Genomic DNA, 110,494 nt, shown 5'->3' with positions numbered 1-110,494 from the left:
CTGGAGCAGCATGCGCGGTACGGTCGAGATCAAAGCCGCAAGCGCCTTCAAGCTTGAAATCTCGGAGGAAGTCGCCGATCCCGTTTCAGGCAACGGGTCGTGCGAAATCGGCGGCACGGTCAAGATTCGCAAAGACCTGCAGCTTGTCGACACCGATGATAACAACAAGCCGACCGGGTTCAGCTTCACATTTCGCCATTCAGGCGACGCGCTGGTCGTGGAGCAGAACGGTGAGGGCAAGGACGGCCTAACGGAACCGCCGACATGCGGCGCCAACGGCCATGCCGACGGAACGTTTTTTCTGACGGAGAAATAACGCGGCCCATCGAGACAGTCAGACCAGATTAGTCGGCACCATCGGCTTCGGCGCGCGCAAAATGTTCTTCGATCTCAAGCCTATGGGCGTCCGCCAGCGGATCTTCGGCACCCGATCTCGAGAGCATGCTCCAGTTGGGAGCGGACAACAAAATCAACGGTCTACCACCAGCGGCAACTGTCCAACTGACGACCGATCCTCCCTCTCTCGGGACCAGCATCGATGGCAAGGCAACTGCTCCTGCCGTGTCTATTCCGCCCCTACGCAAAAGGAGGTCGAGGGCTGCTGGTGCCCGGTAGACTTCCGCCAATTTGATGACTGTTGTTATTGAATCAGCGCTGACATGCGACAGTTTCAGGCCAACACGAGGAGCATCTTCGCCAAATAGCTCATCGACGCTGTCGGTCGGACCGAGGTCGAGTTGCCTCTCCGTGCCATCAGCAGCGAGATACTGGTACGCAGCCGCATGTGTTGACGTGACTACGCACAAAAGCGCTCTGGCGGCATTGGTAACGACGGGAAAAACCATCTGCTTCTCGCCGTCTATGTCCAACATCGTTCCTTCGCCGACCCCGAGCTTAACCTCGGGGTGCGGCAACCCTGCACAAGCGAGACCGATGCCCACTTGAAGTCGGCTGGTCATCACTGCTTTCAGATGGAACACTGAGCGATGGCGCAACCGAGGTTCGCGCATGGGGTTAGCCATCACAACATCGAGAATGGCCTCTTGGCATTCGGCATCGTCGACAATCTCCAGTTCAGGCCACGAGGCGATCCACCCCACTGCGCGTGCAAGCAGTGGGACACTATCTTCCTCCTTGTGGAAAATATCGTCGAGACCATCGAGAAAATCAGCGCGTCCACCCTCAAATCCAGTCTGTTCCTCGGCTTCCCTGGGATGTTCCCTGACCCAAGCAACCATTTTCTCTAAAGCAGCCAAATGATTTGTTGCCCGCATTCCAGCCAGGGCCAAACACGCATCGGAGGTAATTTTGTCGAGGTGACCACGGTAGTTGCGGATAAATTGGCTATGGCCCCCATTATTTACTTCCAGGCCGTAGAGGTAAGTGTGAAAAAACTGCCTCGCCGACGCCGGTATTTCGTGATCTTTGTAGAGACCCTGATCAAACATTGCGTTCACGAAATCCATGACCGCCGTCACGAGATCAGCGGCATAGTTTTCCTTGGCAGCGCGCTCGACTGCCGAAAACGGGACAATAACTGAAGACACGTGCGGGCTGGCCACCGGCTGCTGAGAACGATCTGCCGAAACCGTTGCCGACTGCTGAAGCTTTTTCTTCCGCGAAAAAATTCTGAACATTCCAGCGGCCTTCTTAGCTACAGCAGAGCAGTACCGAGAGATCAGATTCCGTTGGCAGAATATCACCTGGAAGAGCGGATAAAAGGGAGCTTGAAATTCATTTTCACCATGTCTAGCTCGCTAATATTCTAAAGAACACCGACTTTGAGGCTGCTTGAGGAACTCAGTGTTGCGGCGGCTGAGTCGATTTGTTGCGCGATGCATGTCGGCAACGCGCGCCCTCGCCCGTCCTTGCTGAGGCAGCGTCATTCATGGACCGCCCGGGCCATGATGACGCGCGCAATGAGGAGCACCCACACATGCAGAAATCAGCCCTTCAAGCACGTCTCTTGACGGAGGGCCTCGCCTTCGGTGAATCGCCGCGCTGGCATGACGGACGTCTATGGATCTGCAACTGGGGTACCGGCGAGATCATCGCCGTCGATGCCGCCGGCAACCGCCAGATTATGCTCACCGTACCGGCTGTGCTGCCCTACTCCATCGACTGGTTGCCGGACGGCCGCCTGCTGGTTGTCTCAGGCCGCGAAGGTTTGCTGTTGCGGCAGGAAACGGACGGAACGCTCGTCACCCATGCCGATTTGCGCGACCTGTCGAAAAGTCCGTGGAACGAGATCGTCGTCGACGGGCGCGGCAACATCTATGTCAATGGCGGCGGGCCGGAACCGGCGCCGGGCGAGCATTTCGGACCGGGCACCATTGTGCTGATCACGCCTGACGGCACGGTTCGGCAGGTCGCCGAGGATATCGCCTTCGCCAACGGCATGGCGGTGACGCCGGATAACCGGACGCTGATCGTCGCCGAATCCCACGCCAGGCGGCTGACGGCCTTTGACATCGGCGAAGACGGGAGCCTTTCCAAGCGGCGCGTCTGGGCCGATCTCGTCAGCGATCATCCCGACGGCATCTGCGTCGATGCCGAAGGTTGTGTCTGGTATGCCGACGTGCCTAACCGATGCTGCGTGAGGGTGCGTGAGGACGGCGCGAAAGTCGATCGGGTCGAAGTCGATCGCGGCTGTTTCGCCTGCATGCTGGGCGGCGCCGATGGCAGGACCCTGTTCATCCTTGCCGCGCAATGGCGCGGCTTCGAGCACATGGTAAGCGACGCCCGCACCGGCCAGGTGCTGAGCGTCGCAGTGGCCTCGCCGGGAACCGGATGGCCTTCTTACAGCTCCGGCACGCGCTGATAGTTGGCGATGTCGGCCTTCACGCCGAGGCGCTGGAGCGTCTCCTGCGGGCTGAAGGCGATGCGCTCATGTGCGGCCTTGACGATCGGCACCACTTTGTCGACCGCCGCCTGGCTTTCCCATTCGACCATGGTGACGAGGTTGAACTCGCCCGGGCCGGAGAATTGCTCGAGCAGGTAGTCGCGCACGAAGCCGTCCTGCTGGCGCAGCAGCGCATGCGTCTGGAATACCTTGCTCAGAATCTCATCGCGCGCCTCGGCCGGCACGACGAACTTGTCGACCCGGAAGACGCTGCCATTGTGGTGATTGTCGGTGTTCATTTCATTCATCTCCGATTTTTTGCTTGCCTGGCAGGCGGCTCGGAGATGGTTTGCAAGCTCAAGGTAAGTTGAGGTCAAGGGGGATTTTTGGCGGGGCGGCTCATCCCCTTCTCTCCTTGTGGGAGAAGGTGTCGCCGAAGGCGACGGATGAGGGGTGTTCCAGCGGAGTGAGGCGTTGGTATTCCCTGGAACACCCCTCATCCGTCTCGGCGCTGCGCGCCGATCCACCTTCTCCCACAAGGGGAGAAGGAAGAGGCATCAGCTCTAGCTCACCTCCGCCGTCCTGCGCCGCACGACAACACCCAGCTCGTCGCTCTCGCGCGCGATGCGCAGGCGCTCCTCGGCTTCGGTGGCTTCGCGCTGGCGGTCCCACATCGAGGCGTAGAGGCCGTGTTTGGCGAGGAGTGCTGCGTGGGTGCCGCGCTCGGCGATCTGGCCGTCTTTGAGCACGATGATCTCGTCGGCCGAGATCACCGTCGACAGGCGGTGGGCGATGACGATGGTGGTGCGGCCCTTGCTGACGAGGTCGAGCGCCGCCTGGATTTCCTGCTCGGTGTGGCTGTCGAGCGCCGAGGTCGCCTCGTCCAGCATCAGGATCGGCGGCGCCTTGAGGATGGTGCGGGCGATCGCCACGCGCTGCTTCTCGCCGCCCGACAGTTTCAGGCCGCGCTCGCCGACCATCGAGCGGTAGCCTTCGGGCAGCTTCTCGATGAAAGGCCCGATCTGGGCGAGCTCGGCGGCCTTGCGCACCTCGTCCTCGCTGGCGCCGACACGGCCGTAGCGGATGTTGTAGGCGATCGTGTCGTTGAACAGCACGGTGTCCTGCGGCACCATGCCGAGCGCGGCGCGCAGGCTCGCCTGCGTGACGTCGCGCACATCCTGTCCGTCGATCAGCACCTGGCCGGACTGCACGTCGTAGAAGCGGAACAGAAGCCTGGAGATGGTCGACTTGCCGGCACCCGACGGGCCGACGATCGCCACCGTCTTGCCGGCCGGCACCTCGAAGGAAACGCCTTTCAGGATCTTGCGGTTTGCGTCGTAGGAAAAATGCACGTCGCGGAATTCGACCTTGCCGGCGCTGACGACCAGCGGTTTTGCGCCCGGCTTGTCGACGATTTCCTGCGGCACATCGAGCAGGTCGAACATGTGCTCGATATCGGTCAGCCCCTGGCGGATTTCGCGGTAGATGAAGCCGATGAAGTTGAGCGGCACCGAAAGCTGCACCAGCATGGCGTTGATGAAGACGAAATCGCCGACGGTCTGCGTGCCGGCCTGCACTTCCAGAGCCGACATGCACATGACGACAACCGTACCGATGCCGAAGATGACGCCCTGGCCGAAGTTCAGCCAGCCGAGCGAGGTCCAGGTCTTGGTCGCGGCGGCCTCGTAGCGCGCCATCGAGCGGTCGAAGCGCTCGGCCTCCATGGCTTCATTGGTGAAGTATTTGACCGTCTCGAAATTCAAGAGCGAGTCGATCGCCTTGGTGTTGGCATCGGTGTCGCTGTCGTTCATGTCGCGGCGGATCGAGATGCGCCAGTCGCTCGCCTTGACCGTGAACCAGACATAGAACCAGACGGTGATCGCCACCACGGCCACGTATCTCCAGCCATAGGTGAAGGCGAATATGCCGGCCGTCAGCGCGAATTCGAGGATGGTCGGCGCCGTGTTCAGCATGATGAAGCGCACGATCGTCTCGATGCCCTTGGTGCCGCGCTCGATGATACGCGACAGGCCGCCGGTGCGGCGCTCGAGATGGAAGCGCAGCGACAGCTGGTGCATGTGGACGAAGGTGCGGAAGGCGAGCTGGCGCACCGCATATTGGCCGACGCGGGCAAACAGCGCGTCGCGCAGCTGGTTGAAGCCGAGCTGGATCAGGCGCAGCACATTATAGGCGATGACCAGCATCACCGGCGCCAGCAGGAAAGCCGGCAGCGGCGGCGGCGTCTTGGCGGCGTGGGCCAGCGCGTCCGTCGCCCATTTGAAGAAATAGGGACCGGCGACCAGCGTCACCTTGGCGACGACGAGGAGCAAAGTCGCCCAGGTGACGCGGGCTCTGAGATCGGCGCGGTCAGCCGGCCACATATACGGCCAGAGATTGCGCAGTGTGGTCAGCGTGTCGGCTTCGGCGGATACGGTCTTTTCGGCCACAAGTCTTGCCTTTTGGGTGAGAGTGTCAGCGGCGCCAGAGCATGATGCCGAAAAGTGCGGAGCGGTTTTCGAGTGACATCATGCTCTATCCCGGAGTCGGGCAGCAGGTAGCGACGAGTTGGGTGAGCGAGGCCGAGACGCCGGCAAGTGCTGCATGGTCGACCGCATAGCGCGAGCGCTGGCGGTCGGCCTCGAAGCGCACGAGCCCGGCCTCGACCAGCACTTTCAGATGCTGCGAGACGGTCGATTGCGCGAGATCGAGGTGATCGACCACTTCACGGCAGGAACAGCAGCGGCTGGCCGACAGGCGCTTCAGGATCTCGATGCGCGCCGGATGCGAGAGCGCCGCCAGACGCAGCGCCATGGCGTGACTGTCGCTGCCGCAGCGCTCTTCGGGGGATTCGGTCATCGTCCATCGCCGATAGACGATGGAGCGGGATAGGGCAAGCTAGGCGGATGGGTAGATTTGTTCGAAGGAGACGCGCAGCCCTCTCGTTCGTCATTCCAGGGCGAAGCGACGCAAAGCGTCGCGTAGACCCTAGAATCCATGCCGGGATAGGTCTGCACCGTGGCATCGCCTTTATGTCACGGCATGGATTCTAGGGTCTGCGCGCGTCGCTTCGCTCCTTGCTCCGCCCTAGAATGACGAAGTGCCGCTACTCCGTCTTCGTCGGCGCCGTCGCCTGCTCGCCCATCGACTTCATGTCGGCGTCCTCGCCTTCCTTGGACTTGGACGGCACTTTGAACACCTGGCCCGGCCAGATGCGGTCGGGATCGCTTATTTGGTCCTGGTTGGCGAGATAGATGGTCGAATAGCGCACGCCATGGCCGTAGACGCGACGCGAGATGCGCCAGAGCGTGTCGTTGCGGCGGATGATGACGGCGCCGTCGGCATGTTCGAGCTTCGGCGCCATCGTTTCGGGCACGTCGGCCGACGGCGTCGCTTCCGCTGTCTTGGCCGGAGCCTCGGCGGTGGCTGCGGGCTTGGCGGCCTCAGCCGTCGCGGCGGCCGGCGCGGTGGTTTCGGCGGGTTTGATGTCCGTGGCTGCAGGCGCCTCCGCGGTGGCGGCCGGCGCCGGCGCCGTGGCCGGAGCCTCGGCGGGGTTGGCCTGCGCGGCCGGTTGCGTGGCCTCGGCGGTCTTGATCTCGGCCGACTTGGCCTCGCTCGGCTTCGTCGCGCCTGGGGCTACGGCGGCGACGGACTCGCCGGGCTCGCGCTCGAACGGCACGGCGGCACGGGCAATGACCTTGACGCCGTCATCGCCCAGGCCGTCGACATGGATGGTGTAACTGCCGACTGGGATGTCGCGCGTTGCCTCGATCAGGAAGTGGCCATCGGGCGAGGTCTGCGCGTCGCCGAGCAGGATGGCATCGGCATAGGCGCGCACCTTGCGGCCGGGATCAGCAGTGCCGGCGACGAAGATCTTGCTGCCGTCGATCTCGACCGCCTCGACAGCGATCTTGGGCTCGGCCGCGGTCGCGGCAGGCGCTGCCGGAGCGGCGGCCTGGCTGGTTGCAGCCGGCGCCGTTGCCGCGGGCGCTGCAGCCGTGCCGGCTGCGGCCGGCGCGGTCGTTGCCGGAGCCTGTGCCGCCGGCGTCGCCGACTGGTCGGTTGCGGCCGGGGCCGCCTGGTCGGTGGCGGCCGGGGCCGCCTGGTCGGTGGCGGCGGGAGCCGTTGGCTTGGTCTCGGCTTGCGGAACGGTGATCAGCTGCGAGGCCTTGCCCGGCTCCTCGACCATAGCCAGCACCTGGCCGGTCGAGCTCTTCGGCACCGAGACGACCGCTGTCTGCGCCGAGGCAACGGCGGTGCCGGCCACCGTCTGGCGCAAGGTGATCGTGTAATCGCCGGGCTTCAGCGGATCGTCGAGCACGATGGCGAAGGCGCCGTCGGGGCCGGACTGGGTCGAGCCGAGCGCGGTTCCACCATTCAGGATTTCGACCTTGGCGTTGGGCGCGGCATTGCCGGCGACGACGATCGAACCATTGCTTTCGACGCGCACGACATCGAAGCTCGGCAGCGCGGGGCCTGCGGGGGCCGGCGCCTGGGCAGCGGGCGCCGCGGATGAAGACGCCGCGGGAGCGGTCGATGCCGGCGCCATTGCATTGTTCGCCGGCGCCATCGTGTTGGCGGGCGCCATTGTGTTTGCGGGCGCCGGCAGGCGCGCCTCGGTCGTGGTGCTGCTGGACTGGGCCGGTTTGGCGTCGGTCTGCGGCAGCGCGGCGATCTGCGCCGGCTTATTGTCTTTGTGAATGTAGGGATCGAGCGCGCCCGACCCGTAGGCGACCGCCGCGACGACGGCGACACCGCCCGCCGCGAACAAAAACGCCTTAGAAGGATTGATAGCCATATATTTTATGCCCCCTTAGCCACCTAACGCCCGGTTTTGCGCGTTTTGCCGCCTTCGAGAAGGGGGTGAAACGCTCTAACTCTTTGTTTTGGCGCAATTCCCAACGGAAAACCGCAACGCACTTTTCCTGGAATTGCTCTAACGTGTTTTTTTCACGCTCACAAGAAAAAGCCCTTGCCCGGACTTGACCCGGCCAATCGGCCCCATCACCAATGATCCTCATGAACACGATTCGATCCGTCTGCGTCTATTGCGGTTCGTCTCCGGGCCGCGATGAAGCCTATATCAAGGCCGGCCATCTGCTTGGACGCTCGCTTGCCAAATCCGGACTGCGACTCGTCTATGGCGGCGGCACCAAGGGCATCATGGGCGCCGTTGCCGAGGGCGCGCTCAGGGCCGGCGGCAAGGTCACCGGCATCATCCCGCGCTTCCTGATCAACAAGGAAGCGACCGAAACCGCGCTCGACAAGCTCGACGAATTGCTGATCACCGACAACATGCACGAGCGCAAGCATAGCATGTTCGAGAAATCCGACGCCTTTGTGGCGCTGCCGGGCGGCATCGGCACGGTCGAGGAGATCGTCGAGATCATGACCTGGGCGCAGCTTGGCCATCACCGCAAGCCGATTGTCTTCGCCAACGTCAAGGGTTTTTGGGACCCCATGCTGGCGCTGATCGACCACATGTCGGCCGAGGGCTTCATCCACACCGCGCAGCGGGTGAAGCCGCTGGTGGTCGACGACCCCGAGGCCATCGTCGCCGCCATCATGGTGGCTGGATCGTCGGTCGACGCGCCGACGGAAGGGGTTAGGGCGGTGATAGATAAGATGTAGGGCAGTAGTGAGCAGTCAATAGTCAGTAGTGAGCAATTAGCTGACGACCTGCGCACTACTGACTACTGACTACTGACTACCCACTACTCACTACTCACTACTCACTACTCACTACTCACTACTCACTACTCACTACTGCCTTCCTCAAATCCCCCACCACCACCCTCCGATCCTGCCGCCGCCATGCCAGATGGATCGAGACGCTGCGTTTGAACCAGGGCAGGTCGCGAAAGACCAGGCCGGGCGGCGCGGCGTTTCGCAGGCTTTCCTGCACCGTCGCAAGGCCGAGGCCGGCGCTGACCAGGCCGAGCGAAGTCAACGGGTCAGCCGTTTCGTAGACGATGTCAGGCACGAAGCCGGATTCGACGCAGGCGGTCAGGAACTGCGCGCGGTTGGTGTCGCCGGGCTGGCGCACGACGGTGATCCAGACGCGGCCATCGAGATCGCCGGGCTGGATGTCGGCGACGTCGACCAAAGGATCGTTCTGCGGGATCGCAAGCACCAGCGGCTCGCGTCGCACCAGCGCGCTGTCGATATCGGGGGCGCCTTCCGGCGCCGGGGAATAGACGAAACCGAGATCGAGCACGCGGCTGCGCAGATCCTCGAACTGCACCGCCGTGCGCAGGCTGCGCAACTGCAAATGAAATTCCGGCCGCGCGCGGCGGAAATCCTTGAGCATCGCCGCGACCAGCCCGGCATGCACCGCGCCCTCGACATAGCCGATAACAAGGCTGCCGGTGACGCCGGTGGCGAGGTTGCGGCCGAGCTCCTCCAACCGCCTGGCATTGGCAAGCAACGCGCGGGCTTCGGCAAGAAAGGCCCTGCCCTCGGCATTGAGATGGACGCGCTGCCTGGCGCGTTCAAACAAAGCGACGCCGAGCTGCTCCTCCAGCTGCATGATCTGCCGACTCAAAGGCGATTGCGAGATGTGCAACTGCTCGGCGGCGCGGCCGACATTGCCTGCTTCGGCGACGGCGACGAAATATCTTATCTGACGCAGGTCGAGCATTTTTCGCTCCCAGTATTATCAGTCTGCAAACGTCTGAACTATAGCCTAATCAGTCTTGGACAGTCTGACCAGCCGGCGCGATACCTCCTGGCATCAACCAGCCACACAGGAGACCGCCATGCAGTTCTTTGCCTTGCTTACCCGCAACACCCAGAAGTTCAGCGACGCCGACTTCGCGCCGCTGCTGCCGCCGGAGTCCGAACAACGCAAGACGCTCTACGCGCAGGGCGCGGTGCGCCAGATCTGGAACCGGGGCGACATTCCCGGCAGCGGCATGATGTTCGAGGCGGCCGACGAGAAGGAAGTGCGCGGCCATCTTGCCACCCTGCCGCTGATCGAGGCCGGGATGATGGACATCGCTTCGGTCGTCCCGCTCAGCCCGTATCCCGGCTTCGGACCGAAGCGCTGAAGCCTGCTGAACGGGGCTGTCGCGGAAAGTGTTGCGACAGCCTCAGGGCCAGGCTTGCCCGCAACGGAACCGTCGCTATTGTCGCCGGCAATCCGAAACAGGGGCGGAATCATCCATGAGACTTGGCTTTGTCGGCACGGGCGCGCTGAGCGCGGCGATCGTCACCGGGCTGAAATCGCTGCCGGGCGACACGACGCCGGTGGCGATTTCGCCGCGCAACGAGGCGATCGCCGCCGAGCTTGCCGCGCGCTATCCGGATGTGCGCGTCGCCGCCGACAACCAGGCTGTGCTCGACCACAGCGACACCGTGATGCTCGCGGTGCGGCCGCAGATCGCACGCGAGGTGCTGCAAGGGTTGCGGTTCCGGCCGGACCATCACGTCGTCAGCCTGATCGCCACGGTGTCGCGCGAAGAGATCGCCGCGCTCGTTGCTCCGGCGACGCGCGTGACCAAAGCCTTGCCCATGCCGATGATCGCCCGCTTGCAGGGCGCGACGCTTATCTGCCCGCCGGACTCGAGCGTCGCGGCGTTCTTCGGCCGGCTGGGCGGCGTGATCGAGGTCGAGGACCAAAGCGAGTTCGACGCGCTCAGCGTCGTCACCGCGACCTATGCCGGCTATTTCAGATATCTCGACACCATCCATGCCTGGGTGCGGAGCCAAGGTGTAGCGAGTGACAAGAGCCGCGCGTACATCACCAGCATCTTCAAGGCGCTGGCCAATGCACCGGACACCGCCCCGGACGAAGATTTCATGCATCTTGCGCAGGACTATGCGACGCGCGGCGGCATTAACGAGCAGGTGCTGCGCGAGCTGACCGAACGCGGCACGTTCGAGGCCTTCACGCAGAGCCTCGGCCGCGTACACCAGCGCATCGTGGGCGAGTAGCCCGTTACTCGGCCGGCGCAAGATCCGGCATATCTCAGATCCGGCGCAATTTCGCCCGGCATGACACGGCTGCGACCGATCCATGCTCGCAAAGATGTGAACACGCCTCGCCGTCTCGTTCATGAGCGTCACTGGATATCTCGCCAAGGGGGACAGCAACCGGGGCACTCCGGTCGCTTTACCCAAGTGGTCCGATTTGTCGGATAAATCGTTGAACCGGACAGCGTTTTCCTGCTAGCCGTAGAAGCGCGGAAAATGCGGAGAGCCGGTTTGTCGCCTGTAGCCTCGATGCGCGCGGTGGTGCTGCGCCAGCCGCTCGATCTTCATGTCGAAGAGCGCGCGACGCCAACGCCCGGTCCCGGCGAGGTGCTGGTGCGCATCGAACGCGGCGGCATCTGCGGCTCGGACCTGCATTATTTCCGCCATGGCGGCTTCGGCACCGTGCGCATGAAGGAGCCGATGATCCTCGGCCATGAGATCGCCGGCCGCGTCGAGGCCTTGGGCGCCGGCGTTTCCGGCCTGGCTGTCGGCACGGCGGTGGCGGTCAATCCCGCCAACCCGTGCGGCGTCTGCGCCTACTGCCGGAACGGACAGCCGATCCATTGCCTCGACATGCGCTTCCTCGGCTCGGCGATGCGCACGCCGCATGTGCAGGGCGGCTTTGCCGAGCACCTCGTCTGCCGCGCCGAAAATGCCGTGCCTCTGGTCAACGGCTCCAACCCGACCGCCGGCGCCTTTGCCGAGCCGCTGGCCGTCACGCTGCATGCGGTGGCCCAGGCGCCGGTCTATGGCAGCCGGGTGCTGATCATGGGCGCCGGGCCGATCGGCACATTGCTGGTGCTGGCCGCGCGCTTTGCCGGCGCGCGCGAAATCATCATTACCGACGTGCAGGACAAGCCGCTCGCCTATGCGTCCAAAGCCGGCGCCGACCGCACGATCAATGTCGGCGCGCATCCCGACGCCATGAACGACTTTGCCGCCAACAAAGGCACTTTCGACGTCGTCTTCGAAGCCGCCGGCCAAGGCGCCACGGTGGCGAGCGCCCTGCCTGTGATCAAGCCGCGCGGCACGCTGGTGACCGTCGGCCAGGGCGCGACGGCGGAGCTGTCGATTTCAATGATCGTCAGCAAGGAAATCCAGTTGAAAGGCAGCTTCCGCTTCGACACGGAATTCGCTCTCGCGGTCGACCTGATCGGCTCGGGCCGCATCGATGTCGCGCCGCTGCTCAGCAACACGCTGCCGCTTGCCGAAGCGCGCAGAGCCTTCGAGCTGGCGAGCGACAAATCGCAATCGATGAAGGTGCAAATTGCATTCGACTGATTATCTCGGCCGCCTGTTCGGCCTCGAAGGCAGGCATGCCTTCATCACCGGCGCCAGCCGCGGGCTGGGGCTTGCCTTCGCCGAAGCGCTTGCCGGCGCCGGAGCGCGCGTCACCATAGGCGGCCGCAAGGCCGACGAGCTCAAAGAAGCCGGCGACCGCTTGCGCGCCGAGGGCCATGATATCTCGGAGTCGTTGATCGACGTCACCGATACGCAATCGGTCGACGCTGCCATCGCCGCGACCGAAGCCGATGTCGGCCCGATCGACATCCTGATCAACAATGCCGGCATCCAGCGCCGGGCGCCGCTCGAGACTTTTTCCGACGCCGACTGGGACGCGCTGATGGCGACCAATCTCGACGGCGTGTTCAAGGTCAGCCGCGCCGTTGTGAAGGGGATGATTACGCGCCGCAAGGGCTCGATCATCAACGTGTCGTCGGTGCAGAGCGTGCTCGCCCGCCCCTCGATCGCGCCCTACGCGGCAAGCAAGGGCGCCATCACCATGCTGACCAAGTCGATGGCCGGCGAATGGGGCCAGTACGGCGTGCGCGTCAACGCGATCGCGCCTGGCTATTTCAAGACGGTGCTCAACGCCGCCCTGGTCGCCGACGAGACATTCTCGACCTGGCTCACCGGCCGCACCCCGATGCGGCGCTGGGGCGATGTGGAGGAGCTTGCCGGCGCCGCCGTGTTCCTGGCGTCGGATGCGGCAAGCTTCGTCACGGGGCAGACGCTGCTGGTGGATGGCGGGATTACCAGCGTGTTGTAGGGCGCCAGCCTCATACCGGCAGGCTGGTCACACCTGTCGACAGATGCGGCTCGGATGGCGCGGCTGTGTTGTCCGCCTTAGCGCCTGCCCTGCCCTTCATCATCGCGCACAGCACGCGGTCGACGGAGAACCGGCCCGCGCCGCTCAGCATCAGGATGAACATGCCGCCGGCAATGGCCAGGTCCTTCTCGAAGTGCAGAAGCTCGTTCTGGCTGGCGAAGTTGGTGTGGAAGAGACCGGCCGTCATCAGGCAGAACAGGCCGAGCCCAAGGGCGCCGAGCCGCGCCAGGACGCCGAGCGCGACCGACAGGCCGGCGCCGAGCTGCAGCGCGATGACGGCGAGAAGCAGCGGCGCGCCGACGCCGAGCGCGGCCATCGCCTTCTGCGCGCCTTCGAAATGGGTCGCCAGCTCGACACCCTCATGCACGAAGAGCAGCGACAGAAGCAAGCGGCCGGCAAGCAGCACCGCATCCCTGGCGTGAAATTTCTCGGCGAGTTCGATCGGTGTCATGGTCGGCTCCAGTTTGGAAACAGGCAGGCGCCACGCGCCCTGAAGGACGCGCGCCTGCGTGCGCTTGGTGTTGAAAGGGTCGGAGCCGGCGCGAGGGAGAAGACGCCGGCTCCGGTTTTCGGGCGCTACCGCCGTGGCGCCCAAAAGTTTTATTGTCGACGTCGCCACCTGGTGCCGATCGCCTGCTGTAGGGGCGCGGAACCGGCGTGAGGGAAGAAAACGCCGGCTCCGCCAGAGCGGTTCAATTTCACGGAATCGCTGAACCGCTCTAAGTATTTATTTCTGCGCAAAACCTACTTGGTCACCTTGGTGAACCTACTTGGTCACCTTGGTGTCGATGGCCTGCTTGAGGTCCGAGAGTTCCTCGCAGCCCGCCGGGCAGAGCTTTTGCAGCGAGGCGAGTTGCTCGTTGGCCTTGGCCATGTCGCCGGTCTCGACATAGAGCTCGCCCAGATATTCGTGGGCGGCCTTGTGGTCGGGCTTAAGCTCCAGCGCCTTGTTGTAGTAGGTCAGCGAGGTCTGGTAGTCGCCTGTCTTGCGCAGTGTGAAGCCGAGCAGATTGTAGACATCGGCCTGCTGGTTGTCCTGCGCGAGGTCGCGCAGGTCGGCCAGCGCGCCCTTGTAGTCCTTGGCGTCGATCTTGGCCTTGACGGCCGTCAGGTCGGGCGCATCCGCGCCTTCGACGTCGTCCACGGCATAGGCCGGAACGGCGATGGCGATTGGAACCGCGGTCAGCACCGCAATGGCGCCGAGCATCGCGAAAAGTGCGTGTTTCATTGGAGTTGTCGCTTTCTGTTCAGGATCCGATTCACATCAGATCTGGGTTGGGGTGAAGGCGTAGGCGCTGCCGTCCTTGACGAAGCTGCCAGTGCCGGGGAAGGGGAAGTGCGAGCCGCAGATACGGACATTGTCGGCGATCACCTGGTCGATGATTTTGTGGCGCGTGGTGATCGCCATCGGCCCGTCCTGGTCGTAGCTGCCCTGCCATTCGGGATGCGGGGCAAGCAGCGCCGGCACATACATGGTGTCGGCCGAGACGAGGAACTGCTCGGTGCCGGCGTCGACATGGTAGACCGAGTGTCCGGGCGTGTGGCCGGGTGCTGCCATGATGCGGATGCCGGGCACCACTTCGGTGCCGTCGTCGACCAGCTTCCAGTTCTTCCATTTCGGGAAGTTTTCGGCGATGCGTTTTCCCGCTGGCTTGCGGCCTTCGGGCAGCTTGGCGAGACGGCTCGGGTCGGTCCACCAATTGTACTCGGTGGCGTTGACGATCAGCTCGGAATTCGGGAACACCGGATTGTTGGTGCCCTTCTCCATCAGGCCCCAGACATGGTCGGGATGGAAATGCGAGATCAAGATGGTGTCGATCGACTTGTAGTCGATGCCGGCGGCCTTCATGTTGGCCGGCAGATGCGTGGCGTTGGCCTGCCACTGGCCGACGCCGGAGCCGGCATCCATCATGATGGTGCGGCCGTTCATCTGCAGCACTACGACAGTAAGCGGGATCGGCATGAATTCGGTGGTCTGCCCCGCTTTGGCGAGCGCTGCCTTGGTGTCGTCGACAGAGACGTCCTTGATGAAGGCCGGATCGTGCGGCTTGCGCCAGATGCCGTCATAGACGGCGGTGACCTCGAGCGCGCCGACCTTGTATTTGTAGAAGCCGACCAGCGGCTCGACCGGGGTTTCGGCGTGCGCCGCCGGGGCGAATTCGAGTTTGCCGGCGATGCCGAAGGCGGCAGCGGCGGCGGCGGATCCAAGCACCATGCGGCGTGTCATGTTGAACATCAGTAATCTCCTCTTATGGCCACGATTGGCTGCGTTTCAGGCTAGGTGAGAGAGAATGGCGGAGGGCCCGGTGCGACCCTCCGCCGGCTGCGGAACCGGAGCCGGCCGGTCCGACTGAAGACCGACCGGCGCCGGGGAGATCGGGACCTCGGGTGTTTGATCTGGCGAGGCGTGCCTTCCCCGCGCGAACAGCACCTTTGGTTCCGAACTCCTGGATGAGGACCGTCGGTCCCATCGGGGATCAGGAGCCATGGTCCTGACTCCTGGATGAGGACCTACGGTCCAACCGGCCTAATGACCCCAAATGCCCCGGCCGGGCTCATCCGCAGCAATCCTTGCCACCGGCTGCATGTCGTGGCCGGCCATGTCGGGCGTGGCGATGGAAGCGGTGGTGGTGGTATCGAAGGCGGCGGCCTGCTGGCCGGCATTCGCGGAGAAATGGTCGCTGCCGGCAAAAGCGCTGCCGGTGGCAAGGAGGACGGCGAGAGCGGTGAAGACGATCTTGTTCATGTGCGTATTCCTTCCGGGTTGGTGATGCGTGCCTTGGGAGGATGGCCTCGCTACACAGCAAGACCCGGAAGCCCGGAGCTTTATTCCCAGGGTTCGGAAGAATTTTTGGGGCCCGAGGTTCGGCGTCTTGGCGGAAGCTGAATTCCGCTGCCGGGGCCAGCCCGATCACATTTTCGTTTGCGATGCCCGGCCCGCTTGGTTATCCGGGGTGAACCGATCGGAGGCTGGGCTTGCAGGGAAGACGAGACGAGACGTCAGGGCACGTTCCGCGCGCATCCGTCGTGATGACGGCCTATACCGACCAGCGGTTTCTCGACGCGGCGGTCGACAGCATCCTTGCCCAGGAATTCGACGATCTCGAGCTCATCATCGTCGACGACGCCAGCGGCCGGGGCGAGGTGTTCGAGGCCCTGGCGCGCCGCGACCCGCGCATCAGGATCCTGACCAACCCGGCCAATCTCGGCACGGCCGCGGCGGCTAACCGGGGCATCGCGGCGGCGCGCGGCGACATCATCCTGCGGCTGGATTCCGACGACATCGCCGAGCCCGCGCATGTCGGGCGGCTGCTGGCGGCGCTGGACGAGGACCCCGAACTCGGCCTGGTCGGCAGCGCGGTGACGCTGATCGACGAGCAGGACCGGGTCGTCGGCGCGCAACCGATGCCTGAGACGGACCTCGAAATCCGCTGGACCATACTGTTCCACTGCCCGTTCTATCATTCGGCGGTCGCCTATCGCAAAAACCTGTTCGAAACGGCAGGCACCTACCGGGTGCACGAACTCGTCTCGCAGGATCACTATCTGTGGTTCGACATGCTGCCGCTATGCAGGGCACGCAACCTTGCCGAGCCATTGACGCTCTACCGCCTCAACACGCTTGGGCTGACCGTGGCCAACGCCAAGAATGCCCGTAACCGCACCCATGCTATCCGGGAGGCGTCCTGGGCCCGCATCGGGCTGACTTACGATCTTTACGACGATGCCTTCGCGCGCGACATGACCGGCTTCATCCGCGGCACGGACATCGCGATTGAAAGACGGGCCGAGGCCTACCGCAAGCTGCTTGGCGTGCTCGGCGCCTTTCTCGCGGCGTCGCGACCCTTCAAGCGCGCGGACGATGCGGCGGCGGCGCGCAAGCTCGAGCGCCGGATCGCGGCGCGCATGCTGGCCAGTCCGCCGCTCAGGCTCACGGATACGCTGATGTTGTGCTTGCGATGCTGGCGCCTGCATCCGCTTGCGGCGACCCGTGCCGCCGCCAGACGCGTGGCTTTGGGCTTCGCGTCGCGTATCCGATCAAGCACGGTTCGACATCAGGCCGGGCCCGATCCTTCGGCGACGCAGGGACGGGGAATGACGCACGCCGATCCTTCAACATGGTTTTCAGGCAAGACGCTCTCGACCGACTGGACATCGCGATTCTTCCCGGTGTGGGCTTCGGTGCTCTCGGCGCGGCGCGAGCAGCCGCTCAACGTGCTGGAGATCGGCTCATGGGAAGGTCGGTCGGCGATCTTCTTCCTGCGCTATCTGCCGTCTTGCCATCTGACCTGCATCGATAATTTCGGGGGCAGCGCCGAGCACGCGCTTCGCCTCAAATGGTCGACGGAGCTGCCGCATATCGAGCAGCGTTTCGACGCCAATCTCGCCGAATTCGCGGGACGGTTCGAAAAGATCAAGGCCGTGTCGTCGCAGGCGCTGGCCAGCCTCGTCGCCGCGCGGCGCCGCTTCGATCTGATCTATATCGATGGCAGCCACCGTAGCGCCGACGTGCTGGCCGATGCGGTCGCCTCGTGGCAGATGCTCGACGAAGGCGGGCTCATCATCTTCGACGACTACGAGTGGTCGTTCTTCGCGGAAGAAACCGACCGCCCGAAGCTTGGCATCGACACCTTCCTCAGCGGCCATCGCGGCGAATATCGCGAACTGCATCGCGGCGAGCAGCTCATCGTCCAGAAGACCGTGCCGCTCGCAACAGCAGGCCCGCCGATCGGATTGCCGGCTGCCGTGGCAAAGCCGTTGCTCGAAAGTCCGGCCGAGAGCGTCGAATTCGTTCTGATCGCCGAGGCCGGCGTGCTCGAAGCGCAGGCGCTGCTGCTTTGCGAAAGCATACGCTCTTTCGCCGGCGCCTATGCGCGATGCAGGATAAGCGTGGTTTCGCCAAGAAGCGACCGCCGCCCATCGGCGTCGACGCTCCGCAAACTCGAGCAGTTGCAAGTAGAATACCTGCCGATCGAGATCGATAGCTGCAGCCCGCGATATGGCCCCTCCTATAAGGTTCATTCGCTTGCGCATGTCGAGCGCCGGCCGGGGCCCCCGATCATCGTCCAGCTGGACAGCGACGCGATCTTCATCGACGAACCCGATTTTTCGCTTGAAGGCTGCGACGCCGCGGCGCGCCCGGTCGACAGCAAGGGCATGTGCACGACCGGTCCGGGCGACCCCTTCGACCCGTTCTGGAAAGCCGCGTGCCAGCTTGCCGGCGTCGACTACGACCATGTGCCGTTCGTGGCGACGACGGACGGCTCCGCAGTGGTGAAGGCAAGCTACAATGGCGGGCTGATCGCCGCCCGCCGGGCGTGCGGCCTATTCCAGCGCACCGAGGACATCTTCAGGCAATTGGTGGCCGCGGAGCTGAAACCATGGCGGGACCAGGAGCCGACCTACCTGACCGGCACGGGCACGAAAAGCGGCGATGCGACGACCCATTGGGGCACCAGCCAGGCGGCTTTTTCGCTGGCCGCGGTGGCCGGCAATCACGCGGTCCGCTGCCTGCCGGAAACGCACAATCTTCCGCTGCACAATCTGACGCGGCCGAAGCCGATCGACCCGGCGCGGCTGGTCCATATCCACTATCACGGGCTGTTCACGGCGGGCTCCACGGAAGCGAACCCGATCTTCGATGGCAGGCTGGACCTGCCGGCCGGGATCGCCGAATGGCTTCAGGCGCGGCTGCCGCTCGAGGAGCATGCCGAGCCCGGCACCGCGGCGGATATTCGCTCCGCTCCCGCGCAAAGAAAGGCGATCCTCATCCTCGGCATGCACCGCAGCGGCACTTCGTTGCTGGGCGGCATGGTCAAGGCACTTGGAGCGGCCGGTCCGAAGACCCTCATGTCGGGAGACAAGGACAATCCGCGCGGCTACTTCGAAAGCCTGCGCGTCAACGCCGCCGCCAACAACCTGCTCGCCGCGGCTGGCTCCCGCTGGCACGACTGGCTGCCGCTCGACCCGGACTGGATGGCTTCCACGAAAGTAGAAGGGCACCGCCACAAGCTCAAGGCGATCCTGGCCAGCGAGTTCGGCGACGAGCCGTTGTTCTTCATCAAGGATCCGCGTATCTGCCGTTTCGTTCCCTTGGTGTCGTCGATCCTCGGCGAGATGCGGATCGAGCCGATCGCGCTGCTTCCGATCCGAAACCCGCTCGAAGTCGCCCATTCGATCGCGAGGCGGGACGGTCTCCCGGTAGCCAGCTCGTTGCTGGTCTGGCTGCGGCACGTGCTCGATGCCGAGCATCACTCAAGAGGCATGCCGCGCTGTTTGCTGCTGCACGAGGAACTCCTCGCGGACTGGCAAGGTCAGTTGAAGAAGGCCGCAGAGACGGCTGGCTTTGCATGGCCAAAACATCCCGGCATCGACGCCGGGAGTTTGCTCTCGCAAGACCTGCAACACCAACGATGCACAATGCAGGACCTTCGCGATCACCGGGACGCCCCAGCGATAGTGATCGAGGCTTATGGGCTGTTGCGTGCGATGGCGAGCGACGGCGACAGCCCGGACCTGCGCGGCCAACTCGATGCGATCCGCATCCGGCTTGACGGTGCCAGGGCGGCGCTCGGGCCTATGATCGGCGCCGAACAATCCGCCTCGAGACGCTCGATCGGCAATCTGCAAACCCAACTCGCGGAGTTCCACGCCGAGACCGCAAGGCTCGATGAGCTGCTTCGCGAAAAGGAAGCGATCAATCGGGAGAGAGATGACCTTCTCAAAGCGCGCCAAGCCATGCTCGCTTCGACCAGCTGGCGTTTGACCGCGCCACTGCGCTGGCTGCGCAACCCGTTCGCCAGGCGCGGATAGGACGGCATGGGTTTCGGGGTCGCGGCCCTTCACCAAACCGTCACACCAGACAATCTTCGCCGTGATAAAGTTGCGTTGGCCGCGCAGCGACCAAGGTACATCAGACGGCGAAGCCACCATGAACATCGCGCAGCCTTCCGAAGGCACAGACCTGTCGCCTTATCTGCCCGACGAGCACGGGCTGTTTTTCATCTATCATTTCAAGGCCGACGGCTCGCGCACCAAGGATCCCGCCGAGGCGCATTGGACCTGGCGCAGCTACCAGATCACCGACATGCGCGCGCGCCAGGAAATCGGCGCCGAGCAGGCCCTGCCGGGGCCGGTGCGCGAGGCGCTGCTGTCGCCCAGCCATGGTTGCCAGATCGACTTCGAGGATGATTTTCTCTATGGCGACCTGCCGGACCTGAGGCATGACTTCGCCGAGGCGCGCGGGCTCACCCATTTCCGCTTCGCCTTCAACGAGACGATGCTGGTCGGCGCGCGCAAGCAGCCGCTGGAATCGGTCGACAAGATCCGCAAGCTGGTCGAAAGCGGCACGCGAAAATTCCGCACGCCGGCCGAGCTGATCGAGGCGGTGATGGGCCAGTCGCTCGACGGCATGGCGGCCGAGCTGAACAAGATGGGCGACACGCTGGACGGCATCGAGGACCGCATCGTCGTCGATGCATGGCACAGCGAGCGCCAGGCGCTGGTCGATGCGCGCCGGCAGCTGGTGATCATCCACCGGCAGATGGCGACGCTGACCAACCTCTTCCGCCACCTCGACCATGCGCATCGCGACGAGCTGCCCGACCCGATCAACGACATGGCGACACGGCTCTCGCACCGGGCGCACACACTGCATCACGACGGCGAACAGCTGCAGGCGCGCACGCGTCTCTTGCAGGACGAGCTGATGGCCAAGCTCACAGAGCGGTCGAACCAGCTGCTCTACATCCTCTCGGTCATGACGGCGGTGCTGTTGCCGATGACCATCATCTCGGGGCTGTTCGGCATGAATGTCGGCGGGCTGCCGCTGGTTGACACGCCGCTCGGCTTCTGGGTAGTGACGGCAATCTCCGCCATCATCGCGGGCATCGTGTATATGATCGTTCGGCGGATCGGGCGGGTGTAGCGCTAAGCGGTCGCGCGCAAATCCTCGATGAGCGTGCCGGCGGTCGCGACTTCCGCTTCATGGCCTCGCTCCCGCCAGGTTTCGGCGAGGCCGGCTGCGTACCATTCGCGCATCGCTGGCAGGTCTAGCAGCCGCTGAGGATAGGCAGTGGCGGCGCCTTCGAACACCAGCCCATAGGACTGCGCCCGGAACGCGATTGGGGCGAAGAAGGCGTCGACCGCCGTGAAACGATCGCCGGTCAGGAAAGGCCCGCCGAAGCGGGCAATGCCGTCGTTCCACAGATCGCCCATGCGGAAGATGTCGTGCTTCAGCGCGTCGGACAGGGGCGAAAGCGCCACACGCACGCCGCAGCTCATCGGGCAGCCATTGCGCAGCGCCGTGAAGCTCGAATGCATCTCTGCCGCGGCCGAACGCGCCCAGGCGCGCGCCCTGGCGTCGGCCGGCCACACGCCTTGATGCCGCTCGGCCAGATATTCGACGATGCCGAGCGAATCCCAGACCGCCCAGCCATCATCGATCAGGCAAGGCACGCGGCCGTTGGGCGAGAACGACCTGTAGAAATCAAAACTCGGTCCGCCTGGAAACGGCGTGAGCCGCTCCTCGAAGGCAATGCCGAGGACACGCAGCAACAGCCATGGCCGCAGCGACCAGGACGAATAGTTCTTGTTGGCGATGTGAAGCGTATACATGCGCCACCTGCCCCTTCTGAATTTAGCGCGTCGCCGGCGCCGGCTGGCGGATCTCGCGGCCCTTGAACATCGACCAGCTGTACATTGCGAGCGCTATCCAGATCAGCACGAAGGCGATCGCCTCGGTCGTGCCGAAGGGCTCGTCGAAGACAAGCACGGCGATCAGGAACACCATGGTCGGCGCGATGTATTGCATGATGCCGATGGTCGAGAGGCGCAGAAGTTTGGCGCCGAAGGCGAAGAACAGAAGCGGGATCGCCGTTACCGGGCCGCAGCCGAGCAGCAGCGCGGTATCGCCGGCCGTGCCGGAGACGAAATGGTCCTGTCCGGTGGCGATCAGGTAGACGATGTAGCAGAGCGCCGGCGCCGACAGCAAAAGCACTTCGAGCAGGAAACCCTGGCTCGGCCCGATCGGCAGCGTCTTGCGGAAGAAGCCGTAGGCGGCGAAGGAGAAGGCGAGCGCCAGCGACACCCAGGGCAGCTTACCGGCCTCGATGGTCATCACCGCCACCGCGATCGCCGCCAACGCGACTGCCATGATCTGCAGCCGGTCGAGTTTCTCGCCAAGCAGCAGCGCGCCGACAACAACGCTGACCAGCGGATTGATGTAGTAGCCGAGCGCGGTCTCGACGGTGCGGTCGACCGAGATCGCCCAGACATAGATGCCCCAGTTGATCGAGATCAGCACCGCCGTCAGCGCGGCCATGGCAAGGCTCCGGGGCGAGCGGATCGCCGCCTTGAAGTCGGCGGTACGGCCGGCCCAGACGAGCACGGCCGCGCCGATCGGCACGGACCAGAGGATGCGGTGCGAGATGACTTCGGCAAGCGGCAGATGCGCCACCGCCTTCATGTAGAAGGGTAGCAACCCCCACAGGAAATAGGCGCCGAGCGCCAGCATAAAGCCACGGCGGGCCTTGGCGTCTTGATCGAGCTGAGCGGTTTCGGTGGCCATGGCCCGACGCTATGGCCCAGCGGGCCTCACAAGACCATCACAAAGTTATGATGGATCAATGGACTTTCGGTGATGGGTCAAGCGGCGGGCTACAGAGCCGTCCGGTCAGCGAACCAATGTTCAATGCTTGGCCGGTTTCTCGACAAGTTCAAAGAAGAGGCGGTCCGGCGCTCCTTCGTCGTGCCTGAACCCTGTCAGCTCGGCCGCCAGATCGAGAGGGATATCGAAGATGTGGTCGGCACCATCGTCGTCCTTGTCCTGCTTTGAAAAGGCCTGCTGCCTCAAAGCGTCAAAGGAGGCTGGAACATCGCCGGTGGTGTGAAGATCCCTGATGTTTTTGTCGCCACTATGCCACACTCGCCAGATGTTCTTTCCGTTGCTCCAGAATTCGGCGCGCGCGAACATCTGATGTTCCTCTACGTGCACGACGGCCACCTCCCTACCCTGCGAGAACACGGACAGGTAACTGTCGGGAGGGTTGAGAAAGCTGCAATAATCCAGGATGATGATCGCCCAGTTCTTGTTGCTTCGATAGGCGCTTATGGGAGCATCAAAATCTTCCGACGAATCGCCGACGTCCCTGCCGAACAGGGCCGCGGCGTCCTTGATCCCGTAACCGCGAAAGCCGAACCAGCTTATCGAGAAGCCCACGCGCCCTACTCCGCCGCCACCAGCCCAGCCATCTCGCGGTTCTTCATCAGCTTGTAGACGATCGAATCCATCAGTGCCTGGAAGGAGGCGTCGATGATGTTTTCCGAGACACCGACCGTCCACCAGCGCGCGCCGGTGCCGTCATGCGATTCGATCAGCACGCGGGTGATCGCCTCAGTGCCGCCGTTGAGGATACGCACCTTGAAGTCGGCGAGCTCGAGATCGACGATCTCGCTCTGGTACTTGCCGAGGTCCTTGCGCAGCGCGATGTCCAAAGCGTTGACCGGGCCGTGTCCCTCGGCCACCGACATCTTCTCGTCGCCGTCGACTTCGACCTTCACGATGGCCTCGGACACGGTCTTCAGATTGCCATTGGCATCGAAGCGGCGCTCGACCATGCAGCGGAACGAGGTGACGTTGAAGAACTCCGGCAGGCCGTGCAGCATCTTGCGCGCCAAGAGCTCGAACGAGGCGTCGGCGCCCTCATAGGCATAGCCCTCGGCCTCGCGCTCCTTGACGACCGAAATCAGCGCGTCGAGACGATGATCGTCCTTCGGCACGTCGATGCCGCGCCGCTTCAGCTCGGCGAGGAAATTGGCCTTGCCGCCCTGGTCGGACACCATGACGCGGCGGCGGTTGCCGACTGCTTCCGGCGGCACATGCTCGTAGGTCGCCGGCTCCTTGGCCAAGGCGGAGGCATGGATGCCGGCCTTGGTGGCGAAGGCGGAGGAGCCGACATAGGGCGCCTGCGCTTCGGGCGCGCGGTTGAGCAATTCGTCAAAGGCGCGGGAAAGCCGCGAGATGCCGGTCAGCGCCTCGGCCGAGATGCCGGTTTCGAAGCGGTCGGCGAAGGCCGGCTTCAGCGACAATGTCGGGATGATCGAGATCAGATTGGCGTTGCCGCAGCGCTCGCCGATGCCGTTCAGCGTGCCCTGGATCTGGCGCACGCCGGCCTCGACGGCTGCGAGCGAATTGGCCACCGCCTGTCCGGTGTCGTCATGGGCATGGATGCCGAGATGGTCGCCCGGGATGCCGTATGCGATGACCTTGCCGACGATGGCACGCACTTCCGAAGGCTGCGTGCCGCCATTGGTGTCGCACAGCACCACCCAGCGCGCGCCGGCATCATATGCCGACTTCGCGCAAGCCAGCGCATAGTCCGGATTGGCCTTGAAGCCATCGAAGAAATGCTCGCAATCGACCATCGCTTCCTTGCCCGAAGCGACGGCGGTCTCGACCGAAGTCCTGATCGATTCCAGGTTTTCCTCATTGGTGCAGCCGAGCGCCACACGCACATGATAATCCCAGCTCTTGGCGACGAAGCAGATGGCGTCGGACTTCGACTGCACCAGCGCGGCGAGACCCGGATCGTTCGAGGCGGAAACCCCGGCACGCTTGGTCATGCCGAAGGCGACGAATTTCGCGCTCTCAGTCCGCTTCTTCTGGAAGAAGGCGGTGTCGGTCGGGTTGGCGCCGGGATAGCCGCCCTCGACATAATCCATGCCGAACGCGTCGAGCAGCTTGGCAATCGCGATCTTGTCCTCGACGGAAAAGTCGATGCCCGGCGTCTGCTGGCCGTCGCGAAGCGTGGTGTCGAAGAGATAGAGGCGTTGCTTCATCGGAGATTTCCTGAGTTCGGCCATTCGCCCGTGTCGTGATCCGGGTGCTGAAAGGGGCGCCGGCGCAGAATCTCTTCCGGGGAAGCCGAACTTCCTACCTCGGGCAAGCCGGCCAATTTAGTGAACCATGGCATACGAGCCCCAGCCCAATGTTGCCGAATTGGTTCCATAAGCGCAGGGTCGTCGAGGCTGCCTATTGAAAGATCGATCGTCTCCGCGCCCACGTGCCAAAAGGTCAGCGGAGTCCCGCAGTCGGCACAGAAGCCACGTTCTCCCACCTCCGAACTGCGATAGAGGGCTGGGCGGCCACGAGTCCATTCGAGATCCGAAAGAGGCACTTTGAGAAAAGGCCAAAACACCGAGCCGGCGGCTTTCTGGCACATCCGGCAATGGCAGATTGCGGGATCGGTGGCATTACGCGCCCTATAGCGAATAGCGCCGCATTGACAGCCGCCGGTGAGGGTCTCGCCCATTTTTCAGCTTTCGTTGTGACTGGCCTTGCCGCCAGCAAACTTATCCGTTGCCCGGATCAGTCGGTCCAAAATGCCCGGCTCCGAATAGGCGTGCCCTGCCCCCTCGATCAGATGGAAATCCGCTTTCGGCCACGCCTTGTGCAGCGCCCAGGCATATTTCGCCGGGCATGGCATGTCGTAACGGCCGTGAACGATGATGCCGGGGATATCCTTCAGCTTCCAGGCGTCACGCAACAATTGCCCCTCTTCGAGCCAGCCGGCATGGACGAAATAATGGTTCTCGATGCGGGCAAACGCCACCGCGTAGTCGTCCTGGCCGAACGGGTCGCTGGTCTCGGGCTCGGGCAGAAGCGTGATGGTCTCACCTTCCCACAGGCTCCAGGCAAGGGCTGCCTGAACTTGAGCCTTGCGGTCGGACCCGACCAGCCGCTTGCGATAGGCGGCCATCATGTCGCCGCGCTCGGTCTCCGGGATCGGCGCCAGGAAGCGCTCCCACTTGTCGGGGAACATTTCCGAGACGCCGAACTGATAATACCATTCGAGCTCGGCACGGGTCAGCATGTAGATGCCGCGCACGACGAGCTCGCTGACGCGCTCGGGATGCGTCTCGGCATAGGCGAGCGCCAGCGTCGAGCCCCAGGAGCCGCCGAAGACCAGCCATGTGTCGAAGCCCGCCATCTCGCGCAGCCGCTCGATATCGGCGACGAGATGCCAGGTGGTGTTAGCCTCCAGCGAGGCGTTGGGCGTCGATTTCCCGCAGCCGCGCTGGTCGAACAAAATGACGTCGTAAAGTTTCGGGTCGAACAGCCGCCGGTGCTTTGGCGAGATCGTGCCGCCGGGGCCGCCATGCAGGAACACCGCCGGCTTGGCGCCCTTGGTGCCGGAGCGCTCCCAATAGATGGTGTGGCCGTCGCCGACATCGAGCATGCCGGTCTCGAACGGCTCGATCTCGGGGTAGAGCGTGCGCAAGGACGTGCTGTGAACAGTCATAGTTTCAGGCCCTGTTGCGGCCAGTTGGCCGTCTCGTGGTCGGGATGCTGGAAGGAGATGATCTGCTCCTGCCTTCTGTAGAAGTCGGGATCGTCGTGGACCGGCGCCTCGAAGATCTTTTCCACCCAGGGCAATCGCACCGCGTAATTGACCTGGATCTGCGGCGCGAGATCCGAGCGATCGTCGAAGGCGCCGATGGCGATCTCCAGCGCGCCGGGCTGGCGGTAGGTCAGCGGCGTGCCGCAGCGGGCGCAGAAGCCGCGATCGATGTTGACCGAGGACTGGAAATAGCTCGGCTCCTCATGCGTCCACTCGACACTGTCCTTCGGTACCGTCACCAGCGCGCCGAAGAAGGAGCCGAATTGTTTCTGGCACATGCGGCAATGGCAGATGGACGGGCGGCCGAGCTTGCCGTGCACGCGAAAGCGTATGGCGCCGCACTGGCAGCCGCCGGTTCGAACTTGATCGGTCATGGTCTTTCCTCCGGCGGCCATTGGTCGGTGTCATGGTCGGGGTGCTGGTAAGAGACGAGTTCGACGAGATAGGGCGCGGATGAGACGTCGCCCATCGTGTCCTCGGACGGCAGCTTCGGGATGCCGTCGACATAAGGAAGTTTTGCCTCGACGCCCCACTGGATGGTGGGCGCGATGCCGGTCGGGTCGTCGAAGGCGGCGATCGCAAGCGCCACGCCGTCAGGCGCTTCGAAGGTGAGCGGCGTGCCGCATTCGGCGCAAAAACCGCGCCAGGCGGCGTTGGAGGAGCGGAAGCGCTTCGGTTCGCCGCGCGTCCAGTCGAGCTTAGCGCCGCGCACCGAGACCAGCGGCAGATAGAAATTGCCGCTCGCCTTCTGGCACATGCGGCAATGGCAGACAGAGGCGTCGCCCAGCGTGCCCTCGACGCGGAAGCGCACGGCCCCGCACTGGCAGCCGCCGGTATAGATCGGCCGGTTGTCGAGGCTCATCGATCCCTCCGGTTCATCAGGTCACTCAGGGGCATGGCACACCGCCTCGACATTGTTGCCGTCGGGATCGAAGACGAAGGCGCCGTAATAGTTGGCATGATAGTGCGGGCGCAGGCCTGGACCGCCATTGTCCTTGCCCCCGGCGGCAAGTGCCGCGAGATGGAAAGCATCGACCTCTGCGCGGCTGCGCGCGGTGAAGGCGACGTGCTGATGGGTCCTCGGCTCATCCGTGCTGGCCTGCAGCCAGAACACCGGCCGGTCACGGCCATAGCCGCCAACCTTGGCGCCACCGGTATATTCCTCAGGCACCATATAGAGCAGCGAAGCGCCGAGCGGCGCCATCGCCTTGTCGTAGAAAGCTTTCGAGGCGTCGAAATCGGCAACGTTGATGCCGAGATGATCGATCATGGGACGAGCTCCTCCGTTCGTGGTGCGGGCACCTTGGCCACGGCCAGTCTGGCCGCAATCACGATGTGCCGGCAGACATTGTCGATATCGCGGATGACGTCGTCGTTCCAGAAGCGCAGGATGGTCCAGCCTAGCGCTTCGAGCTTGGCAGTACGCGCGGCATCGGATGCGGTTATCTCCGGCGAAGCGTGTTGCGATCCGTCCAACTCGACAATCAGCTTCTTGCTGGGGCAGGCAAAATCAACGATGTAGCCAGCTATCGGCATCTGGCGTCTGAACGCCATTCCCATCAGCCTATCGGCACGCACCTCATTCCAAAGCTTCAGCTCGGCATCGGTCATCGCCTTGCGCATCTTGCGCGCATTGCGGCGATTGAGGGTGGGTACCCGATGATGGGTCATCGCGAGGCCCCCCTCTCTGCCCTGCCGGGCATCTCCCCCTCAAGGGGGGAGATCAGCAGCTTCGATGACGGCGCCCATCTTTCAACGTCGGCGATTGGCGAAAGCCGAGACGACGTCCAATCTCCCCCCTTGAGGGGGAGATGTCCGGCAGGACAGAGAGGGGGGCCTCGCTCCAACCGTTCCAATCCTGCAGTCCGAGCACCCACCCTCACCTTTTGATCTCCCACGTCGTCACGCGTTCGCCGCTAATCGGGTCCTTGCCATCCTTCAGCTGCACGCCTTGCGTCAACAGCTCGTCGCGAACCCGATCCGCCTCAGCCCAGTTCCTGGCCGCGATGAACTTCAGGCGATCCGCGATGGCCTTGGCGACCGCTGTCTCATCCACCTGGGCCGCGCCGACATCGAAGCCGAGGAAGGTAAGCGCCGCTTTCAGCGACGCCGCCGCATTTTCGCCGCCGGCATCGATTGCCTCGCCGGCAAGCTGCGTTAGCCGCTGGAAGGCGGTGTAGGTGGCGAGGTCATCCGACAGCGCCTCGACCACTTCGGCCGGGAGCTCGCCGGCCGCCTGGGGCGCGAGATCCGCGGCGCGCTTCCATTTGCGCAGCGTGTTTTCCGCCTCTTCCAGCTTGCGCACGGAGAAGTCGATCGGCTCGCGGTAATGCGTCATTAGCATCGCCAGCCGCAGTACCTCGCCCGGCCATTTGCGGCCGCCGAAACTGTCGGTCTCCAACAGCTCGGCGATCGCGTAGAAATTGCCGAGGCTCTTCGACATCTTCTGGCCCTCGACCTGCAGGAAGCCGTTGTGCATCCACACATTGGCCATCACCCTGGTGCCATGGGCGCAGCGCGACTGGGCGATCTCGTTCTCGTGGTGCGGGAAGATCAGGTCGAGACCGCCGCCATGGATGTCGAAGACCTCGCCGAGATAGGCGGCCGACATGGCCGAGCATTCAATGTGCCAGCCTGGACGACCCCTGCCCCACGGGCTTTCCCAGCCGGGCTCTTCCGGGGAGGACAGCTTCCACAGCACGAAATCGCCGGGGCTCTTCTTGTGTGCGTCGACGGCGATGCGGGCGCCGGCCTGCTGCTCGTCGAGATTGCGCTTCGACAATTCGCCGTAGTCGGGCATCGAGGCGGTGTCGAACAGCACCTCGCCGCCAGCGACATAAGCGTGGCCGCGCTCGATCAACTGTGAAATCAGCGACAGCATGTCGGCCTTGCCGTCGGCGCGGGGCGCCACGAATTCGGTGGCGCGCGGCTCGTAGGTCGGCCGCAGGCAGCCGAGTGCGGCGACATCCCGGTGATACTGGCCGGCGGTCTTTTCGGTGACTTTACGGATGGCCTCGTTGAGCGACAGCCTTCCGGCCGCGATGTCATCGCCGAAGTCACGCAATGCGCGGGCGTTTATCTTGTCGTCGACATCCGTGATGTTGCGCACATACGTGACGTGGTTTTCGCCGTAGAGATGGCGCAACAAACGGAACAGCACGTCGAAGACGATCGCCGGCCGCGCGTTGCCGATATGGGCAAAGTCGTAGACCGTCGGGCCGCAGACATACATGCGCACGTTTTGCGGATCGATCGGAACGAACCGCTCCTTCGTCCGCGTCAGCGTGTTGTAGAGATTGAGGCCCTTCGATGCGTCAGACATGCGGTCCCGGTCCTTGGTTTGGGTTCGCTGGAACCAACTTCGTGCCGAAGGCACAAATCGGGCTCCAGCCTGCTGGCCGGGGCGTTTGTCCAATCTGGGGAAAGATGAGGCGAAAACGTCCGGACCAGCGCGAGGCTAGCCAATAATGCAAATGCCACAAATGGCGAAAGACGTTTTCATGGCCGGCTTTATCGCGCCCGCCGGTGTTGCCGTCAAGTCGCTCTGCTTGGGAAAAATGTCGTTGGATCACAGGTAAAAACCGGCCGAAACATTTTATTAAACATGTCGGCACAGTGATGAAACATTCGCCGGCTAGACCGTCGCCATGTCACGATTTGGTCCGAATCGACCGGCAAACGCTCAACACGGAAACGTTACCAGGGAAGAGAACAATGGCACGCAGCAAGCAGGAACAGAACCGACAAGCGCAGCCCGCACTGGCCAACCACTACCGCGCCATCGGCCCGGCCGCGATTGTCGCAGCCCTTCTTCATACCGCCAAGAAGAAGAAGCCGGCCCAGAAGATTGTCTCGCCACGCGCCGCCTGAAACGGCGCCACAGCCTCCGACAACGGAGGCGCCGGCGATGAGGGTGTCGACGAGCGCCGTGGAGATGAAGGCCTCCGAAAGAGCCTTCGCTAGAATAAGGTCATCTGGTTTTCGTCCGCGCCGGGCTTCTGGCGCCTGACCTTTTCAGGCTGCGGCGAAACCATGCCCGGCTCCTGAATCCCCGGCCCGGTGTTGGCGACCTTGTTGACGAGGTAGGAAACCGCAATCGCCTCGAAGAAATCGGGCTCGACCGGCTTCAAGAGATCGAGCACGTCGCGCGGCTCCTGTGTGCGGCAATCCAGCCAGCGGGCGAAATCGCGCTCGTCGATGACCACCGGCATGCGGTCGTGGATATGGGCGATGCCGGCGTTGGCCTGGGTGGTGATGATCGCGCCGGTGTCCATCTCGGAACCACCCGGCTCGGCATAGGTTTCGATCAGGCCGGCGAAGGCAACCACGCCGCCGCGGCGCGGCCGGATCCAGTAAGGCTGGCCCTTGCCGCCGCCCGACTGCTGCCATTCATAGAAGCCGGAGGCCGGCACCAGCGCGCGGCGATGGCGCATGGCGGTCTTGAACGAGGCCTTTTCCAGCACGCCTTCGGAGCGGGCGTTGATAAGCAGCGGAAATTCCCCGGTGTCCTTGACCCAGGCCGGGATCAGGCCCCAGCGCACCAGCATCGCCTGGCGTTCCGGCAGGTTCGAGCCCGGCTCGCGCTGCGGCCCGGCAAGCGCCATCAGCACGGGCTGCGTCGGCGCGATGTTGTAGCGGGCCGGAAATTCCTCCAGTTCCGCAAGGCCAAGGAAGGCGGCGGTCTGATCGGGCGTGGCGGTCAGGGCAAAGCGTCCGCACATGGGATCGGGCTCTTCGATTGATGTCTCGATGAAAGTGGCGATGGAACCGCCGCATCGCAACGGTTAAAGCTTGATCGGGCCGATCGATCCACAACAGGCCTTCGGGAAACATCCGGCAATCCGATGGAAGCACGCAAAATCATCCCCGCCGTTTCCGTCGCCGTCGTGCGCGGCAAGACGGTGCTTCTGGTCAAGCGCGCCCGGGCGCCGTCGCAGGGCCTCTACGCCTATCCCGGCGGCAAGGTCGAAGCCGGTGAAACACTCGCTGCCGCCGCCGCGCGCGAGTTGCTTGAAGAGACTGGACTTGAGGTCACCAACTACCGCCCGCTGCGCGATATCCATATCGACGGCAGTGGCGAGAACCACGCGGTCGACTATCTGCTGACGGTGTTCGGCGCCGCCTATGCCGGCGGCGAGCCGGTGGCCAGCGACGATGCCGAAACGGCCGCTTTCTACACGCTGGCGGAAATGGCTGAAATGCCACTGGCGGGCGATGTGTTTTCGGTGGCAGAGGAATTGCTCGGGCCGGTCTGAAGTACCGGGACACCGTCGAAAATAGCCTTGCGGGCGATAGAATGTTTCGTCAGAAAGCCTTGATGAACCGCGCCTCGCCCCTTCTCGCCGCATGCCTTGCTGTCAGCATCGCTATAGCGGCGCGTCCGGCGCCGGCCGCCGAGGCGCCATTCGAACCGGGACTGATGCGGCTCGCCGAAGTGCTGGGCTCGCTGCATTTCCTGCGCAATCTCTGCGGCGAAAAGGGCGACCAGTGGCGGGGCGAGATGGAAAAACTGCTCGAGTCGGAAAACCCCGATCCCGAGCGGCGCGCCCGCTTCATTGCTTCCTTCAACCGCGGCTACCGCTCCTTCAGCGGCATCTATACGCAGTGCACGCCTTCTGCGACCGAGGCCATTGCCCGCTACATGAAGGAAGGCGAGACGCTGTCGCGCGATATCGCGTCGCGCTACGGCAATTGATGCCGAACTGCCGGAATCCGACCGTTCCATGCAGTTTTCTGTGACAATTGGCGCCTGAGTGACGTGCCTTATTGTTTCCTGTGCCGCTCTGGTGCAATCATATGTTGCACTTGTGCAACAGCGTTAATGAAACGTTAGTGCGCAATTGCGGAATTAACTCAAACTGAAGGTTTTAACCCCGCAGGCCGGCCTAATCGGCTAAGCTTGATCTCGATTGAGAGCAGTCTCGTTGCTTCGACCCTAAAAATGTCGTATTTACAAAGACTTAATCGAGACTGCGGACGAACTGACTGGTCAAGCCCGATCCATCCTCGCCGGATCGCCCGCTGACAAAAGGTGGTAATCGCATGGAACATGGTGTCAGCGACATCGACGCGTTGGTCCGGGAAGAAAAGCGCCTGACCGCCGTGGAGAGCCACAGCGAGGCCTGGGCCGAGGGCCTGTCGGCAGGCATCGAGCCGGAAATCATCGCCGAGGCAGCACTCGAGACCGCCTTCGGCGAAATGCTGCGCGCCAATGGCGAGACCTCGGCACTCGCTTTGCTCGACCGGATGCGCGAGAAGGTGATCGCCGGCGCTTTCGAGCCGGAACGGTTCAAGCACTAGCTAACTGTTTTGACAGTCGTTTTTTGACGGCGACGCGCCGTTTGGGCATCATCACCACGCGCTCGCAACAATTCAGAGCGCCGACCCATGGCAATTCAGCATTTGGTAGAATCGCCGAATTGCTCTAGCCATTGTTTACGCAATTCCAGACGGAAAGCCGTTGCGGACTTTCTTTGGAATTGCTCTGGCGAGCCCGAGAACCATGGAGAGGCAAGCGGTGAGATTTTCGATGTCAGGCCGGCCGCGCAGGCTGGCCCTCAACATCTTGACCGCCGTGTGCTGCCTGGCGTTTCCGCTAGCTCTATGCCTGACCAGCACGCCTTCCTATGCGTTGAGCGAAATCCAGCGCGAGGACCTGCCTTCCCCGGTCGCGCCGCCGGCCAACAGCGGCACCGCCGCGCCCGGGGCCACCGTGCCGATGCCGCAGGCGCCCGGCACCAAGCCTTCGGACCAGCCGGCCGATACCGATAAGACCGAGCCAGACGTGCCGGCCAATGGCGGCATCACCAGCCCGCGCGCCGATCCGGACGCGCCGCCGCCGCCCGTCGTCTACGATCTCAACACGCTTCCCGAGCCGGTCAAGCGCATGCACGAACTGATCATCGAAGCCTGCAAGAGCGGCGACATCGAAAAGCTCCGGCCGCTGATCGGCAAGGGCGAATCCATGACGCAATTGTCGCTCGGCGACATCGACGGCGACCCGATCACCTTCCTCAAGGGGCTGTCCGGCGACAGCGACGGCCAGGAAATCCTCGCCATCCTGGAAGAGGTGCTTTCGGCCGGTTACGTCCATGTCGACGTCGGCACGCCGCAGGAACTCTATGTGTGGCCGTATTTCTTCGCGCTGCCGCTCGACAAGCTCGATGCCAGGCAGCGCGTCGAATTGTTCAAGCTGGTCACCGCCAGCGACTATGATGACATGAAGCAGTTCGGCGCCTACATCTTCTATCGTGTCGGCATCACGCCGAGCGGCCAGTGGCTGTTCTTTGTCGCCGGGGATTGAGAGCTAGGAGTTCCTCTCTCCGAAACTGGCTTGCGGCCATATACGAGTTGCTTCCAGCCGCAGGGCAGCAATCGCATCTTCTCCAACCGAAGCCTCCATTTGCAAAGCTTCAGTCGCGTCGAGGGCCTCAGCGATGGTCCGATGTTCTGGTTTTTGTGAACGCCTTAATGATCTCTCTGCTCGCGGTGTTCCCGTCCGGTGCCGTGGCAGCAACCGTCAGGACAGGAAGATCGGGTTTCACGACGTGGTCAGAAGGATACCGTGGCCAAATTCGTCAGCCAGTTTCTTGATAAGCAGCTTTTCGCGCGCGGTAAGGCGTTTCTGGTCGACAAAACGCCAATTGCGCTCATAAAGCGCGAAGGCCTCCTGCGCCGGGATCGGGCGAGCGGCATCGCGGTTCCAGGCAAGGGCCTGGAGCTCGGGAAATTCCGCGGGAACGATCGGCGCAATGTTAACGGTCATAGCCCGCCAAACATAATGCAGAGCGCTTAAGAAATCCAACGAGGCCCTAAGCCGGCAGCGCTTCGGAAAACTCCACTGCCCTGCCCTGCCCGGGCGTGACGATCTCGCCTTCCCACATGACGCGGGTGCCGCGCACCATGGTGCCGACCGGCCAGCCGGTCACCTTCCTGCCGTCATAGGGCGTCCAGCCGGCCTTGGAGCCGGCCTGCGCGTTGGTGATGGTCTCGCGGCGCTTCATGTCGACGATGGTGAAGTCGGCGTCATAGCCGGCGGCGATGCGGCCTTTCCTGGCCATGCCGAAGATGCGCTGGGGACCGTGGCTGGACAGGTCGACGAAGCGCTGCAAGGTAAGCCGGCCGGCGTTCACATGGTCGAGCATGATCGGCACCAGCGTCTGCACGCCGGTCATGCCCGACGGCGAGGCCGGATAGGGCTTCGCCTTCTCGGCAAGCGTGTGCGGCGCATGATCGGAGCCCAGCACATCGACAATGCCTTGCGAAATGCCGTGCCAGACGCCGTCGCGATGGCGCGATGGCCGCACCGGCGGGTTCATCTGGATCAGCGTGCCCAGCCGCGCATAGTCGTCTGCGGTCAGCGTCAGATGGTGCGGCGTCGCCTCGCAGGTGGCGACATCCTTGTGCTGTTCGAGAAAGACGATCTCCTCGGCCGTCGAGATGTGCAGCACATGGATGCGCGCGCGGGTTTGTCTGGCGATGCGCACCAGGCGCTCCGTGCAGCGCAACGCCGCGATCTCGTCGCGCCAGACCGGATGGGAAGATGGGTCGCCTTCAATACGCTCGGCAAGGCGCTCGCGCAGGCGGAACTCGTCCTCGGAATGGAAAGCCGAGCGGCGGCGCGTGTTGCGCAGGATCGAGGCGACGCCCTCGTCATCCTCGACCAAAAGGTCGCCGGTGGATGAGCCCATGAACACCTTGATGCCGGCAGCCCCCGGCAGCCGCTCCAGCTCGCCGACATCGCCGGCATTGTCGCGCGTGCCGCCAACCCAGAAGGCGAAGTCGCAATGCATGCGGCCGGTGGCGCGGCGGACCTTGTCGGCAAGCGCTGCCTCGCTGGTGGTCAGCGGATTGGTGTTGGGCATCTCGAAAACGGCGGTGACGCCGCCCAGCACCGCCGCGCGGGAGCCCGTCTCCAGGTCCTCCTTGTGCTCCAGCCCAGGCTCCCGGAAATGGACCTGACTGTCGACGACTCCGGGCAGAATGTGCAGGCCGGTGCAGTCGATGGTCTCGCCGGCGGAAGCCTGGCCGAGATCGCCGATGGCCGCGATTCGCCCGTCCCTGACGCCAACGTCGCGAAAACCCCCGCCGTCATGGTTGACCACCGTGCCGCCTGTCAGGATGAGGTCGAAGGTGGTTGCCATGGGCAGGTCCAATCTCTTGCGGGGGGAGTGTGGCCGGCTTACGTAATGAGCGACCGTTTTGCAAGATCAGGCCCAATCCGCTCATGCCCTTTGCCCAGCTCGACAACCGCGCGCTCATTTCCGTTTCCGGCCCGGATGCCGAGCATTTTTTACAGAACATCCTCACCACCGACCTCGATGCGTTGAAACCCGGCGAGGCCAAGCCCGGCGCGCTGCTCGCGCCGCAAGGCAAGATCCTGTTCGATTTCCTGATCTCGCGCGCCGGCGACAACGCTTTTCGGCTCGAATGCCGGGCCGACATCGCCGATGATTTCGTGCGCCGGCTGATGCTCTACCGGCTAAGGGCCAAGGCCGACATTGCCAAGCAGGATCAGGCGCTTGTTACGGTCTCGTGGGACAATGATTCAACCGCCTCATTTTCTGATTCAAGCGCGCTCGCCGACACACGCTTCCGAGATGTCGCGGTCAAACGCGCCTATGGCGGCGTCGCGCGGGACGGGGGTGACATCAATGCCTGGCAGGCGCTGCGCATCGGCAGCGGTATTGCGGAAAGCGGTCTTGACTACCAGCTCGGCGACGCCTTTCCGCATGACGTGCTGCTCGACGAGACGGATGGCGTCGGCTTCAAGAAGGGCTGCTATATCGGCCAGGAAGTGGTCTCGCGCATGCAGCACCGCGGCACCGCGCGACGCCGCGTGCTGATCGCTTCCGCCGGCAGCGCCCTGCCCGCTTCGGGCACCGAGCTCACCGTTGCCGGCCGGCCGGTCGGGGCGCTGGGATCGGTCAGCGGCAAGACCGCTCTAGCGATTGCCCGCATCGATCGCGTCAAGGCGGCCGTCGATGCCGGCGAAGCGATCATGGCCGGCGATGTGGCCGTGGCGCTGGCCATCCCCTCCTGGGCGAAGTTCTCTTTCCCGCAGGACGCGGCCAGCGCGGAGGAGGCCTGATGGCCGCCGACCGGGTCGGCGCGCCGCCGCGCGCCTGGCAGCGCATGCTGTCGGGCCGGCGGCTCGACCTGCTCGACCCCTCGCCGCTCGATATCGAGATTGCCGATATCGCCCACGGCCTGGCCCGCGTCGCCCGCTGGAACGGCCAGACCAGCGGTGACCATGCCTTTTCCGTCGCCCAGCATTCGCTGCTGGTCGAGGCGCTCTATGGCGAGCTCGTGCCGGCCGCGCCGGCCGAAGCGCGGCTGGCGGCGCTGCTGCACGACGCGCCGGAATATGTCATCGGCGACATGATCTCGCCGTTCAAATCGGTGATGGGCGGCTCCTACAAGGACTGCGAGCTGCGTTTGCAGCACGCCATCCATCTGCGCTTCTCGCTGCCAGCCGAGCTCGACGCCGCCCTGCGCAAGGACATCAAGCGCGCCGACCAGATCGCGGCCTATTACGAGGCAACGCTGCTTGCCGGCTTCTCGGCGGCGGAAGCGACGGAGTTCTTCGGCCGGCCGCGCGGCTTTTCCGCCGACCGCTTCGATTTCACGCCGCGCTCGGTGACCTGGGCGCAGGCGGCCTTCCTGAAGCGCTTCAAGGCGCTGGAGACGTCGCGGCAGCGTCTCGCTTCTGGTGCAGTCGGCTGATTGCAAAAACGTTAAATTAACCTGCGACCGCGACACTACCGTGTTCAGTCACGGTCCGCAGGCGCGCCCATGCCCGTCGCTCATATGAAGGCTGCTTCGACCGCAAGGAGGCGGAGAGCGGCCAGCGTTGGTCCGGCGCGACGAATGGCGGACGAGCTGCGCGCCCAGAACGAGCGCTTTTCCGCCGCTGTCGAGAACATGTCGCATGGGCTGTGCATGTTCGACGCCAATGAGCGGATGATCATCTGCAACCACAACTATCTCGATATCTTCCACCTCGATGCCAAGCTGATCAAGCCGGGCATCGCCTTCTTCGACATCCTGCAGCACAGCGTCGAAATCGGTGTCGCCTCGCAGAGTGCCGAGGAACTCTACGCCATCCGCAAGCCCTATATCGACGGTGCGAAAGCTTCGACTTACGAAGAAACGCTGTCGGACGGGCGCATCATCGTCATCTCGCACCGGCCGCTGGCTTCCGGCGGCTGGGTTTCGATCTATGAGGACGAGACCGCGCAGCGGCGCGCCGAGGCGGAGTTGAAGGAGCAGCACCGGCTTTTCGACGCGGCTCTGGCCAATATGTCGCAAGGCCTGCTGATGTACGGCGCGGAAGGCCGGCTGATCGTGCGCAACCAGCGCTTTCTGGATCTGTGCAAGGCAAAAGCCGCCGATTTCGCGCTCGGCATGACCCATCGCCAGATGCTGGAAAAGCTTGTGCGGCGCGGCATCTTCGTGGCCATCGACATCGATGCGGAGGTGGCAAGGACAAAGGCGCTCCTGGAGGCCGGCCAATCCCGTTCGAGCTATCGCGAACTGGTCGATGGCCGCACGTTGTTCGTTTCGCGCCAGCCGCTTACCGGCGGCGGCTGGGTGGCGACCTTCGAGGACGTTACCGAGCGCCGGCGCACCGAAGAGCGCATGACGCATCTTGCGCATCACGACACGCTGACCAACCTGCCCAATCGCTCGATGTTCCGTGACCGGCTCGACCAGGCTCTCGGTGAGACCACGGTCGCGCCGATGGCGATCTTCTCGGTCGATCTCGATCGCTTCAAAGCCGTCAACGACACTTTCGGGCACCCGGCCGGGGACTGGCTGCTGAAATGCGTGGCCGAGCGGCTGCAGCGCTGCCTGCGCGGCGAAAAGGACGTGGTGGCGCGTTTCGGCGGCGACGAATTCGCCATCGTCCAATTCGATATCAAAAGCATGGCCGATGCCGAAAAGCTCGCCAAGCGCGTCATCGATGTCGTCGGCAAACCCTATCGCGACAAACCCTTCCGCGAGAAGGGCCGCGAGATGCATGTCGGCGTCAGCCTCGGCATCGCGCTCTATCCCGGCGACGGGACCGATGCCGACACGCTGCTCACCAATGCCGACCTCGCGCTCTACCGGGGCAAGAGCGAGGGACGCAATGTCTACCGCTTCTTCGAGCCGGACATGGACGCGACGGTGCGCGAGCGCCGTGCGCTCGAAATCGACCTCGAGGCAGCCTTGTCGCGGCGCGAGTTCGAGCTCGACTTCCAGCCGATCCTCGGCATCGCCTCGGGCGGCATCGTCGGCGCCGAGGCCCTGATGCGCTGGCGTTCGCCGTCACGCGGGCTGGTGCCACCGCAGGATTTCATCGCCGCGGCCGAGGAGACGGGGCTGATCGTGCAGCTCGGCGACTGGGCCTTGCGCAAGGCCTGCAGCGCCGCCGCGAACTGGCCGCAAAACGTTCGCATCGCCGTCAACGTCTCGCCGGCGCAGGTCAAGAGCGGCGGTTTTGCCCGCAGCGTGGTCTCAGCGCTTGCCCATTCCGGTCTGGCGGCCGGCCGGCTGGAGCTGGAAATCACCGAAACGGTGATGATGGATGAGAGCGATACGGTGCTGAAGACGCTCAGCCAGTTGCGCGCGCTCGGCGTGCGCATCGCACTGGACGATTTCGGCATCGGCTATTCCTCGCTTGGGTATCTGCGGCGCTTTCCGGTCGACAAGATCAAGATCGACCGCTCCTTCATCCACGATCTCGACACGCGCGATACGGCCGCGATCGTGCGCACGGTGATCGGGCTCGGCGCCGAGCTCGGCATCACCGTCACCGCCGAAGGCGTCGAGAACGAAGCGCAGCTCGATATGCTGCGCAAGGCCGGCTGCGGCGAAGCGCAAGGCTATCTGGTCGGAGAACCGGCGGGAGCGGCCGAGATCAACCGTCTCTTGAGCGCGACGGCCGCGCTTCGCCAGTCAGGGTGAGCATGGCATGAATGTCGTCAGGCGCCAGCGCGCCTGAACATGCCCGGCGTCATCCCGTGCGCTGAACGGAAAATGCGAGACAGATGGCTTTGGTCGGCAAAGCCGGCGGCAAAGGCGGCATCCGCGAGATTCGCGCCTTGCTGGATCAAAAGGCTGGCGCGGCGCTGCCGGCGGTCGCGGATGAAGGCGGCGGGCGTCAGGCCGAGCACCTTCTTGAAATCCCGGATGACCTGGAAGCGCGTCACGCCGGCGGCTTCGGCGAGCCGCCGCAAATCGAGATCAAGGCTCAGATTGTCCGCGATAACCTGTTCGTAGATCGAGAGCCTGCCTTGCGAACCGAAGTTTTCGACCGCCTCGCGCCGCCGGCCGCCCCAATCGCCATGGCGCAGGATGAGCTTGCGCAAGGCGATCAGCATCGAGGTTTCAGAGTTTGTCGGGTCACCGGATGCCGAGCCATGATGCGCGGCGGCCACCGCCTGGACGATATCGCGGTCGTCGACGATCGCGCGGGAAAACAGCGGCGCGCGGTCCTGCCCGAGCTCTTCCGCGATCGAACCCATAAGGGCTGCCGAAGGGTAGAAGGTGCGATAGGCCCAGCCCTCGTCGGCGCCGGCCTCGCCGTCATGCCATACTTCCGGATTGACCAGCAGAACCTTGCCCGCCGGCGCGACGACGCTCTCGTTGGCGACGCGCACCCGCTCGCAGCCCTGCGTGATGAGCGCGACGACATAGGTCGGATGCGTGTGCAACTCGTAGCGGTGCCGCGTGAAGCGCGCCTTGAGCATGCCAAGATCGCGAAAGCGCGGGTGGCGCCAGAACTGCGTCGTCTCCTGCGGTTCTCGAATTCCCGACACGGTCAATCCTGTTCAAGACGCTGCCGGCGCAAGTGCCTAGATGCTGGCCTCGACAAGACCAATTTACGCCGGCCGGACAGGAGTTCGCAATGCTGCACAACGATCCCATAGCTGCCCTCACCCCGCAGGTGCTGGAATGGCGGCATCATATCCACGCCAATCCCGAGCTCGGTTTCTCAGAACACGAGACCGCGCGCTTCGTTGCCGAAAAGCTCAAAGCCTTCGGGCTCGATGAAGTCCATGAAGGCATTGGCGGTACCGGCGTGGTCGGTGTCCTCAAGGGCCGGGCGGGCGGGCGCGCCATCGGGCTCAGGGCCGAACTCGACGCCCTGCCTGTCCTGGAAAAGACGGGGCTGCCCTACGCCTCGAAAAAGGCCGGCGTGATGCATGCCTGCGGCCATGACGGCCATACTGCGATGCTGCTTGGCGCCGCCAAGCTGCTCGCCGACGCCAGAGCCTTCGACGGCACCGTCTATTTCATCTTCCAGCCGGCCGAGGAGAATGAAGGCGGCAGCATGCGCATGATCGAGGACGGGCTCTTCAGCCGCTTCCCGGTGGAGGCGGTCTACGCCGTCCACAATTGGCCGGGACTGCCGCTCGGCACGATCGCGGCGCGTGCCGGCCCGATGATGGCGGCTGTCGACAATTTCGAGCTCAGTTTTGAGGGAACCGGCGCGCATGCCGCCATGCCGCAGCTTGGCGACGATCCTATCCTTGCCGCCGGCGCCTTCGTCCAGGCCGTGCAGCGCGTCGTCAGCCGCTCGGTCGACCCGCAGACGGCGCTGGTTGTCTCGATCACGCAGATCCATGGCGGCAATGTCGGCAATATTGTGCCGGGCAAGGTCTGGGTGCAGGCAACCTGCCGCTTCTTCGAGCCAGCTTTATCGGACCATTGCGAAAAGCTGATCGGCGATATCGCAAACGGTATCGCCTCGGCGCATGGCCTGACCTGCAAGCTCGCTTACAAGAAAGGCTACCCGCCGCTGGTCAACACGCAGGCCGCGACAGGGCAGGCTGTGCAGGCCGCGACCGCTGTCGTCGGCCGCGAGCAGGTCGAGACGGCGTTCAACCCGAGCCTCGGCTGCGAGGATTTTGCTTATATGACTCGCGAAGCGGGTGGCTGCTATGCCTGGATCGGCGCCGGCGCCGTCGGGCCGGGCGAAGGGCTGCACGGCGACCGCTATGTCTTCAACGACGCCATCGTGCCCACCGTGCTCCGCTATTTCGTCACGCTGGTCGAGCAGACCTTGGCAGCCAAGGGGCCGGTTTGAACGCTACCGTCAGCGCAGCGTCTCGATGTATTTTTCGTGGAAGCTGACATAGCCGGGCTCGACCACTTTGAGGTGCCGCTCGATCAGCTGGTGGAAGGCCGGCAATTGGTGGAACGGCACGCCGGGATAAGCATGGTGCTCCGCGTGATAGGGCATGTTCCAGGCGAGCTTGCGCACGAACCAGTTGGTCAGCGTCGTCCTGGTGTTTTCCAGCATGTTGGCAACGAAGGGGCAGCGGCCATGCTCTGCCAGCAGATAGAGCCGCAGGAAGGGCTGGCCAAGCAGCGCGGGCACAAGCCACACATAGAGCAGCACACTTGCCTTGAACCAGACGGCAAGCGCCAGGACCGCCAGATAGAACGCGATCATCGCCCGCGCCTCGGCCTTTACCTTGGGCAGGCCCTTGGGCGGCACATAGCTGTCGCGGCAGGCTCCAGTCGCATTGGTGTAAAGCGTCGTGAAATGACCCCGCCATACCGGCAGGCCCGAAACATGGATGATGTATTGCCGCAGCGTCTCGGGTTTCGGGAAGGCCAGCTCCGGATCGTTGTCGGGGTCCTGGGTGAAGCGGTGGTGGGCGAAGTGGAAGTAACGAAACCAGTCGGCGGGCAGCGCGATCGCCAGGCTGCATAGCCGCGCCACCGCGTCGTTGAGCCACTGGGTTTCGAAGGCCGTCCTGTGCACCGTCTCGTGCAGCAGCGTGAACAGGAAGATGATCAGGATGCCTTGGGGCAGCATCAGCGCCGGCCAATACGGCACCTTGGCCGCGATCAGCGCGCCAAGAACGATGATCGCGCCGAAATGCAGGCCGAACTGGATAGCGCCCGGCCCGTCCGACTTGCCGGTCAGCCGGCTGCGCTGCTCATTGGTCAGCGAAGCGATGATTTGACGGTGGTCGACGGCGTCGTGGTGATCGATCGTGCTCATGAGCAAGCTTTACTCCGAAAAGAAACCTTTCGAAAAACGAGGATTTCTGCAAAATAGATAAGCTGAACTTATCTAACTGATGGTCCATGGTCGCCCTTCCCTCCTTACGCGGACTCCAGGCTTTCGAGACCGCCGCACGCACCGGCAGCTTCGCCGCCGCGGCCGACGAATTGTCGGTCTCGGCGGCGGCCGTGAGCCAGCTGATCCGCACCGTCGAGGAACAGCTCGGTCGAAAACTGTTTCACCGCGTCAACCGGCGCGTCGTGCTGACCGAAGCCGGCGTCGAGATGCTGCCCCGGCTCACCATGGCCTTCCAGGAGATCGGCAGCGTCGCGCGCGATGTCGGCGGCGATGCCTTCCGGCCGAGGCTGGTCATCTCGGTGCCGCCATCGATGGCGATGGGCTGGCTTTCCGAGCGCCTCGCCGGCTTTGTCCGGACACACGGCGCCGCCGATATTTCGCTGAGGGGCGACGATGACCCCGTGCCGTTCGACCGCGAGCTGATCGACATCCGGCTCTCCTACGGGCCGCATTATCGCGAGCATCCGACGGAGGAGATCGTCAGGGACGCCGTCTACCCGGTCTGCGCGCCGGGGGTTGCCGACAGGGTCAAATCCCCGGCCCTCGCCGGCATGCCGCTGATCCACACCGACTGGGGGCCGACCGGCGCATCCTTTCCGTCCTGGCGCAACTGGTTCGAGGCGGCAGGCATCGAGCCCGCCCGATCCGCGCAGCGCGGCCTGTCGGCCAATTCGTCGCGGGCGGCGCTTGACCTTGCCATTTCGGGACTGGGCGTGGCGCTGGCGCAAGGCATCTACTGCGCCCAGGCCCTGGAAGACGGCAGGCTGGTTCGGCCCGCCGCCCGAGCGTTGGAACTGCGCCAGCCCTATTGCCTGACGATCCCCGAACGCAGCGCAAGACGCGATGTCGTGGCCGCGTTCCGGGAATGGCTGATCGGGGAATGCGTGCGCGCGGTCAAATCGCCGGCGCTGATTGCCTAGAGGTGCCCGGCCAAGGCCGCGACCATGTCCTTGTTGGTCGCCACCGGGATGATCTCGAACTCGACCAGGTCGTTCCACTCGATGGCCCAGCGCTGCAGGATCGTGACGTCGTCGGTCTCGACCAGCAGGAAGCAGCGGCTCATGTCACCGGCGATCCAGCTGTGATGGACGACAAGTTCGTCCGGCTTCAGTCGCCCCTTGTCGTTGAAGCGACGGTAGGTCTCCTTACGATCGCTGCCACGATAATCCTCGATGACGAAAAACAGCATTCTTTTGCCTCAGTTCATTGGGGAACTGAGGAACTGAAGAATTGAGCGTCCCGCGAGCCATCCGTCCTCACTTCCTCACTTCCTCACTTCCTCACGTCCTCAATTCCCCAGTTCTTCAATTCCCCAGTTCCTCAATTCCTCTACTTATCCGGTCGTTCCAGGCGTTCCAGGAACCACTGGGTCAGCCGCACCCACAGCTCGTCCTTCTCGCCGGAATCCTCCCAGCCATGGTCGAGATTGGGGTTGTCGTTGACTTCGATGACGAAGACGCCGTCCTTGGTTTCCTTGAGGTCGACGCCGTAGAGGCCGTCGCCGATGCATTTTGCCGCCTTGACCGCCGTCTCGACGACATGCTGCGGCGTCTGCTTCAGGGTGAAGGTTTTGATGCCGCCCTGGTCCGGCTTGCCGCTGGCCTTGTGGTTGACGATCTGCCAGTGCTTTTTCGCCATCAGATAGTGCACGGCAAACAGCGGCTGGCCGCCGAGCACGCCAACGCGCCAATCATATTCGGTCGGGATGAACTTCTGCGCGATCAACAGGTCGGAATCGTCCAGCCACTCGGTTGCGAGCGTGGTCAGCTCGGCCATGTTCTCGCATTTCTTGACGCCGCGCGAGAAGGAGGAGTCCGGGATCTTCAGCACCAGCGGGAAGCCCAGCGTCTGCGCCGCGACTTCGAAATCGGAGGTGCCGGCGATCATCACCGTCGGCGGCACCGGCACTTTGTTGTAGGTCATCAGCTCGTTGAGATAGACCTTGTTGGTGCAGCGGATCATCGACAACGGGTCGTCGATCACCGGCATGCCTTCCTGCTGGGCGCGGCGCGCGAAGCGGTAGGTGTGGTTGGAGATCGAGGTCGTCTCGCGGATGAACAGCGCGTCATAGTTGGCGAGCTTGGCCAGGTCCTTCCTGGTGATCGGCTCGACTTCGACGCCCATCTTCTCGGCGATCCTTGCCCAGTAGCGCAGCGAGGAGATTTCGGACGGCGGCAATTCTTCATGCGGGTCGACCAGCGTCGCGAAGGTGTAGCGGGCCGGCGTGCGACCCTTGGTGTCGCGCCATTCGCGATTGGTGTAGGTATCCAGGCATTGCAGGAAGAAGGGTTCCTCCTCGTCGCTCATACGGGCCAAAGGCAGGAAGCCGATCTTGCGGATCGACGCCCATTCGGCGCTGTCCTTGATGTGGACCTCCAGCGCCGGCGCGCGGAACCAGTCGAACAGAAGCTTGGCGAAACGGTCCCATATCTTGGACGGGCCAATGCCGAAGAAGATCGCGACCTTGGTTGGAAAGACGCCGCCGAGATCCTTGCGGCATTTGTTCAAGGCGAGCTCGAGTTCCGGCAGCGCATGCTCGTAGAGCTTGCGCTCGGACAGGTCGATCATTGTCTCGACCGTCGGGATCACCCTGTGGCCGCGCGATCCGGCCAGCAGCGATGCATAATAGCCGCGGCTCTGGTAGGCGTAATTGTTCGACAGGTTGATCACCTTCGGCCGTTGGCCGCGAAACAGCGCGGGATGGGCGAGGTAGTCGCGGTTGGTGATGATCTTGTGGGGTGTGGCCACCTGATCGATGTCGTTCTGCCTGCCGGTAAGGATGACCCAGGTCATTGTCTCAGCGTTTTCCCAGAGTGATGGCGGCCCGCAAGCCGTCGCGGCCGAACTGCGCCATGTTCATGAAGATGTCGTAAGGCACTGGAATGTTGGCGGCGTCGAGAATGGTTTCCTGCCTTTCGTCCTCGACCCAGGGGTCGTGGATCAGGATATGGTCGCCGTCATCGCCGATGGCCAGCACCCAATGCGGCACCTTCTTGCCGAACATCAGGAAGCCGCTGACCAGCACCACCACCAGCTTGCCCTGAGCCAGGGCGGCGCGGATGTCGTCGATGCCGAACGAACGGTAATTGACCGGAATGCCGTAGAGTTCCGCGCGGCGGCGGAAATCGACCTGGGCGAGTTCCATGACGCGGCGTTTGTCCTCGCTGCGCACCGACTGCAGGAACAGCGCGCCGTAGAAGGAAACGAAGATCTCCGCCGCCAGCCCGCTTTCATAGCCGGAGACCGCCAGGCCGAAAGGCTCGCAACCGCCCGGACCCGACATCATGAAGACCGTGGTGGCCTCGCGCCACAAACGGATTTCCATCACCGGGTCGGGGACAAAGCCATGGTCGAAATTGGCCATCGCCATCATCAGGCAGCATGGGCCGCAGGTGAATTCGCAGGTCTGCTGGTAGAACGGCACCTCGGTGGCGATCGGTGTGTCGCCACGCAGCGTCTTTTCATAGCGCAACGCGGTCGCGCCATCTTCGTAATAGTCGGGCTCTCGGCCTAATTTGCGATAGCCGGCCTGCTCGTAGATGCGGATGGCGCGGTCATTGTCCTCGCGCACTTCGAGGCGCAGCAACAGGCGGTCGTGCTCGAAGGCCGCATCCTCCGCCGCGTCCAGGAGCTGGCGGCCGATGCCGAGCCGGCCGAAGAACGGGCTGACCGCGATGGAATAGAGCCGCGCCACGCCGCTGCCCTTGCGAAACAGCACCACCGCATGGCCGGCGACGCGTCCCTCGTTTTCAGCCACCAGCATGTTGGCCGTCTCGCGCTCGATCAACTGGCGGAAGGAGCGGCGCGACAAGCGATCGCTACTGAACACCGCCTTTTCGATGGCGGCGAGGTCATCGACGTCTGATGCGCGGGCCTTGCGGATCTCGGCAGGCATAAGGGCTTGGGAGAACCTCGATTGAGTTTGTGGAAAAGGCCCCGGCAATAAAGCGGACACCGGCCGAAACACCGGCACCCATCAAGCGCTATCGCTCCTTGATTAGGGCCGAATTGTGACAGTTTCCGCATCGGCAAGGAAGGGCGGAATCTTTGAACAGCATCCTTGTTTTGAAAGACCGCCGGCTGCCGAGACCAGCGCCGGTTCAGCTCGAGATACCGGCCACAAGCTGGCCATAGGCACTCTTGGCGACCGCCGACAGGCGCTCGGCCGGCAGCGAGCCGACGACGGCGCAGCCATAGCCCTTGTCGAGCCAATAGACGGCCTCCGGGCCATCGGCCTCGGCCGTGTAGGTGCCATTGGTCGTCGCCGACGATTCGGCGGTGACGAACAGCGAGATGCGTTCGCCCTTGGCATCTTCATAGAGCAGCATGGCGGCCTTGCCCTGGCCAGCCGGGAGCAGCCGGCCGCCGACCAGTTCGAAACCTTCGCTGGCCAGATCGGGCGCCACCAGCTTCAGCCCGATGCGGTTGGAGAGCCAGGTCTGCAGATGATCCTTGTCGCTTGCCGGAACTTCGACCGCGTGGCGCTTTTCGGCGGCGTAGATGACATGGGCGGCGATCGCCTGCTCGGCGAGCACGTCGTCGCTGTCGTCGGTCTTGCCGACGCCATCGATGCCGGCGGCATAGCCGCCAAGACCGCCAACCGCGAGCACCACGGCAGCAGCGGCCGACAACCACCAGCGCGAGCGCCAGGCCGGCATTCTCGCTGCCGTTTCACCGAATACCGCCTGGCGCAGCCTCGCCGGCACCGGCTCGTCCATCACGCCGGCGAAGGCGGAGCGAAGTGCTGCACGGTCGGCGCTATAGCGCGCGGCCCTCGCCTTCATCTCGGGATTGGTCTCCAGCCAAGCGTCATAGGCCATGCGTTCCTCGCCCGGCAGTTCGCCGTCGAGGGCCATGTGGATATCGCGTTCGGAGAAATCGCGGCGGGTCATTTCTCGACAACCCTTATCGAGCGGCGGCGTGCGGTATCGTCGAGCAGCCCGCGCAACTCCTCGCGGCCGCGCGCAATGCGCGACATCAGCGTGCCGGCCGGCACGCCGAGGATGTTGGCGGCCTCGGCATAGGAGAAACCTTCGATGGCGACCATGACCAGCGCGGCGCGGCGATCGGGGCTGATCGCCTGCAAGGCATCCATGATCTCGCGCGAGGCTATGGTTTCGACCTGATCGGCGGGCGCGGACTGGGCTTCGCCGGCTTCGAGAGGCAGGATCGCCGCCTCGCCGCGCCGGTTGACCTTGCGCATCTGGTCGATGAACAAGTGGTGCATGATCGTAAACAGCCACCTCCGGGGGCTTTCTCCAGTCTGCCAGTTGTCGAGCCGCACGAGCGCCCGCTCCAGGCAGTCCTGGACGAGATCGTCGGCGGAATCGCGGTCGCGCAGCAGCGAGCGCGCATAGCGCCGCAACCGCGGTATCTCGCTCAGGATCGCTGCCTTCTTGTCGTCCATGACCGCTTGTTTTCGAGGTCGCTTTCGTCCCGATAAAACGCGCCTTCAGGGCGCGGCGCAAGCAGTCAGCACGAAGCGGACCACCCGCTCCGGTTACCCAAGCACAGGAATAACGAGGCAATTGGCCAATTTATTCCCGCTAATCAACGAGAAAGCCGAATTATCTTAAATCCGTCAGCATGAAATCATTGCCCTTATAGAGCAGCGGAATGGCGAGCGTTTTCGCACAAGCATAGGCAAAACAGTCGCCGAAATTGAGATCGGCTTGATGGCCGACGGCCTTGCCATAGCGAGCGCTGGCGTCGATGGCGCGCGAACCGATCTCCTCGCCGATCGATACATTTTCTCCGCCGATTTCCACAATCAGTTGATCCACCAGATCGCGCGCCTTCAGGAGGGCTTCAGCGGTCAGCTTGCGGGCACCGGCGCCGGCGCGCGCCAGAGCCTGTGTCGCCTCAAAACGGACCATCGCGGAAACGTAGAAGTCGACCGGTTCGGAAAGCCGTTTGGACAATTCCTCCCAGCCCGGTTCCTGGTTGAGAATGGCGACGATCACCGAAGCGTCGACAAACATCAATCTTCCCACAGCTCATCGGTGAATTTCTTCATGTTGACGGGGTTGGGCAGGCCGAGCTTCTTCGCCTCTGTTTGCAGCTTAGCGATCCGATCGCTCAGCGGCACTTTGGCGCGCTGGCGTTCAAGCTCGTGCAGGAGGGCTGTCCGCACGGCTTCTGTCTTGCTCGAAGCATTGGTCTCGCGCTGCAATTTTGTCGCCAGTGCATCGACCTCGTCATCACGAATGTAGAGCGGCATATGAATATCTCCCGGTGGATATTCATATATTCCATTTTGGATATTCAAACAAGCCGGGAGACCTCACCCCTCTTTCGCCGCCCGCGTCAGCAGCCGCTGGTAGAACAGGCCGATGCCGATCAGCACCGCGCCGAGGCCGATGAAGGAGAGCGCGCGCAGCACGCCTTCGAGCTCGGACATGTCAAACAAAAAGACCTTCACCACGGCCACCGCAATCAGCGCGGCGGAAGCGATGCGCAGCACCTGCGATTTCAGCCAGACGCCGGCGGTGAGCAGCAAAACCCCGATGACCAGCCAGAGCGCTGAATAGGTGTAAGTCTCGAGCTGGCCGAGCCCGTTCCACCAGGCGATGAACTCGCCCTTGAACACGCGCCGCACCGAGAGTGTTGCGTAGACGAAGGCAAGCAGCGCTGCGACCAGCGCCAGCATCGCGGCATACCATTTCGGGCGCTTGTCGCGGACATAAAGCGCCAACGCGCCGGCGGCGATTGCCGGCAGCAGATAGGCCAGCAACAGCAGGTTGAAGACCGGGATGGTGCCGGTCGACTCGTCCGTGAAGAGCGGGTTCAGAAGCAAAAAATGCTGGACGGCGATCAGGCCGACCGAGACCACGCCGGCCGCCATCGAGCCATAGCGCAGCACCGAGCTCGGTGAACGCATGTCGATGGCGACGAGTATGGCGCCGCCGCCGAGCGCGATCAGCGTGTAGATCGCCTGTTCAGCAAGGGTCACGGTGCCGGTGTCGATGACGCCGCCATGCATGGCGTGGCGCACCAGCATCGCAACGGTCAACAGCGCAAACAGCGCCGAGGCCGCCTCCATGGCGAGGCGCGGCCTGCCATTGGTGGTGCGGGCGAGCTGCCAGGCGGCAAAGCCGAAGGCGAGCGCCGGCACGCCATAACCCACGAGCAGCCAGTTGAAGACCGGCGTTCTCGTCAGCGCCGCGGCACCGACGATGGTCGGATCGAAGGCGACGCGGCCGAGCACGGCGATCACCGCACCCACCGCGATCCAGCCCAATATGGGGTAAGAGCGCCAGCGCGTCGCCAGCGCCAGCACGATGGCCGCGGCACCGAGCAGCACGGTGGTCCAGCCGGAACCGAAGGCCATGTGCAGCATCAGGAGGCCGGCGAGGCCGGCGCCGGCCAGCGCGAAGGAAACGGCCAGGCCGCCGGTAAACGACGGGTTTTCCGCGCGCGCGATCCATTCGCCGCCGGCGGCGAAGACAAGCACCAGGAGCAGCGCCGGCAGCGCATAGCCGAGATCGCGGTCGATATCGCCGAAGGTGAGCCACAGCGCCATCAGCACCACCAACGGGACAATGACGCCCCATGCCGCCCAGCAGGCCGCGCGTATCCGCGCCGTGACGACGAAGTGCCTTGCGGCCCAGAAGCCGGCGGCGAGGAAGATCAGGGCAAGCACAATACCGATGCGGAAGGTCAGCGCTCCGGGCGCCGCCAAAGGCTGGGCGTCGAGCCCGACATCGAGCGCATCGGCGCCAACGGTGGTCGGCGGGATGATGCCGAGATAGATCATCACCGTGGCCAGCCCGGCGGTGAAGACCAACGGCATCGCGAGCGGCCGGTAGAGCGCCACCCCGACAAGGGCCGCAAGCAGTATCGCGCCATGCAAGGCATCGCCCGCAGGGGCAAAGGCCGGATCGACGGACAGGCCGAGCGCACTCAACGCAATGAACAATCCAGGTACGATCGACGGCCAGTCGAAGCCGCGCTCGGTATCGTCCTGCCCGGCAAGCCAGACGAGGGCAAGCACGGCGAGCGTGGCCAGGCTGATGAAAAGGATCGAAGCGAGGTTCGCATCGGGCGCATCGCTCATATAGAGGATGGTCCAGATGCCGGTGCCGGCGAAGGCCGTGGCGACCAGCGCCCGCCAGTTGCGAATGCGCGCAACGGCGGCGGTCGCGGTGAGCACGATCGCCAGATAGACGAACAGCGCCCAGGGATTAGGCGCTTGCGAGGAAACCAGTGCCGGCGTGACCATGGCGCCGACAAGGCCGATGCCGGCCAGCGCCAAGCCATGCACAAGCGAAGCGGCAATGGCCGCGACGCCGATGGCGCCAAGCAACGCAAAGGCCGGTGCCGGGCCGATGAAGCCATAGATCGCATGCGCGGCATAGACGGTGCCGAACAGGATGAAGGCGCCGGCCCCGGTCAGGATTGCCGGAATGTAGGCGCCGGCCGCGCCCTGCACCGGTACTTTGAAGCCGGTACGGCGGATGAATTCGGCGCCGGCAACCAGCACCAGGCCGAGGATGCCGGCCATGGTCAGGCGCACGCCGGGGCCGAAAATGCCGGCTTCGATGGTGTAGCGGATCAGGAACAGGCCGCCCAGCGCCAGCGCGATGCCGCCGACCCAGACCGCCCAGCGGGTGCCGAGCGCCGTCTCGACATCGGTCTTGCGCGCAGCCTTCGCGGCCGCCTCGACAGGTGCGGCAGGCTCTTCCGGATTGGCCGGATCGGTGGGACCTTCCAGGCTCCCCTCGCCTTTCGCCCAGGGTCCCGCCGCAACCTCGCCCTCGGCGGCCTCAGGCTTGGCGACGCTCTCGTCCTCGGGCAGAGCGGCGGCCGCCGCCGGGGCCAGCTTGGCTGGTTCGCGGGCAGTTTGCCGAGCGCCTTCAACCGTGCTGGAGGCGGGCTGCGCAGCCCCTGCGGCGACAACGCCTTGTAGCGTGGTGAGTTCGCGTTCGACCAGGGCAATGCGCTTCTGCAGGCGCGAAACGATGACGAACAAGGCAATGACGGCGGCAATCGCGATCAGGCTGAAAAACACGGCGGTTCCCCTCAAACCGGACCAGTCGTCGCCGACAAATACGGCAATGAGACGGCTATCCAAATCAGCGCCTTGCCGGCCAGCAAGATCGAGCATGTTTCGATGCCGGTTGCCAGCAACTTGCCGGCTTTATCCAATGGCAATGCGCCGGTAGGGTCGCGATTTCCCAATGAAAATGCCAACCATCCGCCGCGAAATACTCGTGCTATTCTCGAACGTATAGGGAAACGCGATGAGGACCACCGATGCCGCAGCGAAGTGCTGGCCTGCTGATCTACCGGCATACCGCCGGTGTCTTCGAATTCCTGCTGGTCCATCCCGGCGGGCCGTTCTGGGCGCGCAAGGATGAAGGCGCATGGTCGATCCCGAAGGGGCTGATCGAAGACGGCGAGGACGAGCTCGACGCTGCCAAGCGCGAGGCGCAGGAGGAGCTCGGCGTCGGCATCGACGGCGATTTCCAGCCTGTCGGCAGCTACAAGCAGCCGGGTGGCAAGATCGTGATTGCCTTCAGCGTCGAGACGGATGTCGACGTCAATGCCGTCAAGAGCAATGTTTTCAGCATGGAATGGCCGCCGAAATCGGGAACCATGAAGGAATTTCCCGAAGTGGACAAAGCAGGTTGGTTTACGCTGCCCGAAGCCGGCCTCAAGATCCTCAAGGGCCAGCTTGCCATTCTCGACGATTTCCTGGAGCGGCGGCGGGGGGCCGATTAGGCGCCGCGCAGTTCATCGCGCCAGATTGCCGGCAGGAAAGATCGAGCAGGTCTCGGTGCCGAAGGCGAGCAGCTTGCCGTTCAGATCCTTCAGCGTCGCTTCCGAAACGGCGAGCGTGCGGCCTTTGTGGATAACCTTGTGAGCGTGGCACTTACCAATTCACTGTACTCTCTTTTGGTACGATGCTGAAACCACCGAATGCCGGTCGCGATCTGAACACTTTCACATCATCGGTGTACCTAGATCGAACCAAGGCTCGAACCGCAGCCAAATCAAGATGGCACAGGGGCCCCAAGACAACCTCCGCCAGTTCCATATTTGCGTTAAAAGGTACGAAATATAGTGGGCCTTCTGGGCTTGCTGCGTTAAGTTCGACAATTACTCTTTGCTCACCCTCATATTCCCAATGCTTGAACTTGGTTTTAACTAGCAGCTCCCTTACCTGTACGGAAAGACCGCCGGGGGATGTCATGTCGAGCTTAAACACTCTACGGCTATCTTCATATTCAACTCTTTGGGCCACCCTCCGGTCAACGTTTAAACCCAGACATATCCCAGAATGCTTCCCGGCGTAATGACTCCATAGTACAGGATCGGTCCAATTGCTGCTGAAACACAAGAGACCATTTTTGGTACTAAATTCTTCCTTGTGCCTTTGGGCCGCCCGCCTCAAACTGACGTCCTTGCAGTTAGCGGAGAGCAATTCGAAAGGGTCATTCAATTCAAAAAACCGAGCTACCTTTAGGCGCTTGAGTGCCAGGTTGCTTATTCCGTATTCGGCGGTTGTCAGGTGATAAACGCGGACAACGTTGTCGCTAGGAGGGCGAACTACCTCGGCGCTGCCCATTTGAGTTCCATATCCAGCGACGTCCCATAAGCGCCGAAAATCTTTATGCATTGGCATTGCGTCATCCTATAAATTCGTTCGTTAACGACGTGGGTTACAGCGCGTTGTCGAATGTGGCATCGCATCGGAACTGCGTAGGTGACTTGTGCGCTAGTTCAGTGTTTAGTCCTTCAATGACCTTTGATGAAACGATTCCAAATATGCCCGGAACGTGGGCGAACAATCGCCTTCATTTCTTTAAATATATGAGCGAATCAACAGCAAAGAAAGTGCTTGAAAATCGCACCCTGCGTTGGTCTACCGCAGCAACGTTAAACGACCCGTTCGAAATGCAGCTTCAGGTTTCCGCAGATGGAATAGATTTTTCTAAGGTCAAACAAGGATCTCTTGAAAAGATATGGAATCTCTATTCGGGATCCGATCCAATTTCAGCGAGAAACCAACTCGGAATTGCTCTAGAAACGCTTAGAATTAGGACTCCAGGATTGCCTAAGGAATACATATTTGACGTGTTTGGGCAAGGATTCGACGAAGGAATTTCTGTTCTTCATGCGAAACTACCAAAGAATCGCAAAGAAATCCTGGCTGAGCTTTCGCCCATAAAAATCCTATCGCTAACAAGCAGCCCCGATATTGGCCTGATGTGGTCTCACTACGCCAACTCACACAAAGGCATTGTTATTCGCTTTAGATCGATACCTGAAATTGACGGTATGTTTGGAATGGCAAAACCGATATTTTATAGCGATATTCGCCCATCTCTGCTAACAGAAGATTACTTGATTAACAGTTTTTCTGGGCAAGATTCAACTAATACGCGGGAGATCACAAATTCAATTATATACACAAAAATGAATTATTGGTCATACGAAAAAGAGTGGCGCATTAGTTTGGGAAACGGCCGCAACAAAGATGCTCCATTCGAGGACTTGCCGTTTGGAATTAACGAAATTGACGGTATTATATTTGGACCGCGTACATCCGGTACCGATCGAGTAGAAATTCGGAAATTGGCTCATTTGTATCCAAGCATTGAATTTATGGAGGCTCGACCCGATCAAGCGGCCGGCAAGGTAGAGATCGTGTTAATCTGAAATCTTGGCGTGCCGTTCTTAACGATTGGACTGGCACTCTGAGCCCTCACCGCGCTGCCAGATTGCCGGCAGGAAAGATCGAGCAAGTCTCGGTCCCGAAGGCGAGCAGCTTGCCGTTCAGATCCTTCAGCGTCGCTTCCGAAACGGCGAGCGTGCGGCCTTTGTGGATCACCTTGCCCTCGCAGATCACCTCGCCGGTCTTCGGCGTGATCGGCCGCGTCAGGTTCACCTTGAATTCGGCTGTGGTGTAAGCCTCGCCCTTGGCAAGCAGCGTCTGCACGGCGCAGGCAAGGGACGAATCGAGCAGCGTCGCCGCCCAGCCGCCATGCACCGTGCCCAGCGGGTTGAGATGGCGCTCGCTCGGCATGCCGCGAAACACCGCGCGGCCCTCCGAGACTTCGGTGAGGGTGAAGTTCAGCTGGAACGAGATCGGCGGCACCGGGTATTTGCCGTCGATGATCCGCTGCAGCAGCTCCAATCCCGAGTATTTCTCGATATCCGCATGCGGAATGGTGCCGACGCCGAGCGGCGAGACCCGGCCGGGATAGATTTCCACTTCGCTCACTGTGCGGTCTCTCCGTTGCTTTGAGCGGCGATCGCCCCTGCCGCGGCATGATGGCGGCGCAGCGCACCAAGGAAGCCGGCGCGGGCATCGGGCGGTTCGAGGCCGCGCGGCTCATAGACGTGGCGGGTGAAGAAGAAGCCGGTCAGCCGGAAAGCGTCTTCCAGCGCCGCCGCATCGGCGCGCAGACCGGCGCCGCGCTGCAGGAAGGCCGGCAGCTTGAGCATCTTGTCATGCCAGGGCTCGCCAGCCCCGCGCGAAACCGCGCGTCCGGATTTCGGCGAGACATAGGCGAGATCCTGCTTGGAGCCGGTAGCCACGCATTCACTGAGGTCGAGGCCGAAGCCGAGCTCGTCGAGGATCAAGAGCTCGAAGCGCGCCACCAGTTCGCCGGCGGCGTCGGCATCGTCGAGATGCGAAATCATCACGGCCAGCGCCTCGTAGAGCCCGCCATGGGCGTCGCGCTCAGGCAGCAGCCTCAGATGCGCGGCCATCGTCTGCAGGCCGTAGACGGCAACCGCGCTGTCCATCAGGCGAGCGGCGTTCATCTCGATCGCCTCGGCCTGGAAAGTGCCGAGATGCTCGTCGAGCCGTGCCCGCCACAGAAGCTCGACGCGGTTGCCGGGCTGCAGCACCGGCTGCTGTTTGCGCGAACGGCCGCCGCGCACCAGGCCGAGATGGCGGCCATGGGCGCGGGTCATCACCTCGAGGATGGCGCTGGTCTCGCCATGCCTGCGGGTGCCGAGAATGATTCCCTCGTCGCGCCATTCCATGGACGGGAGCTATTCACCGGTTGCACGGCGAAATCAAGATTTGCAGTTGTACGCACAGTGTACGTACGCTATATTTGCCGAGAAGGAAAATTGCCATGTCCAAATCAGCCGGCGACAGAACCGAACGCTTCAATATTCGCATTCGGCCCGCGCAAAAGGCGATGATAGCCCGCGCGGCGGCACTATCGAATAAAGACATGACCGATTTCATCCTCGACAAAGTGCTGCCTGAGGCTGAAGCCGTGATCAAGGCTGTCGAGAAGATTGAGGTCTCGGAACGCGACTTCAAGCGAATTCTCGATTTGCTTGAACATCCTCCAAAGCCCAATGCGAAACTGCGCGCCGCCATCGCGGCTCTGCCTGACACGATATAATGCTGCCTGGATGGCAAGAGGAGCCGATCGCGAAATCGCACGACCGTGCCTCCTTCGACTGCGGCGACGAGCGGATGAATGATTTTCTGCGGCGTTTCGCCAGACAGAGCCATGAGCAGAATGCTTCGAAGACATTTTGTGCTGTCGACAAGACAAACCCCAGTCGCATTCTTGGCTTCTATACGATCGCGCCTTCTGCCGTTACACATGAGCAAGTGCCCGCGTCCCTTACAAAGGAGCTCGCCCGGCACGAGGTCTCCGGCTTCAAGCTCGCCCACCTCGCAACCGATCTGGCCATGGCCGGACAAGGGCTCGGTGGCCAGCTTCTCGCGGCGGCGGCCTTGCGTTGTCTGCGGGTCGCTGCCGAGGGCGGCGGCCTGCTACTGATCATCGACGCCAAGAACGAACGTGCTGCGAATTGGTATCGCGGATACGGCGCCGAGTCGCTCTCGTTGCAGCCGCTGACCCTCGTCATGCCGCTGGCGACCTTCGCTGCCGATCTTAGGGCAAAGGGCTTGCTATAGATCAGGCTCATCACCAATCGATCCGTCGGAAGCGGCGCGACAAAGCTCGGCACGAAGCGAAATGCTCGGCATATTCCGCGTCGCGTTCTGGAACCGGAGCGAGTGGGCCCGTGTTTAGGGAACACGAGCATCGATGAGCCCGGCAATGACACTGCGACCCTCCCGGTATCTAAACGCCGTCGTTCCGCACATCTATGTCCGGGACGCCGCCGGAGCCGTGGCCTTCTACACCAGGGCTTTCGGTGCCGAAGAGCTTTTGCGCATCGCGGCACCGGACGGGCGGATCATCCACAGCGAGCTTGTTATCTGCGATGCAACGGTAATGTTGGGCGATCCAACCAGTCAGCTCTACGGCGAGCCGCGGCAACTCGGAGCCTGCACGGCGGGCCTGCATCTGATGGTGGACGACAATGCGGGAATTCTGGCTCGTGCGGTAGCGGCAGGTTGCGAGCAGGTTCAGCCGCCAACGGACATGTTTTACGGCGCGAACTCCGCCAGCGTGCGCGACCCGTTCGGCCATGTCTGGGTACTACTGACATGGAAAGAAGACGTGTCGCCGGCCGAAATGGAGCGCCGCGGCAAGGCCGCCCTGGGTGGCGGGAACCCTGGGGCATGATCCCGAAGAGTTGCGGACTTTTCGGCGAAGATCATTGCTCAAAGCAAAATCGCAGAGTGAGATGGCCATTACGCCCAGCGGCAGTGATCGGCGATTACCTCGTCGATCACGCGGCGCTGCCTTTCCGCTTCGACCTGGTTGGCGTCATGTCCTGCGACCGTGATCATCGCCTTCCACAGCGTCCAGCCGCGGCCGCGCGCCCATGTCGCGTCATCGACGGCGATGCGCTTGCGAAAGACTTCCCGGCTATCGCCTTCGAAGAACGTCCATGTGATCGCGAGGTCGCAGGATGGGTCGCCGACACCGGACGTGCCGAAATCGATAACGGCGCTTAAATCGCCATCCGCGACCAGGAGGTTGCCCCAGGCGACGTCGCCATGGAACCAGACGGGCGAACCGTGCCAGGTGGCGGCAAGCGCTGCTTCCCAGACGGTGGTTGCGGCCTGTGTGTCGACCTGGCCTTTGAGCGCGGCGATCGCTTGCCGCGCCTCGCCGTCATAGACGGCCAAAGGACCGCCTCGGTAGAAATTGTGCTGGCCCGACCCTGGGCCGTCCGCCGGATCGATGCCCCTCAGCGCAACCAGGAATTCGGCCAGCGCGATGGCAAACGCGCGAAGATCCGTGATGTGCGCTGTCTTTGCCGTCTCGCCGTCGATCCAGCGATAGACCGACCAATGCCAGGCGTAGCCTTGCGCCGGCTCACCCATCGCCAGCGGCGTCGGAATCGGCAATGGCAAAAGCGGCGCAAGCCTGGGCAGCCAGCGGTGTTCCTTTTCGACCTGCAGCGAATAGGGCGCGGCGCTCGGCAGGCGTACCGTCATCTCGTCGCCGAGATGAAAGGTGCGGTTATCCCAGCCGCCGAACGCGACCGGGCTCACCGGCAAATGCCGCCATTGCGGAAACTGCGCCGCTACCAGCCGGCGCGCGAGGTCGGCGTCGATGTTGACGCTAATGGGGAAACTCCAGGCCCATCTCGCGGTAGCGCTCGGGGTCATCGCCCCAGTTCTCGCGCACCTTGACGAACAGGAAGAGGTGCACCTTCTGCTCGAGAATGCCGGCAATCTCCATGCGCGCGGCCTGGCCGATGGCGCGGATCGTCTCGCCCTTGTGGCCGAGCACGATCTTCTTCTGGCTGTCGCGCTCGACATAAATGACCTGCTCGATGCGCACCGAGCCGTCCTTCTTCTCTTCCCATTTCTCGGTCTCGATATGCGAGGAATAGGGAAGCTCCTGATGCAGCCTCAGATAAAGCTTTTCGCGGGTGATCTCGGCCGCCAGCTGGCGCATTGGCAGGTCGGATATCTGGTCTTCGGGATAGTACCAGGGGCCGGCCGGCAGGGTTTCGGCCAGATAGTCGAGCAGATCCTTGCAGCCGGAGCCGGTCAGCGCCGAGACCATGAAGGTGCGCTTGAACGGTACGCGCTCATTCGCTGTCGCAGCCAGCGCCAGCAGCGTCTCCGGCTTGACGCGGTCGACCTTGTTGAGGACCAGAAGCATCGGCTGGCGAACGTCCTTCAGCCGGTCGAGGATGGCGTCGGCGTCGCCCCTGATGCCGCGCTCGGCATCGATCAGCAGCACCACGACGTCGGCATCCTTGGCGCCGCCCCAGGCGGTCGTCACCATCGCGGTGTCGAGCCGGCGCTTCGGCTTGAAGATACCGGGCGTGTCGACGAAGACGATCTGCGCGCGCTCATGCGTGGCGATGCCGCGCACGATGGCGCGGGTGGTCTGCACCTTATGCGTAACGATCGACACCTTGGCGCCGACCAGTTGGTTGATCAGCGTCGACTTGCCGGCATTGGGCGCGCCGATCAGCGCGACGAAGCCGGAGTGCGTTGGGGTAGTTTCGGTGGATTCGATTTCTGTCATGCCGCGCTCCATACGCCTTCGCGCAGCAAAAGGGCAGACGCCGCCGCTTGTTCCGCCTCGCGCTTGGAGCGGCCGCTGCCGATCGCCGGGGCAAAAGCGCCGACAGTGACGCTGACGGTGAACAGCGGATCGTGATCCGGCCCCTCGCGGCCGTCGACCCGATAGGCGGGAACCGCGCCGGCAGCCGCCTGATGCGCCCATTCCTGCAATTCGGTCTTGGCATCGCGCCGCGCCGCGCCGATCGCTTGCGAGCGCGGCTGCCAATAGCGATGGATGAACGCGCGGGCAATCTCAAGGCCGCCATCCAGATAGAGCACGGCAATCAGCGATTCCAGCGCGTCGGCGCGCAGGTTGGTGCGCTTGCGGCCTTCGAGGTTGCGCACATCGGAGCCGGCGCGGACCAAGTCCGGCAGGCCGATCTCCTGTGCGATCTCGGACAACGCCTCGGCATTGACCAGCGCGTTGAGGCGCAGCGACAGCTCGCCCTCGGCCGCATCGGGAAAGGCGGCAAGCAGCATGTCGGCCACAATGAGGCCGAGAACCCGGTCGCCCAGGAACTCGAAGCGCTCATAGTCGATGCCGGCATGGGTCGAGCGCGCGCTGGCGTGGGTCAGCGCCCGTTGCAGGCGCTGGCGATCGGTGAAGGCGTGGCCGGTGCGCTCGACAAGCGCTTCGGCGAGAGCATCGGCGGTCAGACGCTTGGTTGCCGCCATGACCTTAGTGGACGAAATTGAACAGGCGCCCGGCGCGCATCTCCGACGGCCACTTCCAGACTTCGAGCGGGCTGGCGCCGCCGGCGATCGAGAAGAAGATGACGTTGGCGCGGCCGACGAGATTCTCGGCGGGGACGAAGCCGACGGTGAAGCGGCTGTCGGAGGAATTGTCGCGGTTGTCGCCCATCATGAAATAATGGCCGGCCGGCACGGTCCACTCTCGCGTATCGTCGCCGATCGAATTCGGCGTCAGGTCGAGCGTGTCATAGCTGACGCCATTGGGCAGCGTCTCGCGATAGACATCGACGGGACGGTCGACCTCGGTGACATCGGGGTTGTCGATCTGGCCGGTTTTCACGCGCGGCACACCGACGTCGTTGATGAAGAGCTGGCCGCTCTTCATCTGGATCTTGTCGCCGGGCAGGCCGACGACGCGCTTGATGTAGTCGATCGACGGATCCGGCGGGAACTTGAACACGACGACATCGCCGCGCTTGGGTTCCGAGCCCCAGATGCGGCCGGAGAACAGGTTCGGGCCGAACGGCAGCGAGTAACGCGAATAGCCGTAAGCCCATTTGGTAACGAACAGATAGTCGCCCTCGAGCAGCGTCGGCCGCATCGAACCGGACGGAATGGAGAATGGCTGGAAGAGCAGCGTACGGATGACGAGCGCGAGCAGCAGCGCCTGGATGATGACGGAGAAGGTCTCGCCAAGCCCGCCGGATTTCTTCTCTGATTTTTCAGCCACGCTCATGTCGTCCTCGATTGTGCGTTCGTTCTATAGAGTCTCGGCACGCGCTGGGCAACGTCATGCCGTCGTGGTCAGAGGGAATCAATGTGGCGCTTGTTCGACCGGCACCGCCTCGATGATCACAAAGGCTTGAGCAAGCGGAAAATCATCGGTGATGGTGAGGTGAATGAGCGCGCGATGGCCCTTGGGCAAGATTTTTTCCAGCCGCACGGCGGCGCCGCCGGTCAGCGCCATGGTCGGCGCGCCGCTGGCCAGGTTGATCACGCCCATGTCGCGCCAGAACACGCCCTCGGCCATGCCGGTGCCGAGCGCCTTGGCGCAGGCCTCCTTGGCGGCGAAGCGCTTGGCATAGGAAGCCCCGCGCGCCGCGCGTTTCTCGGACTTCGCCTGCTCGACCTCGGTATAGATGCGCTGGACAAAGCGCTGGCCGTGGCGTTCCAGCGACTTTTCGATGCGTCTGATGTCGATCAAATCGCTGCCGATGCCGATGATCATTGCGCCGGCACTTCCCGCCCGCCATGCCTGGCTTTTTCGGCCCGCTCGGCCATGCGTTTCTTGCGCCGTTCGCGAAACACCGTCATGCCCCAGCGGGTGATGCCATAAAAGACAAGTCCGAAGACCAGGCCGAGCGGCACCGCGCCGATCAGCATCGGTTCCAGCACCGGATGCCACAGTTTGGCGAAGGAGAGCTTGTGCATCATTTCGCCGAGATGCTCGGGCGGCCCGTGTTTGGGCAGGCGCTCATGCAAAATCAGCTTGCCGGTCTCCCACGACGCGCCCCACAGCAGCGGGAAGGTCAGCGGATTGCCGAAGAACACCGCGCCGAGTGCGGCCGCCACCAGATTGCCGGCAATGATCCAGCAAAGCACCGCGGCAACCACGAAATGGAAGCCAAGCGGAAAGAAAGAGGCAAAGACACCCGCGGCGACGCCGGCGGCGACGGAGTGCGGCGTCGCCTTCAGCCGCAGGATGCGCTTGGAGAAATATTGCACGGAACGTGAGAACGAGCGGCGCGGCCAAAGATAAGTACGCACCCGCTCAATCAAGCCGTCAGGCTTTCGGCGTCGAAAAAGCACTCTGTTCCAGTTCCCGGTCCAACACCCGCCGGCTTGCCACTTGGGCCAGCCATGGATCCACATCTTGCGCTTCGAGGGCGCAGAAAGGCAATAACGACTTTGATATAGCGACGGCGCGGCCGCGCTACAACGAAACGCCGCCGCGATGGTCTGCCGCAGGCGGTAACAACACCGTCATTCTGGCGAAACTGAGGAAAGGACCGGGATACCAGCTTATGATCACCATTCGACCCGCACGGCCCGACGATGCCGAAGCATTGCCCGCCATCGAGCAATCGGCTGGACTAGCGTTCCGCGCCATCCCCGAATTGGCCTGGCTTGCCGACGGCGACAATGCCAGCCCGGAGCAGCACCGCGCGCTGATCGCCGGAGGCGCGTGCTTTGTCGCGGTCGATGATCAGGACCGACCGATAGGGTTCCTTAATGCCGCTATCGAGGGCGATGCGCTGCATATCTGGGAGGTTGACGTGTGCCTCGACCGACAAGGTTCGGGCATCGGCCGCGCTCTGGTCGAACAAGCGATCGAGGGCGCCAGGCAGCGCGGGCTCGCGGCGCTCACGCTGACCACGTTTCGCGAAATTGCCTGGAGTGCGCCCTTTTATGAGACATGCGGATTTCGCATCCTGGAAGCGGCAGAGCTCGACCCGCGGCTGGCTGGACTGATGCGCGACGAAGCGGCGCGCGGCCTGCCGGCAGAGCGGCGCTGCGCCATGCGGCTTTCGCTCACGTGACTTTTTGGGCAGCTACTTCAAATATTCGCTGACCTCGACCAGATTGTGGTCGGGATCGCGGAAATAGACCGACATCATCCTGCCTCGTGCGCCTGTGCGCTCGACCGGGCCGACTTCGATCGCGACGCCATTGGCTTCGAGGCTGGCCTGGACCTCGGCTAGCGGCACCGCGGCAACCAGGCAAAAATCACCGGAGCCCGGCGTGGGTGCCTTCGCCTTTGGTTCGAAGGTGCGGCCGACTTCGTGTAAATTGATCTTCTGGGATCCGAACAATAGCGCCGTCGGCCGGTTCGGCTCATCCAACCGCCGCATGCCAAGCACACGTCGGTAGAAGTCGCAACTCGCCTCGACCGAGCCGACCGTCAGCACGAAATGATCAATGCCGGCGATCATCTCCCTTGGAACCTCAAATGTTGCGGCTGCCTGGCTTAACGGCCGGAATGGCGGCGAGTTCCGGCGGCAGGCGGTCGGCGGGGTAGGCCGGCACTTCATATTCGGCGAGCGCGATCAGCGGCACGCCGACATCGGTCTTGCCGGCCGAGCGGTCGATGATGCAGGCGGCGGCCACCACCTCGGCGCCAAGCTCGCGCAGGCAGTCGATGGTCTCGCGGATCGAGAGGCCGGTGGTGACGATGTCCTCGACGATGACGACGCGCGACCCTTCGGCGATCTCGAAGCGGCGCAGCCGGAACTCGCCCCCTTCCCGCTCGACCCAGATCGCCGGCACGCCGAGATGGCGCGAGGTCTCGTAGGCCGGGATCAGGCCGCCGATCGCCGGGCCGACGACATAGTCGATCCTGCCCGGCACCGCCTTGCGGATCTTTTCAGCCAGCGCCTTGCACAGACGCTCGGTCTTGTCGGCATGCATGAAGACGCGGGCCTTCTGCAGGAAGATCGGGCTGCGCAGGCCCGATGTCAGGATGAAATGCCCTTCGAGCACGGCGCCGGCCTCGCGGAAAATGCCCAGCACTTCATCGGTGTTCATTGTTCGCTCCATGTCGGTGTAGTCAGTAGTGAATAGTGAGTAGTGAAAGAAGGGCCGCTCACTACTCACTACTCACTACTCACTACTGACTACTCACTACTCACCCGTTCACGCGCCGCGCATCGCTGACGCTCGAATTGTCCTTCAGCTGCGACAGCAGCCGGTTGAGATGTTTCAGGTCCCATACTTCGAGGTCGATCAGCATCTCGGTGAAATCGGGCGCGGTGCGCACCATCGATAGCATGTGGATGTTGGCATCGTTGGAAGCGACGACCTGCGCGATGTCGGCCAACGAACCCGGCGCATTGATGGCGGTGACCGAAATGCGCGCCGGAAAACGCTCCTTGGTCTGCTCGTCGATATCCCAGCGCACGTCGATCCAGCGCTCCGGCTGGTCGTCGAAGGCCTGCAGCGCCGGCGATTGGATCGGATAGATGGTGATGCCGGTGCCCGGCTGGACAATGCCGACGATGCGGTCGCCGGGCACAGCCCCTTCCGGCGCGAAGCGCACCGGCAGGTCGCCGCGCACGCCGCGGATCGGCACCGCGCCATCGCGCGGCTGGTCCTTGTCCTTGCGCGCGGCGCGCGTGCCGGGCATCTGGAACAGCATGCCGGCGGCGTTGCGGATCTTCGACCAGCCCTCCTCGCGCTGCTTGGGGGCGCTGACGGTGACGCGCTCGTCCTTATAGTCGGGGAAGACCGCCTTCATGACGTCGCTCGAGGCGAGCTCGCCGCGCCCGACCGAGGCCAGCACATCCTCGATGTCCTTGCGCGCCAGCCGATGCAGCACCGGCTTCAGGCTTTCCTTGGTGAAGGTCTTGCCGGCGCGCTCGAAGGCGCGCTCCAGGATGCGGGCGCCAAGGCCCGAATATTGCTTGCGGATGGCGTTCTTGGTGGCGCGGCGGATGGCGGCGCGCGCCTTGCCGGTGACGACCACGGACTCCCAGGCGGCGGGCGGCACCTGCGCCTTGGAGCGGATGATCTCGACCTCGTCGCCGTTCTTCAGTTCCGTCATCAGCGGCATGATGCGGCCGTTGACCTTGGCGCCGACGCAGGTGTCGCCGACATCGGTGTGGACGGCATAGGCGAAGTCGATCGGGGTCGCGCCGCGCGGCAGCGCGATCAGCATGCCCTTGGGCGTGAAGCAGAACACCTGGTCCTGGAACAGCTCCAGCTTGGTGTTTTCGAGGAAATCCTCCGGATTGTCGCCCTCGGCAAGCTGCTCGATGGTGCGCCGCAGCCAGGCATAGGCGTTGGTTTCCTTGGAGATCGAATGGGTGACGCCATTCGTCTTGCCGCCGGCGTCCTTGTAGATCGAATGCGCGGCTACGCCGTATTCGGCGATTTTGTTCATTTCCCTGGTGCGGATCTGCAGTTCGACACGCTGGCGCGACGGGCCGACGATTGTGGTGTGGATGGAACGGTAGTCGTTCTGCTTCGGCGTCGAGATGTAATCCTTGAAGCGTCCGGGCACCATCGACCAGGCGGTGTGGATAGCGCCAAGCGCGCGGTAGCAGTCCTCGACGGTGTCGACGACGACGCGAAAACCGAAAATGTCGGAAAGCTGCTCGAAGGAGAGCGCCTTGGCCTCCATCTTGCGGAACACCGACCACGGCTTCTTCTGCCGGCTCTTCACGCTTGCCTTGATGGCGTGTTTTTCAAACAGGCCCGAAAGCGCCGTCTCGATCTCCTGCAGAACGCCCTTGTTGCGCTCGAATATCTCGGCAAGGCGAGCCGTGACGGCGCGATAGGCTTCCGGATTGATGTAGCGGAAGGCGATCTCTTCCAGCTCCTCGCGCATGCCTTGCATGCCCATGCGCCCGGCCAAGGGCGCATAGATGTCCATCGTTTCCTCGGCGATGCGCAGGCGCTTGGCCTCCGGCATATGGTCGAGGGTGCGCATGTTGTGCAGGCGGTCGGCGAGCTTGACCAGAAGCACGCGTACATCCTCGGAGATCGCCAGCAACAGCTTGCGCAGGTTTTCCGCCTGCTCGGCCTTCTTGGAGACGAGGTCGAGCTTCTTAAGCTTGGTCAGGCCTTCGACCAGCTTGCCCATTTCGGGGCCGAACAATTCGTCGATCTCGGCCCTGGTCGCGGTCGTGTCCTCGATCGTGTCATGCAAGAGGGCAACGGCGATCGTCGCCTCGTCCATGTGCATGTCGGTGAGGATGGCGGCGACCTCGAGCGGATGCGAGAAAAAGGGATCGCCGGACGCTCGCTTCTGATGGCCATGCTTTTGCATGGCGTAGACGTAGGCCTTGTTGAGCAGCGCCTCGTTGACGTCAGGCTTGTAGCGCTGCACGCGCTCGACAAGCTCATACTGACGCATCATGGGCGGGATCTCGCGGTGCTGAAATGATTGATGCGCCGCACAGCCATGCGACGCATCCCATAGATAGCCACGAAACTTACCAGACGGAAGTGCCCGATGCTTGATCCAGGCACGTTCCGCGAAGAGCTTTTCAGAATTCGCTCAGCCGAGTTGCATGGTGTGGTTTTCGAGAACCGGAGCGGAGCGGACATCAGGTCCGTGAGTACCGGAAGCGCAGAAAACCGCGCCAGGCGGCCGGCTGAGTAGAATAATCAAAAGCTCTTAGTAGTCGTCGCTCTTTTCCGGCGGTACCAGACCTTCGATGCCGGCGAGGAGGTCTTCCTCGGTCATGCGGTCGAAGGTGATGTTTTCCTCGGCGTCGTCGGTATCGGCGGCAACGGCGGGGACGCCGGTCTGATCGGCGATCGCCTCGCCTTCGGCTTCCGGCTCGTCGACCTCGACATGCTTCTGCAGCGAGTGGATCAGGTCTTCCTTGAGGTCGTCGGGTGACAGCGTCTCGTCGGCGATCTCGCGCAGCGCAATGACCGGGTTCTTGTCATTGTCGCGCGGAACAGTGATCTGGGCGCCCTGGCTGATCTGGCGGGCGCGGTGGCCGGCGAGCAGCACGAGCTCGAAACGGTTATCGACCTTGTCGATGCAATCTTCAACGGTTACGCGGGCCATGGACTGCCCCTTTCATGCGATGGATTTGATGGAAAGCTGGCGCGCTCCATAACGCGGACGCCAGCGAAATACAAGCTTTATGGCGCCGGCCTTCCGCTCGCGAAGCTTGCCGGGCTCAATATCGCGCGCCGCGCTATGATCCTGTTCACATAGTGGCGATCACATTTGCTTGCAATTGGCGACCGCGCCCTTGGATATCCATGAATCTCGCGTTATTTCGGATAGGACGGTACCAAGGCTCATTTGTCGGACCCATTCGTCAAACGCTTTTAGACGACAGACATTTTCGAAAGGGACATTTTTGCATGTTCGATCCCCGTGAAAAGATCGCTCTTTTCATCGACGGCGCCAATCTTTACGCCACCTCGCGAGCGCTGGGCTTCGACATCGACTACCGCAAGCTTTTGTCGAGCTTCCAGAAGCGCGGCTATCTTCTGCGCGCCTATTACTACACCGCGCTGGTCGAGGATCAGGAATATTCCTCGATCCGGCCGCTGATCGACTGGCTGGACTATAACGGCTTCAAGGTGGTGACCAAACCCGCCAAGGAGTTCACCGACTCGACCGGCCGTCGCAAGATCAAGGGCAATATGGACATCGAGCTTACCGTCGATGCGCTGGAGCTTGCCGATGTCGTCGACCATTATGTGATCTTCTCCGGCGACGGCGACTTCCGCACTTTGGTCGAGGCGCTGCAGCGGCGCGGCCGCAAGGTGTCGATCATCTCGACCATGGCCTCGCAGCCGCCGATGATTTCAGACGATCTGCGCCGCCAGGCCGACCATTTCATCGACCTGATGACGCTGAAGAGCGATATCGGCCGCGATCCGTCGGAACGGCCGGTGCGCCGGCCCGAACCCGCAGAGGTCGATGAGGACGATTATTGACGGGCGGCGGCCTTGACCGCCGCGCCCTCCCCCGAACCTGACCGCGACTGCCCGCTTTGCCCGCGGCTGCATGATTTCATCGCCAGCTGGCGCGAGCGTGAGCCAAGCTGGTTCAACGCGCCGGTGCCGAGCTTCCTGCCGCCCGAAGGCGAAGCGTCGGTCCGGCTGCTGATCGTCGGGCTGGCGCCCGGCCTGCGCGGCGCCAACCGTACCGGGCGCCCGTTCACCGGCGATTATGCCGGCGACCTGCTCTACGGCACGATGATCGCGCATGGTTTTGCACGCGGTGTGTTCAAGGCGCGGCCCGATGATGGACTTCAGCTTGTCGGCACGGCGATCACCAACGCGGTGCGCTGCGTGCCGCCGGAAAACAAGCCGGTCGGCGCCGAAATCACCACGTGCCGGACGTTCCTGAAGCCCACCATTGCGCGCTTTCCCAATTTGCGCGCCATCCTGACGCTGGGCTCGATCGCGCATCAGTCGACGGTGCGGGCGCTGGGCGAGCGCGTCGCCGCCATTCCGTTCCGGCATGGCGGGCGGCAACAAGCCGGCGGCATCGCGCTGTTTTCCAGCTATCACTGCTCGCGCTACAACACCAATACCGGCGTGCTGACGGAAGCGATGTTTGTGAGTGTGTTCAGGGAAATCGCCGCTTTCCTGCAACGCTGACATGGCGGCCGGCCGACCCTATACGGGCAGCAGCGCGTCGGGCTTCACGTCGGCGATCGACGCATAGGTGTGGGTCTCGCGCACGCCTGGAAGCGGCAGGATCACGCGCTTGAGAAAACCCTGATAGGCGGCCATTTCCGAAATGCGCGCCTTGACCAGATAGTCGAAGCCGCCGACGACCATATGGCACTCCAGCACTTCCGGCGCCTTGGCGACCGCCTCGGCGAAGCGGTCGAAAACATGCGGCGCCGTCTGATCGAGCCTGACCTCGATGAAGACCAGCGTGCCGCGGCCGATCTTTGCCGGATCGAGCACTGCCCTGACCGCGGTGATGAACCCTTCGCGAAACAAGCGCTTCACCCGCTGGCTGGCGCCGGTCGGCGACAGCCCGACACGGGTGGCGAGATCAAGTGTGGTGCGGCGCCCGTCCTCTTGCAGCAGCCGAAGAAGGCTGCGGTCGATCGTGTCGAGATCGCTTGCTTCAGGATTCACGGTCGAATCGCCTCTTCCCGGTGAATTTCACTTAGTTGACTGCAAAATAGCGTATTTCATCGCCTTTTTTTCGGCAATAGCTTGCGACCATCACAGTAGATTCTCAGGCGCAATTGGTCTCGAACAGCGATCGCGTGGCAGGCAAATGAGCATGACGGAAGACAGAAGCGCAAAGGCGGCAATTGTCGCGGGGCTGGCGATGATCGGCATCTACGCCGTGCAATTTGTCGCCGCCCGCTTCAGCCTGAGGGAGCATTTTACGGCGAGCGACCTCACGGTTCTGCGCTTTGGTGGCGCCGGCGTGGCGTTGCTGCCCTTCGTCTGGCGAGGCGGGCTGACCGTCGTGAAGACCTTGCCTTGGCCGCAAGCCCTGGCGCTGGCGGCATTGGCCGGGTTGCCCTATCCGATCATCATCAATTGGGGGCTGACTTATGCGCCGGCGGCCCATGGCGCGGCGCTGTGCCCGGCTTCGATCGTCTTCTTCTCGTTCCTGCTGGCGCAGGTCACAGGTGTCGACAAACCCACTCGACAACGTGGCATCGGCGTTGCCGCCGTCGTTGCCGGGCTGGTGCTGTTCATCTCACCCACTCAATCCAGCGGCGCCGTGAAGAACGTGTTGTTCGGTGATCTTCTGTTCGTCGGGTCGGGCGCGATGTTTGCCGCCTATGCGGCGCTGATACGGCGATGGCGCGTGGCTCCGGTTGCGGCGACATCCGCGGTGGTGCTGCTGTCATGCCTGCCGCTGCCGCTTTTGTATGTCTTTGCGCCAAGCGGCCTTCATGCCGCGGCAGCCACCGAGATCGTCAGCCAGATCGTCATCCAAGGCTTCCTGGCCGGTGCAGCCGCCATGTTCCTTTACACTTATATCGTGCGGCAACTCGGTTCGCAGACGGCATCCTTGTTCATGCCTTGCGTGCCGATCGTCACCGTCATGATCGGCATCGGCGTGCTTGGCGAGATGCCGACGGTCGCCCAGTTCGCCGCCATCGTGATCATGGCGGCGGGGATGGCCCTGACGGCGTTGGCCAGACCTATGGCGGAGGCCGCCTGACCGCGGATCATGCGACGCCGGCAAATGAAATCGGCGTGCCCGTTCAGGGAGATGGCGGCGTTTGCGCAGAGGTTGATTCAGGTGCCGCGAACAGCGCGGCCAACTTCTCACGGTTGCCCTTCAGCACGTTGAGGTCGACATCGCCGGTGATGCCGTCGACGCGGCCCCTGTTGTGATACTGCCAATAGATCCAGGCATTCTCGCTGGGCCTCCTTGCCAGCGAGCGTAGCCAGCGCTGGCGCCTGATGATGGTGCTGGAATAGGCGTCGGCCGCCTCATCGGTCAGATAGAAAATCGCCTGTTTGCCGAACGCCGTCTCGACGGGCCCAAGGAAAGCGGCGAGCTCGGTGTTCAACTGTTCCGGCGACGGGCGCTGCGGACAATTGCCGCCGAATTCGATGTCGACCACCGGCGGCAAAAGCGGCTCGCCGCGCGGCACCACCGCGATGAAATTCCTGGCCTGGTCGGCGCCTGGACGGCAGAAGGTGAAGAAATGATAGGCGCCGACCGCCAGCCCGGCGGCGCGCGCTTCGCGCAGATTGGTCGCGAACCGGGTGTCGACATGGGTGCCGCCTTCGGTCGCCTTGATGATGGCGAAGGCCACGTCGTCGGCCGCGACACGCCGCCAGTCGATCACTCTTTGATGATGCGAGACATCGATGCCGCGGATCGGAAACTCCGTTCGATCCGGCGAGAAGCCGCGGAACCAGACGAAGGCGCCAGCCAGAACAGTGCAAGCGACAACCGCGACGGCCAGGCCCCAGAAAACAATCCGCTTCCCCAAGACCATCCCCTGTCGAACGTGGTGTTCGCGCCGAAGCTGAGAATGACCGGTGGCTTTTTTCAGGCGCCGCGACCGGTTGAGATCTTAACCGCGCTCCTTGAGCAGGCGGCCCTTCTCGCGCGACCAGTCGCGCTGCTTCTCGGTCTCGCGCTTGTCGTGCAGCTTCTTGCCGCGGCCGACGGCGAGCAGCAGCTTGGCGCGGCCCTGGTCGTTGAAATAGATTTTCAGCGGCACCAGCGTCATGCCTTCGCGCTCGATGCTCTGCGACAGCTTCGCCATCTCGCGTTTGTTGAGCAAGAGCTTGCGGCGCCGCCTGGGCTCATGGTTGAAGCGGTTGGCCTGCAGATATTCCGGCAGATAGGAATTGATCAGCCAGATCTCGCCGCCCTCCACCGAAGCATAGCTGTCCTGGATATTGGCCTGGCCCTGGCGCAGCGATTTGACCTCGGTCCCGGTCAGCACCAGGCCGGCCTCGATCGTGTCGAGCACCTCATAGGAAAACCGCGCCTTGCGGTTCTCCGCTACGGTCTTGTTGTTGGGATCGGCTTTTCTGACTTGATTCATTTCATCTAGAGTCCGTTTCGAAACTCGCTCCTGCGAGTCATATGATGGTGCCACCGAGAACCGGAGCGGAGCGTACATATAGTACGTGAGCACCGGAAGCGCAGGTGGCGCCTTCAGATGGCCGCAGGAGTAGAGTTTCCAAACGGACTCGCTAGTTAATCAAGCCGGCGTGCTTCATGGCCGCATCGATCTTCTCGGCGGTCGAAGCCTCGACCGTGACCAGCGGCGAGCGCAGCACGTTCTCGATCTTGCCGAGCTTCGAGAGCGCGTATTTGGCGCCGGAGACGCCGGGCTCGAGGAAGATCGCCTTGTGCAGCGGCAACAGACGATCCTGCAGTTCCAGCGCCTTGGCGCTGTCGCCGGAGAGCGTTGCTTCCTGGAATTCGGCGCAGAGCCGCGGCGCGACGTTCGACGTCACCGAGATGGCGCCGACGCCGCCATGGGCGTTGAAGCCGAGCGCGGAGGCATCCTCGCCGGAGAGCTGGATGAAATCCTTGCCGCAAGTCATGCGCTGTTCCGACACGCGTTCGACCTTGCCGGTCGCGTCCTTGACGCCGGCGATGTTCTTGAAGTCGTGGCGCAGCCTGCCCATCGTCTCGGGCGTCATGTCGATCACCGAGCGCGGCGGGATGTTGTAGATGATGATCGGCAGCTTGGTCGCCCGGGCAACGGCGGCGAAATGCTCGTAAAGGCCGCGCTGGGTCGGCTTGTTATAATAGGGCGTGACGACGAGCGCGGCATCCGCGCCGGCCTGCTCGGCGTACTTCACCAGCCCGACCGCTTCCTCGGTGTTGTTGGAGCCGGCGCCAGCCACGACCGGCACCCTGCCCTTGGCCACCTCGATGGTGACCTTCACGACATGGCGGTGCTCTTCATGCGAGAGCGTCGGCGATTCACCGGTGGTGCCGACCGGGACGAGGCCCGTCGTGCCCTCGGCGAGCTGCCATTCGACAAACAAGCGAAAGGCTTTCTCGTCGAAGCGCCCGCTCTTTTCGAACGGTGTCACGAGCGCGGTCAGCGAGCCTCTCAGCATATCGTCCAAACTCCTTGGAATTCGTTGGTTTGATGCATGTCGGGTTGTTTGCGCGCCTTCTAACCGAAAGCGAAGCCGCGCACCATAGTCTCGACACGGTTCGGCGGCAAGGATCGCCATAGAGCCAGTGTCGTGGTTTTCGATGTTCGCCAGACGTCGATATCAGGCTCGGAGCGAACATCGAAAACCAAAACGACACTGGATTTCGACAGTTGGCTGGTGTCCTTCCGATTCTGAAATTCGCGCGGCGCCCGATATCAAGGTCATGCGAATTTCAGAATCGGGACACCAGCGGGTGCAATTCGAACGGCCTCGATAACCTTTTGTTTACTAGCCCTTCACCACCTAAGTTTAGAGTCTGTTTAGGCTTTCAGGCCCGTACCCGCTGACGATGTGCTAGGATAGAACAATGCCGATGAGGCGGCCTCATCTGTTCGCGCTTTTGGGCGCGATCGTCGCGCTGACGCCAACGATGGCGATCGGCGGCAGCGTCGACGTGCGCGTGACGAGTTCTATTCCCTCGCCCGATGCGCCTCAGGCGCCTGGACAGGCGCAGGCTGTTCCGTCCCCTGACATCGCGCAGCTGAAGAGCGGGCTCGACGCGCTTGCCGCCAACAACATCGTCGGCGCGCGCAATGCGCGCGACACGCTGCCCGCCACTTCGCTCGACCGGCACATCCTGGCCTGGGCGGTCGCGCTTTACGGCGGCGACCAGGTGCCGAGCGGCGAGATCGCCGACGCTGCCAAGATGCTGCCGGGGTGGCCAGGCACCATTGCCTTGCGCAAGAACAGCGAGCGCGCGCTTTATCGCGAGAACCCGCCGCCGCAAATGGTGGTGCAGGCCTTTGGCCGCAGCCAGCCGCTGACGCCGGAAGGCGTGATCATCCTTGCCCGCTCGCAAGTGGCGCTCGGCAATATGGCGGCGGCGCGCGCCCTGCTGGTGCCGTTCTGGCGCACCGAGAAGCTCGAGGCCAAGGACGAGACGACAATCATCAAGGAGTTCGGCACGCTGATCCCGGCGGCCGACCATCGCTACCGCATGGAGCGGATGTTTTATGCCGACCGGCCGTCCTCGGCATTGCGCGTAGCGGGCCTTGCCGTCGCGCAGCCGCTGGCCGACGCCTGGGCGGCCGCCGACAAGGGCGACAAAAACGCGGCGAAGCTTTTGAAGGCGGTTCCGCCGGCACAGCGCTCGGCCGGCTATGCCTTCGCCGAAGCCGAATATCTGCGCAAGCAGAAGAAATTCACTGAGGCGGCGGCCATCGTCATGAACGCGCCGACCGACGCCGCTTCGCTCGTCGATCCCGATGCCTGGTGGGTCGAGCGCCGCGTGCTGTCGCGCGAGCTGGTCGACCAGGGCGACATGAAGACCGCCTACAAAATCGTCTCCATGCATGCGGCAGAGAGCCTGATCAACGCCGCCGAGGCCGAGTTCCATGCCGGCTGGTATGCGCTGCGCGGTCTCAACGACCCGGCGACCGCGGCCAGGCATTTTGCCCGCATCACCGAGCTCGCCCAGGGACCGGTGTCGCTGTCGCGCGCCTATTACTGGCTCGGCCGCGCGGCTGAAGTCGGCGGTCCGGGCAACGCCAAGGACTATTTCACCCGCGCCGCCGCCTATGGCACGACCTTCTACGGCCAGCTCGCCGGCGAGCGCGTCGGCTTGCGCACCCTCAACATCGTTTATCCCAAGCCCAGCGCCGCCGATCGCCAGAGTTTTGACGGCCGCGAGGCGGTGAGCGCGATCAAGCGGCTGCAGGAAGCGGGCTATGACCGCTATGCCGAGACGCTCTATCGCGATCTTGCCGGACAGCTGACCAGCCCGGGTGAATTGGCGCTGCTCGCGGTGCTGGCGGAAAAGCAGGACAACCATTTCATGGCGCTGAAGGTTGGCAAGATCGCCGCGCAGCGCGGCATCGATGTCGGCGCGCTGTCGCATCCGCTCGGCGTGATTCCCGATACGGCTAACATTTCCGGCTCCGGCAAGGCGCTGGCCTATGCCATTGCGCGCCAGGAGAGCGAGTTCAATGTCGGCGCGATCTCCAGCGCCGGCGCGCGCGGCCTGCTGCAATTGATGCCCGGCACCGCCAAGCAATTGGCCAGGAAGGCCGGCATGGCTTTCTCGCAGGCCCGGCTGACCACCGATGCCGGCTACAATGCGACGCTGGGCTCCGCCTTCCTCGGCGAACAGCTCGACCGCTTCGGCGGCTCCTACGTGCTGACCTTCGCCGGCTACAATGCCGGACCGAACCGCGCCACGCAGTGGGTGGCGAAATACGGCGATCCGCGCGGCAAGGACATCGACGCCGTCGTCGACTGGATCGAACGGATTCCCTACACGGAAACAAGAAGCTACGTGCAGCGCGTGATGGAGAATTACGAAGTCTACAAGATGCGTATTTCAGGGAAGTACGACATCGTGGGCGATCTGGTGAACGGGCGGAGCTGAGGCGCTTTTTTCCTTCTCCCCTTGTGGGAGAAAGTGTCGCCGCAGGCGACGGATGAGGGGTGCTCCAGGAAACGCCGGCGTCTCACTCCGCTGGAACACCCCTCATCCGTCTCGGCGCTGCGCGCCGATCCACCTTCTCCCACAAGGGGAGAAGGAAAAGGCGCTTCCCATTTGACGATTTCCCCCCTCGCCTGTAGCTGTCGGTCACTCCAGTGAGGAGCGGCAGGCAATGACAGGCGAAGGTTTCTCCGATTTCTTCTACACCGCGCCCGACGGCCTGAAGCTTCATGCCAGAATCTATGGCGAGCAGATCAGCGGCCATTGGCCAGTCGTCTGCCTGCCTGGCCTGACCCGCAACGCCCGCGACTTTCATGAGCTGGCGCTTTGTCTGTCGAGGAAAGCGGAAACGCCGCGCAGGGTCGTCGCCTTCGACTATCGCGGGCGCGGCCAGTCCGACCATGACCCCGACATCGGCCATTATAACATCGGCGTCGAAGCCGGCGATGTGCTTGCCGGGCTGGCAGCACTTGGCATCGAGGCCGCCGCTTTCGTCGGCACATCGCGCGGCGGGCTGATCATCCATGTGCTCGGCGCGCTGAAGCCGGCCGCGCTGAAAGCCATCGTCCTCAACGACATCGGTCCGGTGATTGAGACGCAAGGCTTCGCCAATATCCGCGCCTATCTTGACCGCGCGCCGAAGCCTAAACCCTTCGCCGAGGCGGTGGATGCCCAGCGGCGAACCCATGGCGCGGACTTTCCGGCGCTGGGCGAGGCCGATTGGGCGCGCATGGTCGGCGCGATCTGCCGCGACATCGGTGCCGGGTGGGTGCCGGATTTCGATCCGGCGCTGGTCGATACGCTGGCCGGCATCGATTTCTCAAAAGCGCCGCCGGATCTGTGGCCGCAGTTCGAGGCTCTCGCCGCCGTGCCGCTGCTTGCCATCCGCGGCGCCAACTCGAAACTGTTTTCCGCGACGACGCTTGGCGAGATGCAGAAGCGGCATCCCGCCATGCAAGCAATCATTGTCGAGGGCCAGGGCCATGCGCCCTTCCTGGAGATGGGCGATCTGCCGCAAAGGATCGCGGCCTTCCTCGATCGGGCTGAGAGACAAGTCCAACAAAAGTAAAGCCCGAGACTAGATTAGCCCCGGGCCTATCATGGCAATATAAATTCGCCCTCGTCTTCGAGGAGCCCTCGCCCCGACCTATTCGCCCTTCGAGCGCTTACGGGGCGCTTTCGCAGGTTCCGACCCCCGCTTCTTTTTCGATTCCGGGGCCGGCGACAGCGTGGTCAGCGGCGACGCAAATGCCGAATGCTCGGCGCCATGCGATGAGGGTTCGCTACGTGGCTTCTCGAGAACGACGACGCAACCGTCGAGGTCATTGGTGGCGAGATGCGCGTAACGCATGGTCATCGACAGCGTCTGGTGGCCGAGCCACATCTGCACGCGACGGATGTCGATGCCGCCCTGGACCAGGCGCGACGCACAGGTGTGGCGCAGGATGTGCGGCACCACCTGCTCGTCGGCGCCGAGACCGACTTCGGCCTTGGCGTCGTTCCAGATCGTGCGGAACTGTGCCTGGGTGAGCTTGGTGAACGGGCCTTTTGGCCGGCGTCCTTCGGTGTTTGGCGGCAGCTTGATGACTTCCTTGACGCGTTCGGTCATCGGAATGGTGCGGCTGCGGCCGGATTTGGTGATCCAGAAGGAGACGCGGTGCTCCTGGATGTCGTTCCAGATCAAGCCGAGCGCCTCGCCGAGGCGGCAACCGCTGTCGACCAGGAAGACGGAGAGTCGATACGCATCCTCGCTGCGGCTCCTGATGGCGGCGAACAGCCTTGCTTCTTCGTCCCTTTCGAGGAAACGAATCCGTCCCGCCCGCTCCTTCTGGCGGCGGAACTCGGGCAGGCTGTGGATATCTCCCATCTTGTGAGCCTTGCGGAGCAATTTACTAAGGGCAGCCATCTTGCGGTTGATGGTTGCGTTGCTGTTGCCGCGCTGGCGCAATGTACCGATAAGAGTGTCGAGGGTATTCTGGTCAAAGGTGCTGAAACGCTCTCCCAGAAGGATCTCGTCTATTTCACCGATGAAAGAGCTGACATTGTATTTATGCCGCCCGTCATCCCAGAGTATATCTCGATAAGCTGCGAAAAGCTCCCCGATCCGATACGATCTTACTTCTCTGATCTTGTTGAACGTGTAGTTAAACTTCGAATTCTGAGAAGAAAAGAACGCAAATTGACCGGAGGCCTCGGCCTCTTGAACCGCTTCGTTCGACATTTTTAGCCACACCCCCTGTGGTTATGGGACCAGCCCTAACCCTTTGGAGGTGTCCTTTCAAGAGTTTTCGATCACGCAGTCGTGATTCCATCCACCGAGAGGCGAATCCCACGAACCGTCCTACGGGATCATCAGCTTACCGTTTTACCCCCATCCTTTCGTTTGCGTTGACCAATCGCGAAAACAAAAAACGGCCCGAGCGTGTTGACGCCCGGGCCGGATTTTAACTGTATCGAACCAGCCCTTAGAAGTCGCGCTGGAAGCGGAGGATACCGCCGACGCTGTTCTTCTTGGTAGCGCCGAACCAGATCGAGTCGTGGTCGATGGCGCCCTGGCCAACACGCTGCCAGTCGACTTCGGCCGTGACGGTCAAGCCGGGAACAACGGTGTAGGCGACGTTCGCAGCAAGACCAATGTCCTTCCAGTCGTCATACGAAGCCTGGATGTTGAACGAGGTCTTCTCGTTGAACTTGTAGGTGCCACCGCCCCACACAGCCCAGCTGCCACCCCACTGCTTGTACATGCCGCGGCCGGCAGTAAAGATATTGTTGGTGGTGTCCTCGAGATGGTTGGTCGAACCGTAGCCAACCATAGCGAACAGCGACAGAGCGTCGTTGACGTTCACGTCCAAGCGGGCCTTGCCGGAAACCGACTCGTAGTTGCTGTCATAAGCAACGACGCCGGTGATGGCGCCCCAACCCTGAGTCCACTTCACGCCGCCGACGACATGCGGAACGTAGCTGTCGATCGAGTAGGCGCCGTAGCCTTCTTCGAGCGAGACGACCGCCGAGAAGCCGTTGCCAGCGTCGAAGTAATACTGAACGACGTTGGTGTCGAAGCCGCCGTAAGGAACGATCGTGTCGTTCATCACGTTGCCGGCGTAGCCGATGAACGTGTCGAAAGCCGATTCGTCCTTACCAACGCGGAGACCACCGAGCTGGATCCAGGCGAAGTTCAGCGAGGACGAGCTGCTCGCGCGCCAAGGAGCATCGGTAGCGGTAGAGCCGAAGCTGTCGTGCGGGCCGTTGCCGAAGTTGAAGCGGGTCTCGGTGTAGGTCTTCAACGTGCCGAGCTCGGTTTCCTGGCCAGTCCAGGTCTTGAGCGTGAAGCGAGCGCGCTTCCAGTACGTGTCATGGGGGTCGCCGTCCCTATGGTCCGGCGCGTTGTTCGAGCCGTCGATGACGCCCGAGTCACCCACGCCGATGTCGTAACGGACATAACCGCCGATGCGCAGGCAGGTCTCGGTGCCCGGGATGTAGAAGTAGCCGGCGCCGTAGACGTCGCAAATCTTGACGTATTCGGCCGGTTCCGGCTCGGCGACGGTCACAGCGTCGGCGGCGCGAGCACCGGAAACTGCGACGAGGGCCGCAGCTGAGCCGAGAAGAAGGCTCTTGATGTTCATTTTCTGACCTCCAGTCAAAAGTTAAAAAACGGGTCTGGGTATTTTTTGCTGAAGGACAGCGTTCCCTGCCCCATCCCCACTACCGAAAAAGATGCGCACCGCGCCGCTCCTTCGAAGCTGACATTACCCATGAGCCGGCGGCGTTCAACCACGATCGTGTCGGCGCGAGCCCCATCCGGACGCTATCCCCGAGCGTTGTTGCACAAATGACACGATTTGGCCTCACTCAGAAAGCTCTCGTTAACCATCGAGGCCGGTATCGCCCTTGAATCTGGGCGAATCCGGTGATCGGCCGGCTGAATTGCGGCGGCCTGGCGAGTCGCCCTGTCGGGTTGTTGCCGCAGAATCGCCTTGCGAGGAAAGGCTTGTAGCGACCAGCGCGGGGGAAGATGGCGGAGAGGATGGGATTCGAACCCACGAGAAGCTTTTGACCTCTACTCCCTTAGCAGGGGAGCGCCTTCGACCACTCGGCCACCTCTCCGTCGCGCCGGTGGATAAAGAAAAGCGCGGGCACAATCAACAAGCCGGCGACATAATCGTCAAAAATCGTTTTGGCCGGCAGCTCCGGGTGGCGGTGCGGCATCGGCATCGCATCGGGCCAGACATGGCGAATCGTGACTTGCGCGTCCTTTTCGAGCCCGGCAGAGGCGAGTTCATTGGAGTGCCATTGCAGAGCGGTGACCGGACACACAATCACCGGCATACGCCCTCCGTTGCGCTGCCCTGGAGCAAAAAATAGCGCAATAACAAGGCATTGCCTATGATTTTGGTCGAGAGCCCGCATCGCTCGCGTCCGATTCTGACTGGAGGTCAGAAAATGAACATCAAGAGCCTTCTTCTCGGCTCAGCTGCGGCCCTCGTCGCAGTTTCCGGTGCTCGCGCCGCCGACGCTGTGACCGTCGCCGAGCCGGAACCGGCCGAATACGTCAAGATTTGCGACGTCTACGGCGCCGGCTACTTCTACATCCCGGGCACCGAGACCTGCCTGCGCATCGGCGGCTACATCCGCGAGGACATCGGCGTGGGCGACGCCGGCTCGCTCGATGGCGTGAACCATGTCACCGACCACATGGACGGCGACACCCACTCGAGCTACTGGAAGCAGACCCGCTTCACGCTGAAGACCTGGACCGGCCAGGAAACCGAGCTCGGCACGTTGAAGACCTACACCGAGCTTCGTTTCAACTTCGGCAACAGCTACGGCGACTTCGGCAACAATGGCGGTATTGACGGTTTGGGGAATCCGAACCGCAATGGCGACGGCTGGATTGCGCGCAACAAGAATGACTCGCAAGCTCTGGAATTCGCCTACATCCAGCTCGGTGGCCTGCGTGTCGGTGCTGACGAATCGGCGTTCGATACGTTCGTCGGCTATGCCGGCAATGTCATCAACGACACGATCGTTCCTTACGGCGGTTTCCAGACCAACGTCATCCAGTACTACTTCGACGCGGGCAATGGCATCTCGGCCGTGGCCTCGTTGGAAGAAGGCTCGGGCGAGGTCGGCACGATCGACAGCTACGTTCCGCATGTCGTCGGCGGCTTGAAGTGGACTCAAGGGTGGGGCGCCATCACCGGTGTCGTCGCCTATGACAGCAACTACGAGTCGGTTTCCGGCAAGGTCCGCTTGGACGTGACCGTCAACGACGCGCTGTCGCTGTTCGCCATGGTCGGCTACGGCTCGACCAACCACCTCGAGGACACGACCAACAACGTCAACGCTTTCGGCCGCGGCTTCTACAAGCCATGGGGCGGCAGCTGGGCTGTGTGGGGCGGTGGCACCTACAAGTTCAACGAGAAGACCGCGTTCAACCTGCAGGCCTCGTATGATGACTGGAAGGACATCGGTCTGGCAGCGAACGTCGCTTACACCATCGTTCCCGGCATGACCGTCACGGCTGAAGTCGATTGGCAGCGTGTCGGCCAGGGCTCCATCGACCATGACTCGGTGTTGTTCGGCGCGACCAAGAAGAACAACGTTGGCGGCCTGCTGCGCTTCCAGCGCGACTTCTAACAATTTCGCCTCGGCGAAATCGAAACCCGGCGGGCAACCGCCGGGTTTTTTCATTGCGTTTCAGGTTTCATCGCGTTCAGGCAAGAATCGCGCCTTCGGGCACCAGGCCATTGATCGATCGGACGGATATGTTGTGACCGCGCCCGGCCGCTCGCAGCGGCCTTCGGGCTGATCGCGAGTTAAGATCCGGCGAGATCGCCCAGGGCCTCGATCAGCGGACGAATCGTGCTTCCGTAATTTTTCCAGCGGTTCATCGACGAGGTGTAGATCGGCTGCCGGACCTGCCAACGGCTGAACGTGTTGACCGAACCACCCTTGTCAAAGAACCGCAGGCAGGCGTCGTCCCACGGCAGACCCAGGTGATCGATCAGCCGGCGCGATTGGCCCTCCTGATCGGAGACCATGTCTTCGTAGCGATTTTCCAGAATCTCACCCGGAAAAACGCTCTGCCAGTGACGCATCAACCTGTCATATTCGCGATAATACCGGCCAAGCGACCCGAGGTCGGCATTGTAGGTGTTGTGGTCGTTGAAATTGAGAAAATAGCATGAGATGCAATTGTCGACGGCATCGCGCCGGCAATGAACGATGCGCGCCTTGGGAAACAGCAACCGGATCAGGCCGACGAGTTCGAAATTATGCGGGAGCTTGTCGACGACCCTTAGAGAATTGGGCGAGCGCTGCCTGATGTGGCCGAGATATTCATCGGCCAGGGATCTTGACTGATCGGCCGTCATCTCCAAGATCGACTGCCGCAATTCATCCGGAGACCGTGTCCTGGGGGCGAGCCTGTTCATGATCCGCCGAAGCTTCGTCAATTCGCCGGCCCCGTGGACATCGGGGTGGCTTGCGCAGATCTGCTCGGTCAAGGTGGTGCCCGAACGCGGCATGCCGAGCACAAAGACCGGCACCTCCGAAGCGCTTCCATATCCGGCCCTGGCCGCCAGCATTTCAGGGCTGAACAGCTCGATCATGAAGTCAACGCTGCGACGGTATTCATCGATGCTGAAACGATGCGGCGAAAGCGCCTTTGCTCTTTGCAAATGATCCATCGCTTCTTCATGACGACGAAGATCGTTGAGCACCTTGGCGGCCGCGTAGTGCAACCGCTGTATGCTCTTCTCATCAAGCTCCGGATTATCGATTTCAAGCAGGATAGATCGGAGCTCCGCAGGCTCTTCAGTGAATTTTCGAATGCTGACCAAGCCGTTGTAAGCGGCGCCGATATCCTGGCGATGGCCAACCGCCTGCTTCATGTATTGCGCCGCCTCATCCATGCGGCCGAAACTTACAAGCGCGTTGGCCAACCCCATTCGAACGAGGGGGTATCGATCGTCGATTTTGAGCGCCTTCTTGTAAAAAGGCAGCGCGATATCGGCTCTGCCGAACTCCGTATAAGCCCGGCCCAGCGCGCAAAGCACCTCGGCCCAGTCGGCTTTCAGTTCGCTGGCAAGCTCCAACTGCTCGATAGCATCGGAATGCTCGCCGACCTTCAGATACGTCTCGCCCAACATGAAATGATATTGGGCATTTTGAGGCGCTTCTTTCACCGCTCGCTCGAAGCACCGAATGGCCATCTCGTCGTCCAGGCCGAGCGCGAAGGTTCCCAGCAAATAGAGGGCAAGGGGATGCCGCGGTGAATGGGCCAGCACCCGCTGGCACAACTCCTCCGCTTCCAGCAGACGGCCTGCCCGGTAAAGATCAAGCGCCTGCCTGAGCAAGGCGTCGTCAGCCTGCGTATGCGACAGCGGCGTTGCTTTGGATGGCCCGGTTTTCGACTGGGAGATCCTGGGTCCCGACGGAGCTTTCAGGTGTTTGGACCAGGCGGGCGGCAGTCGGTTATTCATCGACTTTCGCTAGCAAAAACGACGGGTCGAATCCAGCTTGGCGCACCGCGCGGGCCATCACATTGTCGGTGGTATCGAGTGCGATCCCGACTGCCCCAGCCTATGCTTCAGGGAGATCCGCAACGCCCGCCGACAACAACGCCCCACCGTTTCCATGAAGGAAGCGCCAAATCGCGTGCTAGATGTCGGCCAAATCGCCTAACGTATCGATCAGCGGCCGAATCTCGTTTTCGTAGTTTTTCCAACGCTTGACGGATGAATTGTAGATCGGTTGACGGACCTGCCATCGACTGGGCGTGTTGACCGAACCATCCTTGTCGAAAAACCGAAGACAGGCATCGTCCCAAGGCAATCCGAGGTAATCGATAAGCTGGCGCGATTGCACCTCCTGATCGTCCACCAGGGTCTCGTATCTGTTTTCAAAGATACGACCGGGAAAAACCCTATTCCAATGCTGCATCAGGCGGTCGTATTCGCGATAATAGAGACCCAATGTCTGCAAGTCGGTATTGTAACTGTGTCCTTCACCGAATTTCTGCACAAAGCAAGAAACACAATTGTCGATGGCATCACGGCGACAGTGGATAATTCTCGCGTTCGGGAACAGCAGACCGATAAGCCCGATCAGTTCAAAATTGTGCGGCATCTTATCAATGATCCGAAGCGCGGCAGGTGCACGCTCCCTTAAATAGTTCAGATGCTCTTCGGCCAGCGTCGCGGACAGGTCTTTCGTGACCGACGCCACCGCCTGGCCCAAATTTCCGGCCGACTTCCTGAGCTCGATTGCGTTCGCCACCCGCCTCAGCTTCATAAGTTCGCCCGCACCGTAGACATCGGGATGACTGGCGCAGATCTGCTCCGTAAGCGTCGTCCCCGAGCGTGGCATGCCGACCACGAAAACAGGCGCTTCGGAAGCATTTCCGTAGCCGGCCGTGGCGGCAAACATCTCAGGCGTGAACGTCTCGATCAACGAATCGATCCAACGCCGGTATTGATCGATATTGAAGTATCGGCCCGAGGCCTGTTTCGATTTGTTGAAATGGTAGAACGCATCCTTGTAGCGCTTAAGGTCGTTCAGCACCTTACCGGCCGCCAGATGGAGCTTTTCCACGCCGTCGGGATCCAGTCTCGGATTTCGCAACTCGCCAAGGATGGATTTGAGTTCCTCCGGCTCTTCGGTGAATTTCTTTGTCTGCACAAGGTCGTTATAGGCTGTCGGGACCGCGATGCGGCGTACGATTGCCTCATGGAGGTAAGCAGCGGCATCATCCATGCGTCCCACGCTGGTGAGCGCGCGCGCCAATCCGACCCTGACCTTTGGATGGTCCCGGTTGATTTTCAGTGCCTTCTCGTAGAGCGGCAAAGCCATGCCGGGCTTGCCAAATTCGAGGTAGGCATTGCCCAATTCACAAAGCGCTTCGATAAGGTCCGGCTGCAACTCCAAGGCATATTGCATATGCTCGATCGCCGACGAATATTCGGTGACCTTCACATAGGCCGTGCCCAAGCCTAGATGGTAATAGGGATTGTTAGGCTCCTCGCCGACGGCGCGCGCGAAATAGCGCAAGGCCCTCTCGTCGTCGTAGCCTAGATAAATCGTTCCCAAGGTATAAAGCGCCGCGGGGTGGTTTGGCGTCCGCGCAAGAATCTTGAGGCACAGATCCTGCGCTTCGTCGAGCCGCCTGGCCTGCTGAAGGCTGTATGCCTGCTTCAGTAGCGCGTCGTCGTCCGGTGCACGCGGCACGGTGCTTGTTTTCGGCAGCACTCCCGGCGGCAACCGTGGCTTTGACACGGGTCCGGGCTTGAGATGCTTGGACCAGGCTGGCGGCAGACGATTGTTCATGGCGCCTCGCTAGCAAAAAGAGGCGAAGGAATCCAGCACTCGGTTACACCCAGGACGCTTGCACTGCGCAGGGTCGGCGAGCAATAGGATTTTCTTCCACGCGAACTTCGTCGCCGCAATGCTTTCCCGCGCGGATCACGACCGGGCGGGATTTACCGCACAGACAGATTGAACCCGTTGATCTGGGCATTCAAAATCCGGTCCCGGACTTATGCATCCGCCAGATCGCCCAAGGCATCCACCAACGGCTGGAGCCGAGTTCCGTAGTTCTTCCAGCGCTTGAGTGACGATCTATAGATCGGCTGACGGACCTGCCAGCGGCTCAGCGTCCTGACAGCTCCCGTTTTATCGAAAAAGCGAAGGCAGGCATCATCCCAGCCCATGCCAATATGCTCCATCAATCGGCGCGACTGTCCTTCCTGATCGGCAACAAGGTCTTCATAACGATTTTCAAATATACGCCCAGGCAGAACCGTCTCCCAATGCCGCATGAGGCGGTCGTATTCACGGTAGTATTTTCCGAGCACCGAAAGATCGGCGATATACTGATGAGCTTGGTTTAAATTTGAAATAAAACATGAAAAACAATTATCAACCGGGTCACGCGTGCAACGAATAATCCTGGCATTCGGAAAAAGAAGGGCAATCAGCCCGACTCGTTCGAAGTTATGAGGCATCTTGTCGATGATCCGATGCGCCGAGGGTGCATAAATGTGCGAATTCGACAGATATTCCTCAGCCAGCCCTATCGATTGTTGTTTCGTCATCGATACAATAGCCTGGCCGAACGCACGTCCTGGCTGGAGGTTGAGACCGTTGGCGACCGACATTCGCGCCAATTTGGTAAGCTCCCCCGCACCATAAACGTCCGGATGGCTCGAGCAGATCTGCTCTGTGAGCGTCGTGCCCGAGCGCGGCATTCCCAATACAAATACCGGTACTTCGGATTGAGTACCGTATCCGGCCCTAGCTGCAAAGAACTCAGGACTGAAGAGATCAATCAGGAGATCAACCTGGCGACGATAAGATTCGATGTCGAAATTGTACGCCCGATTTTCTGCGGCCTTAAGGAAATGACCGATCGCTTCGTCGTAGCGACCGAGGTCATCCAGAATCTTGCCGGCCGCCATATGAAGTTCGTAGGGCTCATCGGCCGGAGTCGCTGCTTTGCGAAGCTCGTCCAGAATGAACTTCAGTTCGGGCGGCTCGCTGGAAAATTTCCGAACCTCCGCCAAGATTCTGTAGGACGAGGGCACATCGATCCGTAGGGCGATGTTTTCATTCAGACAGGCTGTGGCCTCGTCCATTCGCCCGAGCGCAACGAGAGTGCTTGCGAGGTCCATTCGGGCTGTCTCGTCGTGGGAATCCATTTCGAGCACCGTTTTATAGAGAGGCAGTGCAAGGTCTGCCTTTTCAAATTTAGTATAAGCTTCTGCCAATTTACATATCACCTCAATCAAATCTGGCTTCAGTTCGCGAGCGCGCTCCAAATGCTTTATTGCCAGTGGATAATCCCCAACCTTCAGGCAGGCGTCACCAAGACTTAGCTGATAGTAAGGATTGTTCGGCTCTTGAGCAGCCGCCCGTGCGAAATACTTTATCGCCAGCTCATCATCGAAGCCCAATCCCAGCGTCCCTAGCATGTATAGGGCAAGAGCGTGATTGGGGGAGCGCGCCAGGACACGATGGCAGAGCTCTTGAGCCTCCGACAGCCGTTTGGCTTGCTGATGCTCCAAGGCCTGCCTCAGGACCATGTCATCGGTCAGCCCGAGCGGCCGACTCGCCTTCGGCTGCGAAATCGATTGAGGTTTGGCCTTTTGCGCAGCACCGAGATGCTTGGACCAGGCAGGCGGCAATCGTGAGCTCATGACCCACGGCTAGCAAAATCGGGCTATGGAATCCAGCTTTCGGCGACCTAGCATTGTCTCGAGTCGCTCCTGAAATAGAACCTTGTTCTTATTCGACCGTCATAACAGCCAATCCCGAACTTGCGCGCACCGACCGCGTCGGGCTAGCAAGAGCCTCCCTTTCACGCGAGCCTTTGCCATGCGCCAGCGCCCTTCCCTTACGCCGATCGTCGGCGCGCTTCCCACCACCGTGCCGTTCGTCGGCCCCGAGGCGCAGGAGCGCGAGCGGGGGCGGCCGTTCCGGGCCCGCATCGGCGCCAATGAGAGCAGTTTCGGGCCCTCGCCGCGCGTCATTGCGCGCATGGAGAGTGTCGCGCGCGACCAGTGGATGTATTGCGATCCCGACAATTACGAATTGAAGGTGGCGGTGGCCGCGCATCACGGCGTGGCCGTCGAAAATGTGGTGGTCGGCGAAGGCATCGACGGGCTGCTCGGCGTGGTGGCGCGCATGTATGTCGCCCCGGGCGACGCCGTCGTCACTTCGCTCGGCGCCTATCCCACTTTCAACTTCCACATCGCCGGCGTCGGCGGCCGCCTGGCGACGGTGCCCTATGCCGATAACAAGGAAGACCTGGACGGGCTTCTCGCCAAGGTCACGAGCGAAAAAGCGCCGCTCACCTATCTCTCCAATCCCGACAATCCGATGGGCAGCTGGTGGGAGGCGCCGGACGTCACCCGCTTCATCGAGGCGTTGCCGCAAACCACCATGCTGGTGCTGGACGAGGCCTACGGCGAATTGGGGCCGGCCTCGGCGCTGCCGCCGATCGATGTGACGAGGCCCAACGTCATCCGCATGCGCACCTTCTCCAAGGCCTATGGGCTAGCCGGCATACGCTGCGGCTACGCGGTTGCGGAAGCGGAGGTGATCCGCGACTTCGAAAAGATCCGCAACCATTACGGCGTCAGCCGCATGGCGCAGATCGCCGGCCTCGAGGCGCTGGCCGACCAGGATTACCTGCGCTCCGTGGTGGAGCGCGTCGCCGCGGGGCGTCGGCGCATCGCGGCGATCGCCGAGCAAAACGATCTGAAGCCGCTGCCATCGGCCACCAATTTCGTCACCATCGATTGCGGCAGGGACGGCGCCTTCGCGCTGAAAGTCATGCAGAACCTTCTGTCGCGCGACGTCTTCATCCGCAAACCGATGGTGCCGGTGCTCGAGCGCTGCATCAGGGTGAGCGTCGGGCTCGACCACGAGCTCGACATTTTCGCCGAGGAACTGCCGGGCGCGCTGGCAGCGGCGCGGGGCAATTAGCTCCAAGCCCCTGTTGCCTTTGCCCTTTGCTGAGCCAGATTCCGACAGGCGGAGCGCAGGCAATGAAAGGCGAGCATAGAACCGTTCAGGCGCGGATTTCCGGACGCGTGCAAGGCGTCGGCTACAGGGTCTGGACGCGCGGCGAGGCCATGCGCCTTGGACTGACCGGCTGGGTGCGCAACGAAGGCGACGGCTCGGTGTCGACGCTGATTGCCGGCGACGCAGCGGCCGTCGCGACAATGATCGAACGCCTATGGCAAGGGCCACGCGGCGCGGCAGTCTCGAAAGTCGAGATCGAGGAAATGGCGTATGACGCAGCGCCGGCCGATTTCCGTATCACCCCTTAAGCCGGCCCCTTAAGCCGGCGTTGAGAAGCGGATGAGAGCGCCACTCAGGTCAGCGCCGGGGTCTGCGAGCAGTTCGGCGGCCCTGCGCAAGGCAGCGCGCAAATCCACCAGCTTGTCGTCGGACAGGCCATCGACCAGCCGCGCCATATCCCGATCCGCGGCCCCTTGCAGGGCGGCAAGGAGGCTTTCGCCTTTCGTCGTCAGGCGCAGCAAGCGTTTTCGACGATCGGCCGGATCGACCTTGGTCTCAACCAGCCCGTCTCCGGAAAATTTCCTCAGGATGCGTGTCATATAGCTTGCATCGACGAAGAGATGCCTGGCCAAGCTCGCGGCGGCCGGCCCAAGATCCAGATGAAAGGCGCGCGCGAGAAAGCGTTGTTCGCCTGAACCATCGGCGGCGGCCGGGTGTTCGCGGTGTCCAAGCTCGAACAACACGCGCGCCTCGGTCAGGGTGAAGGCGCTTTGTGTCAAGGTCTCTTCAAGGAGGCCGATCCTGAGCGTGTAGAACCGGTTGAAGCGGCGAATTTCAGCCACCACTGCCTTGCGCTTGTCGTCCAGCATCCTGTTTCAACCCGGTTGACCGGCTTAAAGCTTCTGTTTTTAGTTGACCTAGTCAAGTAAATTTCAATGACAACCAGAGTTTGGTTGGAGCGCTTGAATTAATTGAACGTTCGTTTTATTAGTAGGAAACACTGAGGCAGGGCATGGCGCGCACCACAGGCTCCGACGGAGAAAAGACCGAAGCGGCTGTCCGCGAGGCGGCGGTCAGCCTGATTGCGCGTCTCGGCTACGAAGCGATGTCGATGCGCCAGCTGGCGGCGGAAGTCGGCGTGCAGGCGGCTGCGCTCTACCGCTATTTTCCAACCAAGGAAGACCTTCTGTTCACGCTGATGCGCGAGCATATGGAAGGCCTGCTCAAAGCCTGGGACACGGCGCGTCCGGCCAGCGACGACGCGGTTGTCCGGCTTGCTGCCTATGTCGAGAACCATATCGTCTTCCATATCGAGCGGCGCCACGCCACGCATGTCTCCAACATGGAGCTGCGCAGCCTTTCGCATGAGCGGCTGACGCAGATTCTCAAGATGCGAACGGCCTATGAGAAGGAGCTGCGCGCGATCCTGCGCGACGGCGCCGAACTGGGCCGTTTCCAGATCGACGATATCGGCCTGACCGCCATGGCGCTGATCCAGATGATGACCGGCGTCATCGTCTGGTTCCGGCCGGGCGAGCGGCTGTCGGTGGCCGAAGTCACCTCGACATATCTTTCCATGACAATGCGGCTCGTCGGCGCAAAGATCGATGCCTACAGCGCCGCGCGTCCAGTTGAACGCGCAAAGGACGCTGTAGCACTTTGAATTTTGCGCATGATCCTTTCCGAAAATCGAAGTTGATTTTCGGGGTCATGCGCAGGGAGGAACAGAATGTACACCAATACGCTCAACTTCGGGCATGACGCCGACATAGAGGCGCTGCGCGATACGGTAAGGCGCTTCGCCCAGGACAGGATCGCGCCGATCGCGGCCGACATCGACCGATCGAACGAGTTCCCAGCGCATCTTTGGGCCGAACTCGGCGCGCTTGGCCTGCTCGGCATCACCGCCGACCCCGATTTCGGTGGCACCGGCATGGGCTACCTCGCGCATGTCGTGGCGATGGAAGAGATTTCGCGCGCGTCCGCCTCGGTCGGTCTCTCCTACGGGGCGCACTCGAACCTTTGCGTCAACCAGATCAACCGCTGGGCAACGCCGGCGCAGAAGGAGAAATACCTGCCGGCGCTTTGCTCGGGCGACCATGTCGGCGCGCTCGCCATGTCGGAATCGGGTTCAGGCTCGGATGTGGTGTCGCTCAGGCTGCGCGCCGAAAAGCGCAACGACCGCTATGTGCTCAACGGTTCAAAAATGTGGATCACCAACGGCCCCGACGCCGAAACGCTGGTGGTCTATGCCAAGACCGATCCCGAGCGGAAATCGCGCGGCATCACCGCCTTCATCGTCGAGAAGACTTTTGCGGGATTTTCGGTGGCGCAGAAGCTCGACAAGCTCGGCATGCGCGGCTCCAACACCGGTGAGCTGGTGTTTCAGGATGTCGAGGTGCCGTACGACAATGTGCTGCATGAGGAAGGGCGCGGCGTCGAAGTGCTGATGTCGGGCCTCGATTATGAGCGCACCGTGCTCTCCGGCGGGCCGCTCGGGCTGATGGCGGCGAGCCTCGACGTGGCAATCCCCTATGTGCACGAGCGCAAGCAATTCGGCCGGCCGATCGGCGAGTTCCAGCTGGTGCAGGGCAAGCTTGCCGACATGTACACGACGTTGAATGCCGCGCGCGCCTATGTCTACGCGGTGGCCGCTGCCTGCGACCGCGGCGAGACGACCCGCAAGGACGCCGCCGGCTGCGTGCTGTTTGCCGCCGAAAAGGCGACGCAGATGGCGCTCGACGCCATCCAGCTGCTCGGCGGCAACGGCTATATCAACGATTACCCGACCGGCCGCCTGCTGCGCGACGCCAAGCTCTACGAGATCGGCGCCGGCACCAGCGAAATCCGCCGCTGGCTGATCGGCCGCGAGATCATGGCGGAGGGGATTTAGTGCGCTCTGCTCGTCACTTTCGTCGAACCTTCGTCGATCCGCTTACGGGCCGCTTCGGCCAGCGTGTCCGACACCCATTGATTGATCGACTTGCCGTCGCTGGAGGCCGCTCGACTGACAAGCCGATGGACTTCCGGCGTCGTGCGCAGAGCGAGTTTGCCAGAAAAGGGCTTTTCCGGCTCCTTATTCTGTTCAGCGCAAAATTCGAGGTAGTCGTCGACGCATCCATGAAAAGCCTTCAGCAATTCTTCCGCAGAATCGGCCTCGTATGTGAAGATGTCGCGAATACCCACGATACGACCGTGAAACACAACATCGGTTTCATCGAACTCGATCGTTCCCAAATATCCCTTGTACGGCTTCATAGTTCTACACCTGAATCTATCAGGAAAGTCCTGATCTCTCGGATCACATATGCTCTCGTATCTGGCGATGGATGCGGTCGATGCACTCGAAGCGTTATCCCGTTCAACGTGAATCGGACCCGCGAGCCGCGTCCTTCCGACAACTCGCGCGCCGAGCGCGATCAGCAACGCCTCAACATCGCGCCATTTGGTGGAAGCGCTGACCGGGTTCGCAAATATCTTGTCCAGTGTTTGCCGGTGCGCCGCCTTCATCGCCTTTCGCCCCCCAATCGAATACCTTTATGGTCAGTTCCTCAGGGGTTAGGGCGAGAGCCCGAATTGATACTGAAATATGATATCATTTGAGGTTCGTCAATGCCCGTCCTAACCTCCCAGATCTCCCCCTCTTCCGACGCTTTTCGCGCCAATGCCGAGCGCATGCGGGCGTTGGTCGCCGACATCTCCGACAAGGCGGCAAGCGTCGAGCGCGGCGGCTCCGACGAAGCGCGCGAGCGGCACGTTTCACGCGGCAAATTGCTGCCGCGCGAGCGGCTGGCGCAATTGCTCGATACCGGCTCACCGTTCCTGGAAGTCGGCCAGTTCGCGGCCTGGTCGATGTATGGCGAGGATATTCCCGCGGCCGGCATCATCACCGGCGTCGGCCGGGTCGAGGGCCGTGAGGTCATGGTCGTCGTCAACGACGCCACGGTGAAGGGCGGCACCTATTATCCGCTGACGGTGAAGAAGCATCTCAGGGCGCAAGAGATCGCGCTGCAGAACAACCTGCCTTGCGTCTACCTGGTCGACAGTGGCGGCGCCAATCTGCCCAACCAGGACGAGGTGTTTCCCGACCGCGAGCATTTCGGCCGTATCTTCTACAACCAGGCCAACATGTCGGCGGCCGGCATCCCGCAGATCGCCTGCGTCATGGGATCGTGCACCGCGGGCGGCGCCTATGTGCCGGCGATGTCGGACGAGACGATCATGGTGCGCAACCAGGCGACCATCTTTCTCGGCGGGCCGCCGCTGGTGAAGGCCGCCACCGGCGAGGATGTCAGCGCCGAGGAGCTTGGCGGCGCCGATGTGCACACCAGGCTTTCCGGCGTCGCCGACCATTACGCGATGGACGACGAGCACGCGCTGGCGATTTGCCGGCGCATCATCAGGAACCTCAACCGCAACAAGGCCATGAGCCTCAACCTGCGCACGCCTGCTCCGCCGCTTCATGACCCGAGCGAACTCTACGGCATCGTGCCGACGGATCTGCGCCAGCCCTACGACGTGCGCGAGGTGATCGCGCGCCTGGTCGACGGCTCGGAATTCGACGAGTTCAAACAGAATTACGGCACCACGCTGGTGACCGGCTTTGCGCATCTGCACGGCATGCCGGTCGGCATCGTCGGCAACAACGGCGTCTTGTTTTCCGAAAGCGCGCTGAAGGGCGCGCATTTCATCGAGCTCTGCTGCCAGCGCGGCATTCCGCTTGTTTTCCTGCAGAACATCACCGGCTTCATGGTCGGCCGGAAATACGAGGCCGGCGGCATCGCCAAGGATGGCGCCAAGCTGGTGATGGCGGTTGCCACCGCGAAGGTGCCGAAGCTCACAGTCATCATCGGCGGCTCGTTCGGCGCTGGCAATTACGGCATGTGCGGCCGCGCCTATTCGCCCCGCTTCCTGTGGATGTGGCCGAACGCGCGCATCTCGGTGATGGGCGGCGAGCAGGCGGCGACAGTGCTTGCCATGGTCAAGCGCGAAGGCATCGAACGCAAGGGCGGGGAATGGAGCGCCGATGAGGAGGCGAAATTCAGGAAGCCGATCCTGATGAAATACGAGCATGAGGGCCACCCGCTCTATTCCTCGGCGCGGCTTTGGGACGACGGCATCATCGATCCGGCCAAGACGCGCGAGGTGCTGGCGCTCAGCCTTTCGGCGGCGCTCAATGCCGGCATCGAGGAGACCAGGTTCGGCGTGTTCAGGATGTGATGATGAGCGTGCGTGACAGGATCCGCATCCACACCGGCGACATCACCAGGCTTGCGGTCGATGCCATCGTCAATGCGGCCAATTCCTCGCTGCTCGGCGGCGGCGGTGTCGACGGCGCCATCCACCGCGCGGCCGGGCCGGAACTCGAGTTCGAATGCCGCATGCTCAACGGCTGCAAGACCGGCGACGCCAAGCTGACCAAGGGCTATCGGCTGTCGGCGCGCTACATCATCCACACCGTCGGGCCGGTCTGGCAAGGCGGCGGCAAGGGCGAGGCCGAACTGCTTGCCTCCTGCTACCGGCGCTCGCTCGAAATCGCTCGCGACCATGATTGCCGAACGATCGCCTTTCCGGCGATCTCGACCGGCATCTACCGCTTTCCCAAGGACCAGGCGACGAGGATCGCCGTTGCCACGTCAAGCGACTTCCTGCGGCAAAACGCAGTGCCGGACGTCGTTACTTTCTGCTGCTTCGACGACGAGACAGCCGACTTTTACCGACAGGCCGTTGTTGATTCCGGGGAAGGCTAAACTTATGGACCGACAGGTTTCCCAATACAGGCCAATGCGAATTTTCAGGAGCCAACTGGCGCGGGCCGAAAATATTCGCTATTCGTCAAGCTGCATTGGGGATTTTGGGCGGGCTGGACATGATTTCGAAATACTGCCGCAAGTCGACTGCGTCGATACTTGCAGGAATTCTAATATTAGCAATGCCTACTGCCGGGTCAACTCAATCGCTGGCCGGCGGCAAGGGCGACGTACGCTACCCGGTGACCATTCCTTGGGGCACGACGGGCGGCTGCGGCAAAATGTATGCGGCCTACATTGCGGCTTCGGGCCATTCGGCGTTTGCGGCAACACCGATCGTTCCGCAGAGCGAGTACTTCATTTGTGGCGCGAAGCTGAATGCGCCGTCGCAAAAGGCGGCCGAGGACCTGGCGCTCAAATCCTGCCAGGCCAGCAAAAGCAAATACAAGGTCACGGTCGCCGGCGCCTGCAGCATCGCCGCGTCCAAATAGACAACAGGCAGCACGGTTTTTCTTTCTGGGAGGGATGGAATGGGGGTCGTGGTTTCCAAACAGATGGCAGCATCGGTGCTGGCCGGGTTGCTGATTGTTACAGCCCCAGGGATAGGCATGGCCGGGTCGCTGGCAGGCAGCGTGGGCGACAAGCGCTTCCCGCCGCCCTTGGCGATGAACCCCAAGGACCAATGCAGAATGGCCTACAATGCCTATGTCGCGGCGGGCGGCCATTCGGCCTATGCAACGACTTTGTACACGCGCGTGAGAGACCTCTACGTCGTCTGCGGCAAAGCGCTCAACGCTTCGTCCCAGCAGGCCGCCGAGAACGCCGCGATGCGCAACTGCCAGGGCGGCCTGAAGAAGTGGCGGCTCAATACGGCGAGCGGCGGCTGCTACCTCGCGGCGTCGAAATAGATGGCGGATCGGAATTTTTCCGTGGGGGGCAACGCGAATCTGAAATTGGTGGCCGCATCCCTGCTTGCCGGAGCACTCGTCGTGGCAACCGTAGGCGCGGCGACAGCGGAATCTCTTGCAGGCAAGATGGGCGACAAGCGGTTTGCTCCGACCTTGTCACTCGATCCCAAGGAAGCCTGCTACAAATCCTATCTCGCCTATATCGCCGCGAGCGGCCACTCTGCCTACGCCACGACATTTTATTCGCGTGTCGTCGATCTTCACATTTTCTGCAGCGTCAAGCTGAACGCGCCTTCGCAGAAGGCGGCGGAAGATATCGCCTTGCGGGCCTGTCAGAGCGGCTTCAGCCGCTGGAAGGTCAAGACCGCAAGCGGCGGCTGCGCGATCGCGGTTTCGAAGTAAATCGCTCCTCACCTCGGGTAGAGCACTCCCTTGGTAAGGAAGAGGTCGACACCACACAAATGCTTGCCTGGATAGGCTGGCGGGACAGCGCCCGCCTCTGTCCTGCCGGACATCTCCCCCACAAGGGGGGAGATTGGGTGTCGTCACGGCTTTCGCCAATTGTCACCGTTGAAAGAGGCACGGCGCCGCCAAGGCTGCTGATCTCCTCCCTTGTGGGGGAGATGTCCGGCGGGACAGAGGGGGGCGCGAAGGAACGCCGGTCTGCTGCAAGGCACACACCCACCGCGGAGGTCCCATGTTCGGCAAGATCCTGATCGCCAATCGCGGCGAGATTGCCTGTCGCGTCATGCGCACCGCCCGCAAGCTCGACGTGCGCACCGTCGCCGTTTATTCGGACGCGGATGCGCGCGCGCTGCATGTCGAGATGGCGGATGAGGCGGTGCATATCGGCGCCTCGCCTGTCGGTGAAAGCTATCTGCGCGGCGACAAGATCATCGCGACAGCACTTGCCACCGGCGCCGAGGCCATCCATCCCGGCTACGGCTTCCTGTCGGAGAACCCCGATTTCGTCGACCATGTGACAGCGGCGAGGCTGGTCTTCATCGGCCCGTCGGCCGCCTCGATCCGCGCCATGGGATTGAAGGACGCCGCCAAGCGGCTGATGGAAAAGGCCGGCGTGCCGGTGGTGCCGGGCTATCACGGCGAGGCGCAGGAGATCGTGCTGCTGGCATCGAAGGCGCGCGAGATCGGCTACCCGGTTCTGATCAAGGCGCGCGCCGGCGGCGGCGGCAAGGGCATGCGCCGCGTCGACCATCCAGACGATTTTTCCGAAGCGCTTTCCAGCGCCCGGCGCGAGGCCAAGGCGGCTTTCGGCGACGACCGCGTGCTGGTCGAAAAATATGTCGACAAGCCGCGCCATATCGAAGTGCAGGTTTTCGGCGACAATTTCGGCAATGCCGTGCATCTTTTCGAACGCGACTGCTCGGCGCAGCGCCGCCACCAGAAGGTCATCGAGGAAGCGCCCGCCCCCGGCATGACGCCTGAGCTGCGCGAAGCAATGACCGAGGCCGCCGTGAAGGCCGCCCAGGCGATCGGCTATTCGGGCGCCGGCACCATCGAATTCATCGTCGACGCCTCGCAAGGACTCAAACCCGACCGCTTCTGGTTCATGGAAATGAACACGCGGCTGCAGGTCGAGCATCCCGTCACCGAGATGGTCACCGGCGTCGACCTGGTCGAGTGGCAATTGCGTGTCGCCAGCGGCGAAAAACTGCCGAAGGCGCAGGACGAGATCGCGCTTGCCGGCCACGCCTTCGAGGCGCGCCTCTATGCCGAGGATGCCGCGAAAGGGTTTTTGCCTGCGACGGGAACGCTGCATCATCTCGAATTCCCCGATGCGGCACCGGAAGGTGCTGAAATGCGCATCGAGACCGGCGTGCGGGCCGGCGACGCGATCTCGCCCTTCTACGATCCGATGATCGCCAAGCTGGTGGTGCACGGCAAGGACAGAGACGCGGCCCTTGCCGCGCTCAGTGCAGCGCTGGCGCGAACCGAAGTGGCCGGCTCGACGGTCAACACCGCGTTCCTCGCGGCTTTGGCCGCCGACGCCGATTTCGCGGCGGGCGATGTCGATACCGGCCTGATCGGCCGGCATCAGGAAGCGCTCACCATCTTGCCGGCGCCGAGCGACGAGGCGATCGCCGCGGCGGCACTGGCGGCAACCGATGCCGGCGCGCCGGGGACGGCCGGCGATCCTTGGTCCGCGCTTGCCGGCTATGCGCATTACCATACGCTGTCACGGCGTACCCGGCTTCGTTATGGCGAGGAAAATATCCTGGCGCGGATCTCGGCGCGGCCGGACGGCCGCTTCCAGGTGGCGTTGGAGGCGCCGCACGATGCGATCAATTCGCATGATCTGAGAAATCTGCCGCGCACGGCACGTTGGCCCGGCCACGTCACCGTGTTCGAAGGCGCGGTCGGCCACACATTCGCGGTTCCCGATCCGCTGTCCCGGGCCGACGAGGCGGGGGCTGCGTCAGGCAGCCTGCGCGCGCCAATGCCTGGCCTGGTCAAGCTGGTGCGCGCGGCGGCCGGCGATACCGTCAGCAAAGGCCAGCCGCTGCTGATCCTCGAGGCGATGAAGATGGAACATACCATCGCCGCGCCGCATGACGGCGTCATCGCCGAAATCGCGACTGAAGGCGCGCAGGTCAGCGACGGCACCGTGCTGGTGCGTTTCGCGGAGGATGGCCAGGGCTGAGGCTGTTCAGCCTGCGATCGAGCGAATGATTTTTGCCGGATTTCCGCCGACAAGGGTGTTTGGCGCAACGTCACGGGTGACAACCGAACCGGCCGCGACGACCGAATTCTCACCTATCGTCACGCCGCCGATGACCGTCACGCCGGCTGCGATCCAGACGTTCCTCTCGATCACGATCGGCCTTGCGATCACGCAAGCGCGCCGCTGCGAAGGCTCGATCGGATGGCCGGAGGTGATGAGGCTGACATTGGGCCCGATCATCACGTCGTCGGCGATGTCGAGCCCGCCGAGATCGTAGAACGTGCAGTTCTGGTTGACGAAGACATTGCGCCCGACCCGCGTATCCAGCCCGCCAGTCGCGTAGAAGGGCGGTATCAGCAGAAAGCTGCCGTCCACCTTTTGCCCGATGAGCTCGCTGAACAAGGCGCGGATGTCATCGGCATCGTCATACGTCAAACGGTTGAGCCTGGCGGTGATCGCCATGGCTCTTTTGACGTTGGCCGTCATGGCCGCCGATTCCGGCGTGCGCCTTGGAATTATCCGGGTGCCGTCGTCAGCCATTCTCGAATCTCTCCAGGCGCGACCCGAGTGTAGCCACAGGACAGGCCAAACGAAAATGGCCGGGACAAGCCCGGCCATCTCCGAAGACAGAACCGAATTACGGCTGGATCGGCGCGTATTTGCCGTCATGCCACTGGTTGATGTCGTAGCTGGCGTTCTTGAGGTCGCCCTTCTCGTCGAAGATGACATCGCCGACGACGGTGCTGATCGGCTTGCCGTCCTTCAGCGCTTCGGCGACCTTGGCCGGATCGTCGGTGCCGGCGCGCTTGACGCCTTCGGCCACCGCCTGGACGACGGCGTAGGAGAACAGCGTGAAGCCTTCCGGCGTGAAGCCGCCGGCCTTGATCTTGGCGACCGCGTCCTTGGCTTCCGGCTTAGCCTGCGGGTCGGAAGGGAACACGAACAGGGTGCCTTCACCCGCCGGGCCGGCAACCTGCCAGAATTCCGGCGAGGCGATCGAGTCGGGCATGATCAGCTGGAACTTGACGTTCTGCTCGGCCGCCTGGCGCAGGATCAGGCCCGCCTCAGGGTGGTAGCCGCCGAAATAGACGACGTCGGCCTTGAGCTCCTTCAGCTTGGTGACGAGGGCCGAATAGTCCTTTTCACCGGCGTTGATGCCTTCATAGTCGACTTCCTTGAGGTCGCCGGCGTTCATCGTCGCCTTGACGGCGTCCGCGACGCCCTGGCCGTAGGCGCTCTTGTCGTGCAGGACGACGACATTCTTGCCGGCATATTTCTTGGCGATCCACGGGCCGATGAAGGCGCCCTGCGCGTCGTCACGCGTATAGAGGCGCATGATCGTCGGCCAGCCGGACTTGGCCGCAGCGTCGGTCAGTACCGGGTTCGACGAGGCCGGGCTCATCATCAGCGTGCCGGCTTCGGCATAGACGGCCGAGGCCGGAATGCTTGAGCCCGAGCAAGCATGGCCGTCGACGAACTTGACGCCGTTGGCGACGATGCGGTTGGCGACCGAGACCGCCTGCTTCGGATCGCACTGGTCGTCCTCGATGTCGAGCTTGATCTGTGAGCCGTTGATGCCGCCCGCCGCGTTGATCGCATCGGCGGCTGCCTGCGCGCCCTGCTTGAACTGATCGCCGATGGTGGCGAGCTGGCCGGTCATCGGGCCGACCACCGAAATGGTGATGTCGTCGGCGAAGGCAACCGGGGCGCTCATCATCAGCCCAAATGCGGCCGCGCTCAAAATACCCAATTTTTTCATGACTATAAGAACTCCTCCACTTGCGCGCGACGATATGGTCGCGCTTGTTCTACAGAGCCGGGACAATTTCACCGTTCACTGAACCTGTCGAGAGGACAGTGCATCTGGTTTTGGTTCATTCCGGCGAGGATTTCTTGGGCCAAGGGGCCCACCTGATTACCTAAAGCGCGTCGCGTCGAATGGAATCGACGCGGCGCGCTTTAGCTCGCCGTTTGATGCATGTCGTCGTCGCAAAACCGAAGCCACTTTTGCGCGACATGCATTAGCCTAATGCAAAAAGCCGCGCCAACCTTGTACCGGTCGGTCGCGGCTTTTGCAGTCGAGCTCCCTGGACGCCCCCGCGCCTGAAACCCGCTCGCTTCCCTGTTTCTTGCTGCGCGGCTTGGCAGTTGACTTGCCGCGTTCTTGGTCTTGTCAGTCGGCCGTCTTGCCGCGGCCCTGTCCCCTGATTGGTCCCCGCCGTTGTGTCCGCGGGATCAGTGCATCGTCATCCATTCGCGGGCTTCGCGCAGCGCCTTGGCGATATCGGTCTTCGACATCGTCGCCGACAGCTCCGAGCGCAATTCCGCGGCGCGGGTCGAGCCCTTGATGGCGGCGATGTTGAACCATTTGTGGGCGGCGACGACGTCGGTCTCGCAGTCGCGGCCGGTCGCATACATCATGCCCAGTTCGAAAAGAATGTCGGCCTGGGCGGTTGCCCCCATGGCGCCGACGCCGGCTTCAAGCATTTCAAAGCGTGCCATTTCAATCCCCTGTCTGGCTCCCGAGAGCTGCCTCCTTCTGTCCCCGGTGTTCGCTTGGGGTGGGCCGCTCTTTCGATGCTTTCGAGGATGACGCCTGGCCTTGAATCCGTCGTTAAATGGCGTGCTTAATTTGAAGAAAACAAAGCTAAAACAAGAGGTAAACGTGAAAGTTCGTTAAGCATGGGAATCCAGCGATTGCGCCGTTTTGCCTCAAATTCGATGAAAATGCCGCGAACCGGAAGCAAGACTTCGCTAACCACGGATTCCGAAGCCTTTTTCGTCACCGTTCATTTTCGACGATCCGGGCCGGCAAAATCCTTGCAACCTTCCGTGGCGGCACCGCTTTTGTTTTGGTGGGAGCTGGATTAGCTTTACCTTTGCGTAAGGGGCAGACGGGCGGATCGTAGCCCCGCCGGCAACCTACAGGGAGGACAGACATGTTTCGAAAAGTAAGCTTGGCGCTCGCGGCCACCTTGATCATGGCCGGCGCCGCATGGGCCGACCCGATCGAGGGCAATTGGAAGACGCAGGCCGGCGACACCGCCGCGATCGGTGGCAGCGGCTCGTTTTCCATCACACTGAAGTCCGGCAAATATGCCGGCAAGACCATCGGCTCGCTGAAGGCGGCCGGCGACAACAAATACACCGGCAACATCACCGACCCGGCGAACGACAAGACCTATTCCGGCAAAGCCACGCTTTCGGGCACCTCGCTGAAGATGAGCGGCTGTGTGCTGGGCGGGCTAATCTGCAAGAGCCAGACCTGGCACAAGCTCTGATCGCCGAAAAACCGACCGTCCGAAACGGGGCCCGTTTTGTTTTGGGAGCGTTGCGCCTTCTGGAGATCGGCTCAACAGCGACGGGGGCTCATACGCAGACCGCACCTTCGATGTCGCATCATTCTACATCTAGGATGAAACGGCCTCCTTCGCCTTGCGTAGCGCCTCCGCCCTCGTTTTGATCGCCTCCGCGACCTGAGTGAGGCCGTCGTCCCTATCGGGAAAACTGGAAATGGCTTTTCCACCCAAAGCCGCTTGAAATTGGCTGAAGGGTTCGTACTTCCAGAGGCACTCTCGTGCAATTACAGGAATGACCACGAGCGATTTCTCCTGCTCACGTTGAAGGGCTCGGGTCAACTCTACTGTGTTGCAATAATCCGAATTTATAAAGTCAACGCTGACCAGGAGCACCACAACTTCCGCTGTCTCCAGATTCTTGGCGATGGCTTCAGCCCATTTTTCTCCCGCCTCAATTTTTTCATCGTGCCAAGCGTCGATCAGGCCGGCCCGTTTAAGCGGGGACAAGTGTTTGATCAACTCGGCTTTGAGGGCGACATCGGCGTGAGAATAAGAAATGAAAGCCTTGAGCGGTTTGGGCTTCGGTTTTTGGGAGGGCTGAACGAGGCTTATCTGACCTCCTCTTCCCGGGCTGACCCTGATCTTACCTTGCCGACGGAGCACCGCCTTGGTCCGGTTAAATGTCACATCCGCCCAACCAAGCTCATCACGCAGGGTGTTGCCGTTGACGCTGGTTCCTTCAGGACCCGACATCCGGGTCAGCGCGTCTATAAATCGCGCGACGAAGGTCCTCGCCTCTTTCGAGGCCTTTGCTTGCTTTGCCATCTAAACTCCCCCGTTTTGGCGATATGTTTCCCGAACTCGGTTTAGGGTCAACCCTGTTTGAACGTTTGTCGGGACGCTCCGTCTGTCGACGCAAACGTGCACTCAAAACCCCGTCAATCAATTTGAACCTCAGATGAATGCCGGTCTCAGAACCGGTTCAGAGGCATTTTGGCATTCTCTCCCGCATTGAAGGAGAGAGACATGCTTGCCCGTCGCTTCACCATCGTCTGCCTGCTGATGGGCCTGTTCGGGATGGGCTTCGCCATCCTCGTGGCGCAAGCCGGACGTCCGGCGCGCTCATGGGAAATGGCCGGCAGCTGCCGTCCGAATTGCGTGAACCAATTCAACCGCTGAAACGACCAAGATGAAACAAGTTAGCTGAAAACCGGGGACGCCACGACCATGAACCGCTTCACCACCCTTGCCGCGACGAGCCTCCGGCTGCTGCCGCGGGCGACCCTCTTCCTGATGCTGCTCGCCGTCCCGGTGCTGGCAATGCCGATGATGCGTGCCGATACCGGCCACAGGATCGAGGCGCCGGCGCACAAGGACAGGAGCGTCGGCTTCGTGCTGCTCATCAGCCTGCAGCGCGGGCAAGCTTCATAGGCGGTCAGGTGACGTCGACCGACGTCAATCCCGACGCGCCTTGAGTCCTGCGCCCAAGAAAAACTCAACTTCACACCTGTCTCAGGCTCGTCTCCCCTCCCAACCGTCATCCTGAGTCTCTATATTGAGCCATGGAAAAGCGAATCTACCCCCAAGCCATCGAATCGGTCGTCATGCCGGAGCCCTTCGGCAAGCAAAGCTTCGGCGACGCCAAAAAGGCCGTCGCGGCGCTGCAGACGCTCTACGACCGCAACACCAAATTCCTGCGCGACTCCTTCGCCGCACTTGCGGCCGGCGGCGACGAGGGCAAGCGCTACCGCGCCTTCTATCCGCAGATTGCCGTCACCACGAACTCGTTCAGCCAGGTCGACTCCCGCCAGGCCTATGGCCACATGCCGACGCCGGGGAACTTCGCCACCACGATCACGCAGCCGCTGCTGTTCGAGAATTACCTCACCGAGCAGTTGAAGCTGATCATGCGCAATCACGGCGTGTCGGTGACGGTGTCGGAATCGACGACGCCGATCCCGCTGCATTTCGCCTTCCTCGAAGGCACCTATGTCGACGGCGCCGCCGCCGAGCGCATCAAGCGGCCGATCCGCGACCTGTTCGATGTGCCCGACCTCGACGGCACCGACGACCAGATCGCCAACGGCACCTTCGAGGTGGCGTTCGGCGAGCCGAGGCCGCTGGCGCCGTTCACCGCGCAGCGCATCGACTATTCGCTGCACCGCATGACGCACTACACGGCGACCAGCCCGCAGCATTTCCAGAATTTCGTGCTGTTCACCAACTACCAGTTCTACATCGACGAGTTCGTCGCGCGGGCCCGAGACCAGATGGCCAACGGCGGCGGGGGCTATTCCGAGTTCGTTGAACCCGGCAATGTGGTGACCAAGGCTGGAGCCGCCGCGCCGAGCGAAGGCTCGCCTCCGCCGCGCCTGCCGCAGATGCCGGCCTATCATTTGAAGAAGCCCGGCCATGGCGGCATCACCATGGTCAATATCGGCGTCGGTCCGTCCAATGCCAAAACCATCACCGACCACATCGCGGTGCTCAGACCACACGCCTGGCTGATGCTTGGCCATTGCGCCGGCCTGCGCAACACGCAGGCGCTTGGCGACTATGTGCTGGCGCATGCCTATGTGCGCGAAGACCACGTGCTGGACGACGATCTGCCGGTCTGGGTGCCGATCCCGCCGCTGGCCGAGATCCAGGTGGCGCTGCAGGAGGCGGTAGCCGAGGTAACCGGCCTGTCCGGTTACGACCTCAAGCGTATCATGCGTACCGGCACCGTCGCCACCATCGACAACCGCAACTGGGAGCTGCGCGACCAGCGCGGGCCGGTGCAGCGCCTGTCGCAGTCGCGCGCCATCGCGCTCGACATGGAATCGGCCACCATCGCCGCCAACGGCTTCCGCTTCCGCGTGCCCTATGGAACGCTGCTGTGCGTCTCCGACAAGCCGCTGCATGGCGAGTTGAAGCTGCCCGGCATGGCGACCGAGTTCTACAAGCGGCAGGTGGCGCAGCACCTCACCATCGGCATCCGGGCGATGGAGAAGCTCGCCGAAATGCCGATGGAGCGGCTGCATTCGCGCAAACTCAGAAGCTTTTCCGAGACGGCCTTCCAGTAAGCGATCATTGTCGAACAGGGCGAGGCAATCGGTCATCTTGCTTGAGCCGCAATTTGGCCGATAAGCGATCCGAACAAGCGGTCGGAGCGAGATGACAACAGGCGGTGCGCGCTTGAGCATGATGGCTCAGCTGACATTCCTGGCGATGACGGCGTTCTCGGCAGCACTCCTGGCCGGGTTCTTCGGCGCGCTGCATCCGGCCTTCGATTCCTTTTCGCATTTCCGTATGCATCTGAGCCTGCTGACGGCGCTCCTGGCGCTGCCGCTGCTTGCCAGCTCCTATCGGCTGCAGGCGGTCGCGGCACTTGTCTTTGCCATCGCCTGTTTCGCCACCACGACTGGCGCTCTGCCCAGATTGTCACCGCAGGCGGTGGCCAAGCCGACAGACCGGATGGTCTACAGCCTGCTGCAGATGAACCTGCGCTTCAACAATCCGACGCCGAAGAAGGTGTTGTCGCTGATCGGCCGGACCAATCCGGACGTCATCACCCTCGACGAAGTGTCGGGAATGTGGGCGACCGAGCTCGGCTATATCAAGGACGCCTACCCCTACCGCATCCTGTGCGACTACCCCAATGGCGTGTTCGGCGTCGCGCTCTTGTCGCGCCGGCCGTTCGCCGCCGGCACCGCGCCGCATTGCGAACCGCGCGGGGCGATGGCGATCGCCACGATCGATTTCAGCGGCATCCCGGTCGACGTCGCCGCGATCCATCTGAGCTGGCCGTGGCCGAAGGAGCAGTACTGGCAGATCGGCGAGCTGGCGCAGCCGCTGGCAGCGCTCGGCGAGACCGCTGTCATGGCCGGCGACTGCAACGCCGTGCCGTGGAGCGCCGCCGTGCGGCGGGTGGCGCGGCTTGGCGGGCTGACGCTGATGCCCTCGGCCGGTCCGACCTGGATCCACCGGACGCTGCCCGATTTCCTGCGCCGCTATGCCGGCCTGCCGATCGACCAGGTGTTCAGCAAGGGCGGCGTAGCGATCCTGTCGTCGACCCGCCTGGAGGATACCGGCTCCGACCATCTGCCGGTGCTGGTCGAATTCACGCTGCGGCCCGACGACAAGCCTCAGGAAGAGCATGAGTCCGCGTTGGCGGCGAACGACCTACCAGGCAAGTAGCCCGGCTGAGCATGGCTGTCGTGTTCTTGGGGCGAAGACCCGAGGATAACGACGGGCCGACCGTCAAGGCTTGATCAAAGCCAAGACCAGATGCTCGACATGGCCGCCGCCACGATGTTCCGTCACATCGAACGCCTTCTGCTTCGCCTCATACTGCGCGGAGACGGCCTCGATGCGGCGCCCCGCTTCACGGCGCGCCTTGCTGCAGGACGGGTCGTCGGTGGTTTCGAGGCCGACGGCCGACCGCTCGGCGGCGCGCATCATGTCCCTGGCAAGACGGCCATGGGTCGCCTCGTGAGCGTGTGTGCCCGCCATAAACCGGCTCCAACGCCTTTTCAGTGCCGGCGACATTGGCGAAACGACGCGGGGAAAGGTGAAGACCAGGTCCATCGTGCCGTTTGCCTGCCGCACCCGGCACGAGCCGTTGCGCCGGAGCATCACGAGATCCCAGCTGGCGCTATAGGCGGTCAGGGCGATGGCGTGCGCCATGAAGCCACGTTTCGGACCCTTGCGATTGATGTTCTGGATGAGCTCGATGCCGGAAGCGCCGGTGACGTCATATGTGCGCGTTTCGACCCGGATCTTGCTGCCGGCCGAGGCCTGCGGCGCATACAGCGCGGCGACGGCAACAAGACACGTCAAAACCTTCAATCGCATTTGTCTCTCCCCTGTCCGCGGAGAAAGAACCACAACAACGCTTCGGCTTCAACAGTATGGGCTAGCCGCTTCACATACGCTGGTGAACGGCCCGCTCCGCTTTTCCTGGGCGGAGGTCGAGACGGCCCGGCCGGCAGTGAGGCTCACATGCCCTGGTAGACCGGGCCTTCGCCGGCTTTTTCCAGGCGGCGGTCGAGACGGCCCGGCCGGCAGCCCGGCTCACATGCCTTGGTAGACCGGGCCTTCGCCGCCTTTTTCCAGGCGGCGGTCGAGACGGCCCGGCCGGCAGTGAGGCTCACATGCCCTGGTAGACCGGGCCTTCGCCGCCTTGTGGCGGCACCCAGTTGATGTTCTGGTTCGGATCCTTGATGTCGCAGGTCTTGCAGTGCACGCAGTTCTGCGCGTTGATGACGAAGCGCACATCCTTGGCCGACGGATCGGCGGCGGCGTTGCCGTCCTTGTCGACCCACTCATAGACGCCGGCCGGGCAATAGCGGGTCGAGGGGCCGGCGAAGACGTCGTGCTCGGAGCGCTGCTGCAGCGCCATATCGCCGACGATCAGATGGGTCGGCTCGTTTTCCTCGTGATTGGTGTTGGACAGAAACACCGAGGACAGCCGGTCGAAAGTCAGTACGCCGTCAGGCTTGGGATAGGCGATCTTCTTGTGCTGAGCGGCGGGCTCGAGCGACGCGTAATCGGCCTTGCCGTGCTTCAGCGTGCCGAAGGGCGAGAAGCCGAACAGCGTGTTCAGCCACATGTCGAGACCGCCGAGGCCGATGCCGAGAACAGTGCCGAAGCGCGACCACAGCGGCTTGACGTTGCGCACCTTCTTCAGGTCCTTGCCGATGTCGCTGCCGCGCCAGGCTTCTTCATAGGAAGCGAGCTCGTCATTGGCGCGGCCGGCGGCGATCGCTTCGGCCGCATGCTCGGCCGCCAGCATGCCGGACAGCACCGCATTGTGCGAACCCTTGATGCGCGGCACGTTGACGAAGCCGGCCGAGCAACCCATCAGCACGCCGCCCGGGAAGGACAGTTTCGGCACCGACTGCCAGCCGCCCTCTGTGATGGCGCGCGCGCCATAGCCGATGCGCTTGGCGCCCTCGAACGTGCCGGCAATCGCCGGATGCGTCTTGAAGCGCTGGAACTCCTCGAAGGGCGACAGATAAGGGTTCTTGTAATTGAGGTGGAGCACGAAGCCGACCGCCACCTGGTTGTCTTCGAGATGATAGAGGAAGGAGCCGCCGCCGGTCTTCAGGTCGAGCGGCCAGCCAAAGGTGTGCTGCACCAGGCCCGGCTTGTGATTCTCCGGCTTGACCTGCCAGAGTTCCTTGAGGCCGATGCCGTATTTGCCTGGATCGCGACCGTCGGAAAGCCTGTATTTGGCGATCAACTGCTTGGCCAAGGAGCCGCGCGCGCCCTCGCCGATCAGCACATATTTGCCCATCAGCGCCATGCCCGGCGCGTAGGACGGCCCGTGCGTGCCGTCCTTCTCGACGCCCATGTCGCCGGTGATGACGCCGATGACGGCGCCCACCTCGTTGTAGACGAGGCTGACCGCGGCGAAGCCCGGATAGATTTCGACGCCGAGCGCCTCGGCCTTGGTCGCCAGCCAGCGGCAGACATTGCCGAGCGAGACGATGTAATTGCCGTGATTGTTCATCAGCGGCGGCATCATGATGTTGGGCAGACGGAACGAGCCTGCCGGCCCGAGCACCAGGAAATGGTCGGCGGTGACCGGCGTCTTGAACGGGTGGCCCTCCTCCTCGCGCCAGCCGGGCAGCAGCCGGTCGATGCCGATCGGATCGACGACGGCGCCGGACAGGATGTGCGCGCCGACCTCGCCGCCCTTTTCCAGGACGACGACCGAAAGATCGGGATTGAGCTGCTTCAGACGGATTGCGGCGGCAAGACCGGCGGGACCCGCTCCGACGATCACCACGTCGAATTCCATGCTTTCGCGTTCGATATCGCTCATCGACCCCTCTTTGGCTTGCCGCATTCTCGCATTGTGCTGGCTCCTGCGCTGCATAGCGCATCAATTCGCGACGCGAAACCGGCGCTGACGTGACAACGCCGATTTCGACAAAAAGTCGCGGTTTTCCTACGAAGTGGAGGCAGCGTTAGCCAAGGCCAGGACAAACCGGATCGCAGACCAGCCTGCTGCCCGCATCTTTTTAATTGTTCGACGGCTTGGTTATCGGCAATACTTGGCGCATGCGCATGTTCGAGCCATCCGGCTTTCCACTGAAGCGCTTGCTGTTGACGCCCGGCACCGCCTGGCGTGCGGTTCTTCCGCTCCTGTATTTATCCGTGCCGGCGCTTGTGTTGTCCGTGCCGGCATATTTTTTATCCGAGCCGGCGCTGGCCGATCCGGTGAAGGTCTGGACCACAGGCGCCTATTCTTTCTCCGACGAGCTTGGCGGCTTCCACATCACCAGCGTTTCCGGCATCGGCACCAAGGAAGACCCGCTGATCATCAAGGAAGAGCTGAACACGGCGACGCCGGTGACGCTCACGATCCGCGCCACCAAGCCGATCGAGCCGTTCGGCAAGGCCGGCGAGGTCGCCAATGGCGTGATGTATATGCGCATCGACGTGCTCAACAACAGCGCCTTGCCCTGGGTGGAATTCCAGTTCGAGCTGCAGGAAATCCTCGACCATCCGAGCGTGTTCGGCGACGGCCTGTCCTTCGACCAGCGCAACAAGACGCCAGACAACATCTGGTCGAGCAATTTCGCCGATTTCGACCGCCGGTTCGAGCCTTACGATCAACTCCTGTTCAAGAACGGCAAGGTCGACCCGCTGAAGACGGCGACCTTCGATTTCCTGATCACCGACTACACGCCGCGCTGGACGTTTTATATCGTGCAGGATCCACGCATCCCCACCGGATGATCTCATCGCAGTTGCAAATCGACGCCGCGCGGACAATGGTGGCGCCATGACTGCCGCCTCCCCCAGAGCCGAGATCGCCGAACTGCTCGCCTTCTACGCCAGCGCCGGCGTCGATGACGCGCTTGAGGATGCGCCGATCAACCGCTTCGCGGAGGCCAGGCCGAAACCGGCGGAACGCCCTCGCCCGCCGGCCGCGCCCGTCAGCGAAAGCAGGCCTCGGGAGCAATCCGCAGCGCGACCCGGCTTTGAGGCGGGCCCCCCGCCGCAGCGATCGGCCCCCGGCCTCGACGCCAGCAACATTCCGGACGCGCCGGTGCGCATGGCCACGGCCGCGGTCCCCGACGAGGCGCAGGCGCTGCTCGCGCGCCAGCTTGCCGCCAGTGCCTCGACGCTAGAGGAACTGCGCCAGCACATGGCTAGTTTCGACGGCTGCAACCTCAAATTCACCGCCAAGAACCTGGTCTTTGCCGACGGCAACCCGAATGCCGCCCTGATGCTGGTTGGCGAGGCGCCGGGCCGCGACGAGGACCTTGAGGGCCTGCCCTTCGTCGGCCGCTCCGGCCGGCTGCTCGACCGCATGCTCGCTGCGATCGGGCTTGACCGACAGTCGGCCTATATCGCCAACGTCATTCCCTGGCGGCCGCCGGGCAACCGCACGCCGACGCCGCACGAAACCGAGATCTGCCGCCCGTTCATCGAAAGACAGATCGAGCTGGTCAATCCCAAGGTGCTGATCAATCTCGGCGGGCCGTCGGCCAAAACCCTGCTCAACACGACCGAGGGCATCCTGCGCCTGCGCGGCAACTGGCGGGTGCACACGACTGCGTCCGGCGTCGCCATTCCGGCTATGCCGACGCTGCACCCGGCGTATCTGTTGAGAACGCCGGCGCACAAGAAGCTGGCCTGGCGGGATTTTCTCGAGGTGAAGGCTAAGCTGCGGTCGCTTGGAGATTAGCTGATCTCCCCCCTCGTGGGGGAGATGTCCGGCAGGACAGAGGGGGGCGCGAAGGAACGCCCACTTCGGAAACTTGACCGCTATGCTGGCGGGACAGCGCCCCCCTCTGCCTTGCCAGGCATCTCCCCCACAAGGGGGGAGATTGGCCGTCACCGGCGCTTTCGCCAATCTCCAGCGATGGGGAGCCATGACCTCCCAGGTAATTGAATTGCACCTCGCTCCGGCCTAGTCATTCCCCCATGACCACACCCGAACTCTCCGCCGGCAGCCTCATCCGCGAATGGCGCACGCGGCGGCGCATGAGCCAGCTCGACCTCGCCATGGAGGCCGAGATTTCGCAGCGACATCTCTCCTTCGTCGAAAGCGGGCGCGCGCAGCCGTCGCGCGATATGGTCCTGCATCTGGCCGAGCAGTTGTCGATCCCGCTCCGACAGCGCAACCAGCTGTTGCTTGCCGCCGGCTTCGCGCCGAGCTTCAGCGAAAAATCGCTGACCGATAAAACGCTGGCGCCGGCGATGGCCGCCGTCGAGACCGTGCTCAAGGGTCACGAACCGTTTCCGGCGCTGGCGGTGGACCGGCACTGGAACCTCGTCCTGGCCAATGCCGCGATCGCGCCGTTCCTTGCCGATATTTCCGAACCGTCCCTGCTCCAGCCGCCGGTCAATGTGCTGCGGCTCAGCCTGCATCCGGGCGGTGTCGCGCCGCGCATCGTCAATCTGGCGGAATGGCGCGCGCATCTCATCGAACGGCTGAAGCACCAGAACGACGCCACCGGCGACCCGGTGCTGATCGAGCTGGAGCGCGAGCTGCGCGCCTATCCGTCCGGCCTGAAGAGCAGCCGTCCGGCGCCGGTCGAGCCAAGCGGCATCGTCCATCCGCTAAAGCTCGCGCATGGCGACCAGGTGCTGTCCTTCATCAGCACCATCACCGTGTTCGGCACGCCGCTCGATGTCACGCTGTCGGAACTGGCGATCGAATCGTTCTTCCCGGCCGACGAGCAGACGCGGGCAGTCCTGGTACGGCTGGCTAAGGAGCGAGCCAACGCGAAAGATGGCTAAGCTTCAGCCACCCTCCGAACCCTGCGATCCGCAAATTTCGGCAACCCATCGGTCTGCAGGATATTTCCGTAAAAGATGATAGTCATTCTGCTGATCGGTATAGCCAAGCAGCTTTCCCTCCAGCCATTCGAATTGCGGGCACCAACCCCTGTGGTGGAGGGATTCGAAAAGCAGCCAATATGCTTCGACGCGCCATTCCTCGCCCCTGTGCGTGTAGAACCAGTAGTCGATGTGGACATCGCGACCGCTTGGCAGGGATATTGTCCTTGTTTTCATATGCTCAGAAAACGTCCCGTCCGCGACATGCGGCGCGAAGTCCTGATTGGCCAGCGCGTCGGCTTTTTCAAAACCGTCCACCTTCTCGTGGGTAAACACAGCCAACGGTTTGGTCCCGGCAAGCATCATCGCCAGTTCGCGGTTCGTATGGAGGACGTAAGGGCGATCCTTATCATTCATTTTCAATTCCTCATTGGAGTGAGAAACAGACCAACTCGATAGACATGCCGGCGATCTCGTTCACCCCTGCGGCGGCGCGGCCTTTCTGGTGCGCGTCCGCTCCAGGCCGAGCTGCCGCTCGCGCCAGATGATGAAGATGCCGGCGGCAACCACGATCACGCCACCGATGAGCGTGTTGAGCGACGTCACATCGCCGAAAACGAAATAGCCGACCACCACGCCGAGGATCATCGACGTGTATTCGAAGGGCGCCACGACCGAAGCCTCGGCATGACGATAGGCAGCCGTCATCAGTATCTGGCCGAGCCCGCCGCAGAAGCCGGCGAAGACGAGCAGCGCCGCCTGCATCGGCGTCAGCGCCTGCCAGCCAAAAGGCAGCGTGAACAGCGACAGCACCGTTGCCGTCGACGAGAACCACAGCACGATGGTCGCCGTCTTCTCGGTCTGCACGAGATTGCGCACCAGAAGCATGGCGACGGCCGAAATCGCCGCCGCGGTCAAAGCCGCCATGACGCCCAGCACCTCCTGGTCGTCGAGCCCCTCGTCGGAATTCAACAGCGTCAGTTCCGGCCAGGAGATGATCAGCACGCCGATGAGACCGACCGCGACCGCGCTCCAGCGATAGACGCGGATCGATTCGCCGAGGAAGACCGAGGAGAACACCACCACCAGGAGCGGCTGCGCATAGTTCAGCGTGATCGCCTCCGGAAGCGGCAGCCGGGTCAGCGCGAAGAAGCCGAGCCCCATGGCGCCGACGCCGACGACACCGCGCGCAATATGGTTGAACGGCCGCTTGGTGACGAATGCCGTGCCCAATTGTCCCTTGAAGGCCAGGAAGGCGATGATCGGGAAGATGGCGAAGAAGGAGCGGAAGAAGACTATCTGTCCGGCCGGCACGTCGCCCGCCGACTTGATACAGGTCTGCATGCCGACAAAGACCGCCACCGAGACGATCTTCAGCGCGATGCCGCGCAGCGTGTTGTGGCCGACGGCGTGATCGACGGTCATCTTGCCTCGTGAAATGGGCTAGGGCCTGTTGAGAATCAGGATTCCCCTGAGAGCTTTTGAATGATTCAAGCCTCGTTTTGGAGGCATTGATGATT

Annotated in this window: 116 protein-coding genes and 1 tRNA gene (1 of these 117 cut by a window edge); 49 read left to right on the top strand and 68 right to left on the bottom strand. The window is 62.7% G+C overall.

The genetic code is table 11. The features are described from left to right. Positions 1–316, top strand: partial view of a lysozyme inhibitor LprI family protein gene (locus AB6802_RS24025; protein WP_371012673.1) — the end only. 419 nt of this gene lie to the left of the window's left edge; 316 of the gene's 735 nt are visible here — the last part of the coding sequence; its start codon lies off the left edge, out of view; its stop codon occupies positions 314–316. Between the two features lie 28 nt (positions 317–344). On the opposite strand, the gene AB6802_RS24020 is transcribed toward AB6802_RS24025, so the two are convergent. Further along, positions 345–1,637, bottom strand: coding sequence for a DUF4375 domain-containing protein (locus tag AB6802_RS24020; protein ID WP_371012672.1), 1,293 nt, complete (start codon positions 1,635–1,637; stop codon positions 345–347). Positions 1,638–1,936: 299 nt separating this feature from the next. Here AB6802_RS24020 and AB6802_RS24015 point away from each other — a divergent pair, with 299 nt between their 5' ends. Then, complete coding sequence (locus AB6802_RS24015; RefSeq protein ID WP_371012671.1) at positions 1,937–2,821, top strand: SMP-30/gluconolactonase/LRE family protein; 885 nt, start codon at positions 1,937–1,939, stop codon at positions 2,819–2,821. Here AB6802_RS24015 and AB6802_RS24010 read toward each other — a convergent pair. From AB6802_RS24010 to AB6802_RS23995, 4 genes are all read right to left on the bottom strand, one after another. Next, on the bottom strand, positions 2,800–3,141 hold the full coding sequence (locus tag AB6802_RS24010; protein ID WP_371012670.1) for an antibiotic biosynthesis monooxygenase: 342 nt from the start codon (positions 3,139–3,141) through the stop codon (positions 2,800–2,802). The two genes, AB6802_RS24015 and AB6802_RS24010, sit on opposite strands and share 22 nt — an antisense overlap. A 264-nt stretch (positions 3,142–3,405) precedes the next feature. Further along, on the bottom strand, positions 3,406–5,289 hold the full coding sequence (locus AB6802_RS24005; RefSeq protein WP_371012669.1) for an ABC transporter ATP-binding protein/permease: 1,884 nt from the start codon (positions 5,287–5,289) through the stop codon (positions 3,406–3,408). A gap of 85 nt (positions 5,290–5,374) precedes the next feature. After that, a complete protein-coding gene (locus AB6802_RS24000) occupies positions 5,375–5,698 on the bottom strand; it encodes an ArsR/SmtB family transcription factor (protein WP_371012668.1) in 324 nt (107 codons plus the stop codon). Positions 5,699–5,945: 247 nt separating this feature from the next. Continuing rightward, the gene (locus AB6802_RS23995) at positions 5,946–7,637 is read right to left on the bottom strand and encodes a LysM peptidoglycan-binding domain-containing protein (protein WP_371012667.1); all 1,692 of its coding nucleotides are present in this window, start codon (positions 7,635–7,637) and stop codon (positions 5,946–5,948) included. Between the two features lie 221 nt (positions 7,638–7,858). Here AB6802_RS23995 and AB6802_RS23990 point away from each other — a divergent pair, with 221 nt between their 5' ends. Then, the gene (locus tag AB6802_RS23990; protein WP_371012666.1) at positions 7,859–8,470 is read left to right on the top strand and encodes a TIGR00730 family Rossman fold protein; all 612 of its coding nucleotides are present in this window, start codon (positions 7,859–7,861) and stop codon (positions 8,468–8,470) included. Between the two features lie 118 nt (positions 8,471–8,588). On the opposite strand, the gene AB6802_RS23985 is transcribed toward AB6802_RS23990, so the two are convergent. Continuing rightward, on the bottom strand, positions 8,589–9,479 hold the full coding sequence (locus AB6802_RS23985; RefSeq protein WP_371012665.1) for a LysR substrate-binding domain-containing protein: 891 nt from the start codon (positions 9,477–9,479) through the stop codon (positions 8,589–8,591). A gap of 118 nt (positions 9,480–9,597) precedes the next feature. On the opposite strand from AB6802_RS23985, the gene AB6802_RS23980 reads away from it, so the two are divergent. The 4 genes from AB6802_RS23980 (at position 9,598) to AB6802_RS23965 (ending at position 12,863) form a co-directional block, all read left to right on the top strand. Beyond that, a complete protein-coding gene (locus AB6802_RS23980; protein ID WP_371012664.1) occupies positions 9,598–9,888 on the top strand; it encodes a muconolactone Delta-isomerase family protein in 291 nt (96 codons plus the stop codon). 115 nt (positions 9,889–10,003) lie between these two features. Further along, positions 10,004–10,774, top strand: coding sequence for a pyrroline-5-carboxylate reductase (locus AB6802_RS23975; protein ID WP_371012663.1), 771 nt, complete (start codon positions 10,004–10,006; stop codon positions 10,772–10,774). Between the two features lie 288 nt (positions 10,775–11,062). Further along, on the top strand, positions 11,063–12,094 hold the full coding sequence (locus AB6802_RS23970; protein ID WP_371012762.1) for an L-idonate 5-dehydrogenase: 1,032 nt from the start codon (positions 11,063–11,065) through the stop codon (positions 12,092–12,094). Beyond that, complete coding sequence (locus AB6802_RS23965) at positions 12,081–12,863, top strand: glucose 1-dehydrogenase (RefSeq protein ID WP_371012662.1); 783 nt, start codon at positions 12,081–12,083, stop codon at positions 12,861–12,863. Before AB6802_RS23970 ends, AB6802_RS23965 begins: the two co-directional genes overlap by 14 nt. Positions 12,864–12,873: 10 nt before the next feature. On the opposite strand, the gene AB6802_RS23960 is transcribed toward AB6802_RS23965, so the two are convergent. The 4 genes from AB6802_RS23960 to AB6802_RS23945 form a co-directional block, all read right to left on the bottom strand. Continuing rightward, positions 12,874–13,374: a DoxX family protein gene (locus tag AB6802_RS23960; protein ID WP_371012661.1), complete on the bottom strand. Its 501-nt coding sequence runs from the start codon at positions 13,372–13,374 to the stop codon at positions 12,874–12,876. A gap of 315 nt (positions 13,375–13,689) precedes the next feature. Then, complete coding sequence (locus AB6802_RS23955) at positions 13,690–14,130, bottom strand: tetratricopeptide repeat protein (RefSeq protein ID WP_371012761.1); 441 nt, start codon at positions 14,128–14,130, stop codon at positions 13,690–13,692. A 57-nt stretch (positions 14,131–14,187) separates the two neighbouring features. Next, positions 14,188–15,159: an MBL fold metallo-hydrolase gene (locus tag AB6802_RS23950; RefSeq protein ID WP_371012660.1), complete on the bottom strand. Its 972-nt coding sequence runs from the start codon at positions 15,157–15,159 to the stop codon at positions 14,188–14,190. A gap of 291 nt (positions 15,160–15,450) precedes the next feature. After that, positions 15,451–15,669, bottom strand: coding sequence for a DUF680 domain-containing protein (locus AB6802_RS23945; protein ID WP_371012659.1), 219 nt, complete (start codon positions 15,667–15,669; stop codon positions 15,451–15,453). Between the two features lie 230 nt (positions 15,670–15,899). Between AB6802_RS23945 and AB6802_RS23940 the strand changes: the two genes are divergently transcribed. Together AB6802_RS23940 and AB6802_RS23935 are read left to right on the top strand one after the other, a co-directional pair. Then, positions 15,900–19,736, top strand: a complete 3,837-nt coding sequence (locus AB6802_RS23940) for a glycosyltransferase (protein ID WP_371012658.1) — start codon at positions 15,900–15,902, stop codon at positions 19,734–19,736. 118 nt (positions 19,737–19,854) lie between these two features. Further along, positions 19,855–20,850, top strand: coding sequence for a transporter (locus tag AB6802_RS23935; protein ID WP_371012657.1), 996 nt, complete (start codon positions 19,855–19,857; stop codon positions 20,848–20,850). A 2-nt stretch (positions 20,851–20,852) separates the two neighbouring features. Here the strand turns inward: AB6802_RS23935 and AB6802_RS23930 are convergent, their stop codons facing one another. The 11 genes from AB6802_RS23930 to cysS form a co-directional block, all read right to left on the bottom strand. Then, positions 20,853–21,539 (bottom strand): glutathione S-transferase family protein, encoded by a 687-nt coding sequence (locus AB6802_RS23930; RefSeq protein WP_371012656.1) that lies wholly within the window; start codon positions 21,537–21,539, stop codon positions 20,853–20,855. Positions 21,540–21,561: 22 nt separating this feature from the next. After that, positions 21,562–22,491, bottom strand: coding sequence for an EamA family transporter RarD (gene rarD / locus AB6802_RS23925; RefSeq protein WP_371012655.1), 930 nt, complete (start codon positions 22,489–22,491; stop codon positions 21,562–21,564). A 120-nt stretch (positions 22,492–22,611) separates the two neighbouring features. After that, positions 22,612–23,142 carry a hypothetical protein gene (locus AB6802_RS23920; RefSeq protein WP_371012654.1) on the bottom strand — a complete coding sequence of 177 codons (531 nt, stop codon included), beginning with the start codon at positions 23,140–23,142 and terminating at the stop codon, positions 22,612–22,614. A gap of 5 nt (positions 23,143–23,147) precedes the next feature. Then, entirely contained in the window at positions 23,148–24,761 is a 1,614-nt protein-coding gene (cimA, locus tag AB6802_RS23915) for a citramalate synthase (protein ID WP_371012653.1), read from the bottom strand. Beyond that, a complete protein-coding gene (locus AB6802_RS23910) occupies positions 24,758–25,234 on the bottom strand; it encodes a GFA family protein (RefSeq protein WP_371012652.1) in 477 nt (158 codons plus the stop codon). The genes cimA and AB6802_RS23910 overlap by 4 nt, the downstream gene beginning before the upstream one ends. A 3-nt stretch (positions 25,235–25,237) precedes the next feature. After that, positions 25,238–26,224: a prolyl aminopeptidase gene (gene pip / locus AB6802_RS23905; protein ID WP_371012651.1), complete on the bottom strand. Its 987-nt coding sequence runs from the start codon at positions 26,222–26,224 to the stop codon at positions 25,238–25,240. Then, positions 26,221–26,697, bottom strand: coding sequence for a GFA family protein (locus AB6802_RS23900; protein WP_371012650.1), 477 nt, complete (start codon positions 26,695–26,697; stop codon positions 26,221–26,223). Before AB6802_RS23900 ends, pip begins: the two co-directional genes overlap by 4 nt. Beyond that, positions 26,694–27,185 carry a GFA family protein gene (locus AB6802_RS23895; RefSeq protein WP_371012649.1) on the bottom strand — a complete coding sequence of 164 codons (492 nt, stop codon included), beginning with the start codon at positions 27,183–27,185 and terminating at the stop codon, positions 26,694–26,696. The genes AB6802_RS23900 and AB6802_RS23895 overlap by 4 nt, the downstream gene beginning before the upstream one ends. A gap of 21 nt (positions 27,186–27,206) precedes the next feature. Further along, entirely contained in the window at positions 27,207–27,593 is a 387-nt protein-coding gene (locus AB6802_RS23890; RefSeq protein ID WP_371012648.1) for a VOC family protein, read from the bottom strand. After that, entirely contained in the window at positions 27,590–27,994 is a 405-nt protein-coding gene (locus tag AB6802_RS23885; protein WP_371012647.1) for an endonuclease domain-containing protein, read from the bottom strand. Before AB6802_RS23885 ends, AB6802_RS23890 begins: the two co-directional genes overlap by 4 nt. Before the next feature lie 208 nt (positions 27,995–28,202). Then, the gene (cysS, locus tag AB6802_RS23880) at positions 28,203–29,645 is read right to left on the bottom strand and encodes a cysteine--tRNA ligase (protein ID WP_371012646.1); all 1,443 of its coding nucleotides are present in this window, start codon (positions 29,643–29,645) and stop codon (positions 28,203–28,205) included. Positions 29,646–30,037: 392 nt separating this feature from the next. On the opposite strand from cysS, the gene AB6802_RS23875 reads away from it, so the two are divergent. Next, positions 30,038–30,193 carry a hypothetical protein gene (locus AB6802_RS23875; RefSeq protein ID WP_371012645.1) on the top strand — a complete coding sequence of 52 codons (156 nt, stop codon included), beginning with the start codon at positions 30,038–30,040 and terminating at the stop codon, positions 30,191–30,193. Between the two features lie 89 nt (positions 30,194–30,282). On the opposite strand, the gene AB6802_RS23870 is transcribed toward AB6802_RS23875, so the two are convergent. Further along, positions 30,283–31,044, bottom strand: coding sequence for an SOS response-associated peptidase (locus AB6802_RS23870; RefSeq protein WP_371012644.1), 762 nt, complete (start codon positions 31,042–31,044; stop codon positions 30,283–30,285). A 123-nt stretch (positions 31,045–31,167) separates the two neighbouring features. On the opposite strand from AB6802_RS23870, the gene AB6802_RS23865 reads away from it, so the two are divergent. From AB6802_RS23865 to AB6802_RS23850, 4 genes are all read left to right on the top strand, one after another. Beyond that, a complete protein-coding gene (locus tag AB6802_RS23865; RefSeq protein WP_371012643.1) occupies positions 31,168–31,578 on the top strand; it encodes an NUDIX domain-containing protein in 411 nt (136 codons plus the stop codon). Between the two features lie 62 nt (positions 31,579–31,640). Next, a complete protein-coding gene (locus tag AB6802_RS23860) occupies positions 31,641–32,018 on the top strand; it encodes a TIGR02301 family protein (protein ID WP_371012760.1) in 378 nt (125 codons plus the stop codon). Positions 32,019–32,365: 347 nt separating this feature from the next. Further along, positions 32,366–32,623, top strand: coding sequence for a hypothetical protein (locus tag AB6802_RS23855; RefSeq protein ID WP_371012642.1), 258 nt, complete (start codon positions 32,366–32,368; stop codon positions 32,621–32,623). A 217-nt stretch (positions 32,624–32,840) separates the two neighbouring features. Continuing rightward, positions 32,841–33,626, top strand: a complete 786-nt coding sequence (locus AB6802_RS23850; RefSeq protein WP_371012641.1) for a hypothetical protein — start codon at positions 32,841–32,843, stop codon at positions 33,624–33,626. Between the two features lie 237 nt (positions 33,627–33,863). Here the strand turns inward: AB6802_RS23850 and AB6802_RS23845 are convergent, their stop codons facing one another. Both AB6802_RS23845 and AB6802_RS23840 read right to left on the bottom strand, forming a co-directional pair. Next, positions 33,864–34,088, bottom strand: coding sequence for a hypothetical protein (locus AB6802_RS23845; protein WP_371012640.1), 225 nt, complete (start codon positions 34,086–34,088; stop codon positions 33,864–33,866). Positions 34,089–34,134: 46 nt separating this feature from the next. Continuing rightward, positions 34,135–35,466, bottom strand: coding sequence for a dihydroorotase (locus AB6802_RS23840; RefSeq protein ID WP_371012639.1), 1,332 nt, complete (start codon positions 35,464–35,466; stop codon positions 34,135–34,137). An 83-nt stretch (positions 35,467–35,549) separates the two neighbouring features. Between AB6802_RS23840 and AB6802_RS23835 the strand changes: the two genes are divergently transcribed. The 3 genes from AB6802_RS23835 to AB6802_RS23825 all read left to right on the top strand — a co-directional run bounded on the left by AB6802_RS23835 (position 35,550) and on the right by AB6802_RS23825 (position 39,274). After that, a complete protein-coding gene (locus tag AB6802_RS23835) occupies positions 35,550–36,413 on the top strand; it encodes a folate-binding protein YgfZ (protein ID WP_371012638.1) in 864 nt (287 codons plus the stop codon). Further along, a complete protein-coding gene (locus AB6802_RS23830; RefSeq protein WP_371012637.1) occupies positions 36,413–37,048 on the top strand; it encodes a YfbR-like 5'-deoxynucleotidase in 636 nt (211 codons plus the stop codon). Before AB6802_RS23835 ends, AB6802_RS23830 begins: the two co-directional genes overlap by 1 nt. A gap of 144 nt (positions 37,049–37,192) precedes the next feature. Beyond that, the gene (locus AB6802_RS23825) at positions 37,193–39,274 is read left to right on the top strand and encodes a putative bifunctional diguanylate cyclase/phosphodiesterase (protein WP_371012636.1); all 2,082 of its coding nucleotides are present in this window, start codon (positions 37,193–37,195) and stop codon (positions 39,272–39,274) included. Positions 39,275–39,291: 17 nt separating this feature from the next. Here the strand turns inward: AB6802_RS23825 and AB6802_RS23820 are convergent, their stop codons facing one another. Then, a complete protein-coding gene (locus AB6802_RS23820) occupies positions 39,292–40,128 on the bottom strand; it encodes an AraC family ligand binding domain-containing protein (RefSeq protein WP_371012635.1) in 837 nt (278 codons plus the stop codon). Between the two features lie 89 nt (positions 40,129–40,217). Here AB6802_RS23820 and AB6802_RS23815 point away from each other — a divergent pair, with 89 nt between their 5' ends. Next, positions 40,218–41,399 carry an amidohydrolase gene (locus AB6802_RS23815; protein ID WP_371012634.1) on the top strand — a complete coding sequence of 394 codons (1,182 nt, stop codon included), beginning with the start codon at positions 40,218–40,220 and terminating at the stop codon, positions 41,397–41,399. 9 nt (positions 41,400–41,408) lie between these two features. Here the strand turns inward: AB6802_RS23815 and AB6802_RS23810 are convergent, their stop codons facing one another. Continuing rightward, positions 41,409–42,326 (bottom strand): fatty acid desaturase family protein, encoded by a 918-nt coding sequence (locus AB6802_RS23810; protein ID WP_371012633.1) that lies wholly within the window; start codon positions 42,324–42,326, stop codon positions 41,409–41,411. A gap of 86 nt (positions 42,327–42,412) precedes the next feature. On the opposite strand from AB6802_RS23810, the gene AB6802_RS23805 reads away from it, so the two are divergent. After that, a complete protein-coding gene (locus AB6802_RS23805; protein ID WP_371012632.1) occupies positions 42,413–43,327 on the top strand; it encodes a LysR substrate-binding domain-containing protein in 915 nt (304 codons plus the stop codon). Here AB6802_RS23805 and AB6802_RS23800 read toward each other — a convergent pair. The 9 genes from AB6802_RS23800 to AB6802_RS23760 form a co-directional block, all read right to left on the bottom strand. Then, positions 43,324–43,596, bottom strand: coding sequence for a DUF3303 domain-containing protein (locus tag AB6802_RS23800; RefSeq protein ID WP_371012631.1), 273 nt, complete (start codon positions 43,594–43,596; stop codon positions 43,324–43,326). The genes AB6802_RS23805 and AB6802_RS23800 overlap by 4 nt on opposite strands. A 140-nt stretch (positions 43,597–43,736) precedes the next feature. After that, positions 43,737–45,200, bottom strand: coding sequence for a RimK family protein (locus AB6802_RS23795; RefSeq protein WP_371012630.1), 1,464 nt, complete (start codon positions 45,198–45,200; stop codon positions 43,737–43,739). 4 nt (positions 45,201–45,204) lie between these two features. Further along, on the bottom strand, positions 45,205–46,302 hold the full coding sequence (locus AB6802_RS23790) for a peptidase C39 family protein (RefSeq protein WP_371012629.1): 1,098 nt from the start codon (positions 46,300–46,302) through the stop codon (positions 45,205–45,207). Positions 46,303–46,507: 205 nt separating this feature from the next. Continuing rightward, positions 46,508–47,299, bottom strand: a complete 792-nt coding sequence (locus tag AB6802_RS23785) for an anti-sigma factor (RefSeq protein ID WP_371012628.1) — start codon at positions 47,297–47,299, stop codon at positions 46,508–46,510. After that, positions 47,296–47,814, bottom strand: coding sequence for a sigma-70 family RNA polymerase sigma factor (locus AB6802_RS23780; RefSeq protein WP_371012627.1), 519 nt, complete (start codon positions 47,812–47,814; stop codon positions 47,296–47,298). The genes AB6802_RS23785 and AB6802_RS23780 overlap by 4 nt, the downstream gene beginning before the upstream one ends. A 160-nt stretch (positions 47,815–47,974) precedes the next feature. Beyond that, a complete protein-coding gene (locus tag AB6802_RS23775) occupies positions 47,975–48,388 on the bottom strand; it encodes a type II toxin-antitoxin system VapC family toxin (RefSeq protein ID WP_371012626.1) in 414 nt (137 codons plus the stop codon). Beyond that, on the bottom strand, positions 48,388–48,627 hold the full coding sequence (locus AB6802_RS23770; protein ID WP_371012625.1) for a type II toxin-antitoxin system VapB family antitoxin: 240 nt from the start codon (positions 48,625–48,627) through the stop codon (positions 48,388–48,390). The genes AB6802_RS23775 and AB6802_RS23770 overlap by 1 nt, the downstream gene beginning before the upstream one ends. Before the next feature lie 63 nt (positions 48,628–48,690). Further along, positions 48,691–51,417 carry a DUF2339 domain-containing protein gene (locus AB6802_RS23765; protein ID WP_371012624.1) on the bottom strand — a complete coding sequence of 909 codons (2,727 nt, stop codon included), beginning with the start codon at positions 51,415–51,417 and terminating at the stop codon, positions 48,691–48,693. An 11-nt stretch (positions 51,418–51,428) separates the two neighbouring features. Next, positions 51,429–51,599: a hypothetical protein gene (locus AB6802_RS23760; protein ID WP_371012623.1), complete on the bottom strand. Its 171-nt coding sequence runs from the start codon at positions 51,597–51,599 to the stop codon at positions 51,429–51,431. A 63-nt stretch (positions 51,600–51,662) separates the two neighbouring features. Here AB6802_RS23760 and AB6802_RS23755 point away from each other — a divergent pair, with 63 nt between their 5' ends. Together AB6802_RS23755 and AB6802_RS23750 are read left to right on the top strand one after the other, a co-directional pair. Then, positions 51,663–52,130: an NUDIX domain-containing protein gene (locus AB6802_RS23755; RefSeq protein ID WP_371012622.1), complete on the top strand. Its 468-nt coding sequence runs from the start codon at positions 51,663–51,665 to the stop codon at positions 52,128–52,130. A 1,020-nt stretch (positions 52,131–53,150) separates the two neighbouring features. Further along, positions 53,151–54,071, top strand: coding sequence for a DUF2971 domain-containing protein (locus AB6802_RS23750; protein WP_371012621.1), 921 nt, complete (start codon positions 53,151–53,153; stop codon positions 54,069–54,071). Between the two features lie 46 nt (positions 54,072–54,117). On the opposite strand, the gene AB6802_RS23745 is transcribed toward AB6802_RS23750, so the two are convergent. After that, positions 54,118–54,636 carry a PaaI family thioesterase gene (locus tag AB6802_RS23745; RefSeq protein ID WP_371012620.1) on the bottom strand — a complete coding sequence of 173 codons (519 nt, stop codon included), beginning with the start codon at positions 54,634–54,636 and terminating at the stop codon, positions 54,118–54,120. After that, positions 54,633–55,406 (bottom strand): DNA repair protein RecO, encoded by a 774-nt coding sequence (gene recO / locus AB6802_RS23740; RefSeq protein ID WP_371012619.1) that lies wholly within the window; start codon positions 55,404–55,406, stop codon positions 54,633–54,635. The genes AB6802_RS23745 and recO overlap by 4 nt, the downstream gene beginning before the upstream one ends. A 95-nt stretch (positions 55,407–55,501) precedes the next feature. Between recO and AB6802_RS23735 the strand changes: the two genes are divergently transcribed. The 3 genes from AB6802_RS23735 to AB6802_RS23725 all read left to right on the top strand — a co-directional run bounded on the left by AB6802_RS23735 (position 55,502) and on the right by AB6802_RS23725 (position 56,920). Beyond that, entirely contained in the window at positions 55,502–55,780 is a 279-nt protein-coding gene (locus AB6802_RS23735; RefSeq protein WP_371012618.1) for a DUF1778 domain-containing protein, read from the top strand. Next, positions 55,777–56,304 carry a GNAT family N-acetyltransferase gene (locus AB6802_RS23730; protein ID WP_371012758.1) on the top strand — a complete coding sequence of 176 codons (528 nt, stop codon included), beginning with the start codon at positions 55,777–55,779 and terminating at the stop codon, positions 56,302–56,304. The genes AB6802_RS23735 and AB6802_RS23730 overlap by 4 nt, the downstream gene beginning before the upstream one ends. A gap of 145 nt (positions 56,305–56,449) precedes the next feature. Further along, positions 56,450–56,920 carry a VOC family protein gene (locus AB6802_RS23725; protein ID WP_371012617.1) on the top strand — a complete coding sequence of 157 codons (471 nt, stop codon included), beginning with the start codon at positions 56,450–56,452 and terminating at the stop codon, positions 56,918–56,920. A gap of 68 nt (positions 56,921–56,988) precedes the next feature. On the opposite strand, the gene AB6802_RS23720 is transcribed toward AB6802_RS23725, so the two are convergent. From AB6802_RS23720 to AB6802_RS23695, 6 genes are all read right to left on the bottom strand, one after another. Beyond that, the gene (locus AB6802_RS23720) at positions 56,989–57,915 is read right to left on the bottom strand and encodes an aminoglycoside phosphotransferase family protein (RefSeq protein ID WP_371012616.1); all 927 of its coding nucleotides are present in this window, start codon (positions 57,913–57,915) and stop codon (positions 56,989–56,991) included. Beyond that, a complete protein-coding gene (era, locus tag AB6802_RS23715; protein WP_371012615.1) occupies positions 57,869–58,801 on the bottom strand; it encodes a GTPase Era in 933 nt (310 codons plus the stop codon). Before era ends, AB6802_RS23720 begins: the two co-directional genes overlap by 47 nt. Continuing rightward, positions 58,786–59,502, bottom strand: coding sequence for a ribonuclease III (rnc, locus tag AB6802_RS23710; RefSeq protein WP_371012614.1), 717 nt, complete (start codon positions 59,500–59,502; stop codon positions 58,786–58,788). Before rnc ends, era begins: the two co-directional genes overlap by 16 nt. Positions 59,503–59,506: 4 nt before the next feature. Then, positions 59,507–60,256 carry a signal peptidase I gene (lepB, locus tag AB6802_RS23705; RefSeq protein WP_371012613.1) on the bottom strand — a complete coding sequence of 250 codons (750 nt, stop codon included), beginning with the start codon at positions 60,254–60,256 and terminating at the stop codon, positions 59,507–59,509. Positions 60,257–60,334: 78 nt separating this feature from the next. Then, positions 60,335–60,748, bottom strand: coding sequence for a holo-ACP synthase (gene acpS, locus AB6802_RS23700; RefSeq protein WP_371012612.1), 414 nt, complete (start codon positions 60,746–60,748; stop codon positions 60,335–60,337). Then, positions 60,745–61,329, bottom strand: coding sequence for a DUF2062 domain-containing protein (locus AB6802_RS23695; protein ID WP_371012611.1), 585 nt, complete (start codon positions 61,327–61,329; stop codon positions 60,745–60,747). The genes acpS and AB6802_RS23695 overlap by 4 nt, the downstream gene beginning before the upstream one ends. Positions 61,330–61,586: 257 nt before the next feature. On the opposite strand from AB6802_RS23695, the gene AB6802_RS23690 reads away from it, so the two are divergent. Next, complete coding sequence (locus tag AB6802_RS23690; protein ID WP_371012610.1) at positions 61,587–62,060, top strand: GNAT family N-acetyltransferase; 474 nt, start codon at positions 61,587–61,589, stop codon at positions 62,058–62,060. Positions 62,061–62,072: 12 nt separating this feature from the next. Here AB6802_RS23690 and AB6802_RS23685 read toward each other — a convergent pair whose 3' ends face one another. From AB6802_RS23685 to rpoZ, 4 genes are all read right to left on the bottom strand, one after another. Continuing rightward, a complete protein-coding gene (locus tag AB6802_RS23685) occupies positions 62,073–62,453 on the bottom strand; it encodes a VOC family protein (RefSeq protein ID WP_371012609.1) in 381 nt (126 codons plus the stop codon). A gap of 13 nt (positions 62,454–62,466) precedes the next feature. Then, entirely contained in the window at positions 62,467–63,045 is a 579-nt protein-coding gene (gene pyrE, locus AB6802_RS23680) for an orotate phosphoribosyltransferase (protein WP_371012608.1), read from the bottom strand. A 100-nt stretch (positions 63,046–63,145) separates the two neighbouring features. Further along, positions 63,146–65,377 carry a bifunctional (p)ppGpp synthetase/guanosine-3',5'-bis(diphosphate) 3'-pyrophosphohydrolase gene (locus AB6802_RS23675; RefSeq protein WP_371012607.1) on the bottom strand — a complete coding sequence of 744 codons (2,232 nt, stop codon included), beginning with the start codon at positions 65,375–65,377 and terminating at the stop codon, positions 63,146–63,148. 261 nt (positions 65,378–65,638) lie between these two features. Continuing rightward, the gene (gene rpoZ, locus AB6802_RS23670; protein WP_371012606.1) at positions 65,639–66,040 is read right to left on the bottom strand and encodes a DNA-directed RNA polymerase subunit omega; all 402 of its coding nucleotides are present in this window, start codon (positions 66,038–66,040) and stop codon (positions 65,639–65,641) included. A 305-nt stretch (positions 66,041–66,345) separates the two neighbouring features. On the opposite strand from rpoZ, the gene AB6802_RS23665 reads away from it, so the two are divergent. Together AB6802_RS23665 and AB6802_RS23660 are read left to right on the top strand one after the other, a co-directional pair. Beyond that, positions 66,346–66,927, top strand: coding sequence for an NYN domain-containing protein (locus AB6802_RS23665; RefSeq protein ID WP_371012605.1), 582 nt, complete (start codon positions 66,346–66,348; stop codon positions 66,925–66,927). 12 nt (positions 66,928–66,939) lie between these two features. After that, positions 66,940–67,596 carry a uracil-DNA glycosylase gene (locus AB6802_RS23660; protein WP_371012604.1) on the top strand — a complete coding sequence of 219 codons (657 nt, stop codon included), beginning with the start codon at positions 66,940–66,942 and terminating at the stop codon, positions 67,594–67,596. Between the two features lie 18 nt (positions 67,597–67,614). On the opposite strand, the gene AB6802_RS23655 is transcribed toward AB6802_RS23660, so the two are convergent. After that, complete coding sequence (locus AB6802_RS23655) at positions 67,615–68,088, bottom strand: Lrp/AsnC ligand binding domain-containing protein (RefSeq protein ID WP_371012603.1); 474 nt, start codon at positions 68,086–68,088, stop codon at positions 67,615–67,617. A gap of 151 nt (positions 68,089–68,239) precedes the next feature. On the opposite strand from AB6802_RS23655, the gene AB6802_RS23650 reads away from it, so the two are divergent. After that, positions 68,240–69,139 (top strand): DMT family transporter, encoded by a 900-nt coding sequence (locus AB6802_RS23650; RefSeq protein WP_371012602.1) that lies wholly within the window; start codon positions 68,240–68,242, stop codon positions 69,137–69,139. A 43-nt stretch (positions 69,140–69,182) separates the two neighbouring features. Here the strand turns inward: AB6802_RS23650 and AB6802_RS23645 are convergent, their stop codons facing one another. The 3 genes from AB6802_RS23645 to dapA all read right to left on the bottom strand — a co-directional run bounded on the left by AB6802_RS23645 (position 69,183) and on the right by dapA (position 71,520). Continuing rightward, complete coding sequence (locus tag AB6802_RS23645; RefSeq protein ID WP_371012601.1) at positions 69,183–69,923, bottom strand: GH25 family lysozyme; 741 nt, start codon at positions 69,921–69,923, stop codon at positions 69,183–69,185. Between the two features lie 84 nt (positions 69,924–70,007). After that, positions 70,008–70,487, bottom strand: coding sequence for an SsrA-binding protein SmpB (gene smpB / locus AB6802_RS23640; protein ID WP_371012600.1), 480 nt, complete (start codon positions 70,485–70,487; stop codon positions 70,008–70,010). Positions 70,488–70,638: 151 nt separating this feature from the next. Next, positions 70,639–71,520 (bottom strand): 4-hydroxy-tetrahydrodipicolinate synthase, encoded by an 882-nt coding sequence (dapA, locus tag AB6802_RS23635; RefSeq protein ID WP_371012599.1) that lies wholly within the window; start codon positions 71,518–71,520, stop codon positions 70,639–70,641. 409 nt (positions 71,521–71,929) lie between these two features. Between dapA and AB6802_RS23630 the strand changes: the two genes are divergently transcribed. Together AB6802_RS23630 and AB6802_RS23625 are read left to right on the top strand one after the other, a co-directional pair. After that, a complete protein-coding gene (locus tag AB6802_RS23630) occupies positions 71,930–73,969 on the top strand; it encodes a lytic transglycosylase domain-containing protein (RefSeq protein WP_371012598.1) in 2,040 nt (679 codons plus the stop codon). A gap of 229 nt (positions 73,970–74,198) precedes the next feature. Next, positions 74,199–75,095 (top strand): alpha/beta fold hydrolase, encoded by an 897-nt coding sequence (locus AB6802_RS23625; RefSeq protein ID WP_371012597.1) that lies wholly within the window; start codon positions 74,199–74,201, stop codon positions 75,093–75,095. Between the two features lie 78 nt (positions 75,096–75,173). Here the strand turns inward: AB6802_RS23625 and AB6802_RS23620 are convergent, their stop codons facing one another. The 4 genes from AB6802_RS23620 to AB6802_RS23605 all read right to left on the bottom strand — a co-directional run bounded on the left by AB6802_RS23620 (position 75,174) and on the right by AB6802_RS23605 (position 78,352). Further along, the gene (locus AB6802_RS23620) at positions 75,174–76,247 is read right to left on the bottom strand and encodes a tyrosine-type recombinase/integrase (protein ID WP_371012596.1); all 1,074 of its coding nucleotides are present in this window, start codon (positions 76,245–76,247) and stop codon (positions 75,174–75,176) included. Positions 76,248–76,491: 244 nt separating this feature from the next. Further along, on the bottom strand, positions 76,492–77,649 hold the full coding sequence (locus tag AB6802_RS23615; RefSeq protein ID WP_371012595.1) for a porin: 1,158 nt from the start codon (positions 77,647–77,649) through the stop codon (positions 76,492–76,494). Between the two features lie 390 nt (positions 77,650–78,039). Next, positions 78,040–78,130 (bottom strand) — tRNA-Ser (locus AB6802_RS23610). Then, positions 78,092–78,352 carry a hypothetical protein gene (locus AB6802_RS23605; protein WP_371012594.1) on the bottom strand — a complete coding sequence of 87 codons (261 nt, stop codon included), beginning with the start codon at positions 78,350–78,352 and terminating at the stop codon, positions 78,092–78,094. Before AB6802_RS23605 ends, AB6802_RS23610 begins: the two co-directional genes overlap by 39 nt. A 114-nt stretch (positions 78,353–78,466) precedes the next feature. On the opposite strand from AB6802_RS23605, the gene AB6802_RS23600 reads away from it, so the two are divergent. After that, on the top strand, positions 78,467–79,663 hold the full coding sequence (locus AB6802_RS23600) for a porin (RefSeq protein ID WP_371012593.1): 1,197 nt from the start codon (positions 78,467–78,469) through the stop codon (positions 79,661–79,663). 179 nt (positions 79,664–79,842) lie between these two features. Here AB6802_RS23600 and AB6802_RS23595 read toward each other — a convergent pair whose 3' ends face one another. The 3 genes from AB6802_RS23595 to AB6802_RS23585 form a co-directional block, all read right to left on the bottom strand. Continuing rightward, positions 79,843–81,510, bottom strand: a complete 1,668-nt coding sequence (locus AB6802_RS23595) for a sulfotransferase (RefSeq protein ID WP_371012592.1) — start codon at positions 81,508–81,510, stop codon at positions 79,843–79,845. Between the two features lie 178 nt (positions 81,511–81,688). After that, positions 81,689–83,353, bottom strand: coding sequence for a sulfotransferase (locus AB6802_RS23590; RefSeq protein WP_371012591.1), 1,665 nt, complete (start codon positions 83,351–83,353; stop codon positions 81,689–81,691). Between the two features lie 209 nt (positions 83,354–83,562). Beyond that, a complete protein-coding gene (locus AB6802_RS23585; RefSeq protein WP_371012590.1) occupies positions 83,563–85,221 on the bottom strand; it encodes a sulfotransferase in 1,659 nt (552 codons plus the stop codon). A gap of 178 nt (positions 85,222–85,399) precedes the next feature. Between AB6802_RS23585 and AB6802_RS23580 the strand changes: the two genes are divergently transcribed. Together AB6802_RS23580 and AB6802_RS23575 are read left to right on the top strand one after the other, a co-directional pair. Further along, a complete protein-coding gene (locus AB6802_RS23580; RefSeq protein ID WP_371012589.1) occupies positions 85,400–86,512 on the top strand; it encodes a pyridoxal phosphate-dependent aminotransferase in 1,113 nt (370 codons plus the stop codon). 62 nt (positions 86,513–86,574) lie between these two features. Beyond that, positions 86,575–86,859: an acylphosphatase gene (locus AB6802_RS23575; RefSeq protein WP_371012588.1), complete on the top strand. Its 285-nt coding sequence runs from the start codon at positions 86,575–86,577 to the stop codon at positions 86,857–86,859. Between the two features lie 9 nt (positions 86,860–86,868). Here the strand turns inward: AB6802_RS23575 and AB6802_RS23570 are convergent, their stop codons facing one another. After that, positions 86,869–87,420, bottom strand: coding sequence for a MarR family winged helix-turn-helix transcriptional regulator (locus tag AB6802_RS23570; RefSeq protein WP_371012586.1), 552 nt, complete (start codon positions 87,418–87,420; stop codon positions 86,869–86,871). Between the two features lie 143 nt (positions 87,421–87,563). Between AB6802_RS23570 and AB6802_RS23565 the strand changes: the two genes are divergently transcribed. Continuing rightward, positions 87,564–88,214: a TetR/AcrR family transcriptional regulator gene (locus AB6802_RS23565; RefSeq protein WP_371012585.1), complete on the top strand. Its 651-nt coding sequence runs from the start codon at positions 87,564–87,566 to the stop codon at positions 88,212–88,214. Between the two features lie 66 nt (positions 88,215–88,280). Next, positions 88,281–89,444, top strand: coding sequence for an isovaleryl-CoA dehydrogenase (locus tag AB6802_RS23560; RefSeq protein WP_371012584.1), 1,164 nt, complete (start codon positions 88,281–88,283; stop codon positions 89,442–89,444). Here the strand turns inward: AB6802_RS23560 and AB6802_RS23555 are convergent. Beyond that, entirely contained in the window at positions 89,441–90,061 is a 621-nt protein-coding gene (locus tag AB6802_RS23555) for a type II toxin-antitoxin system HicB family antitoxin (protein WP_371012583.1), read from the bottom strand. The genes AB6802_RS23560 and AB6802_RS23555 overlap by 4 nt on opposite strands. 102 nt (positions 90,062–90,163) lie before the next feature. Here AB6802_RS23555 and AB6802_RS23550 point away from each other — a divergent pair, with 102 nt between their 5' ends. The 6 genes from AB6802_RS23550 (at position 90,164) to AB6802_RS23525 (ending at position 95,871) form a co-directional block, all read left to right on the top strand. Continuing rightward, positions 90,164–91,771 carry a carboxyl transferase domain-containing protein gene (locus AB6802_RS23550; RefSeq protein WP_371012582.1) on the top strand — a complete coding sequence of 536 codons (1,608 nt, stop codon included), beginning with the start codon at positions 90,164–90,166 and terminating at the stop codon, positions 91,769–91,771. Beyond that, entirely contained in the window at positions 91,771–92,301 is a 531-nt protein-coding gene (locus AB6802_RS23545) for an O-acetyl-ADP-ribose deacetylase (protein ID WP_371012581.1), read from the top strand. The genes AB6802_RS23550 and AB6802_RS23545 overlap by 1 nt, the downstream gene beginning before the upstream one ends. A gap of 119 nt (positions 92,302–92,420) precedes the next feature. Continuing rightward, positions 92,421–92,792, top strand: a complete 372-nt coding sequence (locus AB6802_RS23540; RefSeq protein WP_371012580.1) for a hypothetical protein — start codon at positions 92,421–92,423, stop codon at positions 92,790–92,792. A 39-nt stretch (positions 92,793–92,831) separates the two neighbouring features. Further along, entirely contained in the window at positions 92,832–93,209 is a 378-nt protein-coding gene (locus AB6802_RS23535) for a hypothetical protein (protein WP_371012579.1), read from the top strand. An 81-nt stretch (positions 93,210–93,290) separates the two neighbouring features. Further along, positions 93,291–93,611, top strand: a complete 321-nt coding sequence (locus tag AB6802_RS23530) for a hypothetical protein (protein ID WP_371012578.1) — start codon at positions 93,291–93,293, stop codon at positions 93,609–93,611. Between the two features lie 295 nt (positions 93,612–93,906). Continuing rightward, complete coding sequence (locus AB6802_RS23525; protein WP_371012577.1) at positions 93,907–95,871, top strand: biotin carboxylase N-terminal domain-containing protein; 1,965 nt, start codon at positions 93,907–93,909, stop codon at positions 95,869–95,871. Positions 95,872–95,877: 6 nt separating this feature from the next. Here AB6802_RS23525 and AB6802_RS23520 read toward each other — a convergent pair whose 3' ends face one another. From AB6802_RS23520 to AB6802_RS23510, 3 genes are all read right to left on the bottom strand, one after another. Then, entirely contained in the window at positions 95,878–96,432 is a 555-nt protein-coding gene (locus tag AB6802_RS23520) for a sugar O-acetyltransferase (protein WP_371012576.1), read from the bottom strand. Between the two features lie 97 nt (positions 96,433–96,529). Continuing rightward, a complete protein-coding gene (locus tag AB6802_RS23515; protein WP_371012575.1) occupies positions 96,530–97,651 on the bottom strand; it encodes an ABC transporter substrate-binding protein in 1,122 nt (373 codons plus the stop codon). Between the two features lie 476 nt (positions 97,652–98,127). Then, positions 98,128–98,394 (bottom strand): sel1 repeat family protein, encoded by a 267-nt coding sequence (locus AB6802_RS23510; protein ID WP_371012574.1) that lies wholly within the window; start codon positions 98,392–98,394, stop codon positions 98,128–98,130. A gap of 437 nt (positions 98,395–98,831) precedes the next feature. Between AB6802_RS23510 and AB6802_RS23505 the strand changes: the two genes are divergently transcribed. Next, positions 98,832–99,173, top strand: coding sequence for a DUF2147 domain-containing protein (locus AB6802_RS23505; protein WP_371012573.1), 342 nt, complete (start codon positions 98,832–98,834; stop codon positions 99,171–99,173). Between the two features lie 129 nt (positions 99,174–99,302). Here the strand turns inward: AB6802_RS23505 and AB6802_RS23500 are convergent, their stop codons facing one another. Continuing rightward, positions 99,303–100,016, bottom strand: a complete 714-nt coding sequence (locus tag AB6802_RS23500; RefSeq protein WP_371012572.1) for a toll/interleukin-1 receptor domain-containing protein — start codon at positions 100,014–100,016, stop codon at positions 99,303–99,305. Between the two features lie 201 nt (positions 100,017–100,217). Between AB6802_RS23500 and AB6802_RS23495 the strand changes: the two genes are divergently transcribed. The 4 genes from AB6802_RS23495 (at position 100,218) to AB6802_RS23480 (ending at position 103,370) form a co-directional block, all read left to right on the top strand. Further along, entirely contained in the window at positions 100,218–100,370 is a 153-nt protein-coding gene (locus AB6802_RS23495) for a hypothetical protein (RefSeq protein WP_371012571.1), read from the top strand. A 48-nt stretch (positions 100,371–100,418) separates the two neighbouring features. After that, on the top strand, positions 100,419–100,622 hold the full coding sequence (locus AB6802_RS23490) for a hypothetical protein (RefSeq protein ID WP_371012570.1): 204 nt from the start codon (positions 100,419–100,421) through the stop codon (positions 100,620–100,622). A gap of 173 nt (positions 100,623–100,795) precedes the next feature. Beyond that, complete coding sequence (locus tag AB6802_RS23485; protein ID WP_371012757.1) at positions 100,796–102,256, top strand: AMP nucleosidase; 1,461 nt, start codon at positions 100,796–100,798, stop codon at positions 102,254–102,256. A gap of 118 nt (positions 102,257–102,374) precedes the next feature. After that, on the top strand, positions 102,375–103,370 hold the full coding sequence (locus tag AB6802_RS23480; RefSeq protein WP_371012756.1) for an endonuclease/exonuclease/phosphatase family protein: 996 nt from the start codon (positions 102,375–102,377) through the stop codon (positions 103,368–103,370). A gap of 63 nt (positions 103,371–103,433) precedes the next feature. On the opposite strand, the gene AB6802_RS23475 is transcribed toward AB6802_RS23480, so the two are convergent. Together AB6802_RS23475 and AB6802_RS23470 are read right to left on the bottom strand one after the other, a co-directional pair. Next, positions 103,434–104,027 carry a DUF922 domain-containing protein gene (locus AB6802_RS23475; protein WP_371012569.1) on the bottom strand — a complete coding sequence of 198 codons (594 nt, stop codon included), beginning with the start codon at positions 104,025–104,027 and terminating at the stop codon, positions 103,434–103,436. 295 nt (positions 104,028–104,322) lie between these two features. Then, on the bottom strand, positions 104,323–106,002 hold the full coding sequence (locus AB6802_RS23470; protein ID WP_371012568.1) for an electron transfer flavoprotein-ubiquinone oxidoreductase: 1,680 nt from the start codon (positions 106,000–106,002) through the stop codon (positions 104,323–104,325). Between the two features lie 239 nt (positions 106,003–106,241). On the opposite strand from AB6802_RS23470, the gene AB6802_RS23465 reads away from it, so the two are divergent. The 3 genes from AB6802_RS23465 to AB6802_RS23455 all read left to right on the top strand — a co-directional run bounded on the left by AB6802_RS23465 (position 106,242) and on the right by AB6802_RS23455 (position 108,935). Then, the gene (locus AB6802_RS23465; RefSeq protein ID WP_371012567.1) at positions 106,242–106,922 is read left to right on the top strand and encodes a hypothetical protein; all 681 of its coding nucleotides are present in this window, start codon (positions 106,242–106,244) and stop codon (positions 106,920–106,922) included. 46 nt (positions 106,923–106,968) lie between these two features. Then, the gene (locus AB6802_RS23460) at positions 106,969–107,877 is read left to right on the top strand and encodes a uracil-DNA glycosylase family protein (RefSeq protein ID WP_371012566.1); all 909 of its coding nucleotides are present in this window, start codon (positions 106,969–106,971) and stop codon (positions 107,875–107,877) included. Positions 107,878–108,116: 239 nt separating this feature from the next. Next, positions 108,117–108,935, top strand: coding sequence for a helix-turn-helix domain-containing protein (locus tag AB6802_RS23455; RefSeq protein ID WP_371012565.1), 819 nt, complete (start codon positions 108,117–108,119; stop codon positions 108,933–108,935). A 3-nt stretch (positions 108,936–108,938) separates the two neighbouring features. On the opposite strand, the gene AB6802_RS23450 is transcribed toward AB6802_RS23455, so the two are convergent. Both AB6802_RS23450 and AB6802_RS23445 read right to left on the bottom strand, forming a co-directional pair. Beyond that, a complete protein-coding gene (locus AB6802_RS23450) occupies positions 108,939–109,391 on the bottom strand; it encodes a hypothetical protein (RefSeq protein WP_371012564.1) in 453 nt (150 codons plus the stop codon). A gap of 60 nt (positions 109,392–109,451) precedes the next feature. Beyond that, a complete protein-coding gene (locus AB6802_RS23445; RefSeq protein ID WP_371012563.1) occupies positions 109,452–110,399 on the bottom strand; it encodes a DMT family transporter in 948 nt (315 codons plus the stop codon). Positions 110,400–110,494: the final 95 nt, after the last annotated feature.

Source organism: Mesorhizobium sp. RCC_202, from assembly GCF_041355295.1.
Classification (GTDB): domain Bacteria; phylum Pseudomonadota; class Alphaproteobacteria; order Rhizobiales; family Rhizobiaceae; genus Mesorhizobium.
This window is presented reverse-complemented; position numbering and strand designations above follow the sequence as displayed.

Excerpts from the sequence above, each read along its gene's own strand:
- AB6802_RS24020 (WP_371012672.1), bottom strand. The coding sequence starts at position 1,637 with ATGTTCAGAATTTTTTCGCGGAAGAAAAAGCTTCAGCAGTCGGCAACG.
- AB6802_RS24015 (WP_371012671.1), top strand. The coding sequence starts at position 1,937 with ATGCAGAAATCAGCCCTTCAAGCACGTCTCTTGACGGAGGGCCTCGCC.
- AB6802_RS24010 (WP_371012670.1), bottom strand. The coding sequence starts at position 3,141 with ATGAACACCGACAATCACCACAATGGCAGCGTCTTCCGGGTCGACAAG.
- AB6802_RS24000 (WP_371012668.1), bottom strand. The coding sequence starts at position 5,698 with ATGACCGAATCCCCCGAAGAGCGCTGCGGCAGCGACAGTCACGCCATG.
- AB6802_RS23995 (WP_371012667.1), bottom strand. The coding sequence starts at position 7,637 with ATGGCTATCAATCCTTCTAAGGCGTTTTTGTTCGCGGCGGGCGGTGTC.
- AB6802_RS23990 (WP_371012666.1), top strand. The coding sequence starts at position 7,859 with ATGAACACGATTCGATCCGTCTGCGTCTATTGCGGTTCGTCTCCGGGC.
- AB6802_RS23985 (WP_371012665.1), bottom strand. The coding sequence starts at position 9,479 with ATGCTCGACCTGCGTCAGATAAGATATTTCGTCGCCGTCGCCGAAGCA.
- AB6802_RS23980 (WP_371012664.1), top strand. The coding sequence starts at position 9,598 with ATGCAGTTCTTTGCCTTGCTTACCCGCAACACCCAGAAGTTCAGCGAC.
- AB6802_RS23975 (WP_371012663.1), top strand. The coding sequence starts at position 10,004 with ATGAGACTTGGCTTTGTCGGCACGGGCGCGCTGAGCGCGGCGATCGTC.
- AB6802_RS23970 (WP_371012762.1), top strand. The coding sequence starts at position 11,063 with ATGCGCGCGGTGGTGCTGCGCCAGCCGCTCGATCTTCATGTCGAAGAG.
- AB6802_RS23960 (WP_371012661.1), bottom strand. The coding sequence starts at position 13,374 with ATGACACCGATCGAACTCGCCGAGAAATTTCACGCCAGGGATGCGGTG.
- AB6802_RS23955 (WP_371012761.1), bottom strand. The coding sequence starts at position 14,130 with ATGCTCGGCGCCATTGCGGTGCTGACCGCGGTTCCAATCGCCATCGCC.
- AB6802_RS23950 (WP_371012660.1), bottom strand. The coding sequence starts at position 15,159 with ATGTTCAACATGACACGCCGCATGGTGCTTGGATCCGCCGCCGCCGCT.
- AB6802_RS23945 (WP_371012659.1), bottom strand. The coding sequence starts at position 15,669 with ATGAACAAGATCGTCTTCACCGCTCTCGCCGTCCTCCTTGCCACCGGC.
- AB6802_RS23935 (WP_371012657.1), top strand. The coding sequence starts at position 19,855 with ATGAACATCGCGCAGCCTTCCGAAGGCACAGACCTGTCGCCTTATCTG.
- AB6802_RS23930 (WP_371012656.1), bottom strand. The coding sequence starts at position 21,539 with ATGTATACGCTTCACATCGCCAACAAGAACTATTCGTCCTGGTCGCTG.
- rarD (WP_371012655.1), bottom strand. The coding sequence starts at position 22,491 with ATGGCCACCGAAACCGCTCAGCTCGATCAAGACGCCAAGGCCCGCCGT.
- cimA (WP_371012653.1), bottom strand. The coding sequence starts at position 24,761 with ATGAAGCAACGCCTCTATCTCTTCGACACCACGCTTCGCGACGGCCAG.
- AB6802_RS23910 (WP_371012652.1), bottom strand. The coding sequence starts at position 25,234 with ATGGGCGAGACCCTCACCGGCGGCTGTCAATGCGGCGCTATTCGCTAT.
- pip (WP_371012651.1), bottom strand. The coding sequence starts at position 26,224 with ATGACTGTTCACAGCACGTCCTTGCGCACGCTCTACCCCGAGATCGAG.
- AB6802_RS23900 (WP_371012650.1), bottom strand. The coding sequence starts at position 26,697 with ATGACCGATCAAGTTCGAACCGGCGGCTGCCAGTGCGGCGCCATACGC.
- AB6802_RS23895 (WP_371012649.1), bottom strand. The coding sequence starts at position 27,185 with ATGAGCCTCGACAACCGGCCGATCTATACCGGCGGCTGCCAGTGCGGG.
- AB6802_RS23890 (WP_371012648.1), bottom strand. The coding sequence starts at position 27,593 with ATGATCGATCATCTCGGCATCAACGTTGCCGATTTCGACGCCTCGAAA.
- AB6802_RS23885 (WP_371012647.1), bottom strand. The coding sequence starts at position 27,994 with ATGACCCATCATCGGGTACCCACCCTCAATCGCCGCAATGCGCGCAAG.
- cysS (WP_371012646.1), bottom strand. The coding sequence starts at position 29,645 with ATGTCTGACGCATCGAAGGGCCTCAATCTCTACAACACGCTGACGCGG.
- AB6802_RS23875 (WP_371012645.1), top strand. The coding sequence starts at position 30,038 with ATGGCACGCAGCAAGCAGGAACAGAACCGACAAGCGCAGCCCGCACTG.
- AB6802_RS23870 (WP_371012644.1), bottom strand. The coding sequence starts at position 31,044 with ATGTGCGGACGCTTTGCCCTGACCGCCACGCCCGATCAGACCGCCGCC.
- AB6802_RS23865 (WP_371012643.1), top strand. The coding sequence starts at position 31,168 with ATGGAAGCACGCAAAATCATCCCCGCCGTTTCCGTCGCCGTCGTGCGC.
- AB6802_RS23860 (WP_371012760.1), top strand. The coding sequence starts at position 31,641 with ATGAACCGCGCCTCGCCCCTTCTCGCCGCATGCCTTGCTGTCAGCATC.
- AB6802_RS23855 (WP_371012642.1), top strand. The coding sequence starts at position 32,366 with ATGGAACATGGTGTCAGCGACATCGACGCGTTGGTCCGGGAAGAAAAG.
- AB6802_RS23845 (WP_371012640.1), bottom strand. The coding sequence starts at position 34,088 with ATGACCGTTAACATTGCGCCGATCGTTCCCGCGGAATTTCCCGAGCTC.
- AB6802_RS23840 (WP_371012639.1), bottom strand. The coding sequence starts at position 35,466 with ATGGCAACCACCTTCGACCTCATCCTGACAGGCGGCACGGTGGTCAAC.
- AB6802_RS23835 (WP_371012638.1), top strand. The coding sequence starts at position 35,550 with ATGCCCTTTGCCCAGCTCGACAACCGCGCGCTCATTTCCGTTTCCGGC.
- AB6802_RS23830 (WP_371012637.1), top strand. The coding sequence starts at position 36,413 with ATGGCCGCCGACCGGGTCGGCGCGCCGCCGCGCGCCTGGCAGCGCATG.
- AB6802_RS23825 (WP_371012636.1), top strand. The coding sequence starts at position 37,193 with ATGGCGGACGAGCTGCGCGCCCAGAACGAGCGCTTTTCCGCCGCTGTC.
- AB6802_RS23815 (WP_371012634.1), top strand. The coding sequence starts at position 40,218 with ATGCTGCACAACGATCCCATAGCTGCCCTCACCCCGCAGGTGCTGGAA.
- AB6802_RS23810 (WP_371012633.1), bottom strand. The coding sequence starts at position 42,326 with ATGAGCACGATCGATCACCACGACGCCGTCGACCACCGTCAAATCATC.
- AB6802_RS23805 (WP_371012632.1), top strand. The coding sequence starts at position 42,413 with ATGGTCGCCCTTCCCTCCTTACGCGGACTCCAGGCTTTCGAGACCGCC.
- AB6802_RS23800 (WP_371012631.1), bottom strand. The coding sequence starts at position 43,596 with ATGCTGTTTTTCGTCATCGAGGATTATCGTGGCAGCGATCGTAAGGAG.
- AB6802_RS23795 (WP_371012630.1), bottom strand. The coding sequence starts at position 45,200 with ATGACCTGGGTCATCCTTACCGGCAGGCAGAACGACATCGATCAGGTG.
- AB6802_RS23790 (WP_371012629.1), bottom strand. The coding sequence starts at position 46,302 with ATGCCTGCCGAGATCCGCAAGGCCCGCGCATCAGACGTCGATGACCTC.
- AB6802_RS23785 (WP_371012628.1), bottom strand. The coding sequence starts at position 47,299 with ATGACCCGCCGCGATTTCTCCGAACGCGATATCCACATGGCCCTCGAC.
- AB6802_RS23780 (WP_371012627.1), bottom strand. The coding sequence starts at position 47,814 with ATGGACGACAAGAAGGCAGCGATCCTGAGCGAGATACCGCGGTTGCGG.
- AB6802_RS23775 (WP_371012626.1), bottom strand. The coding sequence starts at position 48,388 with ATGTTTGTCGACGCTTCGGTGATCGTCGCCATTCTCAACCAGGAACCG.
- AB6802_RS23770 (WP_371012625.1), bottom strand. The coding sequence starts at position 48,627 with ATGCCGCTCTACATTCGTGATGACGAGGTCGATGCACTGGCGACAAAA.
- AB6802_RS23755 (WP_371012622.1), top strand. The coding sequence starts at position 51,663 with ATGCCGCAGCGAAGTGCTGGCCTGCTGATCTACCGGCATACCGCCGGT.
- AB6802_RS23750 (WP_371012621.1), top strand. The coding sequence starts at position 53,151 with ATGACCTTTGATGAAACGATTCCAAATATGCCCGGAACGTGGGCGAAC.
- recO (WP_371012619.1), bottom strand. The coding sequence starts at position 55,406 with ATGGAATGGCGCGACGAGGGAATCATTCTCGGCACCCGCAGGCATGGC.
- AB6802_RS23735 (WP_371012618.1), top strand. The coding sequence starts at position 55,502 with ATGTCCAAATCAGCCGGCGACAGAACCGAACGCTTCAATATTCGCATT.
- AB6802_RS23725 (WP_371012617.1), top strand. The coding sequence starts at position 56,450 with ATGACACTGCGACCCTCCCGGTATCTAAACGCCGTCGTTCCGCACATC.
- AB6802_RS23720 (WP_371012616.1), bottom strand. The coding sequence starts at position 57,915 with ATGACCCCGAGCGCTACCGCGAGATGGGCCTGGAGTTTCCCCATTAGC.
- era (WP_371012615.1), bottom strand. The coding sequence starts at position 58,801 with ATGGAGCGCGGCATGACAGAAATCGAATCCACCGAAACTACCCCAACG.
- rnc (WP_371012614.1), bottom strand. The coding sequence starts at position 59,502 with ATGGCGGCAACCAAGCGTCTGACCGCCGATGCTCTCGCCGAAGCGCTT.
- lepB (WP_371012613.1), bottom strand. The coding sequence starts at position 60,256 with ATGAGCGTGGCTGAAAAATCAGAGAAGAAATCCGGCGGGCTTGGCGAG.
- acpS (WP_371012612.1), bottom strand. The coding sequence starts at position 60,748 with ATGATCATCGGCATCGGCAGCGATTTGATCGACATCAGACGCATCGAA.
- AB6802_RS23685 (WP_371012609.1), bottom strand. The coding sequence starts at position 62,453 with ATGATCGCCGGCATTGATCATTTCGTGCTGACGGTCGGCTCGGTCGAG.
- pyrE (WP_371012608.1), bottom strand. The coding sequence starts at position 63,045 with ATGAACACCGATGAAGTGCTGGGCATTTTCCGCGAGGCCGGCGCCGTG.
- AB6802_RS23675 (WP_371012607.1), bottom strand. The coding sequence starts at position 65,377 with ATGATGCGTCAGTATGAGCTTGTCGAGCGCGTGCAGCGCTACAAGCCT.
- rpoZ (WP_371012606.1), bottom strand. The coding sequence starts at position 66,040 with ATGGCCCGCGTAACCGTTGAAGATTGCATCGACAAGGTCGATAACCGT.
- AB6802_RS23665 (WP_371012605.1), top strand. The coding sequence starts at position 66,346 with ATGTTCGATCCCCGTGAAAAGATCGCTCTTTTCATCGACGGCGCCAAT.
- AB6802_RS23650 (WP_371012602.1), top strand. The coding sequence starts at position 68,240 with ATGACGGAAGACAGAAGCGCAAAGGCGGCAATTGTCGCGGGGCTGGCG.
- smpB (WP_371012600.1), bottom strand. The coding sequence starts at position 70,487 with ATGAATCAAGTCAGAAAAGCCGATCCCAACAACAAGACCGTAGCGGAG.
- dapA (WP_371012599.1), bottom strand. The coding sequence starts at position 71,520 with ATGCTGAGAGGCTCGCTGACCGCGCTCGTGACACCGTTCGAAAAGAGC.
- AB6802_RS23630 (WP_371012598.1), top strand. The coding sequence starts at position 71,930 with ATGCCGATGAGGCGGCCTCATCTGTTCGCGCTTTTGGGCGCGATCGTC.
- AB6802_RS23625 (WP_371012597.1), top strand. The coding sequence starts at position 74,199 with ATGACAGGCGAAGGTTTCTCCGATTTCTTCTACACCGCGCCCGACGGC.
- AB6802_RS23620 (WP_371012596.1), bottom strand. The coding sequence starts at position 76,247 with ATGTCGAACGAAGCGGTTCAAGAGGCCGAGGCCTCCGGTCAATTTGCG.
- AB6802_RS23615 (WP_371012595.1), bottom strand. The coding sequence starts at position 77,649 with ATGAACATCAAGAGCCTTCTTCTCGGCTCAGCTGCGGCCCTCGTCGCA.
- AB6802_RS23605 (WP_371012594.1), bottom strand. The coding sequence starts at position 78,352 with ATGCCGGTGATTGTGTGTCCGGTCACCGCTCTGCAATGGCACTCCAAT.
- AB6802_RS23600 (WP_371012593.1), top strand. The coding sequence starts at position 78,467 with ATGAACATCAAGAGCCTTCTTCTCGGCTCAGCTGCGGCCCTCGTCGCA.
- AB6802_RS23595 (WP_371012592.1), bottom strand. The coding sequence starts at position 81,510 with ATGAATAACCGACTGCCGCCCGCCTGGTCCAAACACCTGAAAGCTCCG.
- AB6802_RS23590 (WP_371012591.1), bottom strand. The coding sequence starts at position 83,353 with ATGAACAATCGTCTGCCGCCAGCCTGGTCCAAGCATCTCAAGCCCGGA.
- AB6802_RS23585 (WP_371012590.1), bottom strand. The coding sequence starts at position 85,221 with ATGAGCTCACGATTGCCGCCTGCCTGGTCCAAGCATCTCGGTGCTGCG.
- AB6802_RS23580 (WP_371012589.1), top strand. The coding sequence starts at position 85,400 with ATGCGCCAGCGCCCTTCCCTTACGCCGATCGTCGGCGCGCTTCCCACC.
- AB6802_RS23575 (WP_371012588.1), top strand. The coding sequence starts at position 86,575 with ATGAAAGGCGAGCATAGAACCGTTCAGGCGCGGATTTCCGGACGCGTG.
- AB6802_RS23570 (WP_371012586.1), bottom strand. The coding sequence starts at position 87,420 with ATGCTGGACGACAAGCGCAAGGCAGTGGTGGCTGAAATTCGCCGCTTC.
- AB6802_RS23565 (WP_371012585.1), top strand. The coding sequence starts at position 87,564 with ATGGCGCGCACCACAGGCTCCGACGGAGAAAAGACCGAAGCGGCTGTC.
- AB6802_RS23560 (WP_371012584.1), top strand. The coding sequence starts at position 88,281 with ATGTACACCAATACGCTCAACTTCGGGCATGACGCCGACATAGAGGCG.
- AB6802_RS23555 (WP_371012583.1), bottom strand. The coding sequence starts at position 90,061 with ATGAAGGCGGCGCACCGGCAAACACTGGACAAGATATTTGCGAACCCG.
- AB6802_RS23550 (WP_371012582.1), top strand. The coding sequence starts at position 90,164 with ATGCCCGTCCTAACCTCCCAGATCTCCCCCTCTTCCGACGCTTTTCGC.
- AB6802_RS23545 (WP_371012581.1), top strand. The coding sequence starts at position 91,771 with ATGATGAGCGTGCGTGACAGGATCCGCATCCACACCGGCGACATCACC.
- AB6802_RS23540 (WP_371012580.1), top strand. The coding sequence starts at position 92,421 with ATGATTTCGAAATACTGCCGCAAGTCGACTGCGTCGATACTTGCAGGA.
- AB6802_RS23535 (WP_371012579.1), top strand. The coding sequence starts at position 92,832 with ATGGGGGTCGTGGTTTCCAAACAGATGGCAGCATCGGTGCTGGCCGGG.
- AB6802_RS23525 (WP_371012577.1), top strand. The coding sequence starts at position 93,907 with ATGTTCGGCAAGATCCTGATCGCCAATCGCGGCGAGATTGCCTGTCGC.
- AB6802_RS23520 (WP_371012576.1), bottom strand. The coding sequence starts at position 96,432 with ATGGCTGACGACGGCACCCGGATAATTCCAAGGCGCACGCCGGAATCG.
- AB6802_RS23515 (WP_371012575.1), bottom strand. The coding sequence starts at position 97,651 with ATGAAAAAATTGGGTATTTTGAGCGCGGCCGCATTTGGGCTGATGATG.
- AB6802_RS23510 (WP_371012574.1), bottom strand. The coding sequence starts at position 98,394 with ATGGCACGCTTTGAAATGCTTGAAGCCGGCGTCGGCGCCATGGGGGCA.
- AB6802_RS23505 (WP_371012573.1), top strand. The coding sequence starts at position 98,832 with ATGTTTCGAAAAGTAAGCTTGGCGCTCGCGGCCACCTTGATCATGGCC.
- AB6802_RS23500 (WP_371012572.1), bottom strand. The coding sequence starts at position 100,016 with ATGGCAAAGCAAGCAAAGGCCTCGAAAGAGGCGAGGACCTTCGTCGCG.
- AB6802_RS23495 (WP_371012571.1), top strand. The coding sequence starts at position 100,218 with ATGCTTGCCCGTCGCTTCACCATCGTCTGCCTGCTGATGGGCCTGTTC.
- AB6802_RS23490 (WP_371012570.1), top strand. The coding sequence starts at position 100,419 with ATGAACCGCTTCACCACCCTTGCCGCGACGAGCCTCCGGCTGCTGCCG.
- AB6802_RS23485 (WP_371012757.1), top strand. The coding sequence starts at position 100,796 with ATGCCGGAGCCCTTCGGCAAGCAAAGCTTCGGCGACGCCAAAAAGGCC.
- AB6802_RS23480 (WP_371012756.1), top strand. The coding sequence starts at position 102,375 with ATGATGGCTCAGCTGACATTCCTGGCGATGACGGCGTTCTCGGCAGCA.
- AB6802_RS23475 (WP_371012569.1), bottom strand. The coding sequence starts at position 104,027 with ATGCGATTGAAGGTTTTGACGTGTCTTGTTGCCGTCGCCGCGCTGTAT.
- AB6802_RS23470 (WP_371012568.1), bottom strand. The coding sequence starts at position 106,002 with ATGAGCGATATCGAACGCGAAAGCATGGAATTCGACGTGGTGATCGTC.
- AB6802_RS23465 (WP_371012567.1), top strand. The coding sequence starts at position 106,242 with ATGCGCATGTTCGAGCCATCCGGCTTTCCACTGAAGCGCTTGCTGTTG.
- AB6802_RS23460 (WP_371012566.1), top strand. The coding sequence starts at position 106,969 with ATGACTGCCGCCTCCCCCAGAGCCGAGATCGCCGAACTGCTCGCCTTC.
- AB6802_RS23455 (WP_371012565.1), top strand. The coding sequence starts at position 108,117 with ATGACCACACCCGAACTCTCCGCCGGCAGCCTCATCCGCGAATGGCGC.
- AB6802_RS23450 (WP_371012564.1), bottom strand. The coding sequence starts at position 109,391 with ATGAATGATAAGGATCGCCCTTACGTCCTCCATACGAACCGCGAACTG.
- AB6802_RS23445 (WP_371012563.1), bottom strand. The coding sequence starts at position 110,399 with ATGACCGTCGATCACGCCGTCGGCCACAACACGCTGCGCGGCATCGCG.